Here is a 111,252-nt window from a genome sequence, read left to right on the forward strand (position 1 = left end):
GTGCGCCCTTCCAGCAACCCGGCCCGGGCCAGGATGAACGCGCCGTTGCAGATCGAGCCGAAGCCCTTGGCCCGGGCGCAGGCCTCCCGCAGCCAGGCGTAGAAGGCAGGGCTGAACTGGCTGCCAGGCACCTGCGGGCCGCCTGCCACCAGCAACAGGTCAAAGGGCTCCAGGGCCTGGGTGAAGGAACAATGGGCGTGTAACAGCAGGCCATTGGAACAGGCCTGCGCCCCAGTCTCGACGCCAATCACCCGCAAGCGGTAGTGATCCTCGGCCGGCAGAAACCGGTTGGCTTCGCAAAACACATCCATGGGCCCGGTGACATCGAGAGCCTGGACACCCGGAAAAACCAGCACGGCAACGCTTCTACCCATGGTGCAAACAGCCCTCAGTGACCCGCGCCCGGCAACCCCGAGCGGCGGGCAATTGTCGCAAGCAAAGCTCGGGGGAACATAGCACTGGCAGGAAATGCACGCAGGTTGGCCGGGATCGCAGCCCCGGTGCGATTGTGGGCCGAAAGGGCCGGTAACAGACTGAAGGCTCCAGCGCCAGCACGGCGCCCGCCACGAGGAACGCCCCATGAGCTCCACCATCGCCGGGATCCGGATACCCGACAGCGCCCTGGCCCGAGCCACCACCGAGTACATCCGCGATGTCGAATCCGACCTGCTTTATCACCACTCGCGCCGGGTGTTCCTGTTCGGCGCCCTGAGCGGCGAACGCCGGCAGCTGGCTTACGACCCGCAGTTGCTCTACGTCGGCGCCATGTTCCACGACCTGGGGTTGGTGGAGGGCCTGCGCAGCGCCGACCAGCGCTTCGAAGTCGACGGCGCCAACGCCGCACGCGACTTTCTCCAGCCCTACGGCCTCAGCGCCGACGATATCGAGCAGGTCTGGCTGTCCATCGCCTTGCACACCACCCCAGGCATCCCCCAGCACCTGCGCCCTACCGTGGCCCTGGTCACCGCCGGGGTCGAGATGGATGTGCTGGGCATCGACTACGCCGCGTTCCCCGCGGCCCAGCGTGAAGCCGTGGTCCACGCCCACCCGCGCGGTGAAGGCTTCAAGGAATGCATCATCTGCGCCTTCGCCGACGGCCTGCGCCATCGCCCGCAAACCACCTTCGGCAACGTCAAGACCGACGTCCTGGCCGACCAGCAGCCAGGGTTCAAGGCGTTGAATTTCGTCGAGGTGATTCGCCGTTCACCCTGGCAATCCTGACCCACCACCAGCGTTTCAGGCGCTGGCTGGCCAGCGAAGAGCCCTGCAAGCCCAATCCCCTTCTGAAGGACGCTTGCCCCGGCAAGGGCCAATAAAAAACCTCGCTCCCGGAAACCGGGGCGAGGTTTTTTGATGACACAACTGCAACTCAGGCGGTTTCCGGCGCCTGGGCCCGACGCACGTCCGGCTGTTTCCAGGAATCGGCAGCGCTTTCCTCGATGGCCTGCTGGATCGCCCGCTTGCGGGCTTCTTCGGCGCGCCGGCTGAAGAACCAGACCAGGAAGGTCACCAGGGACACCGCCAGCAGGATCAGGCTGGCCACGGCGTTGATCTCAGGCTTCACCCCCAGGCGCACCGCCGAGAACACTTCCATCGGCAAGGTGGTGGAGCCCGGGCCGGAAACGAAGCTGGCCAGTACCAGGTCATCCAGGGACAGGGCGAAGGACATCATGCCGCCCGCCGCCAGCGAAGGCGCGATCATCGGGATGGTGATCAGGAAGAACACCTTCCACGGCCGCGCGCCCAGGTCCATGGCCGCCTCTTCGATGGACAGGTCCAGCTCACGCAGGCGAGCCGACACCACCACTGCCACATAGGCGGCGCAGAACGTGGTGTGGGCGATCCAGATGGTGACGATGCCGCGCTCCTGAGGCCAGCCGACCGCCTGGGCCATGGCCACGAACAGCAGCAGCAAGGAAAGACCGGTAATCACTTCCGGCATCACCAGCGGCGCGGTGACCAGGCCACCGAACAGGGTACGACCCTTGAAGCGGGTGATCCGGGTCAGCACAAACGCCGCCAGGGTGCCCAGTGCCACCGCCGCTACAGCGGTGTAGCAGGCGATTTCCAGGGAGCGCATCACCGAGCCCATCAGTTGCTGGTTATCCAGCAGGCCGATGTACCACTTGATTGACCAGCCGCCCCACACCGTCACCAGCTTGGAGGCGTTGAACGAGTAGATCACCAGGATCAGCATCGGCAGGTAGATGAACAACAGGCCGAGCACCAGCATCAGGCTGGAGAAACTGAAGCGCTTCATTCCTTGCCCTCCATTTCCTTGGCCTGACTGCGGTTGAACAGGATGATCGGCACAATCAGGATCGCCAGCATCACCACCGCCAGGGCGGATGCCACCGGCCAGTCACGGTTGTTGAAGAACTCTTGCCACAGCACCTTGCCGATCATCAGGGTTTCCGGACCGCCCAGCAGTTCCGGAATCACGAACTCACCCACCACCGGGATGAACACCAGCATGCAGCCGGCGATGATGCCGTTCTTGGACAGCGGCACGGTGATTTTCCAGAAGCTGTTGAAGGTACTCGAACCCAGGTCGGCCGCGGCCTCCAGCAGGCTGGTGTCGTGTTTCACCAGGTTCGCGTACAGCGGCAGGATCATGAACGGCAGGTAGGAATAGACCACACCGATATACACCGCGATGTTGGTGTTGAGGATCTGCAGCGGCTCGTTGATCCAGCCCATGGACATCAGGAAGCCATTGAGCAGGCCGTTGTTGCTGAGGATGCCCATCCAGGCATAGACGCGGATCAGGATCGCGGTCCAGGTCGGCATCATGATCAGCAGCACCAGCACCGTCTGCAATTCCTTGCGGGCACTGGCGATGGCGTAGGCCATCGGGTAGCCGATCAGCAGGCAGAGGATGGTGCTGAAGAACGCCATCTTCAGCGAGCCAAGGTAGGCGGCGATATAGAGTTCGTCGTCGCCGAGCATCGCGTAGTTGCCCAGGTTCAGCAGCAACTGCAGCTTCTGGTCGACGTAGCTGTAGATCTCGGTGTACGGCGGAATGGCCACGTCCGCTTCGGCGAAGCTGATCTTCAGGACGATGAAGAACGGCAGCATGAAGAACAGGAACAGCCAGATGAACGGAACCCCGATGACCAGCTGACGGCCACCGGGAATTATTCGATTGAGTCGGCGCTTGAGCTTTCGCATGTTCATGAGCGCAGTACCACGCCGCTGTCGTCTTCCCACCAGACGTAGACCTGGTCACCCCAGGTCGGCCGCGCACCACGGCGCTCGGCGTTGGCGACGAAGGATTGCACCAGCTTGCCGCTCGGCAGCTCGACGTAGAACACCGAGTGGCCGCCCAGGTAGGCAATGTCGTGGACCTTGCCGCTGGACCAGTTGTACTCGCAGGTCGGCATCTCGGCAGTCACCAGGAGCTTTTCCGGGCGGATCGCGTAGGTCACCGATTTGTCCTGCACCGAAGTGCTGATGCCGTGGCCGACATAGATGCTGCGGTCCAGGTCCTTGCAGGTGATCAGCGCGTGACCCTCGGCATCGTCCACCACTTCACCCTCGAAGATGTTGACGTTGCCGATGAATTCGCAGACCAGGCGGCTGACCGGGGTCTCGTAGATGTCGATCGGGCTGCCGATCTGGGCGATCCAGCCCAGGTGCATGATGGCGATGCGTTCGGCCATGGTCATGGCCTCTTCCTGGTCGTGGGTCACCATTACGCAGGTCACGCCCACGCGCTCGATGATCTCCACCAGTTCCAGTTGCATCTGCGAGCGCAGCTTCTTGTCCAGGGCGCCCATGGGCTCGTCCAGCAAGAGCAGCTTGGGACGCTTGGCCAGGGAACGGGCCAGGGCCACGCGCTGGCGCTGGCCGCCGGAGAGCTGGTGCGGCTTGCGCTTGGCGTACTGGCTCATCTGCACCAGCTTGAGCATCTCTGCCACCCGGGCGTCGATCTCGGCGGCAGGGATCTTGTCCTGCTTGAGGCCGAAGGCGATGTTCTGGGCCACGGTCATGTGGGGGAACAGGGCGTAGGACTGGAACATCATGTTGATCGGCCGCTCGTAGGGCGGCATGTCAGTGATGTCTACACCATCGAGGAAGATTCGCCCCTCCGTTGGCCGTTCGAAACCGGCCAGCATCCGCAGCAAGGTGGACTTGCCTGAACCCGAACCGCCGAGCAGGGCGAAGATCTCGCCCTTCTTGATTTCCAGGGACACATCGTCCACGGCAACCGTCTCGTCGAACTTCTTCGTGACCCGGTCGATTTTGACCAGCACCTGCTTAGGTGTCTGGTCGCCCTCGAGGGCTTTCTTATAGGCGCCGGAGGCAACTGCCATTTGCGAAACTCCCAACAAAATTTGCAGCCCGCCCCATGCGGGCGGACCTTGGATAGTTTGAGCCTGTGGAACTATTTACCCGTCTTGACCTTGGTCCAGCTGCGGGTCATCAAGCGTTGGATATTGGGTGGCAACTCGGTGGACACGTAGGTCTTGTCGAGCACTTCCTGCGGTGGGTAGACCGCTTCGTCGGTGCGGATGGACTGCTCCATCAGCTTGTCCGACCCGGGGTTGGGGTTGGCATAACCGACATAGTCACTGACCTGAGCGATCACTTCAGGTTGCAGCAAATAGTTGATGAAGGCGTGGGCCTGCTTGACGTTGGTCGAATCCTTGGGGATCGCCAGCATGTCGAACCACAGGGCACCGCCCTCCTTCGGAATCGCATAGGCGATGTTCACACCCTTGCCGGCATCGGCGGCCCGGGCCTTGGCCTGGAACACATCGCCGGAAAACCCGATGGCCACGCAGATATTGCCGTTGGCCAGGTCCGAGATGTACTTGGACGAATGGAAGTAGGTCACGTAAGGACGCACTGCCAGTAACGTGGCCTCGGCCTTCTTGTAGTCCTGGGGGTTGGTGCTGTTGGCGTTCAGGCCCAGGTAGTTGAGGACCGTGGGCATCATCTCGTCGGCGGAGTCGAGGAAGGCCACGCCGCAGCTGTTGAGCTTCTTGATGTTCTCCGGCTCGAACAGCACGCTCCAGGAATCGATCTTGTCCACGCCCAGGGCGGCCTTGACCTTGTCGACGTTGTAGCCGATGCCGTTGGTACCCCACAGGTACGGCACCGCGTACTGGTTGCCCGGGTCGTTCATTTCCAGACGCTTGAGCAGTACCGGGTCAAGGTTCGAATAGTGGGTCAGCAGGCTCTTGTCGAGCTTCTGGAAAGCCCCGGCCTTGATCTGCTTGCCCAGGAAGTGGTTGGACGGCACGACCACGTCATAACCGGTACGGCCGGCCAGCAACTTGCCTTCCAGGGTTTCATTGGAATCGAATACGTCATACACCGGCTTGATACCGGTGGCCTTTTCAAACTCGGCCAGGGTGTTCTGACCGATGTAATCGGACCAGTTATAAATATGCACGGTCGGTGCAGCCTGGACGCCAGCCATCAGCGTCAGGCCGGCGGCGGCCAGCATGGCTTTGCGAAATAAAGAAATAGGCAAGTGGAGGTCCTCTTAAATAGTTGGGCCCAAGTTGCCCCGCGCTACCTGACAGCCTCCAAGCTGCCCAGCAACAAAACCGGCGCGCAACTTACCCTCGATAAACCAATCCAGCAAAACTTTCTGTCATTTAATTGTTTCCTGTTGCCGCCCTCGCCACGACGACGGCAACAGGGAGTGCTGCAAATCGGCCTATTTGCCGGATTTGATCTTGGTCCAGCTGCGGGTCAGGATGCGCTGGGTCGCGGCCGGCAGGTCGGCGATCGCGTACAGCTTGGCCTGCACCTCAGCTGGCGGGTAGACGCCCGGGTCGCTGGTGATGTCTTTATCGACCAATGGGGTTGCAGCCGCGTTACCGTTGGGGAAACGCACGGCGTTGGTGATTTCGGCCATGACTTCAGGCTTTTGCAGGAAGGTCATGAACTTGTAGGCGCCTTCGACGTTTTCCGCGTCTTTGGGGATGGCCACCATGTCATAGAAGCTGCCAGCACCCTCTTTGGGGATGTTGTAGCTGACCTTGACCTTGTCACCGGCTTCGGCGGCACGGGCCTTGGCCTGGTAGATGTCGCCCGAGTAACCCACGGCGACGCAGATGTTGCCGTTGGCCAGGTCGGAGATGTACTTGGAGGAGTGGAAGTAGGCGATCGAAGGACGGATCTTGAGGAACAGCGCTTCGGCTTCAGCCAGTTGCTTCTTGTCCTGGCTGTCGGTCGGGTAGCCCAGGTAGTGCAGCGCCACCGGAATCATCTCGGTTGGCGAATCGAGGAAGCTGACGCCGCAGGCCTTCAGCTTCTCAGCGTTCTCAGGCTTGAACAGCAGGTCCCAGGAGTTGGTCGGTGCATCGGCACCCAGCGCGGCCTTGACCTTCTCGGCGTTGAAGCCGATACCGATCGAGCCCCACATGTAAGGGAAGGCATGCTTGTTGCCCGGGTCGCTCACCGAAACCGCCTTGAGCAGCGATTCGTTGAGGTTCTTCCAGTTCGGCAACTTGGAGCGGTCCAGTTCCTGGTAGACACCGGCCTTGATCTGCTTGGCCAGGAAGTTGTTGGAAGGCACCACAACGTCATAACCGGACTTGCCGGCGAGCAACTTGGCTTCCAGGGTTTCATTGCTGTCGAACACGTCGTAGACAACCTTGATGCCCGACTCGGCTTCAAACTTCTTGATGGTGTCCGGCGCGATGTAATCGGACCAGTTGTAAACGTGCAGCACTTTATCGTCCGCTTGTGCCGCCGCCATCACGCCCATCAGGGACATGGCGAGGAGGGTCTTGCCAGCTAACTTCATACCTAATGCCTTCATGCGTAATGCTCCAATTATTCTTTTTAACCACTCGCTCAGCGGCCAATATCCGGGCAACCAAAACGGCGGGTAGTCTGGCAAGATCCAAGGCCGGCTTTCAAGAAAAGACCAGGCTTTTACATCTGCTTTGAACGCAGTGCCCGCAAGCACCGCGCTCAAAGCCTAGCACTCAGCCCTCGAGCACACTCAAGGTCAGGTCCAGACACTTGCGCGCCTTGGCCACCAGCTCGTCGATCTCCGCCTCGCTGATCACCAGGGGCGGCGCAATGATCATGGTGTCACCCACCGCGCGCATGATCAGGCCGTTGTCGAAGCAGAACTGCCGGCAGATCATGCCCACGCCTCGGCCTTCGTAACGCGCCCGGGTGGCCTTGTCCTTGACCAGTTCGATGGCCCCCAGCAGCCCTACCCCGCGAACCTCGCCCACCAGCGGGTGGTCGCTCAACTCGCGCAGACGTTTCTGCAAATACGGTGCCGCTTTTTCATGGGCGCGCTGGATAATTTTCTCTTCGCGCATGATGCGGATGTTTTCCAGGGCCACGGCAGCGGCCACCGGGTGCCCGGAATAGGTGAAACCGTGGTTGAAGTCGCCGCCCTCGTTGAGCACCGCCACCACTTCATCGCGCACGATCAGCCCACCCATGGGGATGTAGCCGGAGGTCAGGCCCTTGGCGATGGTCATCATGTCCGGCTTGAGGTCGTAGAAATCGCTACCGAACCACTCACCGGTGCGCCCGAAGCCACAGATCACTTCATCGGCAACGAACAGGATGTCGTACTTGGCAAGGATTTCCTTGATCCGCGGCCAGTAGCTGTCCGGCGGCACGATCACGCCACCGGCGCCCTGGATCGGTTCGGCGATAAAGGCCCCGACATTGTCCACGCCCAGTTCGAGGATCTTCTCTTCGAGCTGGTTGGCGGCCCAGATACCGAACTCTTCGGGGCTCATGTCGCCGCCTTCGGCGAACCAGTAAGGCTGCGGGATGTGGACGATACCCGGGATCGGCAAGTCGCCCTGCTCGTGCATGTAGGTCATGCCGCCGAGGCTGGCACCGGCCACAGTGGAACCGTGGTAGCCATTGACCCGGCTGATGATGGTTTTCTTGTTCGGCTGGCCCTTGATCGCCCAGTAGTGGCGGACCATGCGCAGCATGGTGTCGTTGCCTTCGGAGCCGGAACCGGTGAAGAACACGTGGTTCATGCCTTCTGGCGCGATATCGGCGATCGCCTTGGACAGCTCCAGCACCGGTGGGTGGGCAGTCTGGAAGAACAGGTTGTAATAGGGCAGTTCGCGCATTTGCTTGCTGGCGGCTTCCGCCAGTTCGTCACGGCCATAGCCGATGGCTACGCACCACAGGCCGGCCATGCCGTCGAGAATCTGATTGCCTTCACTGTCCCAGAGGTACACACCCTTGGCATGGGTGATGATCCGCGGGCCCTTTTCCTTCAGTTGCTTGAAGTCACTGAACGGTGCCAGGTGGTGATCACTGCTGAGGGTTTGCCACTCGCGGGTTTGCGGGTTTTTATGAGTCATCAATCTCTCCTTAGTGTCAGTGAAGGCGCCACTGGCGGGCAGTGGCGCCCGGCGGATCAGACGGCGAACAACAGGAACTCCCGCTCCCACGAACTGATCACGCGCTTGAAGTTTTCGTGCTCGGCCCGCTTCACCGCGACATAGCCGGTGATGAACTTCTGGCCCAGGTACTTCTCGATGGTCTTGCTGTTTTCCATACGCTCCAGCGCGTCTTCGATGGTCAGTGGCAGGCGCAGGTTGCGGCGCTCGTAGCCACGGCCCACCACGGGCGCGCTCGGGTTGTGGCCTTCGACCATGCCGATGTAGCCACACAGCAGGCTGGCGGCGATGGCCAGGTACGGGTTGGCGTCGGCGCCCGGCAGGCGGTTTTCCACGCGACGGTTCTGTGGCCCGGCATCCGGCACCCGCAGGCCCACGGTGCGGTTCTCTTCGCCCCACTCGACGTTCACCGGCGCCGAGGTATCGGGCAGGAAACGACGGAACGAGTTGACGTTGGGAGCGAACAGCGGCAGCAGCTCGGGAATGAACTTCTGCAAACCACCGATGTGGTTGAGGAACAGCTGGCTCATGGTCCCGTCTTCATTGGAGAAGACGTTCTTGCCGGTGTTGATGTCGATGATGCTCTGGTGCAGGTGCATGGCGCTGCCGGGCTCGCCGGTCATGGGCTTGGCCATGAAGGTGGCGGCCACGTCGTGCTTGAGCGCGGCTTCGCGCATGGTGCGCTTGAACACCAGGATCTGGTCGGCCAGGGACAGGGCATCGCCGTGACGGAAGTTGATCTCCATCTGCGCCGTGCCGTCCTCGTGGATCAGCGTGTCCAGGTCCAGCTCCTGCAGTTCGCACCAGTCGTAGACGTCTTCGAACAGCGGGTCGAATTCGTTCGCAGCCTCAATGGAGAACGACTGGCGCCCGGTTTCCGGGCGGCCGGAGCGGCCGATCGGCGGCTGCAGCGGGTAGTCCGGGTCGTCGCTGCGCTTGGTCAGGTAGAACTCCATCTCCGGCGCCACGATGGGCTGCCAGCCGTGGTCGGCGTAGAGTTTCAGGACTTTCTTCAGGACGTTGCGCGGCGACAGCTCGATGGGGTTGCCCTGCTTGTCGTAGGTGTCATGGATCACCTGGGCAGTGGGCTCGATGGCCCAGGGCACAAGGTACACCGCGTTCTGGTCCGGGCGGCAGACCATGTCGATGTCGGCCGGGTCCAGCAGTTCGTAATAAATGTCGTCTTCGACATAGTCGCCGGTCACGGTCTGCAGCAGCACGCTCTCGGGCAGGCGCATGCCTTTTTCGGCAATGAACTTGTTGGTCGGCGAGATCTTGCCCCGGGTGATCCCGGTCAAATCGCCGATCATGCATTCGACTTCTGTGATCTTGTGGTCTTTCAACCAATCGGTGAGCTGGTCGAGGTTGTTACTCATAAATGCCTCTAGGCTGAGTTTCCTGACTCTCTATTAAGTCAGGCCTTGTGTGACGCTTCGGCGTCGCGTTGTCTTGCCCGCTTGCGGCAGGCATCACCAAAAGCCTGGAAGATGGCCAGGTAGTGAGGGTTGCAGCTTACCTGCCATTCGGGGTGCCATTGCACCCCCAGTGCAAAAGCCTTGCTGGCTTCTACCGAGACCGCCTCTACCAACCCGTCGGGAGCCAGCGCCTCGACCCGCAGCCCCGGGGCCAGACGCTCGACGCCCTGGGCATGGATCGAGTTGACTTGAATCCGCTCCGGCAGGCCCAGCTCCGCCAGAACACCACCTGCCTTGATATGCAGGTCGTGGGCCGGCGCGTACCAGGCGTCCAGGGGCTGGCCAGGCTGTTCGGTGTGCCGGTGGTCCATGAAAGGCTGCACCTGCTGCACGTTCTGATGCAGGCTGCCGCCCAGGGCCACGTTCATTTCCTGGAAGCCGCGGCAGATGCCCAGCACCGGAACACCACTCGCGACGGCGGCGCTCAGCAGCGGCAGGGTGGCAGCATCCCGTGCAGAATCATGAGCAGTGCCCGGCGCGCTGGCAGGACCCTGGTAATGGAAAGGTTCGATATTGGAGGGAGAGCCGGTAAAGAGAATGCCGTCCAGACCGTCCAGAATATCGGACGGGGAAAGCAGTTCCGCCATGGACGGGATAATCACCGGCACGCCCTGGGCTGCGCTGGCTACTGCGTGGACATACTCGTCGCCACTGATGTGATAAGCATGCAGACCGATCTGCCTGGAGCAGGCGGTGACGCCGATTAACGGCAGGCGAGACATGAAACACCCCGGTATTATTGCTGTTATGGGTTTGATTCGAGCTTAGCCTTGTTCATTTTTTTACACAACACCCCCGTAAAAAATACAACACGGCCCGCTCAAGCCTGCGGTGCCCAAGGCGGCCGAGCCCCAAAAAACGCCCTGTTTTGCCCCAAAAGAGCCTTGCCAGCCCTTTATTAGGGCATAAAAGGCCTTACTTGACTTCGGCATGCCGTTCGGGTTGACTGAAACCAGAAAAGATCAATGATTGATATTTTTAACAACAAAGGTGTTGCATCATGTCGGTACCCCCGCGTGCCGTTCAGCTCAACGAAGCGAACGCGTTCCTTAAGGAACATCCTGAGGTTCTGTACGTTGACCTTCTGATTGCGGATATGAATGGTGTGGTGCGCGGCAAGCGCATCGAACGCACCAGCCTCCACAAGGTTTACGAGAAAGGCATCAACCTGCCGGCCTCCCTGTTTGCCCTGGATATCAATGGCTCTACGGTGGAAAGCACCGGCCTGGGTCTGGACATCGGCGACGCCGACCGGATCTGCTATCCAATCCCCGATACCCTGTGCAACGAGCCCTGGCAGAAGCGCCCTACCGCGCAGTTGCTGATGACCATGCACGAACTCGAAGGCGACCCCTTCTTTGCCGATCCACGGGAAGTCCTGCGCCAGGTGGTGACCAAGTTCGACGAACTGGGCCTGACCATCTGCGCCGCTTTCGAGCTGGAGTTCTACCTGATCGACCAGGAGAACGTGAACGGCCGGCCACAGCCACCACGCTCGCCGATTTCCGGCAAGCGCCCGCACTCCACCCAGGTCTACCTGATCGACGACCTCGACGAATACGTCGACTGCCTCCAGGACATCCTGGAAGGTGCCAAGGAACAAGGCATCCCGGCCGACGCCATCGTCAAGGAAAGTGCCCCGGCACAATTCGAAGTCAACCTGCACCACGTGGCCGACCCGATCAAGGCCTGCGACTACGCGGTCCTGCTCAAGCGCCTGATCAAGAACATCGCCTACGACCATGAGATGGACACTACCTTCATGGCCAAGCCTTACCCGGGCCAGGCGGGCAACGGTCTGCACGTTCACATTTCGGTTCTGGACAAAGATGGCAAGAACATCTTCGCCAGTGAGGATCCCGAGCAGAACGCCGCACTGCGTCACGCGATCGGCGGTGTGCTCGAGACCCTACCGGCGCAGATGGCCTTCCTCTGCCCGAACGTCAACTCCTATCGCCGTTTCGGCGCGCAGTTCTATGTGCCGAACTCGCCGAGCTGGGGCCTGGACAACCGTACCGTGGCCATTCGCGTCCCGACCGGCTCGGCCGATGCAGTGCGCATCGAACACCGGGTCGCCGGCGCCGACGCCAACCCCTATCTGCTGATGGCTTCGGTCCTGGCGGGCGTGCACCACGGCCTGACCAACAAGATCGAGCCGGGGGCGCCTACCGAAGGCAACTCCTACGAGCAGAACGAGCAGAGCCTGCCGAACAACCTGCGTGATGCCCTGCGCGAGTTGGACGACAGCGAAGTCATGGCCAAGTACATCGATCCGAAATACATCGATATCTTCGTCGCCTGCAAGGAAAGTGAGTTGGAGGAGTTCGAACACTCCATCTCCGACCTCGAGTACAACTGGTACCTGCACACCGTGTAAGCGCCAGCTGCATTGAAGAACGCCGCAGGGTTTATCCCGGCGGCGTTTTTTTATGCCCGTGATTCGGATGCGCCCAGGCTGCGGCTACAGGGACAACGGCCCACTCGCGTACAATGCCCGCTGCCCTGTAGGAGAGACTGATGACGCGCACCGCCCCGCTTCGCAAACCCCGTGCACGCAGCCAGGCCCGGATCGACTCCATACTCGACGCCGCACGGACCCTGCTGGCGGCCGAGGGCGTGGCCAGCCTGTCGATCTACAGCGTGGCCGACAAGGCGCAGATCCCGCCATCCTCGGTCTATCACTTCTTCGCCAGCGTCCCGGCCCTGCTGGAAGCCCTTACCGCCGATGTCCACGCGGCGTTCCGCGCCTGCCTGCTGGAACCTATCGACCATGAGCGGCTCAGCAGCTGGCGCGACCTGTCACGCCTGGTGGAGCAACGCATGCTCGACATCTACGGCGAGGACGCGGCGGCCCGCCAACTGATCCTCGCCCAGCACGGCCTGACCGAAGTCACCCAGGCCGACCGCCAGCACGACATCGAGCTGGGGGACCTGATGCACAAGCTGTTCGATCATCATTTCGAGTTGCCGACGCTACCCGTCGATGTCGACGTGTTCGCCCTGGCCATGGAGCTGGGAGATCGGGTGTATGCCCGCTCCGTGCAGCAGCACGGGCAGATCACCCCGCGCATGGCCGAGGAAGGCATGCGCGTCTTCGATGCCTACCTGGGCCTGTACCTGCCGCCCTACCTGGCCAAGCGCCCCACCCCGCCCTGAACGCCGGTTCAGGCCTGACGCAGCAGCAACCGGTCGATGCTGTGGTCCGCCGACTTGTGGATGATCAGGTTGGCTCGCTCCCGAGTCGGCAGGATGTTTTCAACCAGGTTCTTCAGGTTGACCCGGTCCCAGGTATCGGAGGCCACTGACAGCGCCTCGGAATCGGACAGGCCCTTGTACTTGTTGAAGTAGGAATCCCCCGACTGGAAGGCAGTGTTCTTCAGGTAGACGAACCGCTCCAGGTACCAGGTCTTGATGGTCGCTTCGGGAGCGTCGACATAGATCGAGAAGTCGATGAAATCCAGGGCGTTCAGGCCCTCGCCCTGCTCCCCCTGCAACACATTCAAGCCTTCCAGGATGATGATGTCCGGCGCCTCCACCGACTGCGCCTCATCGGCCAGGATGTCGTAGCGCACATGGGAATAGATGGGAATCCGCGCCGCTTCGCCCCGGCGGCACACCGCCTGGAGAAAATCCAAGAACAGCGGCTCGTCATAGGACTCTGGGAAGCCCTTGCGGTGCAGGATGTTTTTTTCCTGCAGGGTGGCCAGCGGGAACAGGAACGAATCCGTGGTCACCAGGTGCACATTGGGCTTGCCCGGCCAATAGGCCAGCAGCGCCGCCAGGACCCGGGCAAAACTGCTCTTGCCCACCGCCACGCTGCCGGAAACACCGATCACGTAGGGGGCCTTGAAACCGGTCTGCGGCACCTTCAGCGATTGCACCTGCGCCGCATGCAAATGCAGCAGGCGCGACAACGGCAGGAGGATCTGCCGCACTTCTTCGGACGCCATGGGCTGGGTCGGACTGGTCAGCGTCTCCATCTCGGAAGGCGCAAGACTCATCGGCTCACCGGCCCGCAGAGCGGCCCAATGGTCGCGATCGAACTCCAGATACCCCACATTTGGACCCTGCTCTGTTGTCATGTTTACTGTTCAGGTCTTGCCGAAAGCAGGGAAAGTATCAAATCTGACCGGTATTTACAGCGCCCATTAAAAAGCCCCGAAGGGCTCGCACCGTTCGGGGCCGTGATCGGGCGCCGTTCACAACTTGGCGATCGATACCTCGGTGGACTTCACAAAGGCGATCACTTCGCTGCCAATCGACAGCTCCAGCTCTTTCACCGAGCGGGTGGTGATCACCGAAGTGACAATGCCGGAAGCGGTCTGCACGTCGATTTCCGACAGCACGTCGCCTTCGACGATTTCCTTGATGGTGCCCTTGAACTGGTTGCGTACGTTGATGGCCTTGATGGTCATGGTGTTTCTCCTGGGGTCGAAATGAGCGGCTGTTTTAAAGAGCCCAGCGCAGTTGCGTGGGCAAGGGTGAAACGGGTTCCGGTTCCGGCGGCGAGCCGGGCAATGACAGCACGCGGTTGAGGACTTCGGTCTCCAGCGCCGCCAGGCGATGGGAACCCCGTACCCGCGGGCGTGGCAGCTCGACGTGCAGGTCGAGACCGACCTCGCCATCTTCGATCAGGATCACCCGATCGGCGATCGCCACCGCTTCGCTGACATCGTGGGTGACCAGCAGCACGGTGAAGCCATGCTGCTGCCACAGGCGTTCGATCAACTGCTGCATCTCGATCCGCGTCAGGGCATCCAGCGCCCCCAGCGGCTCGTCCAGCAGCAACAGCCGCGGCTGGTGGATCAGGGCGCGGGCCAGGGCCACGCGCTGCTTCTGCCCACCGGACAGGGCCGCCGGCCATTCCTGGGCGCGATCCGCCAGGCCCACGGCTTCCAGAGCCTGCAGGGCTTGGGGGCGCCAGTTGCCCTTGAGCCCGAGCCCGACGTTATCGATGACTTTTTTCCAGGGCAGCAGGCGCGCCTCCTGGAACATCAACCGGGTGTCTTCAATGGCAGCGCTCAAGGGCGCGGAACCGGCCAACAGTTCGCCAGCACTGGGCTGGTCGAGACCGGCCAGCAGGCGCAGCAAGGTACTTTTGCCGCAGCCGCTGCGCCCCACCACCGCCACGAACTGGCCGGCGGGAATGTGCAGGTCGATTTCCCGCAGCACCTGCCGCGAGCCGAAGGTCTTTTGCAGTTTGCGCACCGCCAGGGGAATGCCCTGCAGCAGCCGCGGAGGTTGTTGAGCCGTCATTGGGCACCGCCTTTGGCGACCTGGTAGGCCGGATGCCAGCGCAGCCAGACCCGCTCCAGGCCACGCGCGGCCAGGTCCGCCAGCTTGCCGAGCACCGCGTACAGAACGATCGCCAGCACCACCACGTCGGTCTGCAGGAACTCCCGGGCGTTCATTGCCAGGTAGCCGATGCCGGAGCTGGCGGAAATGGTTTCGGCGACGATCAGGGTCAGCCACATGAAGCCCAGGGCAAAGCGCACCCCCACCAGGATCGAAGGCAGGGCGCCGGGCAGGATCACCTGGCGGAACAGGGCGAAGCCGGACAGGCCGTAGCTGCGCGCCATCTCCACCAGTGCCGGGTCGACGTTGCGGATGCCGTGGTAGGTGTTGAGGTAGATCGGGAACAGCGTGCCCAGGGCCACCAGGAAAATCTTCGCCGACTCATCGATGCCGAACCACAGGATCACCAGGGGAATCAGCGCCAGGTGCGGCACATTGCGGATCATCTGTACCGAGCTGTCCAGCAGCCGCTCACCCCATTTCGACAGGCCGGTGATAAAGCCCAGCGCCAGGCCGATGCCGCCACCAATGACAAAACCCAGGCCGGCGCGCCAGCCGCTGATGGCCAGGTGGGTCCAGATATCGCCACTGCGTACCAGGCTGACTCCGGCCTCGATCACCGCGCTGGGGGCCGGCAGGATACGGGTCGACAGCCAGCCCGCCGACACCGACAGTTGCCACACCGCCAACAACAGCAGCGGCAGGCCCCAAGGCGCCAGACGCTGCACTATGCGTTGTCCGTTCATGGCCGCACCTCAGCTCTGGGACACGGCTTTGGGAATGATGTCGTTGGCGACCATCTCCCCGAACGGGCTGACGTAACCCGCCGCCTCAGGCAGCTTGGGACGTTCGATGTCCAGGTGCGGGAACAGCAGTTCGGCCACCCGGTAGGCCTCTTCCAGGTGCGGATAGCCGGAGAAGATGAAGGTGTCGATGCCCAGGTCCGCATACTCCTGCATGCGTGCCGCCACGGTAGGGCCGTCGCCCACCAGGGCCGTACCGGCACCGCCGCGCACCAGGCCGACCCCGGCCCAGAGGTTGGGGCTGACTTCCAACTGGTCGCGGCGGCCGCCATGCAAGGCGGCCATGCGCTGCTGGCCTACGGAATCGAAGCGCGCCAGGGACGCCTGGGCCCGGGCGATGGTGTCGTCGTCCAGATGGGAAATCAGCCGCTCGGCAGCCTGCCAGGCCTCGGCGTTGGTTTCCCGCACAATCACGTGCAGGCGGATGCCGAAGCGTACGGTACGCCCGAGTTTGGCGGCCTTGTCCCGCACCTGCTGGATCTTCTCGGCCACCGCGGCCGGCGGCTCGCCCCAGGTCAGGACCATCTCCACCTGCTCGGCGGCCAGGTCCTGGGCCGCTTCCGAGGAGCCACCAAAGTACAGCGGCGGACGGGGTTGCTGCAGCGGCGGATAGAGCAGCTTGGCGCCCTTCACGCTGATGTGCTGGCCGTCGTAGTCCACGGTTTCACCTTCCAGCACCCGGCGCCAGATACGGGTGAACTCCACCGAAGCCTGGTAGCGCTCCTCATGGTCGAGGAACAGGCCGTCGCCGGCCAGTTCGTCCGGATCCCCCCCGGTCACCAGGTTGAACAGCGCCCGGCCGCCGGACAACCGGTCCAGGGTCGCTGCCTGGCGCGCCGCTACCGTCGGGGAGATGATCCCCGGGCGCAGGGCCACGAGGAACTTCAGACGCTGGGTCACTGGGATCAGCGACGCCGCCACCAGCCAGGAGTCCTCGCAGGAGCGCCCGGTGGGGATCAGCACGCCGCCGAACCCCAGGCGATCAGCGGCCTGGGCGATCTGCTGCAGGTAAGCATGATCGACGGCGCGAGCGCCTTCGGCGGTGCCAAGGTAATGGCCGTCGCCGTGGGTAGGCAGGAACCAGAAGATATTGAGGCTCATGGAGTTGTCTCCTAAGGGGTCGAATTACGGCGCTTTGGCCACGGCGGCGGTGGGCGTCCAGATCACGTCTTTGATGCTCAACGGCTTGGGAATCAGCTTGAGCTGGTAGAAGCTGTCGGCGATTTTCTGCTGCGCGGCGATCACTTCCGGGGTCAGGAAGCCCGCGCCATAGCCCTGGCGCTTAACCGAAGTGAGGGTGATGTCGGCCGGCAGGCCCAAAAGCGGTGCCACCTGTTGGGTGACCTCCTGCGGATTGCCCTTGGACCACTCGCCCACCGCCCGCACTTCTTCCACCAGGGCGGTAATCACCTCGGGATGCTGTTGCGCGTAGGGTTTGGTGGCCAGGTAGAACTGGTGGTTGTCGACGATGCCCGAGCCGTCACGCAGGGTGCGAGCCTGTAGCTGCTGCTCGGCGGCTGCCTGGTAGGGGTCCCAGATGGCCCAGGCATCGACGCTGCCCCGCTCGAATGCGGCGCGGGCATCAGCCGGCGGCAGGAACACGGTCTGGATATCACTGTATTTCAGGCCGGCGTCTTCCAGAGCGCGGACCAGCAGGTAATGGACGTTGGAGCCCTTGTTCAGCACCACCTTCTTGCCCTTGAGGTCCTGCACCGACTGGATCGGCGAACCCTTGGGCACCAGGATCGCTTCGCTATGGGGGGCCGGCGGCTCGTAGGCCACATACAGCAGGTCGGCACCGGCGGCCTGGGCAAAGACTGGCGGGGTCTCGCCGGTCACGCCGAAGTCGATGGACCCGACATTGAGGCCCTCCAGCAACTGTGGGCCTCCGGGAAATTCAGTCCATTGCACCTCGACGCCCTGCTGCGCCAGGCGCTTCTCCAGGGAGCCCTTGGCCTTGAGCAGCACCAGGGTGCCGTACTTCTGATAACCGATCCGCAAGGTCTCGGCCTGAGCTTGAACAATGGCGCCGAAGGACACAGCCGCAGCAAACAGAGCGACCAGACCGCGACGCAAAATGACAGGGCGCATGGCGCTCTCCTTTTTGCTGTGGGGTTGTGGCTGCACCTGCTTGCCCGTTGGCGGGCGAGTAAGGCGAGTATTTCAATCGGGGGTGAGGCTCAAATGCTCCAGCGAGCACTCAACAGGCGTTCATTGAGCAGATGCGGATCCAGCGGCTTGGGGCGACGGGCCATGGCGCTGTGGAACTGCTCGAGCGCTTCTTTCAAGCGTTGCTCCAGGGCCTCGGCCAATTGCGGCTGGGCGCTGCCCTCGCCGTAGGCGATCTGGCTGTCCTCGGCAAAGATGCCCTGGAGCATCTCCTGGGCCTTGAGGGCCGAAAGCACCGGCTTCAATGCATAATCCACCGCCAGCATGTGGGCAATGCTGCCGCCGGTAGCCATGGGCAGCACCACCTTGTGGCTCAGGGCCCGCTCGGGCAGCAGGTCGAGCAGGGTTTTCAGGGCCCCGGAAAACGACGCTTTGTACACCGGAGTCGCAATCAGCAGGCCGTCGGCCTGTTCGATCTGTTGCAGCAGGTCGATGACCTTGGGGCTGTCGAAGCGCGCGTGGAGCAGATCCTCGGCCGGGAAGTCCCGTACCTGGTAGCTGACCACTTCCACGCCTTGCTGCTGTAACCAGCGCTTGGCCAACTCCAGCAGCACCCCGGAACGGGAGCGTTGGCTGGGACTGCCACCGAGAGAGACCACCAGCATGCAGAGAATTCCTTGAACGAAGAAAGCGATTCGCGGGATGCGATCTCGCCGGACTGGAGAGACCTTAACAGCCTATTTTTATATCTATAAATCTTATTTATTCATTTGTTTATTCCTTAAAAATATATAAGGAAGTATTTTCCGCAGGCAAAAAAATAGGCCGTCGGAACGGCCTTAAACCCCTGCTTTATGGATCTTTTGCTCCTGCGTGCTCCGTAGGAGCGGGCTTGCCCGCGAAAGGGTCCGCGAAACTTGCGCCGGCCTCACGACCGCCTTTGTCGGCAAGCGGGCTCCTACGGCGGTTGGTGTATCAGCGGTTGGGTTGCGGCGTCAGGCGCAGATAGGGCTTCACTGCGCGATAGCCCTTGGGAAAGCGACGCTTGATCTCTTCCTCGTCCTTGAGCGAAGGCACGATCACCACTTCGTCACCGTCCTGCCAGTTGGCCGGGGTGGCCACCTTGTAGTTGTCGGTGAGTTGCAGCGAATCGATTACCCGCAGGATTTCGTGGAAGTTGCGCCCGGTGCTGGCCGGGTAGGTGATGGTCAGGCGAATCTTCTTGTTCGGGTCGATGACGAACAGCGAGCGTACGGTCAGGGTGTCGTTGGCATTGGGGTGGATCAGGTCATAGAGGTCCGAGACCTTGCGATCGGCATCCGCCAGGATCGGGAAGTTGACCCGGGTGTCCTGGGTCTCGTTGATGTCTTCGATCCACTTGTGATGGGAGTCCACCGGGTCCACCGAGAGGGCAATGGCCTTCACCCCGCGTTGAGCGAATTCGTCCTTGAGCTTGGCGGTAAAGCCCAACTCGGTGGTGCACACCGGCGTGAAGTCCGCCGGATGGGAAAACAGCACGCCCCAGCTATCGCCCAGCCACTCGTGGAAACGAATCTTGCCGGCACTGGAATCCTGTTCGAAGTCGGGGGCGATGTCGCCCAGTCTGAGGCTCATGGGTGCTGCTCCTGTGAGTGCGTGATGAAGCTACTCTGCCTGCACGGGAGACTATTTAAAAAGAATATATATCGATTTATTAATAACTGAATTGAATATTAAAAATCTCTTCACTGGACTCGCGGACAAGCGAAGACCACCCTTCTCAACAAGGTTCGAGAAGGCCTTGAGTAGCTGTAAAAAGAGGGGGATTCAGGAAGGGCTCACGGGGGTGGGCCTGACTTGAAACAACACCTCGCCCGGCATTGCGCCGGGCGAGGCTTTATCACGCTATTACAGCAGCGGGATCGAATAGCTGACGATCAGGCGGTTTTCGTCCTGATCGCGCTGGCCCGGGATGTCGTTGCGCCACATGGCGTTTTTCCAGGTCAGCCCCAGGTTTTTCAGTGGACCTTCCGGAATAACGTAAGCGACGGTCAGGTCACGTTCCCACTCGCTGCGGCCAGTAGCCGAGACTGTGCGCTGTGGAGTGGTAGACCCTACCTTGCCGGATGTGTCGATGTTGTCGCCGCGCAGGTAAACCACACCAGCAGTCAGGCCTGGCAGGCCCACTTTGGCGAAGTCGTAGGAGTAACGAGCTTGCCAGGTACGTTCACCGGCACGCGCGAATTTCTGGATCTGCATGTCGGTGGTCAGGTAAGCCGAAGAACCATCACCCTGGTTCAGCCAAGGGAAGTCGCTGTCACCGTTGCTGACCTGATAGCCGCCGCCGAAGGTGTGGCCGGAAACCGAGTACAGGAACAAGCCACTGAGCAGTCGGTTATCAACCTTGCCCTTGGTGATGCCAGTACCGTAGTCACCGGTGGTGTAGTAAGCCGAGTCGTGGCCATTGGCACCATCGTTACGGCTGTTGAAGTAACGCAGGTCGGACTTCAATACGCCTGGGCCGATGGCCCAGTTGTGCAGCAAGCCCACAAAGTGCTGTTTGTAGAAGTCCTGCAGGTTGCCATAGTAGTACTGAGCAGTAAGATCTTTGGTGATCTTATAGTCGCCACCGCCGTAGATGAACTTGTTGCTGTCACGACCGGCTGCGGTGTGAGCATTGGCGCCGGCAATCGACAACTCTTCGTTGTTGCTAGAGTTGCGGCCCTTCGCGTGCTCGATCTGACCACCGACCAGAGTCAGGTCCTTGATCTCATTGGTAGTGATCTGACCACCCTGGAAGGTTTGCGGCAGCATGCGACCATCGTTAGTCACGATAACCGGCAGTTTTGGCTGCAGGGTGCCCAGTTTCAATTCAGTTTGCGAAATCTTGGCTTTGGCAGTCAGGCCCAGACTGGAGTAGTTATCAACAGCTTCGCCATTGGACTTGCTTGGAAATACTGTACCGCCATAGGAGGTGGGAGTAGCACCGTTAGTGCCGCCACCCGAGTCCAACTTGATGCCCAGCAAGCCGATTGCATCCAGACCGAAACCTACAGTGCCTTCGGTGTAACCGGAGGTGAAGTTGAGTTGGAAGCCTTGGCCCCACTCTTCCTGCTTACTCTGAGCGCCAGCAGCTTTGGTATCGCCGTCGCGGTTGTCGGTATTGATGTAGAAGTTACGCAGCCCCAAGGTAGCCTTGCTGTCTTCGATGAAACCGGCGGCGCCTGCCTGCTGCGCCAAAACCCCTACGGCCACAGCCAGGGCCAAGGTGGACTTGTTCATGTTTCGCTCCTCTCGTTTCTAATTCTTGTGGTTCCTGGCCCCGGATCGAACGCCCGGGTGCCACAGATGCGCGATTAGCGCCAGACCGTGACTGATAAGTCAATCGTAACGACCTGTGTCTACGACCATGGTCTAATCGCAGTGATTTGGTCCATGCAGGGTAATGAATTACTCATAAACCCAAAAAGAATTGTTTAATTCTTTTTCATACCTTTCAGGAATAAAGCTCGCCATTATCAGACGACGAATCGCAGCGTAGACGCTCGCAAGCTTATTTCTGAAAAATATTCCCCTGACTCAGCCCCCCAAGATCCCCTGCGTGTACAAGCGCAAAACGTCATTCAGGATCAAAAAAGCGACGCAATCATGGCTAAGAGCCTATCCTCCCGTCAATTTGTTACAGTTTTTGTATCGAAATGAAATTTTTCTGACATGTGCAACTGGCCGCCACGGTTCGATCAATTGATCGGGCCGTGGCGGCCAGCTGCGCAAAGAGGCGAGTTCAGAGGGCTTTTTCGAAGATCTTCGAATTGCGCTGGTAGTTGTACAGCGAGGCCCGGGCCGATGGCAGGCGCTCGACACTGCTGGGCACGAAACCCCGCTCGCGGAACCAGTGAGCGGTACGAGTGGTGAGGACGAACAGCGTCTTCAAGCCCTGGGCCCGAGCGCGGGTCTCGATCCTTTCCAGCAGCTCGTCGCCACGCTTGCCATGGCGGTACTCGGGGTTCACCGCCAGGCACGCCAGCTCACCGGCATCGGAATCGGCAATCTGGTACAGGGCCGCGCAGGCGATGATCATGCCCTCGCGCTCCACCACACTGAACTGCTCGATCTCGCGCTCCAGCACCTCGCGGGAACGCCGCACCAGGATGCCCTGCTCTTCCAGCGGGCTGATCAGCTCCAGCAAGCCGCCCACGTCCTCGATCGCCGCCTCGCGCACCCGCTCGAACTGTTCCTGGGCCACCAGGGTGCCGCCGCCGTCGCGGGTGAAGAGCTCGGTCAGCAAGGCGCCGTCCTCGGCGTAGCTGACGATATGGCTGCGTCCGACCCCGCCGCGGCACGCCTCGGCGGCGGCATCCAGCAGCTCGGCCTGATAGTTGCCCCCCAGGCGCTGCAAATGCGCCGGCACCTGTTGCGGGCGCAATTCGCGCACCAGCTTGCCGTTTTCATCCAGCAGGCCCGGGTCGGCGCCGAACAGCAGTAGTTTGTCGGCCCCAAGGTCGATGGCGGCGCGAGTGGCCACGTCTTCGCAGGCCAGGTTGAAGGTTTCCCCGGTGGGGGAATAACCCAGGGGCGAGAGCAGGACGATGGAACGCTCGTCCAGCAGGCGATTGATGCCTTTGCGATCGACCCTGCGCACTTCGCCGGTGTGGTGATAGTCGACGCCTTCCAGCACGCCGATCGGACGGGCAGTCACCAGGTTGCCGCTGGCCACCCGCAACCGCGAGCCCTGCATCGGTGAAGAGGCCATGTCCATGGACAGGCGCGCCTCGATAGCGATGCGCAACTGGCCCACGGCATCGATCACGCACTCCAGGGTTGCCGCGTCGGTGATCCTAAGGCCGTGATGGTAATGGGGCGTCAGGCCACGGGCCGCCAGGCGAGCTTCGATCTGTGGGCGCGAGCCGTGCACCAGCACCAGGCGCACCCCCAGGCTGTGGAGCAGCACCAGGTCGTGGACGATATTGCCGAAGTTGGGGTGTTCAACGCCGTCGCCGGGCAGCATGACCACGAAGGTGCAGTCGCGGTGGGCATTGATATAGGGAGACGCGTGGCGAAGCCAATTGACGTATTCGGGCATGAACCTGAGCCTGTAAATAAAAAGCAGCCTATGAAAGGACGAAACGGAAAACTCACAGCGGGCTGATGGTTATCGTCGGAACAGGCTTGGCAACACGCTTACTCTCCTCATGGGTACGGACAAGGCCACCGGCAATTTACTGAAATTGGGCCGGCGTCAGGCAGTAATGTTCAATCAATTCACGCAATAGATGCACGGTAGGCTGCAAGCGTGACATTTCGAGGTACTCCCCCGGCTGGTGGGCACAGGCGATATCACCCGGGCCGAGCACCAGGGTCTCGCAGCCAAGGCGCTGAAGATAAGGTGCTTCGGTGCCAAACGCTACTGCTTCGGCACGATGCCCGGTCAACCGCTCTGCCACTCGCACCAACTCGGCATCCTCGGGCTGCTCGAAAGGCGGGACCGCGGGGAACAGCGGCGCATAGTCGATCTTCACTTCATGGCGTTCGGCAATCGGCTTGAGCTTCTGCCGGATGGCCTCGCGCAGCACGTCCGGATCCATGCCCGGTAGGGGCCGCAGGTCGAACTCCAGGGAACACTGGCCACAGATGCGGTTGGGGTTGTCGCCGCCATGGATGCAGCCGAAGTTCAGGGTCGGTTGCGGGACGCTGAACTGCGCATTGCGGTACTCGCGCTGCCACAGCAACCGCAGACCCCGCAGCTCGCCAATGGCATCGTGCATGGCTTCCAGGGCACTGCGACCCAGGCTTGGGTCCGACGAATGGCCGCTGCGGCCGAGGATCTCGATGCGCTCCATCATCACCCCCTTGTGCAGGCGAATCGGCTTGAGCCCCGTAGGCTCGCCGATCACCGCCGCGCGCCCCAGGGGTCGGCCGGCTTGCGCCAAGGCCCGCGCCCCGGCCATGGAGCTTTCTTCGTCGCAAGTGGCGAGGACCAGCAGCGGCTGCTTGAAAGGCTGATCCAGCAGGGGCCGCACTGCCTCGATGATCAGGGCGAAGAAACCCTTCATGTCGCAACTGCCCAGGCCGACCCAGCGGCCGTCGACTTCGGTCAGCTTCAAGGGGTCGGTCTGCCACAGCGCGCTGTCATAGGGCACGGTATCGCTGTGCCCGGCCAGTACCAGGCCGCCAGGGCCACTGCCGAAACTGGCCAGCAGGTTGAACTTGCCGGGGCTGACCTGCTGGATGTCACAGGCAAAACCCAGGTCGCCGAGCCAACCGGCCAGCAGGTCGATCACCGCACGGTTGGATTGATCCAGTGCTGCTTGAGTGCAGCTCACCGATGGCGCGGCGATCAGCGCGGCAAACTGATCCTTCATGGACGGCAGGGGCATGAGCTGTCTCCGGGAATCCCAATGTGAGGCCCATCATAGAGGCATCCCGCAAGCGGAAGGAACCGCCGCGGCACCTGCGGGCGCCTTGTCCTGTACACTGCACGGCCTTGGCAGCCAACTATTCCCCGGCTGCGATCCCGATCCTGGATTTTCCGGCCATGCAGAAAGAAACCGAAATCAAACTCCGCGTCAGCCGCGAAACCCTCGCCGCCCTGCGCGAGCACCCGCTACTGAAAAAACGCAACAAAAGTGGCTGGGAACGCCGTGAACTGATGAATCAGTACTTCGACACCCCAGAACGCGACCTGGCCCGGGCCAAAGTCGCCCTGCGCCTGCGTCGCGACGGTGACGCGGTGATCCAGACCCTGAAGACCAGCGGCCAGAGCGTCGCCGGCCTGTCCGAACGCAACGAGTACGACTGGCAACTGGCCAAGGCCAAGCTGGACGTGAAAAAGCTCGAAGGCCAATGCTGGCCCGAAGCCCTGGCCGAACTGGACAAGAAGACCCTCAAGCCATTGTTCACCACGGATTTCGTCCGCGAGCGCGCGGAAATCGCCTGGGGCCGCGGCAAGGCCAAGGTGGTGATCGAAGCCGCCCTGGACTTGGGCCAAGTGATCGCCGGCAAGCAAAAGGAAGAAATCTGCGAGCTGGAACTGGAGCTGCGTGAAGGCGAACCGGCTGCCCTGCTGGAGTTGGCAGCGGAGCTGGCCCTGACCCTGCCGCTGATGCCCTGCGACATCAGCAAGGCCGAGCGCGGCTATCGCCTGTTCGACGCCGGCAGCTACTCCCTGAGCCTGCCCGCGCCGCAATTGAGCGCCGAGACGCCCCTGGACGAAGCTTTCGCCGCTCTGGCCTGGCACCTGCTGGGCAGCAGCCAGCGCCTGGCCGAGCAGTACCGCTTCAATGGCCACTGGCGCCTGCTGCAGGACTGGGTGGACAACCTTGCCGAGCTGCGAGCCCTGGCCAGCAGCCTGGGCCAGGCCGCACCGCGCCAGTCCACCGCTGAATTGCGCGGTGCCCTGGACGCCCTGCTGGAAGACTGGCGTCCGCTGGTACAGGCCGGCCTTGATGATGAAGACGTGCGCAAGGCCGCGCCGGAGCAGTTCATCGAAGAGTTGCAGGATGTGCGCTGGGGCCTGTTCTCGCTGAATACCTCGCGCTGGCTGCTGGCCCGGGCCTGGACCGCTGACCGCAACACCCGGGGCAACCGCCAGGGCGCCGCACAGCTGGGCAGCTGGTTGCCACGCCTGCTGGCCGAGGAAGCCACCTCCCTGCAACTGCCGCGCTATCAGCAGCAACCGGAAGACCTGGCCGAGCAGTTGCCGCGCATTGAACGCATCCAGGCCTGGTTGCACCACGCCCGCTCCGCGCTGGAGATCCCGGAGCTGGATCGTCTCTATGGCGAGTTGAACAAACTGGCCCAGTTGGCCAACGAGCCGATCACCGACGAAGCCCTCGACGCCCGCAAGCAGCAGGCCATCGCGGTGTTCCAGAACCGTGCCTGGAAAACCCTCCTGCGCCTATAACCCCGCCCCTCAGCGCATGACCGGCAGGCTGGTGGTGGACTTGATCTCCGACAGGGCAACGATCGAGTTCACCTCCTGGATACCCGGCACCATGGACAGCTTCTCGAAGAAGAAACGTTCATAGGCTTCGATATCCGCGGTCACGATCCGCAGCAGAAAGTCCACCGCGCCCATCAGCACATAGCACTCCAGCACTTCCGGAAAACCGCGGATCGCCTCGGTGAATTCGGTGAAGTTGGAGCGCCCGTGAGCGTTGAGCTTGATCTCGGCGAAGATCTGCGTGTTGAGGCCGATCTTCTTGCGGTCCAGCAGGGTCACCTGGCCGCGGATCACCCCCTCCTCCTTCATCCGCTGGATCCGTCGCCAGCATGGCGACTGGGACAACCCCACCTGCTCGGCGATCTGCGCACTGGAAAGCGAGGCGTCCTCTTGCAGCAGCGCGAGGATGCGGCGGTCATAGGCATCCAGGTCGCTATGCATAATAAATACCCATAAACATTAAAAATTGAATTGAACAATTCATATTCAAGCAAATAAACCCAATCTTAGATAAGAAATACCCGAAACCGAATGTAAAAATTTCTCCACTGACCTGGAGACCGCCATGCCCCCTTTCGAGCCAGCCCCCCGCGCCGATGCCTGGAACCTCAACAATGCTCACTGTCGCGTGCACTACCGGATAGTGGCCGACGCCGAGGCCGATGTGCTGTGCCGCATCCTCAACCACTTCGCCCTGCAGTTCCTGGTGCCGCAGCGGGTGTCGATGCAGCAGCAGGACGCCACGCTGTATATGGAGGTGGAACTCGACGACCTGAGCTGGCATCGGGCCCAGGTGATCGGCGCAAAGCTGCGCAACCTGATCAGTGTCTGTGACGTGGAGCTGGAGTTGGCGGAACCTTCGCGCCTGCAGGCCGCGGGTTGAGCCCGGCAAAACCCTGCAACCCTTGGCAAGCATTCCCTTGAGGCCCCGGGGACTATTCTTGGCTGTTCGTGGTCAGAGACCCACATCTGGACAACAGCACCAAGGAATCGCCCATGAGCGCCGCGCACCTTCCCCAGGACCGCTGGCTGGACCTCAGCGAACTGCTGCGTGAATTGCTGGCCCAGGGCCGCATCAGCCAGGATGCCGCCGAACAGGTCATGAGCGTCCGGCATCAGGCAGCCGGTAACCTGCTGCATCCCCTGGAAGTGATCGCCGGCCAGCAATTGCCCGACCTGCAGCACCCCGGCGCACATCTGGACCTGGACAGCCTCACGGCCTGGCTGGCCCGGCAAGCCGGCCAGCCTTACCTGCGTATCGACCCCCTGCGCATCGACGTGGCCAGCATCACGCCGCTGATGTCCTTCGCCTTCGCCCAGCGGCACAAGATCCTTGCCGTGGCCGTGGATGGGCAGAGCGTTACCGTGGCCAGCGCCCAACCTTACGTCAGTGCCTGGGAAGCAGACCTGGCCCATGTTCTCAAGCGCACGGTGCGACGGGTGGTGGCCAGCCCGCTGGACATCCAGCGCCTGACCCTGGAGTTCTATCGCCTGGCCAAGTCGGTCAGCGGCGCCAGCAGCGAACAGAAAGCCAGTGGCCTGGGCAACTTCGAGCAACTGCTGAAACTGGGGGCCAGCGACCAGGAGCCGGATGCCGACGATGCGCACATCGTCAATATCGTCGACTGGCTGTTCCAGTACGCCTTTCAGCAAAGGGCCAGCGACATCCATATCGAACCCCGCCGCGAGCACGGCACCCTGCGCTTTCGCATCGATGGCGTATTGCACAACGTCTACCAGTTCCCGCCCCAGGTCACCCTGGCCATCGTCAGCCGCCTCAAGAGCCTGGGGCGCATGAACGTCGCGGAAAAGCGCAAGCCCCAGGATGGCAGGGTCAAGACGCGCACCCCCGACGGCAGTGAAATCGAGTTGCGACTCTCGACCCTGCCCACGGCGTTCGGTGAAAAGCTGGTGATGCGCATCTTCGATCCCCAGGTCCTGCTCAAGGATTTCGACCAGTTGGGCTTTGGCACCGATGACCTGAGCCGCTGGCAAGCCATGACCACCCAGGCCCACGGCATCATCCTGGTCACCGGGCCCACCGGCTCGGGCAAGACCAGCACCCTCTACACCACGCTGAAGAAGCTCGCGACCCCCGAGGTCAACCTGTGCACCATCGAGGACCCGATCGAGATGATCGAACCGGCGTTCAACCAGATGCAGGTCCAGCACAATATCGACCTGAGTTTTTCCAGCGGCGTGCGCGCACTGATGCGCCAGGACCCCGACATCATCATGATCGGCGAGATCCGTGACCTGGAGACTGCGGAAATGGCCATCCAGGCCGCACTTACCGGGCACCTGGTGCTGTCTACCCTGCACACCAACGACGCCCCCGGCGCCATCAGCCGACTGCTGGAACTGGGCGTGCCCCATTACCTGATCAAGGCCACCCTGATCGGGGTCATGGCCCAGCGCCTGCTGCGCACCCTCTGCCCGTACTGCAAGGTTCCCGCCCAGCTGACGGCGGATGACTGGGAAAGCCTGACCGGAACCCGGCACCTGCCACCCGCTGCCGGCGGCCAGCGCGCGGTGGGCTGCGCCGAATGCCGGGGTACCGGTTACCACGGGCGCACCGGGGTCTACGAAATCATGCCCTTGGGCTCCCCCCTCAAGGCCCTGATCCATCGCGACCTGGATCTTGCCCGCCTGCACCACCAGGCCTGTGCCGACGGCATGCGCAGCCTGCGCCTGGCTGCCGCGCACAAGGTTGCCCAAGGCCTGACCAGCCTTGAGGAAGTGCTACGGGTCACGCCCGGCAACCAGCCCCCATAGCGGCACAGGAGGCGAACCCCAGGCGCTGGACTACGCTTGAGTCACCGCCGAGAAAAGCAGGGAGCCCGGTATGAACATTCGTCAAAACATGCTCGCCACCGGGGTTGTCAGCCTCCTGGCCATTGCCCTGGTGGCCGGGCTGGGTTTATGGGGCCAGTCACGCCTGGCGCGGGCACTGGTGGACAACGAGCTAAACGCCAGCGCCCTGCGCAACCACCTGGAGGCCGACATGATGCACGACGCCCTGCGGGCCGATGTGCTGGAGGCCCTGAGCAGCCAGCCCGGCGATGCCGCCGCTGGCGAAGAGGTCCGCAATAGCCTGCGCGAACACGGCGACTGGTTCCGCAAGGCCCTGGCGGAAAACGCCAAGTTGCCCCTGGCACCGGAAATCCGCAACGCCATCACCGAGCTGCAGCCGGTGCTGGAAAACTACATTCATGCCGCCGAGAACATCGCCGGGCAGGCCCTCAAGGACCCACAGGCCGCGCGCCTGCAAATGCCGGAGTTCTCCCAGCGCTTCAGCGAAGTGGAGAGCCGCAACGCCGCCCTCAGCAGCCAGATCGAAGCCAGCACCGCCCAAACCCGCGAACTCAGTGAAAGTGCGGTCCGCCAGGCCGCCTGGTGGCTGATCGGCGGCAGCCTGCTGGCCGCCCTGGCACTGGCCCTGTTGACCCGGCAGCTGCTCACCCGGGTGCTCAAACCCCTGGAAAAATCCGTGGCCACCGCCCGGGCCATTGCCCAGGGCAATCTGACCACGCCTATCAGCGTCGACAGGCATGACGAGGCCGGCCAACTGCAACAGGCCCTTGGAGAAATGCAAGACAACCTGCGGCAGATGATCACCACCATCCGCCATGAAAGCGAAGAGTTGCGCGGCCGCTCCCACAGCCTCAGCGACACGTCGTTGAGCATTGCCGACGGCGCCAGCGAACAGGCCGACGGCGCCACCAACATGGCCGCCGCCATGGAGCAGATGATCAGCAATATCGCCCAGGTGGCCGAACACGCGCGCAATGCCCAGGGCATTGCCGCCCAATCCGAATCCCTGGCCGGTAGCGGCGGCCAGGTAATCCTCGGGGTCGTGGACGGCATGAGCCATATTGCCGAGGCGGTGAACCAGTCTTCCCGCAGCATCACCGCCCTGGGCCAGTCCTCGGAAGAAATCCACTCGATCATCCAGGTGATCAATGGCATCGCCGAGCAGACCAACCTGCTGGCCCTGAACGCCGCCATCGAAGCCGCCCGGGCCGGGGAAGCCGGCCGGGGGTTCGCCGTGGTGGCTGACGAAGTGCGCAATCTGGCAGCCCGCACCGCACAGTCCACCCGGGAAATCACCGGCATGATCGAACGCATCCGGGAAACCACCGAACAAGCCGTGAACAGCATGCAAACCGGGGTCAGCCGGGTCAACGATGGGGTCCAGATGGCCCAGCAGGCGGGCACCTCGATCAATGAGATCCGCCAGGGCGCCCAGCGCTCGGCGGTGATGGTGGAGGAGATTTCCCTCACCATCGGCGAGCAGTCCAAGGCCAGTAGCGAAGTGGCGCAACGGGTGGAGATGATCAGCCTGGTAGCCCGGCGCAACAGCCAGGCCATGCGTGAGCTGACCCAGACCGTGGAGCAGATGGAAAACTCCGTGGCCACCTTGCAGACCTCGGTCACCCGCTTCCAACTGTGAGGCCACGGGCACGCCGGTGATGTGTGTCCTGATGATGCAAGGGCCACGGTATCTCTGCGCGCGACCGGGCGCCGCCGTACACTCGCCCCCCTGTGCCCCTTGATCACATCTGAGCAGGAGAATGTTATGCAGATCGGAAGCGTGTTGTTACTTTTCGTCGGCCTCGCCGTGGCCATCGTCTTCATGGGTTTCAAGGTCGTGCCCCAGGGCTACCAATGGACCGTGGAACGCTTCGGCCGCTACACCAACACCCTGAAGCCGGGGCTGAACATCATCATTCCGGTGATGGATCGCATCGGGCGCAAGATCAACGTGATGGAAAGCGTGCTGGATATCCCACCCCAGGAAGTCATCACCGCCGACAACGCCACGGTGCAGATCGACGCCGTGTGTTTCTTCCAGGTGGTCAACACCGCCCAGGCCGCCTATGAGGTCAACAACCTCGAGCACGCCATCCGCAACCTGCTGCAAACCAATATCCGTACGGTGCTCGGTTCAATGGAACTGGACGCCATGCTCAGCCAACGTGACGGCATCAACGAGAAACTCCTGCGAACCGTCGATGAGGCCACCGCCCCCTGGGGGATCAAGATCACCCGGATCGAAATCAAGGACATCAGCCCACCCGCCGACCTGATGGCAGCCATGTCCGGGCAGATGAAGGCCGAGCGGGTCAAGCGTGCGCAGATCCTCGAAGCCGAAGGCCTGCGGGCCGCCGCCATCCTTACCGCAGAAGGCAAGAAGCAGGCACAGATTCTTGAAGCCGAGGGCGAACGCCAGGCGGCATTCCTCGAATCCGAAGCCCGGGAGCGCCAGGCCGAAGCCGAGGCCCGGGCGACCCAAGTGGTGTCCGAGGCGATTGCTACCGGCAACGTCCAGGCGATCAACTACTTCGTCGCGCAGAAATACATCGATGCCCTGGGCAAACTGGCGTCGGCCAACAACAGCAAGGTGATCCTGATGCCGCTGGAGGCCAGCCAGGTCATCGGCGCCGTGGGCGGCATCGGCGAGATCGTCAAGGCCACGTTCGACAGCAAGAAGGTCTGAGGCAGGCTTCATGTTGGCATTTTTGCAAGCTCTATCGTTCTGGGATTGGCTGGCCCTTGGCACCATCCTGCTGATCTTCGAAGTATTCGGGGCCGGCGGCTACCTTCTGTGGATCGGCCTCGCAGCCGCCACAGTCGGGGTCCTGACCTTTCTCATTCCCGGCCTGTCATGGGAGGTGCAGTTCCTCCTGTTCGGCCTGCTGTCGGTGCTCACCGCACTGTATTGGTGGCGCCGCCAGCGCAGCGTGGTACGCCCCAGCGATCAGCCGAACCTCAACCTGCGGGGCCAGGAGCTGATCGGCAAGACCTTTGTGGTGCACCAGGCGATTGTCGACGGCCGCGGGCGGATCAAGGTGGCCGACGGCGTGTGGATCGCCAAGGGGGCCGACGCCCCCGTGGGCGCCCGGGTACGGGTGGTGGGCCAGGAAGGCGCAATCCTGTTGGTCGAAAACCTTGACTGATGAGTCACGGAACTCCGCGGGGTTATCTAGAATCAAACGATGCAGATACCCCCTTTCGGAGTCACCCATCATGCGTCTGAAAATTGCTGTCGCCACCCTTGCCCTGCTGTCTCTTCCCGTTGGTTCGGCAATGGCCGACACCTTCTGGCGTAACGTCATTTCCTCCGGGGCCACCACCGGCTCCACCTACCTGACCTTCAAGGACCACAAGTTGATCGTCGCCGCCCAGGATGACGCCGGCAGCTTCGTTGCCAGCGATGGCAGCATTCGCGGCCCGTACCTGGAAGCCGCCATGCAGAAAGTCCGCGCCGACAACCCCGGCCTCAAGGCCACCGACATGGAACTGGCCAACGCCATCCTGGCGAAGAACGCTGTCGCTCAGGAGTAACCGTCGCCCCAGGGATGGCCGACAGCCAACGCCGACCCCAGGGTCGGCGTTTTTGTGTGCCCGATCAGCCGGCTAGACCCCAGGTGTGCGGGACACTGCAGCCAGGCCGGCCAGGGCATAACTCATCATGTGCTCGATCAACGCCGGTGGATCCAGCTCCAGGCCGGGCAACACATTGCGCGCCAGCGGCTGATGAGCGATCAGCAGGAACAGGCAGGGCGCAAAAACGCTGACGGCGCTGCGCAGGGTGACCGGGTCCTCAGGCGATAGATCCATGATCTGGCCGAGGATGGTGCGCACGATCTTCGCCTTGGGAAACGCCTGCTCCTCCAGGATCGCCGGCAGCACCGCGGAGGGTGACAACAGTTCGCGGGTCAGGACTTTCAGCGCCCAGCCCTCACGCTGGTTGCCCAGCCCCTCGATGAGCACGGTGATGATCGCCCGCAGCTTGTCCTCGGGGCTGCCCTGGCTTTCACTCAGGCTGATCATGGTCTCGATCCGCACCAGGCGGTCGTGGGCCTCGCGCAGCACCGCCCGATACAAGCCGTCCTTGTTCTCGAAGTGGTAGTTGACCGAGGCGTTGTTGGCCCTGGAGTTCTCGCAGATCTGCTTGCTGGTGGTGTTGGCGTACCCCAGCTCCGCAAAAAGCTGGCCGGCCGTTTCCAGGATCTGTTGGCGGGTGGCCTGGCCATCCTGACGCGGCGCACGGGCCGCAGTTGGCTGCGGGGAAGCGGAAACGGCCATAGGCGCTCTCACTAAGTTAAATTCAAATTTGACTTTTGTTTATGGACTGCTTAGCTACAAAGCGCCAGTTTCTCGTTCAATTCCGTCAAGGGTTGCAGCGAAATGGCGGCTATCTGTCAATTCACGCCAAAGGATATCAGCATGGAAGCGCGCAACATGACTCCCTTCACCTACTTCTCACTGCCCATGCAGAAGCTGTTCCTACGCAATCAAGCGGCAGTCAGGAACAAGCCCTACGCCAAGTATTTCCGCTCGGAAATGCGCGTGCCGCTGTCCGCCGTCCGCAAGATTCAGCAAGGCCCCATGGCCCTGGAAGACACCCTGACCCCGAGCATCGAGGACATCAATCGCCTGCTCGAATCGGACTTTGTCAGCGAGGAATCCGGTTACGCCCTGCTACCGGGCCCGATGGCCTACGTGCAAAGCCGCAAGTTCTTCCCCGGCTGCACCGCGCAGATGTTCAAGTGGTGGTTCATCTGGCACCCCGCGGAATCGGAGCGCTACACCCTGTGGTTCCCCTATGCCCATGTCAGCAACCCATGCGTGCACCACCAGCGCCTGTGCGATGAGTCCCTGAGTTTTGAGGAACGGCTGTATGGCAACACCTTCTGCGCGTCGGAATATGTCGGCGATCGCCTGATGCACCTGCATATCGACTTCCAGCAGCCGGCCAGCCTGGGCCTGAACACCGATCTGTATCGCGAAGCGAAGATCGACGGCAGTGTCAGCGCCCTGATGAGCCTGGCGGATCATCCTGAGGTGCCGGTGTCGTTGATGGTGCATCTGTTCAAGGAAGTACCGGGCGGCATGTACCTGACCAGCCGTTACTGGGTCGGGGCGCACCCGTCGATGGCCCGCTTTCCCGGGGCAGAAAAGGCTGCATCGCTGCTGAAGGAAAATGGCTTTGGCGAGGCCGAACTGGAGACCCTGGCCTACGAGTTCGCGGTGCACGACATGTGCGAGTTCAATCATCTGGCCAGCTTCCTGCCGGACCTGTATCGAGAGTTCGGCACCCCCGCGGCCTGAAACAACAGCCATTAAGCCCGAGAAACTCCAGGGCTTAATGGCTCGAAAGGATCAACGTTGCGTACCAGGACAAACACCGTTGATCAGCAGAGAAGTGAACTCTTCGATGTCCTGTTCCACCGTCAGTTGCTCAGTCAACAGCCGATACCAGCAAAAGCCGAAAATCATATCCAGCAGTAATTCACGGTTGGTGTCCTTGGGTAGCTCGCCGTTGCTGATGGCATTTTCCACCAGTTTTTTAGGCATTTCCCTTCTGCGCTCCATGAACTGATCCTTGAGCTGGGTCAAGGTTGCGGGATCCAGTTGCGCTTCGGCGATCACACAGCGAAAGGCTTCGCCGCAAATAGTCTCCCTCCAGACTTTCCATAGATTTCGCAGCAAAAAGTCGAGATCTGCCTTGAACGAGCCGAGATCAGGAAATTTTCTGACTTGTTCGCTCTCGTTTTCATAAACCTCGGCGATCAACGCCGCCTTGTTCGTCCACCAGCGATAGATAGTTGGCTTGCTGGCCCCCGCCCGACGGGCGACGGACTCGATACTGAGCCCGGAATAGCCGCATTCCTTAAGGATTTCGATGGTGGAAGTGAGAATGGCTTTATGAGTATGGGGACTTCGCAAAGAGCCGATGGAGCTGCGAGATGGGGTACGAGCCACAATAAAAAATCTCCAGGCAGGGCGCTTGACAAACGCAACGCAGGGTATAGGATTCCCTCGAATCGAAATGAAACGGTCCGTTTCGTTTCATTCTTGAATGAATCATGAATTTCTTACACCGATCTATCTAGTTTTTAAAATATCGCGTAAGGGTTGAGCAGCTCAGGCCTTGTAACTTGGAGTTCCTCGAATTCGAGGCTTCGGCCCTTTTCCCTTAAGAGATTAGATCGTCTGAAATTATTACTAAACGAAACGTTCCGTATCATAGCATAGTGAGGTGAATAAAAACAGCTTTCGAGTGGGTTTTCCCCTATTTGGAGTCTGCTGTTACACCGCTCTGGCCTGCAGCTTTCATCAGGTGTGGCCAGGAGAAAGGCAGCAAAACTGTTTTCCGTATGTTTCAAGGGTGCTTCTGAGCAGGCACGACCCAGTTTTCTGAAAAGAATGGAATCAAGAGGAAAATGAACGTGAAAAAGATAGGTATTGTCAGCTATGGCGCGGGTATTCCGGTATGCCGCCTGAAAGTCCAGGAAGTGATCAACGTCTGGAAAAACACCGACCTCAAGCTGGTGGAGGAAAACCTCGGCGTCACGGAAAGAGCCGTGCTGCAACCGGATGAAGATGTCATCACCCTCGGGGTACTGGCGGCGCAACGGGCCCTGGATAAAGTCCCCGGCCATCAGCTCGAAGCCCTGTACCTGGGCACCTGCACCAACCCCTATGACTCACGGGCCTCGGCTTCGATCATCCTGGAAATGCTCGGCAGCGGCTACGACGCCTATTGCGCCGACGTGCAGTTCGCCGGCAAGTCCGGAACTTCTGCCCTGCAGATCTGCCAGGCGCTGGTGGCTTCCGGCATGACGGGCAGCGCCCTGGCCATCGGCGCCGACACCATCAACCGCAACACCGCGCCGGGCGACCTGACCGAATCCTATGCCGGGGCCGGAGCCGCTGCGCTGCTGATTGGCAGCCAGAATGTCATCGCCGAATTCGACGCCAGCTTCTCCTGCGCCGCCGATGTCGCCGACAACATCCGCCCCCAGGGCGATCGCTACATTCGTTCGGGCATGGGCCTGGGCTCGGACAAGAACAGCATCGGCCTGGAAGACCAAACCCGCCGCGCCGCCGAAGGCCTAATGGCCAAGCTGCACACCAGCCCCGCCGACTATGACTATGTGGTGTTCCAGCAAAACCTGGTGTCCACCCCCTACTCCCTGGCCAAGCACCTGGGCTTCAACCCCAAGCAGGTGGAACCGGGCATCTATGCCGGCAACGTTGGCGATGCCGGATCGGCCAGCCCGCTGCTCGGCCTGATCAACGTACTGGACCAGGCACGCCCGGGGCAGAAAATTCTTCTGGTGTCCTACGGTTTCGGCGCCGGCAGCGACGCCATCGCCCTGACCGTCACCGATGCCATCGAGCAGTACCAGAAGCACAACAAGCCTCTGCGCGAACTGCTGGAATCCAAGATCTACGTCGACTACGGCACGTCCATCAAGTACGAGTTCAAGTACCTGCGGGCTGACTACGCCCTGACCGCCTATCTCTGATTACGCCTGTCTACGCAAGGAGCATGCACATGTGCGCACGTCGTGTTGCAATCGTTTCGGCCGCCTATACGCCGAAACCCGGAAGTTCACGAGTTCGGCAGACGTTCAAGGAAATGATCGTCGAGTCCGCCTACAAGGCACTCAAGGACGCCAAGATGCACCCCCGGGAAATCCAGGCCGTGGCCTATGGTTATCACGGTGAAGGCATTTCCGAATATGGCGGCCTGGGCCCGACCATTTCCGACGCCCTGGGCATCAGCCCGGCGCCGACCTTCATGAGCACCGCCAACTGCACCAGCAGCTCGGTGTCGTTCCAGATGGGCCACCAGATGGTGGCGTCCGGGGAGTACGACATCGTCCTGTGCGGCGGCTTCGAGAAGATGACCGATCACTTCAACTACGCCGAATACATCGGCTCCAGCACTGAATGTGAATACGATTATTTCCTCGGCATCTCCCACACCGATGCCTTCGCCCTGGCCACCGCCGAATACTTCCAGAAGTTCGGCTATGCCGGTCGCGAGGCCGACGTACTGGCCACCTTCGGCCGGCAGATGCGCATCTACGCACAGAACACCCCCACCGCCACCCGTTATGGCCAGCCGATTCCATCCCTGGAAGCGTTGAAGAACAGCGAAGCCTGCGGCTCGATGCTGGCCTGGGGCGAAGCCAGTGGCTGCGCGATCCTGGTGGCCGAACACCTGGCCCACAAGTACACCGATAAACCGGTGTTCGTACGCGGTTGCGCCTATACCGGGGTCTCCCACTATTTCGGTACGCGCTTTCACAACCCGACCCTGCATCATCCGGGCCTGCCCAAGGATGTGGGCATGGCGGTTTCGGCCAACTCCATCGCCTGTGCGGAAATCGCCTACAAGAAAGCCGGGATCACCGCCAAGGACATCGACGTGGCCCAGGTCTACGACCTGCTCGGCGCCGGGCTGATCCAGATGGAATCCATGGGCATCTGTGGCAAGGGCCAGGCCGGCGACTTCGTGCTCGAAGGCGGCATCGCCCTGGATGGCCAACTGCCGCTCAATACCGACGGCGGCAACATCGGCCGCGGCCATGCCTCCGGCTGCGACGGCATCCTGCACATCACCGAGCTGTTCCGGCAGCTGAGGGGTGAATCCGACAACCAGGTCAAGGGCGCGCGCATCGGCGTGTCGCAGAACCTTGGCGGTTACGCGGCGCACAACTCAGTGATTGTCCTCTCGAACGACTAAGGAGCCCGGACCATGTCCATGTACCCAGAACAGATCCACAGAATGACCACCGCCAGCATGCTTCGCGAATGGCGCGAGCATGGCGGCAAGTACCGCCTCGAAGGCAGCCAGTGCGAAGAATGCAACGAAATCTTCTTCCCCCGGCGCACCGTCTGCGGCGCTTGCAACTCCCTGAGTGTGAAGCCGTATCGCTGCGCGCGCAGTGGCAAGATCGAGGTCATGGCCCCGGCCGAGAATCCGATCCTGGCCGCCATGGGCTATGGCGAAACCGTGCCGCGCATCATGGCCATGGTGCGCCTGGACGACGGCCTGGTGATCGCTTCGGAAATCGTCGATGTGTGCGATCAGCAACAGCTGAAAGTCGGTGCGCCGGTGCGCATGGTGATCCGCAAGCATGTGCGCGAAAGCAACCTGGCCTGGCAATACGCTTATAAGTTCGTACTCGATATATAAGTTGTTATTCAAGGTGCCTTTATATAAGGCACCTTGAAGTTAGCCATTAAAATAAAATCCAACTTAAAAGTTACATCAACGGCAACTTCACGCCCCGAAGTTGCCTTAAGGCCCTGATTTCCTTTAGGGCCTACAGATTCCTGTGCCTATAAACGGGGACTATCCCCACCCCTTAACTTGTTGGCTTACTTAAAGCCAAGGACCCATCATGTCTACACTTTGCCTTCCACACGTCATGTTTCCGCAACACAAGATCACCCAGCAACAGATGGTCGATCACCTGGAAAACCTGCACGCCGACCATCCACGCATGGCCCTGGCCAAGCGCATGATCGCCAACACCGAAGTCAACGAGCGCCATTTGGTGTTGCCGATCGACGAACTGGCAGTGCACACCGGTTTCACCCACCGCAGCATCGTCTACGAGCGTGAAGCCCGGCAGATGTCGTCGGCCGCGGCGCGCCAGGCCATCGAGAATGCCGGGCTGCAGATCAGTGACATTCGCATGGTGATCGTCACTTCCTGCACCGGCTTCATGATGCCGTCGCTGACCGCGCACCTGATCAACGACCTGGCCCTGCCGACCTCCACCGTGCAGTTGCCGATCGCCCAGCTGGGCTGCGTGGCCGGTGCCGCGGCCATCAACCGCGCCAACGACTTCGCCCGGCTCGATGCCCGCAACCACGTACTGATCGTGTCCCTGGAATTCTCCTCGCTGTGCTACCAGCCGGACGACACCAAGCTGCACGCCTTCATCTCCGCGGCGCTGTTCGGCGATGCGGTATCCGCCTGCGTGCTGCGCGCCGATGACCAGGCCGGCGGCTTCAAGATCAAGAAGACCGAGTCGTACTTCCTGCCCAAGAGCGAGCACTACATCAAGTACGACGTGAAGGACACCGGCTTTCACTTCACCCTCGACAAGGCGGTGATGAACTCCATCAAGGACGTGGCACCGGTCATGGAGCGGCTCAACTACGAGAGCTTCGAGCAGAACTGTGCGCACAACGACTTCTTCATCTTCCACACCGGTGGTCGCAAGATCCTCGACGAGCTGGTGATGCACCTGGACCTGGCATCCAACCGGGTCTCGCAATCGCGCAGCAGCCTGTCGGAAGCCGGCAACATTGCCAGCGTGGTGGTGTTCGACGTGCTCAAGCGGCAGTTCGATTCCAACCTCAATCGCGGCGACATCGGCCTGCTGGCGGCCTTCGGCCCGGGGTTCACCGCGGAAATGGCGGTGGGCGAGTGGACCGCCTGATGTGACTGCCTGTGCCTGTCCCACCTGACGTTGCCGGGCTGCATGGCAACGTCGGGTGGCCTCCCACGGCGCTTGCGCCGGGTTCATGGTTTCACAAGGAAGCTGAGCGATGAACACTGGAATGCCAACCACGGCTGCCAACAGCCGTTACGAAAGATCCATGGTGCTGTTGCTGTCACTGAGTTTCGGGCTGGTGGGGCTGGATCGCTTCATCATCCTGCCGCTGTTTCCGGTGATCATGCACGACCTGCAACTGGACTATCAGGACCTGGGCTACCTGTCCGCCGCGCTGGCCTTCACCTGGGGGCTGTCCGCCCTGGGCATGGGCAGCGTGATCGAGCGCCTGGGCACCCGCCGCGTGCTGGTGACCTCGATTGCCGTGCTTTCGCTGCTGTCCGGTTTTTCCGCGCTGGCCACCGGCGTGCTGGGGCTGGTGATTCTGCGCGGGCTGATGGGCATCTGCGAGGGTGCCTTCACCCCCACCAGCATCATTGTCACCAATGAAGTCTCGCGCCCCGACCGGCGCGGGCTGAACCTGGGTATCCAGCAGGCGCTGTTCCCGATTCTCGGCCTGTGCCTGGGGCCGCTGATCGCCGCTTACCTCCTGCAAATCACTGGCTCGTGGCGCGCGGTGTTCGCCATCATTTCCCTGCCGGGCCTGCTGCTGGCCGGCTACCTGTGGAAAATCTACCGACCGCTGCCGGCGCCCCAGGCCGACCGCACCGCAGGCACCTGGCTGGCGGCTTTCAAGAGCGGCAACGTGAGCCTGAACATCCTGATCATGTTCTGCATACTCACCTGCCAGTTCGTCCTCTGCGCCATGCTGCCCAGCTACCTGACCGACCATATGCACCTGGAAACCCTGTCCATGGCCTTCGTCATCTCGGCCATCGGCGTGGGCGGCTTCATCGGCCAATTGATCATCCCCGGCATGTCCGACCGTCTCGGGCGCAAGCCGGTGGTGTCGGTGTGCTTCATGACCAGCAGCACCCTGGTGGGCCTGCTGATCGTCAGCCCGCCCCTTCCCTGGCTGCTGTTCCTGCTGCTGTTCCTGCTGTCGTTCTTCAACTTCAGCCTGATCTGCATGACGGTCGGCCCTTTGACCAGCGAATCGGTCACCCCGGCCCTGCTGCCGACGGCGACCGGAATCGTGGTGGGGTTCGGCGAGATCCTGGGTGGCGGGTTGTCACCGGCCGTGGCCGGGTTCGCCGCCAGCCATTTCGGCCTGCCATCGATCCTGTACGTGGCCCTGAGCGGCAGCCTGGCCGGCTTGCTGCTGTCATTCCTGCTCAAGGAACAGGCCCTTGAACCGCGCCGTTCGCGCGTGCGCGAAGCGCTGCCCATCCTCCCCGCCCCCTTGCCCCTGAAGGACTAGAGAATCATGGACGATTACCTGCTGTTGCTGGATGTCTGCCACAAGGACCAGCGCGCCATAGGGCTGTTCGACTTTCACAATGGCCGCAGCGTGCGGGCCTATTCCGAACACGGCGGGCTGTACGAGACCCTGCTGTTCTGCAGCCGTCGCCATCTGGGCTGGAGCGAACACCTGCGCAGCCTCGCGCCCCACCCGCAACTGCCCGCGGACGGCCCCCAGCAAGGCCCGTTGCGCCCACCGCTCAAGCCTCGGGACAACCTGCTGGTGCAGGTCAGCGAAGTCACCCTGAACACTCCGCACACCCGCCAGGGCTGGTTCTACAAGGGCAATGGCAGCCTGCTGAAGACCGACGGCGAGCCGCTGATGATTCCGTACCACGCCCAGAGCATTTCCAGCCAGCCCGGGGTGGTGTGCGTGTACCTGGTGGACCCCTTCGGCCAGTTGCGCTTTGTCGGCTTCAGCCTCGGCCACGACATTCACGACCCGTTGCTGAGCCATCAGGACGCCAGTTCCTGCGCGCAATCGCGGTTGCGCCAGTGCGCCATCGCCCCGGCGCTGATCCTCGGCGAACTGCAGAACAGCCTGTCACTCAATGTCCGGGTCGAACGCCAGGGCACGCCGTTGCCGCAACGCAGCTATCGCCTCGACCAGCAGAACTGGTGGGCTATTCGCAAATACTCCCAGGCCTTCCTCGAACAGCACGAACAGTTCCTGCAACCGGGCATGGTCCACTATGTGTTCCACAGCGCCAGCCGGCGCGAGAGCGACCTGCAGTTGCAGCACGGTGACTGGCTGGACCTGGACTGCCCGGAGCTGGAACTGGGCCTGAGCAACCAGGTGATCGAGGAAGAATTGCTACACCTCTATCCCCTGGAAACCCAACCTGCCCGTGCCAGTAGCCACGGCAGCCAGCCGGCGCGGACGCGCCACCACTACTGAGGCCCGTTCAGCGGTAGTCCGCCAGCGGCACGCAGGCGCAGAACAGGTTGCGGTCGCCATAGACGTTGTCCACCCGGTTCACCGCCGGCCAGTACTTGTGGGCCCGGGTATGGGCGGTGGGCAGCACCGCCTGTTCGATACTGTAGGAGCGCTCCCAGACTCCGGTGATATCCGCCAGGGTATGGGGAGCGCCCTTGAGCGGGTTGTCCTCGGCCGGCCAGTTGCCCTCCTGCACCTGGGCGATCTCGGCGCGGATGCTCAGCATGGCTTCGATAAAACGGTCGAGTTCGGCCTTGGATTCGCTTTCCGTGGGTTCCACCATCAGGGTGCCCGGCACCGGGAAGGACATGGTCGGGGCATGGAAGCCGTAGTCCATCAAGCGCTTGGCCACGTCTTCCTCGCTGATCCCGGTCTGGGCCTTGAGCGGGCGCAGATCGAGGATGCATTCGTGGGCCACCCGGCCGTTGCGGCCGCTGTAGAGCACCGGGAAGGCACCGCTCAATTGCTCGGCCAGATAGTTGGCCGCAAGGATCGCCACCTCGCTGGCATCCGCCAGCTGCGGCCCCATCAGGGCGATGTACATCCAGCTGATGGGCAGGATGCTCGCACTGCCCCAGGGCGCTGCGCTGACGGCGCCGTTCCCCGGTAACGGCCCGTCGATGGGCACCACCGGGTGGTTGGCGACAAACGGCGCCAGGTGCGCGCGCACGCCAATCGGCCCCATGCCCGGGCCACCGCCGCCATGGGGAATGCAGAAGGTCTTGTGCAGGTTCATGTGCGAGACATCGGCGCCAATGTCCGCCGGCCGGGCCAGGCCTACCTGGGCGTTGAGGTTGGCACCGTCCATGTACACCTGGCCGCCGTGGCTGTGGATAACTTCGCAGATCTGGCTGATGCCCTCTTCGTACACGCCATGGGTCGAAGGGTAGGTAGCCATCAGGCACGACAGGCGCTCGCCGGCCGCCTGGGCCTTGGCCTTCAAATCTTCCAGGTCGACGTTGCCGGCCTCGTCGCACTCGACGATCACCACCTGCATCCCGGCCATCTGCGCCGAGGCCGGATTGGTGCCGTGGGCCGACGCCGGGATCAGGCAGACATGCCGGCCGCCTTGCCGGCGGCTCTCGTGGTAGCGACGAATCGCCAGCAGCCCGGCGTACTCGCCCTGGGCCCCGGAGTTGGGCTGCATGCAGATGGCGTCGAAACCGGTGATGGCGCACAGCCAACGCTCCAGCTCTGCGATCAGCAGGCCATAGCCGGCAGCCTGCTCCCGGGGTGCGAAGGGATGCAGATTGGCGAATTCCGGCCAGGTGATGGGGATCATCTCGCTGCTGGCATTGAGCTTCATGGTGCAGGAGCCCAGGGGAATCATCGACTGGTTGAGCGCCAGGTCCTTGTTCTCCAGCTGCTTGAGGTAGCGCAACATTTCGGTTTCGCTGTGATGGGCACTGAACACCGGGTGGGTCAGGTAGCGCGTGCGTCGCAGCAGCGGGTCGGGAATCCCCGACTCCAGCGCCTCGGCGTCCAGGCTGCTGACATCCAGCCCGTGGTCGGCACCCAGGAACACGTCGAACAAACGGGCCACGGTGCTTTCATCACAGGTTTCATCCAGGCTCAGCCCCAGCCGGCCACGACCGAGAATCCGCAGGTTGATCTGCTGCGCCCTGGCAGTTTCGATGATCGCCGTCTGGCTGCCGCCGACCTCCAGGGTCAGGGTGTCGAAGAAGTGCCGATTGACCCTGGCAATGCCGTGGCGCTCCAGGCCGACCGCGAGGATGCAGGTCAGCCGGTGTACCCGCTGGGCAATGCGCTTGAGCCCGGCCGGGCCGTGATAGACGGCGTAGAAACCAGCAATATTGGCCAGCAGCACCTGAGCGGTACAGATGTTCGAGTTGGCCTTCTCGCGACGGATATGCTGCTCGCGAGTCTGCAAGGCCATGCGCAGGGCCACCTGGCCGCGGGCATCCTTGGACACGCCGATGATGCGCCCGGGCATCGCGCGCTTGTACTCGTCGCGGCAGGCGAAAAACGCCGCATGGGGGCCGCCGTAGCCCATGGGCACGCCGAAGCGCTGGGACGAACCGAGCACCACGTCGGCCCCCAGTTCGCCCGGCGGGGTCAGCAACAACAGGCTGAGCAGGTCGGCCGCGACACAGGCCAGGGCCTGCTGGGCGTGCAACTGGTCGATCAGCGGCCGCAGGTCGCGGATCTCGCCATGGGTGTCCGGGTACTGCAGCAACGCGCCGAACACCTGGTGCCCGGACAATTCGTCGACCCCGCCGACCACCAGCTCGAAACCGAAGCCTTCGGCCCGGGTGCGGACCACGGAAATGGTTTGCGGGTGGCAGTGTTCATCGACAAAGAACAGGTTGCTCGAAGACTTGCTCACGCGCTTGGCCAGGGCCATGGCTTCGGCGGCAGCGGTGGCTTCGTCCAGCAACGAGGCGTTGGCCAGGTCCAGGCCGGTGAGGTCGATGGTCATCTGCTGGAAATTCAACAAGGCTTCGAGCCGGCCCTGGGCGATTTCCGGCTGGTAGGGGGTATAGGCGGTGTACCAGCCGGGGTTCTCCAGCACGTTGCGCAGGATCACCGTCGGCGTCAGGGTGGCGTGGTAACCCATGCCGATCAGGCTGGTCCAGACCTGGTTCTGCCCGGCATAACCCTTGAGCCTGGCCAGGGCGGCCGCTTCGTCCAGGGCCGGCGGCAGGTCCAGTGCACGGTTGAAGCGGATTCCCGGCGGCACCGTCTGCTCGATCAGTTCGGCCCGGCTGCCCAGCCCGAGGCTGGCGAGCATCGCTTGCTGCTCCTCGGCGTCGGGCCCCAGGTGCCGGTTGAGAAAAGCGTTGGGCTCGCGTAACTGGCTCAAAGATAGCAACTGGGACATGACCGGCTCTCTCCGATAAACGGCGCTCAGCGTCGCTGCAACAGGGTGCCAAGCAGCATAGCAGTCGATTTCCCGCGTCGATGCTCTGGCGTCCCGGGGCAATCGGTACCATCATGCTCGACGTCAACGCGCCAGCCCCGGCGCATCGCAACCTGTGCCCCTATCGTCCGCTTATCGGGTGTCCCATCGTCATGAGCCAACTGCCTTTCCTGCCGTTCTCCAAACCCACCATCGATGAACCCACCATCGCCGCTGTCGGCGAAGTCCTGCGTTCAGGCTGGATCACCAGCGGCCCCAAGGTCCAGGCCTTCGAAGCCCAGCTCTCGGAGTTTTTCGGCGGGCGCACGGTACGCACCTTCAACTCCGGCACCTGCACCATGGAGATCGCCTTGCGCATTGCCGGCATCGGTGCCGGTGATGAAGTCATCACCACGCCGATTTCCTGGGTGGCCACCGCCAACGTCATCCTCGAAGTCGGGGCCACGCCGGTGTTCGCCGATATCGACCCGGTCACCCGCAATATCGACCTGGCCCAGGTCGAAGCCGCCATCACCCCGCGCACCAAGGCCATTATCCCGGTGTACCTGGCCGGGCTGCCGGTGGACATGAGCCGCCTCTACGCCCTGGCCAACAAGCACGGCCTGCGGGTAGTGGAAGATGCCGCCCAGGCCCTGGGCTCCAGCTGGAACGGCCAGCGCATCGGTGCCGGTGGCGACTTCGTGTCCTTCAGCTTCCAGGCCAACAAGAACGTCACTTCGTCCGAGGGCGGCTGCCTGGTGCTCAACACGCCAGAAGAGGTGCGCCTGGCCGAGAAGTATCGCCTGCAAGGCGTGACCCGCAACGGCTTCGACGGCCTGGATGTGGATGTGCTTGGCGGCAAGTTCAACATGACCGACGTGGCGGCCGCCATCGGCCTGGGGCAGTTCGCCCATATCGAGGCGATCACCGCCCATCGCCGTGAGCTGGCCCGGCACTACTTCGAATGTTTTGGCAGCGATTTCGAGGCCCGCTATGGCGCCCAGCTACCGCCGGCGGACTTCACCAACAGCAACTGGCACCTGTTCCAGCTGATACTGCCAGAGCGCAAGGATGGCAAGCCGGCCCGCGCCACCTTCATGGAGCAGATGCAGGAACGCGGGATTGGCATCGGCTATCACTACCCGCCGATTCATTTGCTGAGCCTGTACCGCGAGCGCGGCTTCAAGGAGGGGATGTTCCCGGTAGCGGAACGGGTCGGTCGGCTGATCGTCTCGTTGCCGATGTTCACCGCCATGAGCAAGGCCGACGTGGAACGCGCGGTGGCGGCGGTGAAAGAGGTGTTGCAGGCTTAAGAGCCTTCGCCAGCAAGCCCGCCCTGCGCAAACGGGGCGGACGCGCCGGCGAGAACGGCTTACTCGCCGATGGCGGCCTTGTAGCCGGCGGCGTCCAGCAGCTTGTCCAGATCGCCCGGGTTGCTTGGCTTGAGCTTGAAGATCCAGGCACCGTACGGGTCGCTGTTGAGCAGCTCGGGGCTGGCGCTCAGCTCTTCGTTGACCGCAATCACTTCACCGGCCACCGGCGCATAGATGTCGGAAGCGGCTTTCACCGACTCCACCACACCGGCCTGGTCCCCTGCGCCAAACACGTTGCCGACTTCAGTCAGCTCGACGAAAACCACATCGCCCAGGGCTTCCTGAGCGTGGTCGCTAATACCTACGGTCACGCTGCCGTCGGCTTCCAGGCGGGCCCATTCGTGACTGTCGGCAAAACGCAGGTGGGCAGGGATATCGCTCATGTTCTGTGTCCTCAAGAAGAAGTGTCAGCAGCGCAATGCCTGCTGGAAATAGTTAGATCAGGGTTTTGCCGTGGCGCACGAAGGTGGGTTTGACCACCCGGACCGGGTACCACTTGCCGCGGATTTCCACTTCGGCACGGTCGGCGGTGGCCATCGGCACCCGCGCCAGTGCGATCGATTTACTCAGCGTAGGGGAGAAACTACCACTGGTGATCTCACCTTCGCCAACATCGGCGATGCGAACCACCTGATGCGCGCGTAAAACCCCGCGTTCTTCGAGCACCAGGCCCACCAGTTTCTGCTTCACCCCGGCCGCCCGTTCGGCTTCCAGGGCACTGCGACCGATGAACTGACGTGACGCCGGTTCCCAGGCAATGCTCCAGGCCATGTTCGCCGCCAGGGGCGAGACATCCTGATGGATGTCCTGGCCATAGAGGTTCATGCCGGCCTCCAGGCGCAGGGTGTCCCGGGCGCCCAGGCCGATGGGCGAGATCCCCGCCCCCACCAGGTCGTTGAAGAAGGCCGGGGCCTGGTCGGCAGGGAGGACGATCTCCAGACCGTCCTCGCCGGTGTAGCCGGTCCGGGCAATGAACCAGTCGCCGTCAAAGCCGGCTTCGAATGGCTTGAGCTGCTGGATCAGGGTGCCGCGGGACTGGGTCACCAGCTCGGCAATCTTGTGCCGCGCCTGAGGGCCCTGGATCGCCAGCATCGCCAGCTCCGGGCGCTCGTGCAGCTGCACCTGGAAATCCCCCAGCTGCGCCTGCATCCAGGCCAGGTCCTGATCACGGGTGGCGGCATTGAGCGCCAGGCGATAAGCGTCTTCGAGGCGATAGACGATCATGTCGTCAACGATGCCGCCCCGTTCATTGAGCATGGTGCTGTACAGAGCCTGGCCGGGGTTGTGCAGGCGTTCGACATCATTGGCCAGCAACCGCTGGAGCCAGGCCTTGGCCTGGGTACCGCTGACATCGATCACGGTCATGTGGGATACATCGAACACACCGCAATCACGTCGCACCTGATGGTGCTCCTCGACCTGCGAGCCGTAATGCAAGGGCATATCCCAACCGCCAAAATCGACCATTTTCGCGCCGAGGGCGAGATGCAGGTCATACAGAGGCGTACGCTGTCCCATGGGTTTCTCCTTCCGGGCGTGGCGAGGGTGCGGACTGGCGCTGTTGGTGTGAAAGCCTTGAAATAGATGGCTTTCAGCCGATTTCAGCGTCCCGGCCAAACAACAGGCCGCACCGAATGCCGCGCATTGTAGCTGCAAGGTGCAAGGCTGGCACCTAACCGATTCGATGGGCCGAGCGGCGGATCAGGCCAATCACCGGCAGCAGGCCCACCAGCACCAGGGTCAGTGCCGGCAGCGAGGCCCGGGCCCACTCCCCTTCACTGGTCATCTCGAAGATCCGCACCGCCAGCGTGTCCCAGCCAAACGGGCGCATCAGCAAGGTGGCGGGCATTTCCTTGAGCACATCGACGAACACCAGCAAGGCGGCACTCAAGGTCCCGGGCAGCAACAACGGCAGATACACTTTGAAAAACAGTCGCGGGCCAGCGACCCCCAGGCTGCGCGCCGCTTCGGGGAGCGACGGGCGGATCCGCTCCAGGCTGTTTTCCAGCGGCCCGTAGGCCACGGCGATAAAACGCACCAGATAGGCCAGCAGCAAGGCGGACAGGCTGCCCAGCAGCAGCGGCTTGCCGGCCCCGCCCAACCAGCCGGACAGCGGGATCACCAGCTCGCGATCCAGGTAACTGAAGGCCAGCATGATCGATACCGCCAGTACCGAGCCGGGCAAGGCGTAGCCCAGGTTGGCCAGGCTGACCCCGGCGCGGATGCCCCGGGTCGGCGCCAGGCGTCGGGCAAAGGCCAGGAGCAGAGCCACACTGACAGTGATCAGCGCCGCCATGCCGCCCAGGTACAAGGTGTGGATGATCAAGCCGGCATACCGCTCATCCAGGTCGAAGCGCCCGCGCTGCCAGAACCACGCCAGCAACTGCAGCAGCGGAATCACGAAGGCACAGGCGAATACCAGCAGGCACCAGCCCGTGGCCGCCAACGCCTTGAGCCCGCGCAAGTGGTACAGCGCCTTGCCCCGGGGCCGTTCGTTACCGGTACGGCTGGCGCCACGGGCGCGGCGCTCGCCGTACAGCACCAGCATCACCGCCAGCAGCAGCAGGCTGGCCAGCTGGGCGGCGCTGGAAAGGCTGAAGAAGCCGTACCAGGTCTTGTAGATAGCGGTGGTGAAGGTATCGAAGTTGAACACCGACACCGCACCGAAATCCGCCAGGGTTTCCATCAGCGCCAGGGCCACCCCGGCGCCGATGGCCGGCCGCGCCATGGGCAGCGCCACCCGCCAGAATGCCTGCCAGGGCGATTGCCCGAGGACCCGTGCGGCTTCCATCAACCCCTTGCCCTGGGCCAGGAAGGCGTTGCGCGCCAGCAGGTAGACATAGGGATAGAACACCAGCACCAGCACCAGGATCACCCCACCGGTGGAACGTACCCGCGGCAGTCGCAGGCCGCTGCCGAACCATTCCCGCAGCAGGCTTTGCACCGGCCCGGAAAAATCCAGCAGGCCGACAAAGACGAAAGCCAGCACATAGGCCGGGATCGCAAAGGGCAGCATCAAGGCCCAGTCCAGCCAGCGCCGTCCGGGAAACTCGCAGAGACTGGTGAGCCAGGCCAGGCTCACGCCCAGCAGCGTGACGCCAACGCCCACCCCGAGCACCAGGGTCAGGGTATTGCCCAACAGCCGCGGCATTTGCGTGTCCCACAGGTGGGACCAGATCTGTTGGTCGACGGCCTGCCAGGACAACAGCAGCACGCTCAGCGGCAAAAGGACCAGGGCCGCTACGGCAAAGACCAGGGGATACCAGCGACGTTGAGCGGGATGGGCCACAAAAAACTCTCGGGCAGGTGGAACAGACAAAAATACTTGCGCAAAACGCGTGGGGCCAGGGAGCGGCACCCGCTGGGCGCCATGGCCGCCCCAACGGCTGCAACCAGGTTACGCCAGTTGAATCACGTATTCAGGGCTGGCCACCGCTGCGCGGTGGAACGGGAGCCAGCTCCCTCGCCACAAAAGCCCAGCCGCTAAAGAAAACGCCCCGCAAAAGCGGGGCGCAGTATAACGGCAGGCTCAGTTCCAGCCAGCGCGGTCCATCAGGCGAATGGCTTCGGCCTGGCGCTTGCCGGCGATTTCAACCGGCAGGGTGTCGGCTACGAACTTGCCCCAGCTGGCCACTTCCGCAGAAGGCGCTACCGCCGGGTTGGCCGGGAACTCCTGGTTGACGTCGGCAAAGATCTTCTGCGCCTCAGGCGTGGTCATCCATTCCACCAGGGCCTTGGCCGCTTCCGGGTGCGGTGCGTGTTTGGTCAGGCCGATGCCCGACAGGTTGACGTGCACCCCGCGATCGCCCTGGTTCGGCCAGAACAGCTTCACCGCCAGGTTCGGTTTCTGCTTGTGCAGGCGGCCGTAGTAGTAGGTGTTGACGATGCCGACGTCGCATTGCCCGGCGTTGATCGCCTCGAGCACCGCGATGTCGTCGGAGAACACATCGGTAGACAGGTTGTTGACCCAGCCCTTGATGATCTCTTCGGTCTTCTCGGCACCGTGGGTCTCGATCAGCGTGGCAGTCAGCGACTGGTTGTAGACCTTCTTCGCCGTGCGCAGGCACAGGCGGCCTTCCCACTGCTTGTCCGCCAGGGCTTCATAGGTGGTCAGTTCTGAAGGTTTGACCCGGTCGGTGGAGTAGGCCAGGGTCCGCGCCCGCAGGCTCAGGCCGGTCCAGGCGTGGTTGGAGGAGCGGTATTGCAGGGGAATGTTGCTGTCGATGACCTTGGAGGTGAACGGCTGCAGGATGCCCATCTGCTCGGCCTGCCAGAGGTTGCCGGCATCCACGGTGAGCAGCAGGTCGGCGGTGGCGTTCTCGCCCTCGGCCTTGATCCGCTGCATCAGCGGCGCTTCCTTGTCGGTGATGAACTTGATCTTCACCCCGGTCTTCTGGGTGTAGGCATCGAACACCGGCTTGATCAGCTCATCGATACGCGAGGAGTAGACCACGACTTCATCGGCGGCGTAGGCGGTGCCACCGATGAGTGTGAGGGCCAGGGCGGTCAGTAGACGCTTCGGTGCCAACATGGGAGCGGTCTCTCGATTTCAAAGTGAGGCGAAATGATAAGGACTCCCATTTGCCATCTCAACCGAACCCGGCGCTGAGGAGTTACCAGATGTTGCGTAGGCTCGTCCTCGCGACGCTTGGCCAGCAAGCCGGCGCCTAGGCTCTGGCCAGTTCCGGCAAGTCGCCGCTCAGGCCCAGGGCCTGGCGCACGAACAGGGCCTTGGCCTCGGGCATCTGGTCGATCACCTTGAGGCCGGTGTTGCGCAGCCAGCGCATGGGCAACGGGTCGGCCTGGAACAGCCGCTCGAAGCCCTCCATGGCCGCCATCAGCGCCAGATTGTGGGGCATGCGCCGGCGCTCGAAGCGGCTCAGCACCTTGACCTCGGCCAGGCGCTCACCGCGGCTGGCCGCTTGCAGCAGCACTTCGGCCAGCACGGCGGCATCGAGGAAGCCCAGGTTGACCCCCTGCCCCGCCAACGGGTGGATGGTGTGGGCGGCGTCGCCGATCAGCGCCAGGCCTTCGGCCACGTAGCGCTTGGCATGGCGTTGGCGCAATGGCACGCAGAGCCGCGGGTCGGCGCTGATCACCGAACCCAGGCGGCCTTCGAAGGCGCGCTCCAGTTCAGCGCAGAAACTCTCGTCGTCCAGCGCCATCAGGCGCTCGGCCTCACTCGGGGTGGTCGACCAGACAATCGAACACCAATCATGCTGCCCGTCCCGCACCAGGGGCAGGAAGGCCAGCGGGCCGGTATCGGTGAAGCGCTGCCAGGCGGTCAATTGATGAGGCTGGCTGCTGCGCACGCTGGTGACGATGGCGTGATGCAGGTAATCCCACTCGCGAGTGGTACAACCGGTGAGCCGGCGCACGGCCGAGTTGGCGCCATCGGCAGCGATCACCAGCGGCGCACGCAGTTGCCGGCCATCCGCCAGGGTCAGCAGCCAGTCGTCGCCGGAGCGGCGCATCTGCTCCAGACGGGCATTGGCCAGCAGGCCGATATCGCATTCATGCAGGCGTTCGAGCAAGGCGTCCTGCACCACCCGGTTCTCGACGATATGGCCCAGCACCTCGGCATGCACGCTGGACGCCGAGAAGTGGATCTGCCCGGTGCCGCTGCCGTCCCAGACCTGCATGTCGCAGTAGGGGCTGCTACGGCGCCGGGCAATGCCGTCCCAGGCGCCCAGGCGCTCCAGGATGCGCTGGCTGGCCGCCGACAAGGCACTGACCCGAGGCTCGAACGGCGCCTGGTCATCAAAGGGTTTGACACTCAAGGAACCGCCATCGAGCAGCAGCACTTCCAGGCCGCTGCCCTGCAACGCCAACGCCAAGGCACTGCCGACCATTCCGGCTCCGACAATCAGCACATCTGCGCGCATTTCCATGCTTTAGGCCTGTCTCACTGGCGGCTTGAGCCGCACATAAAGGGTTTTATCGACCCGCGCCACCAGGGTGCCGGAGCCGTCATGAATCTCTACCTGCCACTGCGGCAGGTACTTCTCGCCCGTTGCGGTCTGCTGGCGAACATCGTCGAGCAGCGCCTGGTCGATGCTGAGCCGGGCAAACACCGGCCCTCTGCCCGGGGCGATGAAATCGATGGTCGCGGCCTTGTCCCAGACGATGTAGCCGGGACCCAGGTTCTCCATCAGCATCAGCATGAAGAACGGGTCCACCATGGAATACAGGCTGCCGCCGAACTGGGTGCCGACATAGTTGCGGTTGTACCAGCCCAGGCCCATGCAGACCTGGACGTCACGGAAATCCGCACTGATGTGCCGAACCCGCACGCCAGCCCCGAGGTAGGGCGGGTACAGGTTCAACACCCAGCGCAACAGGCGGGCCTTGCCGAACCGCCGGGTCAGCCAGTCACGCATCCGGGCGAGTGCCCAGGCCCATGGCCTGGCGAGCGAACCAGCGTTTGGCCGGTGGCAGCAGGTCCAGGCCGAGCAGGCCCAGGTTGCGCCCCACGGACAGCAGCGGCAGTTTGCTGCCGAACAGCCGGGTGACCTGATCGGAGAAGCCCACGGTCAGGTTCTGGTCCAGGCGCTGACGTTCGCGGTAGGCCTGCAGCACGGCAAAATCCCCCGGCAGCGCTTCGCTGGCCAACAAGGCGTCCGCCAGGGCCTGGGCATCGCGCAGCGACAGGTTGAAGCCCTGGCCGGCGATCGGATGCAGGCTGTGGGCCGCATTGCCCAGCACCACCAAGTGGGGGCGCACCTGTTCCTCGGCTTCCACCAGGGACAGCGGGTAGAGGTGGCGGGCGCCGACTTGTTTCAGGGTTCCCAGGCGGTAGCCGAACACGCCCTGCAATTCACTGAGGAAGCTGCGCTCGTCCAGGTCGGCCAGACGCTGTGCATCCATGCCCTGGCGGGTCCAGATCAGTGCACAGCGATTATCCGGCAGCGGCAGCAAGGCCATTGGGCCATCGTCGGTGAAGCGCTCGAAGGCCATGCCGTTGTGGGCTTCGCTGGGGGTGATGTTGGCAATCAGCGCACTCTGGTTATAGGGGCGGTTCTTGACCCCGATGCCCAGTTGTTCGCGCAGGCCGGAGCGGCCGCCGTCGGCCAGCACGGCGAGATCGCATTCCAGGGTGGTTTCGTCGTTCAGGGTCAGGCGATAGCCGCCTGCCAGGGGCTCCAGACGGGTGACTTCGGCCGGGCAGCGCCAGCTGATCACGTCCTTGTCCAGCCCTTGCCACAGGCATTGGCCGAGCCAGGCGTTTTCCACCACATAGCCCAGGGCCGGCACCCCTTCTTCCATGGCCGACAGGCGCGCGGTGGAGAACCGTCCACGGTCGGACACGTGAATCTGCTTGATCGGCTCGGCCCGCCGGGAGATCGCCTGCCACAGCCCCAGGCGCTGGTAGATCTGCCGGGCGCCAAAGGACAGGGCCGAGGAGCGGGCATCGTAGCTGGGCTGGAAACTGTCGCCCGGGGCGAAGGGCTCGATCAGCACGATCTTCCAGCCCCGGGCCTTGGCCCCGGCCTGCAGCGCCAGGGCCAGGCTCGCGCCTACCAGACCGCCACCGATGATGGCCAGATTGACCCGGCTCATGACGCCTGGGTCCGCGCAGCGGCCATCAAGGCCTCGATCTCGGCCACGCTCTTGGGCACGCCACCTGTCAGAATTTCACAGCCCTGCTTGGTCACTACCACGTCGTCCTCGATGCGCACGCCGATGCCGCGCCACTTCTTCGCTACCTGCTGGTTGTCCGGGGATATGTAGATGCCCGGCTCCACGGTCAGCGCCATGCCGACCTCCAACACCCGCCACTCGCCGCCGACCCGGTACTCGCCGACGTCGTGTACATCCATGCCCAGCCAGTGTCCGGCACGGTGCATGTAGAACGTCTTGTAGGCCTCGCTGGCAATCAGCTGGTCCACATCGCCTTCCAGCAGGCCCAGTTGCACCAGGCCGGCGGTGATCACCTGGACCGTCGCCTCATGAGCCTGGTTCCAGTGCTTGTTCGGGGCGATCTGGGCAAAGGCCGCTTCCTGGGAAGCCAGCACCAGTTCGTAGATCGCCTTCTGCTCCGGCGAAAACTTGCCGTTGACCGGCCAGGTGCGGGTGATATCGCTGGCATAGCAGTCGATCTCGCAACCGGCGTCGATCAGCACCAGGTCACCGTCCTTGAGCACGGCGTCATTCTGCTGGTAATGCAGGATGCAGCTGTTGCGGCCCGCCGCGACGATCGAGCCATAGGCCGGCATCTTCGCCCCGCCCTTGCGGAATTCGTAATCCAGCTCGGCTTCCAGGCTGAACTCATGCAACCCGGGACGGCTGGCCTGCATTGCGCGGATATGGGCCTGGGCGGAGATCCGTGCGGCCTCGCGCATCACCTTCACTTCTGCCGCCGATTTATACAGGCGCATGTCGTGCAGCAGATGATCCAGGGCAACGAATTCGTTCGGCGGCTGGGCGCCGAGGTGCGCTTTAGAGCGGATCACGTTGATCCAGTCCATCAGGTGACGATCGAATTCGGGGTTGCTGCCCATGGCCGAGTAAACCCGGTCGCGGCCTTCGATCAAGCCCGGCAGGATGTCGTCGATATCGGTGATGGGAAATGCGTCATCGGCACCGTAGTCGCGAATCGCGCCCTCCTGGCCGGCCCGCAATCCGTCCCAGAGTTCGCGCTCCGGGTTGCGCTCGCGACAGAACAGCACGTACTCGCCGTGCTCCCGGCCGGGGATCAGCACGATCACCGCCTGGGGCTCGGGAAACCCGCTGAGGTACTGGAAATCGCTGTCCTGGCGATAGACGTGCTCCACATCGCGATTGCGAATGGCCACGGCCGCTGCCGGCAGGATCGCGATGCTGTTGGGCTCCATCTGCGCCATGAGCGCCTTGCGGCGACGGCTGTATTCCGCTTTCGGGATATGAATCATGGGCGGACGCAGTTCCCTGTCAGTCAGTGCAGAGAAGGCTTGGCAGCCGGCGCAACGGTCTTGTTGGTCTCGGTGAACAGCAGCAGAGGCGCAACCCGCAGGTACTCCATCACTTCCATGTAGTCGCTTTCACCGTCATCGGATTCCTCCAGCGCGTCCTGGACCTGAGCAATGGCTGCCAGGTCCTGCAACACTTCCGTGGCCTCGACGCTCAGGGCACTGCTGTCGCGGGAGTTGAGGCCGAAACCGGCGAGGAAACCCTGGCACCACTGGCCCAGGGCAGCGGCACGCTCGGCCAGGGGTGCGTCGTCGCTGGGCAGCAGCAGGACCACGGTCATGTCATCGCTGGTGAGCTCGCCCTTGACCATCTCCTGCAGGCCGATCAGGGCGCTGCGCACGTTGTCTTGCGGCTCGCCTTCGAGCAGTTCGGTGGCGTCCACCAGCCAGCCGTCGACTTCGAAGCCGGCGCCGGCGCAGCTGCGACCCAGCAACAGGCCGTGCAGCTCGGCAGGAGAAACAGGATGACCGCTGCTGCTGAGCAGGGTGGCGAAAGCGTTGTACGGGGAATTCTGAATGGGCATGGGCAGCTAGGCGCCAAGCGGCGCAATGTCTAGAATGAAGGCCTTGTATCGTAGGGCGTGTCATCATTCATTGCCAGCGCCGCGTTGTGCTTTGCGCCCCGTTACAGTGGCCCGCAGGGCCTCGGGCGACAGACAGATTGCCGACCGGACAACGCCAGATGCGCCACGACTGCTCAGGCCATTGAGGCACTGCCCAGCCAGTTGCCACTCATCAGACCAACTTCAGTGGGACACAATGGAAGACACCGACCTGCACGCACTGATGGCCAGACTCGAACTGCTTATTACCCGGGTTGAGCAACTAAAGAGTCAAAACGCACTCTTATTAGCTCAGGAAAAGACCTGGCGCGAGGAACGCGCGCACCTCATTGAAAAAAACGAAATCGCCCGGCGTAAGGTCGAATCGATGATTTCGCGCCTCAAGGCCCTGGAGCAAGACTCATGAGTTCAAGCAATAGCGTTACCGTGCAGATCCTCGACAAAGAGTATTCGATCATCTGCCCCCAGGAAGAGCGCAGCAATCTGGTGAGCGCCGCCCGTTACCTGGACGGCAAGATGCGCGAGATCCGCAGCAGCGGCAAAGTCATCGGCGCCGATCGCATCGCGGTCATGGCCGCCCTGAACATCACCCACGACCTGCTGCACCGCCAGGAGCGTCCGGATGTGCAGGCCAGCGCCACCACCCGGGAACAGGTGAGGGATCTGCTGGAGCGTGTTGACCTGGTTCTGGCCACCGATTCGGACACAAGCAAAGCTGATTCCTGACAACGGTTGCGGTATACTCCCGCCACTCCCTGGGGTGCTTGCCAGTTGGCGATGTCCCTGAGCCGATTCGCACTACCCTGGAAGTTGCACGTTGGGCTGGTGTGCATGTCCGCTAGACGGAAAGCCTTAAAGCCTGCTGCATCTTCCGCCTTGAACTTTCGGGTTCAAGGGCTAAGTCGACAGCGGTTCGCCTGGGGAGCCTGAATTTTCAGCCAATGCCAGTTATCCATGCTGGCATTGGTTTTTCCGGGTAGGCTGTTCTGCCAAATCCGACCTTCTCATAGCCTCTTTCATGACCGAACCTGCGCCGCTTTCCCGCCCGCAACTTCGCCGCATGCTGCGCAAGGCCCGTCGCGCCCTGAGCCCTGCCGAGCAACGCCGGGCAGCCCTTGGCCTGTACCGCCAACTGGCTCAGGACCCGGTGTTTCGTCGGGCACGGCACCTGTCCCTGTATCTGCCCACCGACGGTGAAATAGACCCGCGCCTGCTGCTGCGTGCCGCCCAGCGCCGGGGCAAGGCCACCTACCTGCCGGTGCTCAGCGCCTGGCCCCGGACCAAGATGGTTTTCCAGCGCGTCCTCCCGGGAGAAACGCTGCGGCCCAATCGTTTTCGCATTCTCGAGCCCCGGGTCAATTGCGCGCGGCAACGCAAGGTCTGGGCCCTGGACCTGGTGCTGCTGCCCCTGGTTGGCTTTGATGAAGAAGGTGGACGCCTGGGGATGGGTGGCGGCTTTTATGACCGCAGCCTGGCCTACCTTGCGCGGCGCCAGAACTGGCGCAAGCCGAAGCTGCTGGGGCTGGCCCATGAATGTCAGAAAGTCGGAAAGCTGGACCAGGCCAGTTGGGATGTACCCTTGCACGGTACGGTGACGGATCGGGGGTGGTACTTCGCTCGATAGGTGCCGCGTTCGATCAGCGGCACCCGAGCGGGTTCAGCGCTTGAAAGGCTGCTGTTGTGCGATTTCGATGGGGGCATCGGTCTTGCTGGCCCATAAGCTCTGCGCATAACCGGTGGTCACAACGCCCAAACCGAACAAAATAACCAAAATCCATAGTAAATCCGGTTGGCGTTTCATCGATTGCCCCCCCTCAGGCAAATCACACACGCTCCAGGCATGGTTTCCATAACAGGCCATGCAGCAGCGTCAAGCTTAAAATCCCGGCATTCTGCGATAACGTGAACCGACACGCAAATGCTGACGTCAACCGACCGTCGGTTTGTCATAAAATTGCCCGACAACCTGCCCAATCACCCTTTGGAGGGTAAGAAAGATGGCCTATTGGCTGATGAAATCCGAGCCCGACGAACTCTCGATCCAGGGTTTGCAGCAACTCGGCCAAGCCCGTTGGGACGGGGTGCGCAATTACCAGGCGCGCAACTTCCTGCGCGCCATGGTGGTAGGCGACGAGTTCTTCTTCTACCACTCCAGCTGCCCGGAACCGGGTATCGCCGGCATCGGCCGGATCATCAAGGCCGCCTATCCGGACCCCACCGCCCTGGAGCCGGACAGCGTCTACTTCGACCCCAAATCCAGTGCCGAAAAGAATGCCTGGAGCGCCATCGACGTGGCCCATGTGGAAACCTTCACCAAGGTGCTGCGCCTGGACTACCTCAAGCAGCAGGCAGCGCTCGCCGAAATGCCTCTGGTGCACAAAGGCAGCCGCCTGTCGGTCATGCCGGTCACCGCCGAACAATGGGCTGCCGTACTCTCCCTGCGCTGACCACCCAGCCCCCTGGCGCCGGGAGTCGGATCTGTCCACGGCGCCAGCCCGAACGTTTTTTTGCCCCGATCATCATGCAGCCTGCAAACAATAGGTTTAGGCTTGGCCCTTTCATTTGACGGGCATCAAGCCGTAGAAAGCCTTGAGCCGTCAGACTTGGACGCTATTGCCGCAGGACGCAGAACACATGTCGACGAACCACCGTTCCTCCCGCCTTTTTGCTGTTTCCCTGTTGATTCTGTTACTCGCCGCCGGTGCTTTCGGCTACTGGAAATCCCTTCAGGATCGCCTGCCCGAAGGCCTGAGCATGGGCAACGGCCGGCTCGAAGCCACTGAAGTGCAGATCGCCAGCAAGATCCCCGGGCGCTTGGCGGAAGTGCGGGTCAACGAAGGCGACAAGGTGCTTCAAGGCCAGTTGCTGGCACGCATGGACACCCGCACTCTGGAAGCCCAGCGCAATCAGGCCGAGGCCGAAGTCCTGCGCGCCCGAGAGAACCTGTCCGCGGCCGAAGCCAATGTGCAGTTGCGCCAGAGCGAACTGCTGCTGGCCAATCAGGAACTCAAGCGCTCTCAGGAGCTGTTCAAGCGCGGCTTCGCCAGCCAGCAGATCATCGACCAACAGCAAGCCCGCCTGAACACCGGCAACGCCGCAGTCCTGGCGGCCCAGGCCCAGGTCGCAGCGGTGAAGGCCGCCATCGGCGCCGCCCAGGCCCAGGTTGCCCAGCTCACCAGCGAAATCGACGACAGCAGCCTGCGGGCACCCATCGACGGCATCATCCAACTGCGCCTGGCCGAACCCGGCGAAGTGCTGGGCGCCGGCGGCCGTGTGCTGCTGCTGATCGACCCCAATGACCAGTACATGAACCTCTACCTGCCGGCTTCGGTCACCGGCCGCCTGACCGTTGGCGACGAGTCGCGGATCCTCCTCGACGCCCTGCCCAACCAGCCCCTGCCGGCGAAGATCAGCTTCGTCGCGGCCAAGTCCCAATTCACCCCCAAAGAGGTGGAAACCCGGGACGAGCGCCAGAAGCTGGTGTTCCGGGTCAAGGTGCGCCTGACTCAACCCGCCGCCGTGCCCCAGGCCAAACCGGGCATGCCCGGCGCCGGTTATGTGCGCACCGCTCCCGTGGACTGGCCGGCCAACCTGCAATGAGCGCCCTGGCGCTGCAAGCGAACGGCATCAGCCATCGCTACGGTTCACAGCAGGCCCTGAGCGACATCAGCTTCAACCTGCCAGCGGGCACCCGCTGCGGCTTGATCGGCCCGGACGGCGCCGGCAAGTCGAGCCTTCTGGGGCTGATCGCCGGGGTCAAGAAACTTCAGCAGGGCGAGCTCGACGTGCTCGGCGGACCGATCTCGCAACGGCGCCACCGCAGCAGCCTCTATCCGCGCATCGCCTTCATGCCCCAGGGCCTGGGGGGCAACCTGTATCCCGAGCTGTCCATCAGCGAGAACATCCGCTTCTTCGCCACCCTGTTCGGCCTGCCCAAGGATGAATGCGAACAGCGCATGCACAGCCTGTTGCTGGCCACCGACCTGCTGCGCTTCGCCGAACGCCCGGCGGGCAAGCTGTCCGGCGGGATGAAGCAGAAGCTTGGCCTGTGCTGTGCGCTGATCCACGAACCGGACCTGCTGATCCTCGACGAACCCACCACCGGGGTCGACCCCCTGTCGCGCCGGCGTTTCTGGGAGTTGGTCGAAGACGTACGCCGGCAACGCCCGCAACTGACCCTGCTGGTGGCAACCGCCTACATGGAGGAGGCCGAACAGTTCGAGCACTGCCTGATGCTCGACCAGGGCAAGTTGATCGCCCAGGGCCTGAGCCAGGAGCTGGCGCAGATCACCGCCAGCGGCAAGCTGGACGACGCCTTCACCCATTTCCAAGGCGACAGCGGTCATGACAACCAGCCCCTGGTGATTCCGCCGCGTTCCGGCGACAACCAGGACATCGCCATCGAGGCCCATGAGCTGACCCTGCGCTTCGGCGACTTCACCGCGGTCAACAAGGTCAGCTTCGCCATCGGCCGCGGGGAGATCTTCGGTTTCCTCGGTTCCAACGGCTGCGGCAAGACCACCACCATGAAGGTCCTCACCGGGCTGATGCCCGCCAGCGAGGGCAGCGCCAAGCTGTTGGGCAACCCGGTGGACGCCAAGGACCTGGCCACCCGCAAGCGGGTCGGTTTCATGTCCCAGAGTTTTTCCCTGTATGGCGAGCTCAGCGTGCGCCAGAACCTGGAACTGCACGCCCGCCTGTTCGACCTGCCGAAAGCCGAAAGCGGCCCGCGCATCGAGGAACTGATCCAGCGCTTCGACCTCGGGGCGATTGCCGAGCAACAGTCCGGCGCCTTGCCTCTGGGCCTGCGCCAGCGCCTGTCGCTGGCAGTGGCAGTGCTACACCGCCCGGAAGTGCTGATCCTCGACGAGCCCACTTCCGGGGTCGACCCGGCGGCCCGAGACGACTTCTGGCGCCTGCTGATCGAGCTGTCCCGGGAACAGGGAGTGACCATCTTCCTGTCCACCCACTTCATGAACGAGGCCCAGCGCTGCGACCGCATTTCGCTGATGCACGCCGGCAAGGTACTGGCCTGCGACACCCCGGCGGCGCTGCAGCAACAGTTTGCCGGCGACACCCTGGAGGCCGCCTTCGTCCGCTGCCTGGAAGAGGCCCAGGGCACGCCGGACACACCTGCGCCATCACCGGAGGCGGCTACTCCCACCGCTGCCGGCACCCTAGCCGCCCCGCGTTCGGGCCTGAGCCTGGCGCGCCTGCTGGCGGTGGCCAGCCGCGAGGGCAAGGAACTGCTGCGGGACAAAGTGCGCCTGGGCTTCGCCCTGCTGGGGGCGATCTTCATGATGGTGATCTTCGGCTATGGCATTTCCCTGGACGTGGAGAAACTGGCCTTCGCCGTCTACGACCAGGATCAGACACCACAGAGCCGTACCTACCTGGAAGCCTTCCGCAGCTCACGCTACTTCGAGGAGAAACCGACCATCCGCAGCTCCGCCGAACTGCATCGGCGCCTGCAACGCTCGGAGATCAAGCTGGCCCTGGAGATTCCTCCCGGCTTTGGCCGTGACCTCTATGCCGGACGCCAGCCCGCAGTGGCGGCCTGGCTGGATGGCGGCATGCCGTTTCGTGCGGAAACCAGCCGCAACTATGTCGAGGCCGTGCACCAGGCCAACCTCGAGCTGCTGGCGGAACAAAGCAGCCCGGCCCTCAGCACCAGGCCGGCGGCCATGCTGGAAACGCGCTTTCGCTACAACCAGGACGTGGTCAGCGTGAATGCCATCGGCCCCGGGGTCATGGCGCTGATCCTGGCGTTCATTCCGGCGATGCTCACGGCCCTGGGCATCGTCCGCGAAAAGGAGCTGGGCTCGATCACCAACTTCTACGCCACGCCCCTGACCCGCCTGGAGTTCCTCCTTGGCAAACAGGCGCCCTACCTGGCCGTCAGCCTGATCAACCTGGCCCTGCTGGTGGCCATGAACCGCTGGCTGTTCGGCGTGCCCTTCAAGGGCAGCGGCCTGACCCTGGCCCTGGGCGGCGTGCTCTATGTGCTGGCCACCACCAGCATGGGGCTGCTGATCTCGGCGTTCACCCGCACTCAGATCGCAGCGATTCTGGGCACCATGATCATCACTAGCCTGCCCACCATCCAGTTTTCCGGGCTGATCGTGCCGCGCTCGTCCCTGGAAGGCTCGGCGGCGGTCATGGGCCAGCTGTTTCCCGCCGGTTACTTCCTCGACATCGCCGTCGGCACCTTCACCAAGGCCCTGGACCTGCGCGAACTCTGGCCCCAGTGCCTGGCCCTGGTGGGCTTTTTCCTTGGTTTCACCGGGCTCAGCCTGGTCATGCTGAAAAAGCAGGAGGTCTGATGAATCGTCTCGCCCATATCCTGCGCCTGGGCTTGAAGGAGCTCACCAGCCTGCGCCACGACAGCGTGCTGCTGCTGTTCTTGATGTATGCCTTCACCGTGGCCATCTACCTGCCCGCCGCCGGCTCGGTGATCGGCGTGCACAACGCCAGCGTGGCCCTGGTGGACGAAGATCACAGCGCCCTCTCCCGGCAACTGGCCGAAGCACTGCAACCCCCCGAGTTCCAGGCTCCGGTGCCGCTGCCCTATGACCAACTGGACTCGGTGATGGACAGCGGCCAGTACACCTTTGTGATCAATGTCCCGGCCAACTTCCAGAGCGACTTGCTGGCCGGGCGCCAGCCTGCGGTACAGGTCAACGTCGATGCCACCGCCATGAGCCAGGCCTTCATGGGCGCCGGCTACATCGGCCGGATCTTCCAGCGCGAGCTGCTCACCTACGCCAACCAGGCGGACGCCGCCAGCAAGGCCCCGGCACTGCTGACCACCCGCGCCCTGTTCAATACCAACCTGGAGGGCGGCTGGTTCCTGGCGGTGATCCAGATCGTCAACAACATCACCATCCTGGCCATCGTGCTCACCGGCACCGCGCTGCTGCGCGAACGCGAGCACGGCACTCTCGATCACCTGCTGGTGCTGCCGCTGACAGCGCTGGAGATCATGCTGGCCAAGGTCTGGAGCAACATGCTGGTGGTGGTGCTGTGCACCTGGGTATCGCTGGAGGTGATAGTCAAGGGTGTGCTGGGGGTGCCGCTGGCGGGGTCCATGGCGCTGTTCCTGATGGTTACTGCGCTCTATCTGTTCGCCAGTACCGCCCTGGGGATCTTCCTCGCCACCCTGGCCCGCTCGACCCCACAGTTCGGCCTGCTGGCGATTCCGGTGATCATCCCGATGCTGCTGCTGTCCGGCGGCAGTACGCCGCTGGACAGCATGCCGCAGTGGCTGCAGTGGGTGATGCAGGGTTCGCCGTCGACGCACTTCGTCAGCCTCAGCGCGGCGATCCTGTTCCGCGATGCGGGAGTCAGTGTGGTCTGGCCCGACCTGCTGGCCCTGGCGACCATCGGCCTGGTGTTCTTCGCCATCGCCCTGGCGCGCTTTCGCAAGAGCCTGGCTTCATGACCCACACCACGTAGGAGCCGGTTTGCCGGCGAAGGGCCGCAGGGACGCCTTCGCTGGCAAGCCAGCTCCTACGCCTGTAGCGGGGGCAGGCTTACTGAATGATCAGGTTGTTGAACAGCAGGTCTTCCACCACCGGCTTGCCGGTTTCGTCGTTCATGACTTGCTGCACCTGCTTGAGGGCTTCCTGGCGCAGCTTTTCCTTGGCTTCGACGTTATTCATGGTGTCGCTGGTCTGCTGGGCGAACAGCGCCACCAACTGGTTGCGTATCAGCGGCTCGTTGGCCTTGACCGCCTGGGCCGAGGCGTCGCCGGTTACCCGCAGGGCCACGTCGGCCTTGTAGACCTTGAGTTTAGGGCCGCCGTCCAGGCCGTAGTTGCCCACGAAGGGTGGGTTCAGGCTGATGTAGCTGACTTTCGGTGCTTCACCTTCTTTGGCCTCTTCGGCCATCGCTGCCATGGGCAGGGAGAGGGCCAGCAGCAACATGATCCACGCTTTCACAATTCGCTCCTTAATCCGGTTTGCGGCCTAGCATAAAGGCCCGCCCGCCTGAGCCCAAGCACAAGCTTATGGCTGGTCATCAGGACCGGGCATGCTCGTTGACCGCCTGATTCACACTCCTACACTTATCGGCCACCACTCCCAAAGGAATAGCCCTGATGAAAGCCGTGCTGTGCAAAGCCTTCGGCCCTGCCGAAACGCTGGTGCTGGAAGAGGTCGCAAGCCCCGTGCCGAAGAAGAACGAGATCCTGCTGGAAGTGCATGCCGCAGGCGTCAACTTCCCGGACACCCTGATCATCGAGGGCAAGTACCAGTTCAAGCCGCCATTCCCCTTCTCCCCGGGGGGCGAAGCGGCCGGCGTGGTCAGCGCAGTGGGCGAGAAGGTCGGCCACCTCAAGGCCGGTGACCGGGTCATGGCCCTGACCGGCTGGGGCAGCTTCGCCGAGCAGGTGGCCGTCCCCGGTTACAACGTGCTGCCGATTCCCGCCGCCATGGACTTCAATACAGCCGCCGCCTTCAGCATGACCTACGGCACCTCGATGCACGCCCTCAAGCAGCGCGGCAACCTGCAGCCCGGTGAAACCTTGCTGGTGCTTGGAGCCTCGGGCGGGGTCGGGCTGGCCGCCGTGGAAATCGGCAAGGCCATGGGCGCCCGGGTGATTGCCGCTGCCAGCAGCGCGGAAAAGCTCGCCGTGGCCAAGGCCGCTGGTGCCGATGAACTGATCAACTACAGCGAAAGCAGCCTGAAGGACGAGATCAAGCGCCTGACCGGCGGCAATGGCGCAGACGTGATCTACGACCCGGTGGGCGGCGACCTGTTCGACCAGGCCATCCGCTCCATCGCTTGGAACGGCCGGCTGCTGGTGGTGGGGTTCGCCAGCGGGCGCATCCCCGAGCTACCGGTGAACCTGGCCCTGCTCAAGGGTGCAGCGGTGGTGGGTGTGTTCTGGGGCTCCTTCGCCCAGCGCCAGCCCCAGGACAATGCGGCGAACTTCCAGCAACTGTTCGGCTGGTTCGCCGAGGGCAAGCTCAAGCCGCTGGTCTCCCAGGTCTATCCGCTGACAGAGGCTGCGCGAGCCATCGATGATCTCGGCCAGCGCAAAGCGGTGGGCAAGGTCGTGGTGCAGGTGCGCTAAGACCGGCTACAGGGCCTCAATGGGCGACCGCCCCCTTGCAGCGCTTGAGCCGCGCCTCCAGGTTGCGATCCGGCATGGCGTGGCTGCGCAGGGCCTGGACCGTCTGTTCGACATAATCGCGGGTGGTGCCATACCGCCCGCAAGCGCTTTCGAACACCTGGTTCAGGACATCGTCCGGCAGATTGCCGGCATAGCTGGGCAGGTGTCGCTCCAGCACAAAGCCCAGGGCCTGAACCTGGCTGCCATCCTCAAGGCGGCAGTTGAGCCAGTGCGGGCGATAGGAGGGATAAGGCATTTCACGCTGCCACAGGGCGTACAGCGAGGCGTCCAGTTGCTCTTCCGGCAGCCGATAGGCGAAGCCGCTGCAGGAGCCGCCACGATCCAGGCCGAACACCAGCCCCGGCAGCTCCGGCGTGCCGCGATGCTCGTGGGACCACAGGTACAGGCCGCGATGATAACCATGCACCCTGCCTCGCTTGCGTTCGACCGCCGAGCATTCCGGGCGCCAGATCAGTGAACCGTAGGCGAACAGCCACACCGGCCCACCCTTGTGCCGGGCCATGGTGGATTGCATGGAACTGCGAAGTTGGTCGTGCGTCAGCTGCGGGCCCAGATCGAGCCGCGGAGGGTAAGCCAGATTCAGATAACTGGATTCAAGGGCTGTCATGGCGAATAGCGTTCGGCTCCCCGCGTAAAAGAAGTTACTTAATAGAACGCTTGGCAGTAACTGCAAGACACATGAGTTTAAAGGCAAGTTAAGTGCCACTAAGCAGTGGCACTTAAGTTGGAGGCTTATATATAACCTACCGGCATTTATTTAATTAGATAAATACCGATAGGCTATATACAGAGTTATAACGCGCCGCGCAGGCCCGATGCAGTCAGGGCCGCGGGGCGTAGGCAAACACGTCGGCGCGCATTTGGTGGGCATCCATCCCGGCACTCACCAGCGCATCCAGGGTGGCGTAGATCATCGCCGGCGAGCCGCTGGCGTAAACGTGTACCGCCGACAGGTCGGTAATGTCCTCGCACACCGCTTCATGCAGCATGCCGCAGCGCCCCTCCCAGCCACACAGGTCGCTGACCACTTTGTGCAGGTAGAGGTTGGGCAGTTGCTGCCACTCGTCCCAGTGTTCCAGCTGGTAGAAATCTTCCGGCCGGCGCACGCCCCAATACAGGTGCACCGGATGCTTGAAGCCGGCGGCCCGACAATGCTCGATCAGGCTGTGCATCTGCGCCATGCCGGTACCGGCGGCGATCAGCACCAGCGGCCCATCCGGCAACTCGGCCAGGTGGGTGTCGCCAAAAGGCAACTGCACCCGAGCCATGCGGTTGCGCTGCAGTTGCTCCATCAGGCTTTGCGCACTGTTCTCGCGCACCAGCACATGCAGTTCCAGATCTCGCCCGCTGTGAGGCGCCGATGCCAGGGAAAAGGCCGACTTCTCACCGTTGTCCCGCTCCAGCATCAGGTACTGCCCTGCGTGATAGCGCGGCGGCTTGCCGGCCGGTGCCCGCAGCCTGACCCGCCAGACATCGCCGCCGACCTCCAGGCATTCAGTAAGCTGACACGACAGGCTGCGCACCGGCAATTCTCCCAGCGCAAGGACGCCATCCCACAGCACGATGCAGTCTTCCAGCGGCTCTGCAATGCAAGTGTAGAACTCGCCGTGATCACGCACGTCGCCAGCTTGCTGCACGCTGCCCTCCACCAGCAGCGCCGCACAGACATGACAGTTGCCATTGCGGCAGCTCTGCGGGCATTCATAGCCCAGGCGCCGCGCCGCATCGAGAATCCGCTCGCCGGGCAGCGTCTCAAGCACCGCTCCGGAGGGCTGCAAGGTTACACGCATCAATCTATTCCTAACTGATTCCAGATGGCATCGATCCGGCGGGTGACCGCCTCATCCTTGACGATGACCCGGCCCCACTCTCGGGTGGTTTCTCCAGGCCACTTGTGAGTCGCATCGAGCCCCATCTTCGAACCCAGGCCAGACACCGGCGAGGCGAAGTCGAGGTAGTCGATCGGGGTGTTGTCGATCATCACCGTGTCGCGCTTGGGGTCCATGCGCGTGGTGATGGCCCAGATCACATCGTTCCAGTCCCGGGCATTGATATCGTCGTCGGTGACGATAACGAACTTGGTGTACATGAACTGTCGCAAAAACGACCAGACACCCAGCATGACCCGCTTGGCGTGGCCCGGGTACTGCTTCTTCATGGTCACCACCGCCATGCGGTAGGAACAGCCTTCGGGCGGCAGGTAGAAGTCGGTGATTTCCGGAAACTGCTTCTGCAGGATCGGCACGAAGACCTCGTTCAGCGCGACGCCGAGGATCGCCGGCTCATCGGGCGGCCGGCCGGTGTAGGTGCTGTGGTAGATCGGCTTGATGCGGTGGGTGATGCGCTCCACGGTGAACACCGGGAAACTGTCGACCTCGTTGTAGTAGCCGGTGTGGTCACCGTACGGGCCTTCATCGGCCATCTCGCCGGGATGGATCACCCCTTCAAGGATGATTTCAGCCGTGGCCGGAACCTGCAGGTCGTTACCGCGGCACTTCACCAGCTCAGTGCGGTTGCCCCGCAGCAGGCCGGCGAAGGCGTATTCGGAAAGGCTGTCCGGCACCGGGGTCACGGCGCCGAGAATGGTCGCCGGGTCCGCGCCCAGCGCCACCGACACCGGGAACGGCTGGCCCGGGTGCTTCTCGCACCACTCGCGGTAATCCAGCGCGCCGCCGCGGTGGCTCAGCCAGCGCATGATCACCTTGTTGCGGCCGATCACCTGCTGACGATAGATACCCAGGTTCTGCCGGTCCTTGTTCGGGCCCTTGGTCACGGTCAGGCCCCAAGTGATCAGCGGGCCGACATCGCCCGGCCAGCAGGTCTGCACCGGCAGCATGCCAAGGTCGACGTCGTCGCCTTCGATCACCACTTCCTGGCACACCGCTTCCTTGACCACCTTGGGCGCCATGGAAATGATCTTGCGGAAGATCGGCAGCTTGGACCAGGCGTCCTTGAGCCCCTTGGGCGGCTCCGGCTCCTTGAGGAACGCCAGCAGCTTGCCGATCTCGCGCAGTTCGCTGACCGCTTCGGCGCCCATGCCCAGGGCCACGCGCTCGGGGGTGCCGAACAGGTTGCCGAGCACGGGGATGTCATAACCGGTGGGGTTTTCAAACAGCAGGGCCGGGCCTTTGGCACGCAAGGTGCGATCGCAGACCTCGGTCATTTCCAGCACTGGGGACACCGGAACCTGGATGCGCTTGAGTTCCGAGCGCTGTTCCAGGCCGCTGATAAAGTCGCGCAAGTCGCGATACTGCATGCGTGAGCCTCGTTTTCGCCGTGGCATTCGGGGCAGGCAGTTTAGCGCCGAACCCACAGGTTCAGAATAGAGAATGTCAGATAGCAAAAAGCCGGGTTTCCCCGGCTCTTGCTGGCCTGATCGATTTACTTGCGTTTCATCGACAGGAAGAACTCATCGTTGGTCTTGGTCTGTTTCAACTTGTCGACCAGGAATTCGATGGCAGCGACTTCATCCATGGGATGCAGCAGTTTGCGCAGGATCCACATGCGCTGCAGCTCGTCGTCGGCGGTCAGCAACTCTTCGCGGCGAGTGCCGGAACGGTTGATGTTGATGGCCGGGAAGACGCGCTTTTCAGCGATCTTGCGGTCCAGGGGCAGTTCCATGTTGCCGGTACCCTTGAACTCTTCGTAGATCACTTCATCCATCTTCGAGCCGGTTTCAACCAGCGCCGTAGCGATGATGGTCAGCGAGCCGCCTTCCTCGATGTTCCGCGCGGCGCCGAAGAAACGCTTCGGTTTCTCCAGGGCGTGGGCATCGACACCACCGGTCAGGACCTTGCCGGAGCTCGGGATCACGGTGTTGTAGGCACGGGCCAGACGGGTGATGGAGTCCAGCAGGATCACCACGTCCTTCTTGTGTTCAACCAGGCGCTTGGCCTTCTCGATCACCATCTCGGCCACTTGCACGTGGCGGGTTGGCGGCTCGTCGAAGGTGGAGGCGACCACTTCGCCGCGCACAGTGCGCTGCATTTCGGTCACTTCTTCCGGACGCTCGTCGATCAGCAGCACGATCAGATGAACTTCAGGGTTGTTGCGCGTGATGTTCGACGCGATGTTCTGCAGCATGATGGTCTTGCCCGCCTTTGGCGGAGCAACGATCAGACCACGCTGGCCTTTACCGATCGGGGCGCACAGATCGATCACACGACCGGTCAGGTCTTCGGTGGAACCGTTGCCGGCTTCCATCTTCATGCGCACGGTCGGGAACAGCGGCGTCAGGTTTTCGAACAGAATCTTGTTCTTGGCGTTCTCTGGGCGGTCGTAGTTGATGGTATCGACCTTGAGCAGAGCGAAGTAACGCTCGCCTTCCTTGGGAGGGCGGATCTTGCCAACGATGGTGTCACCGGTGCGCAAGTTGAAGCGACGGATCTGGCTTGGCGAGACGTAGATATCGTCCGGGCCAGCAAGATAGGAGGCGTCAGCAGAGCGAAGGAAGCCGAAGCCGTCCTGGAGGATCTCCAGCACGCCATCACCGGAGATTTCCTCACCGCTTTTCGCGTGCTTTTTCAGCAGGGAGAAAATCACGTCCTGCTTGCGCGAACGGGCCATATTTTCTATGCCCATCTGTTCGGCCAATTCGAGCAGTTCGGTAATCGGCTTTTGCTTGAGTTCAGTCAGATTCATATAGGAATGACGTAATCATTTATAGAGGGGGGAAATTAAGCTTTTGGCTTAATGAGGCCGCGCCGCAGAGAAGGCGACAGGATCGCGTACTAATTCGAAAAGGAGAGCGTCGGCGACGGCTTGCAGGGGGCAATGGAGAAACCAGTGCGGGGCCGAATGTAACACCTGAGTTTCAGAGCGTCTAGCCCTCAATTACGAAAAAGCCCCGCATTTTGCGGGGCTTTTTCAAGGGTACCGAATCGACGCTTAGATGTTGGCGTCGAGGAAGGCAGCCAGTTGCGACTTCGACAGTGCACCAACCTTGGTAGCTTCGACGTTGCCGTTCTTGAACAGCATCAAGGTCGGGATACCACGCACGCCATGCTTGGCCGGGGTTTCCTGGTTCTCGTCGATGTTCAGCTTGGCAACGGTCAGCTTGCCCTTGTAGGTTTCAGCAATTTCGTCCAGAACCGGAGCGATCATTTTGCATGGGCCACACCACTCGGCCCAGTAGTCGACCAGTACAGCGCCTTCGGCTTTGAGTACGTCGGCCTCGAAGCTGGCGTCGCTGACGTGTTTGATAAGATCGCTGCTCATGGAATTCTCCAGGTTGTAAGCAAAAAAACGTGGCCCATCATATCTGCCCTTCCCGCGTTCAGGAAGCCGGAGATGATTGACTCTAACTATGGTGCCCCACGAGTTTGGGTATAGCTCAGCTGGGGACGTTACGCGGGTTGCACAGGCCATTCGGCAACCCCGGCCGGCACCGCGCACCTGTTGCAGCAGGGTCTTTGCCTGGCTGCCAAGGATCGGCTCGCCCGATTGAACGGGATCTTTACTGGCCAGGGAACCGCCGGCCCACCGCCCCGGCGCAGGCTTTTATGCGTTGAATCAACGCATTGGACACTGCGCGTTGGCGCGAGCCGTTGATCGTGGCAGGATGGCGAGGTTATCGACCGAGACCCCCAACCATGCCCCAATCCCAAGCCAAGAATCTGTCCCTGATCGCCGCGATCGATCTGGGCTCCAACAGCTTTCACATGGTCGTGGCCAAGGCCCGGAACGGTGAAATCCGCATTCTCGAGCGGCTCGGAGAAAAGGTTCAACTGGCCGCCGGCATCGACGAAGAACGCCAGCTCAACGAAGAATCCATGCAGCGCGGTCTCGACTGCCTCAAGCGCTTCGCCCAACTGATCAACGGCATGCCCCAGGGCACGGTGCGCATCGTCGGCACCAACGCCCTGCGCGAAGCCCGCAACCGCGGCGAGTTCATTCGCCGTGCCGAGGAAATCCTCGGCCACCCGGTGGAAGTCATCTCCGGCCGTGAAGAAGCCCGCCTGATCTACCTCGGGGTGTCCCACACCCTCGCCGACACCCCGGGCAAGCGCCTGGTGGCCGACATCGGCGGCGGCAGTACCGAATTCATCATCGGCCAGCGCTTCGAACCCCTGCTGCGCGAGAGCCTGCAGATGGGCTGCGTAAGCTTCACCCAGCGCTATTTCCGCGACGGCAAGATCACCCCTGCCCGCTATGCCCAGGCCTACACCGCCGCACGCCTGGAGATCATGAGCATCGAGCATGCCCTGCATCGCCTGACCTGGGACGAAGCCATCGGCTCGTCCGGAACCATTCGCGCCATTGGCCTGGCCCTCAAGGCTGGCGGCCAGGGTAGCGGCGAGGTCAACGCCGAAGGGCTGGCCTGGCTCAAGCGCAAGCTGTTCAAGCTCGGCGACGCCGAGAAGATCGACTTCGAAGGCATCAAGCCCGACCGCCGAGCGATCTTTCCCGCTGGCCTGGCAATTCTCGAAGCGATCTTCGACGCCCTGGAACTGCAACGCATGGATCACTGCGAAGGCGCCCTGCGTGAAGGCGTGCTCTACGATCTGCTGGGCCGCCATCATCACGAAGACGTCCGTGAACGCACCCTCAGCTCGCTGATGGAGCGCTACCACGTCGACCTGGAACAAGCCTCGCGCGTTGAAGGCAAGGCCCTGCGCGCCTTCGACCAGGTGGCCGCGGACTGGGACCTGGAAGACGGCATCTGGCGCGAACTGCTGGGCTGGGCGGCCAAGGTCCATGAAGTGGGGCTGGACATCGCCCACTATCACTACCACAAGCACGGTGCCTACCTGATCGAGCACTCGGACCTGGCGGGTTTCTCCCGGGAAGACCAGCAGATGCTGGCTCTCCTGGTGCGCGGCCACCGCCGCAACATCCCCAAGGAAAAATTCGCCGAGTTCGGCGACGACGGCATCAAGCTGATCCGGCTGTGCGTGCTGCTGCGTTTCGCCATCCTCTTCCATCACATCCGTGGCACCCAGCAAATGCCTCAGGTGAGCCTCAGCGCCCTGGGCGATCAGCTGGACGTGGAGTTCCCGGAAAACTGGCTGGATGAAAACCAGCTGACCCAGGCCGACTTCGCCCTGGAGGCCGAATGGCTGACCCGGGTGGGCATCGTGCTCAACGTCAACTGACCCTGCCACGGAGCTGCAGGAGCCGGCTTGCCGACGAAAAGGCCGCTACCCCTTGCATCGCCCTCAGGGACGCCTTCGCTGGCAAGCCAGCGCCCACAGTTCTTGCAAGCCGCACAAAAAAGGCCAGCCCGGTGATCGGGCTGGCCTTTTTATTATCAGCGACGCCTGACGCGCTTAGCGCACCGGCAGTACCGGGCTGCCAAGGCGCTCCAGCAGGGTTGCCTGGGCACTGCGCGGGTTCTGGTTGCCGGTCGGCGTGTTGCGAATATAGCGGCCGTCGGACTGCAGGCTCCAGCTGTGGGTGTTGTCGGTGAGATAGCTCTCCAGCTCTTTCTTGACCCGCAGAATCAGCTTCTTGCCCTCCACCGGGAAGCAGGTCTCGACCCGCTTGTCGAGGTTGCGCTCCATCCAGTCGGCGCTGGAAAGGAACATCTGTTCCTCGCCGCCATTGAGGAAGTAGAACACCCGGGTGTGCTCCAGGAAGCGGCCGATGATCGAGCGCACGTGGATGTTGTGCGAGACCCCGGCAATGCCCGGACGCAGGCAGCACATGCCACGCACCACCAGGTCGATGCGCACGCCCGACTGGCTGGCCTTGTACAGCGCGCGAATGATCTTCGGATCGGTCAATGAGTTGAACTTGGCGATAATGTGCGCCGGTTTGCCGTCCAGGGCGAACTGAGTCTCCCGGGCGATCATGTCGAGCATGCCCTTCTTCAGGGTGAACGGCGCATGCAGCAACTTCTTCATGCGCAGAGTCTTGCCCATGCCGATCAGTTGGCTGAACAGCTTGCCCACGTCCTCGCACAAGGCATCGTCGGAGGTCAGCAGACTGTAGTCGGTGTACAGACGGGCGTTGGCCGCGTGGTAGTTGCCGGTGCCCAGGTGCGCATAACGCACGATCTCGCCGGCTTCGCGACGCAGGATGAGCATCATCTTGGCGTGAGTCTTGAACCCCACCACGCCGTAGATCACCACCGCACCGGCCGCCTGCAGACGGCTGGCCATCTGCAGGTTGGACTCTTCGTCAAACCGCGCACGCAATTCGATCACCGCGGTGACCTCCTTGCCGTTGCGCGCCGCGTCCACCAGGGCGTCGACGATCTCCGAGTTGGCACCACTGCGGTACAGGGTCTGGCGCACTGCCAGCACATGCGGGTCCTTGGCAGCCTGGCGCAGCAGGTCGACCACCGGGGTGAAGGATTCGAACGGGTGCAGCAGCAGGATGTCCTGCTTGCTGATGACGCTGAAGATGTTCTCGCTGTTCTGCAGCAGCTTGGGGATCTGCGGAGTGAACGGGGTGTATTGCAGCTCCGGGTGGCTGTCCAGGCCGGTGATGCTGAACAGCCGCGTCAGGTTCACCGGGCCGTTGACCTGGTACAGCTCGGTCTCGTGCAGGTTGAACTGCTTGAGCAGGTAGTCCGACAGGTGCTTGGGGCAGGTGTCGGCCACTTCCAGGCGCACCGCGTCACCGTAGCGACGGGAGAACAGCTCGCCGCGCAGCGCACGGGCCAGGTCTTCGACGTCCTCGGTGTCCACTGCCAGGTCGGCGTTTCGGGTCAGGCGGAACTGATAGCAGCCTTTTACCTTCATGCCCTGGAACAGGTCATCGGCGTGGGCGTGGATCATCGACGAGAGGAATACATAATTGTCGCCAGGGCCGCCGACTTCTTCCGGCACCTTGATGATCCGCGGCAGCAGGCGCGGCGCGGGGATGATCGCCAGGCCCGAATCGCGACCGAAGGCGTCGATACCTTCCAGCTCGACGATGAAGTTCAGGCTCTTGTTCACCAGCAATGGAAACGGGTGCGTCGGGTCCAGGCCGATGGGGGTGATGATCGGCGCGATCTCGTCGCGGAAATAGCGGCGAACCCAGGTCTTGAGCTTGGTGGTCCAGTAGCGGCGACGGATGAAGCGGATCTGATGTTTTTCCAGTTCCGGCAACAGGATGTCGTTGAGGATCGCGTACTGGCGGTCGACATGCCCGTGCACCAGTTCACTGATGCGCGCCAGCGCCTGGTGCGGCTGCAGACCGTCGGCACCGGCCTGTTCGCGAGCGAAGGTGATCTGCTTCTTCAGGCCCGCCACGCGGATCTCGAAGAACTCGTCCAGGTTGCTGGAGAAGATCAGCAGGAACTTCAGGCGCTCCAGCAACGGATAGGACTCATCCAGTGCCTGCTCCAGCACGCGGATGTTGAATTGCAGCTGCGACAGCTCGCGGTGGATGTACAGGCTGCTGTCATCCAGGTTGGGAATGACGATGGCCGGTGCCGGTTGCGTCTCGGCCACCGCGGCCGGGGCCACTGGCTCCAGTTCCGGCGGGGTCTCCACCACTTGCTCGACCACCGGCTGAGCTTCTTTTACGGCAACTTCTGAGAGTCCTTCAGTATTCATCGCGTGTTCCTGGGAGGGCTATTTTTGCTCTCGTAACAATTGAGCAGCACGAACGGCAAAGTAAGTCAGGATGCCATCGGCACCTGCACGTTTAAAAGCGGTCAGGGATTCAAGAATAACCCCCTCACCCAACCAACCATTCTGGATTGCTGCCATGTGCATGGCGTATTCGCCGCTGACCTGATAGACAAAGGTCGGCACCTTGAATTCATCTTTGACCCGCCAGAGGATGTCCAGGTACGGCATGCCCGGCTTGACCATGACCATGTCCGCGCCTTCGGCGAGGTCCGCCGCCACTTCATGCAGGGCTTCCTGGCCGTTGGCCGGGTCCATCTGGTACGAGGCCTTGTCGGCCTTGCCCAGGTTCAGCGCCGAGCCCACCGCATCGCGGAAGGGACCGTAGTAGGCGCTGGCGTACTTGGCCGAGTAAGCCATGATGCGCACGTTGGCATGCCCGGCCAGTTCCAGGGCCTCGCGGATCGCCTGGACCCGCCCGTCCATCATGTCCGACGGTGCCACCACCTGGGCGCCGGCCTCGGCATGGGACAGGGCCTGGCGCACCAGGGCGTCGACGGTGATGTCGTTCTGCACATAACCCTGTTCGTCGAGGATGCCGTCCTGGCCATGGGTAGTGAACGGGTCAAGGGCAACGTCGGTGATCACCCCCAGGGCCGGAAAGCGTTCGCGCAGGGCGCGGGTGGCACGCTGGGCGATGCCGTCGGGGTTCCAGGCCTCGGCCGCATCCAGGGACTTGAGCCCGGCCGGCGTCACCGGGAACAGCGCCAGGGCCGGAATCCCCAGATCGACCCAGAGCGCCGCCTCTTCCAGCAACAGGTCGATGGTCAGGCGCTCCACACCCGGCATCGAAGCCACCGCTTCGCGGCGATTCTCACCCTCGAGCACGAACACCGGCAGGATCAGGTCATCCACGCTCAGGCGGTTTTCCCGCACCAGACGGCGGGAAAAGTCATCGCGACGGTTGCGCCGCAGACGAGTGGCTGGAAACAGGCGGTTGGCGGGGGTAAAGCTCACGGCGGACTCCAGGGCTCGCGCTGGCGGACGAGCGGGACAGTTATAAGCGGGCATTATGACGAACAGATGACAGTTGTGCTCAAGCTGTTGACCGGCAGCAACACTCATTGTCATTGGCCGGATTGTTCACGTCGAGACACATTTCGATACTTTCCCGAACGTCGTCGAAGGGGTAGGCTGCGCGTTCATTTCGCCAGCATCCAGACAATGCTCCAACAATTTCTTCAGGATTTCGGCTACTTCGCCCTCTTTCTCGGCACGTTTTTCGAAGGCGAAACCATTCTGGTTCTTGCCGGATTTCTCGCGTTCCGCGGATACATGGATATCAACCTGGTGATGGTGGTTGCCTTCTTCGGCAGCTACGCCGGTGACCAGTTGTGGTACTTCCTGGGGCGCAAGCATGGCCGCAAGCTGCTGGCGCGCAAACCGCGCTGGCAAATGATGGGTGACCGGGCGCTGGAGCATATCCGCAAGCACCCGGATATCTGGGTACTGAGCTTTCGCTTCGTCTACGGGCTGCGCACCGTGATGCCGGTGGCCATCGGCCTGTCCGGCTATCCGCCGGGCCGCTACCTGCTGCTCAACGGTATCGGCGCAGCGATCTGGGCCATAGCCCTGGCCCAGGCGGCCTACCATTTCGGCGCAGTCATGGAAGGCATGCTCGGCAGCATCAAGAAGTACGAGCTGTGGGTGCTGGGCGCCCTGCTGGTCCTGGGCTTCGGCCTGTGGCTGCGCCGGCGCTTCAAGAACGCACGCCTGGCCAAGCAGATCTACGAAGCCGAACAGGCCTCCGCCCGGGAACCTAAGACGCCAGCCGAGTAACACGCGAGCCGCAGCCATACAGCCCGCAGACACTCAGCAGGCTGTAGCTGCCCAGCGCCACCCAGGCCAGGGGGCTGGCCGGCCACAGACCGACCAGCGGCGCCAGCCATACCAGGGGCAGATTCAGCAGCAGCCGCGCCCCTTCCAGTTTCAGGCTCCAGGGCCGATCCTCCAGAGCCGCGCCCAGTACGAACAGACCCAAGGCCATCGCGCCCCCGCCCAGCAGCAGTGCCTGGACCGACAGGCTGCTCTGGGCATTCATCAGGTAGCTGCCCAGGGCTACATACACCGCGAACTGCAGCACCACGTACATCTGACGCCGCACATCCAGGGCCACCTCGAATTTGCGAAACTGGCTCAGCTCCGGCTTGGCCAGGGGATAACGGGCCTGCACATCCGCCGGGCGCCAGCCGGTGCGCATGAACCAGATCCGCAGCTTGTCCCGCACATGCTCGGTGCGCCGGGCATCATTCCAGAGCTGGGCATAGAACTGCAGATTGGCCCACAGCGGGTTCCAACTGGCCAGCGGGGTCGTCACGCCGAACACCACGGGCTCGTTGTCGTCCTCTTCCTGGTAGGTGCCGAACAGCCGGTCCCAGAGAATGAACACCCCGCCGTAGTTGCGATCCATATAAAGAGCGTTCTGCGCGTGATGGGCCCGGTGATTGGAGGGGGTCACGAAGAACCATTCATACCAGCCCAGCTTGCCGATGTGCCGGGTATGCACCCAGAACTGATACAGCAGATTGAGGGCTGCCACCGTGACGAACACCACCAGCGGCACCCCGAGTACCGCCAGGGGCAGGTAGAAGATCCAGCTCAACAGGAAGCCGGTGCTGGTCTGGCGCAGAGCCGTGGAGAGGTTGTAGTCCTCGCTCTGGTGGTGCACCGAGTGAGCGGCCCAGAGGATATTGCGTTCATGACCGCAGCGATGCAGCCAGTAGTAGCAGAAGTCGTACAGGACAAAGGCCCCGATCCATACCCAGAGGCTGTGCGCCGGCAGCTCGAACAGCCCCCAGTGCTGGAGGGCGAAGGTATAAGTGACCAGGCCCAGCCCCTTGGTCAGCAGGCCCGTGGTGGTGGACAACACGCCGGTGCTGATGCTATTGACCGCATCGGCAACCCGGTAGTTATTCACTCCCCGCCAGCGATCGACCAACAATTCAGCAACAATCAACACAAAGAAAAACGGCACCGCATAGAGGATGAGGTTCATGGCGCGACCCGATCGATATCGATAACCAAGATTAGGTCCGACGACTCCATCCCCCTATGGCCAGGTGTGACAAACAGGCGGACATTTAGCGCCATGAATCTGGAGAAAAACCCATGAGCAAAAAAGTTGCAGTGATCCTTTCCGGTTGCGGCGTGTTCGACGGCGCCGAAATCCACGAAAGCGTGATCACCCTGCTGCGCCTCGACCAACGCGGCGCCCAGGTGCAGTGCTTCGCCCCGAACATCCCCCAGATGCATGTGCTCAACCACCTGACCGGCGAAACCATGGCCGAGACCCGTAACGTGCTGGTGGAATCGGCGCGCATCGCCCGGGGTGAGGTCAAGGACCTGCGCGAAGCCCGCGTCGAAGACTTCGATGCGCTGATCATTCCCGGTGGCTTCGGGGCAGCCAAGAACCTCTCCAGCTTCGCCACCGAAGGCGCTGCCTGCACAGTCCAGGCCGACGTCCTGGCCCTGGCCGAAGCCTTTGCCGAAGCCGGCAAGCCGGTGGGCCTGATGTGCATCGCCCCGGCCATGGCCGCGAAGATCTACGGCCCTGGCGTGACCTGCACCATCGGCAACGATGCCGACACCGCAGCCGCCCTGGGCAAGATGGGCGCCACCCACGCCGAATGCGCAGTGGGCGAGATCATCGAAGACAAGGCACGCAAACTGGTGAGCACCCCCGCCTATATGCTGGCAAAATCCATCAGCGAAGCGGCCTCGGGCATCAACAAGCTGGTGGACCGGGTGCTGGAGCTGACCCACGAAGGCGACAAGTGAGCCTCTAGCGAGCGCCCCTCAGGCCTGGCGCGCCAAGCGCGTCAGGATGCGGTCCAGGGCGTTGGCAAAGGCCTGTTTTTCCCGTTCGCCATAGGGCGCTTGCCCACCACTGACCTGCCCCTGTTCACGCAGGTCGGTAAACAGGTTGCGCACCGCCAGGCGCTCGCCCATGTTCTGTGCGTCGAACTCCTTGCCCCGCGGGTCCAGGGCCGCCACGCCCTTTTTCACCAGACGGTCGGCCAGCGGCACGTCACTGCAGATCACCAGTTCACCAGGCACTGCGTGCTCCACCAGGTAATCGTCGGCGGCATCCGGGCCGCTGGGCACCACGATCAGCCTGACGCAAGCAAAGGCCGGCTTGATCTGCGCCTGTCCGGCCACCAGCACCACTTCGAACTGGCGCTTCAGGGCGAAGCGCACTACTTGATCCTTGGCCGCCTTGGGGCAGGCATCGGCATCGATCCAGACACGCATTGAATGTTCTCCCTCCATAATGCAGAACGGGCAAGCCGCCCCTTCAGGAGCGGGCTTGCCCGCAATCAACTACGCCGGCTCAGGAAGCCTGCACGCGGCGCTTCTCACTCATGCGGCTGCGGCTGTAGAGCACCACGATCGCCAGGATCGCCACCGCCTGGGCACCCAGCGAGTAGGCGTCGGCATGAATACCCAGCCAGTCGAAGTCGAAGAACGGCACTGGCCGCGTACCGAAGATACCCGCTTCCTGCAACGCCTTGACGCCGTGCCCGGCGAACACCACCGACAAGGCGCAGAGCAGTGCCGCGTTGATGCCGAAGAACAGCGCCAGGGGCAGCTTGGCCGAGCCCCGCAGGATCACCCAGGCCAACCCTACGAGCAACACCAGGGCGGTAGCGCCACCGGCCAGTACCGCGTTGTGCCCGGCAGGGCCGGCCTGCAGCCACAGGGTTTCGTAGAACAGAATCACTTCGAACAGCTCGCGATAGACCGAGAAGAACGCCAGCACCGCAAAGCCGAATCGCCCGCCGCCGCCCACCAGGCTGCTCTTGATGTAGTCCTGCCAGGCCGCCGCATGCCGGCGGTCATGCATCCACACCCCGAGCCACAGCACCATGACACTGGCGAACAGTGCGGTGGCGCCTTCGAGCAGTTCACGCTGGGAACCGCTGACATCGATCACGTAGGCCGCCAAGGCCCAGGTACCCAGGCCGGCCAGCAAGGCCAGTCCCCAGCCGACGTTGACACTGCGCACCGCCGATTGCTGGCCGGTGTTACGCAGGAAGGCGAGGATGGCCGCCAGCACCAGGATCGCTTCCAGGCCTTCGCGCAGCAGGATCAGCAGGCCGGAAATAAAGCTCAGAGACCAGCTCAGGCTGTCGCCGCCCAGAAGCTCGGCGGACTCCTTGAGCTTGGCCTTGGCCGCGTCCAGACGCTGTTCGGCCTGGGCCACCGGCAAACCATCCTGCAACGACTGCCGGTAGGCCATCAGGGCCTTTTCGGTGTCTTTGCGGACGTTGGCATCGACGTTGTCCAGGGAGCTTTCTACCAGCTCGAAACCTTCCAGGTACGCCGCTACCGACAGATCGTAGGCCTGTTCGTGATCACCGCTGCGATAGGCCGCCAGGCTCTTGTCCAGGGTCGATGCGGTGTAGTCCAGCAACTGCGCCGGCCCCCGTTTGACCTGAGGCGGCTGGGCCCGCTGGGCACGGAAAGTCGCGGCTGCCTGCGGTCCCTGGGCGGCCAGTACTTCACCCGGTGTCTGCCGGGCCAGGTCGGCCAGGTTGAAGCTCTGCTCGCCCTTGGCGGCCGCAGGGTCGGCGCTGAAACTGGCGATGTAGGTGGCCAGGTCCCAACGCTGGCGATCATCCAGTTGATCAGCGAAGGACGGCATGTCGGTGCCTTCCACGCCCAACCCCAGGGTGTTGTAGATGGCATACAGGCTCAGGCGGTCGAGACGTTCGACATCCCGCAGGTTGGCCGGTGGTGGGGTCATGCCCACGCCCGCCGGACCATCGCCGGCGCCCTGCTCGCCATGGCATACCGAGCAGTGCTGGGCGTACAACGGCGCGCCACGGGTCGGATCCGGGGTGATGATCGGCGCCTGGCTGACCTCATAGGCCACCGCCAGCCGGGCCCCCATCTGCCGCGCCTGGCGAGCTACCTGATTGCCATCGACGCGGTCATCCACCGCTTTGCGCAGGCTGACAACGCCTTGCTCCAGTTCAGCCTTTTCCGGTTTGGTCGGCAGATCGGCGATCAACCCCTGCAGGACGCCGAGAAACTCCACCTGCTCACGGTACTCGGACTCGTCAATGACCTTGCCCCCCTCGACCGTGGCGGGATAGTCCGCGCCAATGTAATCCAGCAGATGCAGGGCCTTGGGCGCGCCGTCGACGGTATCGGCCAGCAGGTTGAAGCTGAAAAGCGCCAGCACCGGCAACACTAGCAACGCCAGTAAACGGGAAGGGGCAATCATGAATAAATCTCAAAGGGAAATAAGAAGTAACATATTGTTCCCTCCCAACGGGTTTCACTCAAGGCTTATCAGCCCCGCTGAAACATCTTCGCTCACAGGCCACCAGCCTCACGCCCAGGTAGCACCCGCTCTCCTTGCTTGTGCAAAGTGTCCAAGCCCCTGGGCGAAGACGTCACCCGGCAGTTGGGTCGTGACAGCTGCGAGCAACCGCGCCAAGCGCCGATGCACAACAACCAGCCGCCGGACACGGCGCCAGTGATCCTGCGCTAAACCGCACGCAAACGAAAAAGGCGACCCGGTGGGTCGCCTTTTCTTGTTCCTGCAAACCTAGGCCGCCGCTTTGCGGATAGTTGCCAGAAAACCCGCGGCGCCGATGAACAGGCCGGCGAAGGTGCGGTTCATCCGCCGCTGCTGGACCGGGGTGCGCAACAGGCGCAGGACCTTGGACGCCAGCCCCGTATAGCCGGCCATGACGATCAGGTCGACCACGATCATGGTGGCGCCGAGAATCAGGTACTGCTTGACCAGGGGGGCATGGGGGTCGATGAACTGCGGCAACACCGCCAGCATGAACACCAGCGCCTTGGGGTTGCTGATGTTTACCAGGAAACCGCGAAACACCAGGGCCAGGGGTTTGCCGATGGGGCGAATGGCGGCGTCATCACTGAGGTCGCTGGGCAGCGCGCGCCACTGCTTGACCGCTAGGTACACCAGGTAGGCCACACCGAACCACTTGATGGCATAGAAGGCCGTGGCAGAGGCCGCGAGAATGGCCCCGACACCGGCCGCGACAATGGCAATCTGCATCGCCAGGCCCAGTTGCAGCCCCAGGGCATTCCAGTAGCCGCGCCAGAAACCGTATTGCAGGCCGCAGGACATCGACGCAATGGCGCCGGCGCCCGGGGAAAGACTGATTACCCAACTGGCGGCAAAGAACGCCAGCCATGTCTCAAGCACCATCGCACACCTCGGATCGAATTGGTCGTGACTGCCTAAGCTAATCCTCCGCTTGGCGGCTGACCATATTTTTTTCGCCCAAAGGTGATGCAGCGGCTACAGAGGAAGGGGTTACTTCTCGCCGCTGCCCACGGGCAGCACATCAGTGCCACGCCAGCGGCGCACCGAGCGCTGGAAGAACAGGCTGTTGGGCACCTGGACCATGGCGCTGCCGGTGCCGGCTTCCTCGGCTTCGATCAGGGTGGTGTACAGCAGGTTGATCGCCACGACCCGGCCCTTGACCCCAGGCTTGTCGACGGTGTCCACCAGCTCCACCACGTCACCCAGGCGGAACGGACCAACCGTGAAGATCAGGATCGCGCAGAGCAGGTTGGAGAGCACGCTCCACATGGCGAAGAAGGCCACCGCCGCCACGGCGACGAAGCCTGAAAGGGCGGTCCACAGCACCGTGGCGGAAACCCCCAGGCGCTCCAGCACGAAGATCACCGCGCTGCCCATGATCAGCCAGCGCAGGCCGCCCCGCAGTGGCATCAGCAACTGCGGCGGGAACGGGTAGCGCTCGCCCAGGCGGGTCAGGCCACGGGCCACGAAGCGCTGGGCCAGGTAGCCCGCCAGGAGGATCAGCAGGATCTGCACGCCAATCCACAACGGGCCGATCCACTGGGCCGGCAACGGTAATTGCAGCGCCTCCATCAGGACAGCGCCTCCAGCTCGGCCTGCATGCTTTCCAGCAGTTCCAGGGCCTCCATCCAGGCTTCTTCCAGCTCGGACTCCCGGGTCTTGAGCTTGGCCTGCTCGGCCAGCAGATCCCGCAACTCATCCTTGCGCGCAGCCTCGTACAAACCGCTGTCGCCCAGGCTGGCCTCGATCTTGGCCAGGCGTTCATGCACCTTGCCCAACTCGGCTTCCAGCTTGTCGGCCTCGCGCTTGTGCGGTGCCAGTTGCTGACGCAACGCCGCGGCGGCCTGGCGCTGGGCCTTCTTGTCGGTCTTGTCCGGGTTCACCGGCGTGTTGCTGACCGGGGCATTGCGCTGGCGGTAATCCACCAGCCAACGGGTGTAGTCGTCCAGGTCGCCGTCGAACTCTTCGACCTTGCCGTCGGCCACCAGGAAGAAGTTGTCGGTGGTGCTCTTGAGCAGATGGCGATCGTGGGAGACCACCAGCACCGCACCACTGAACTCTTGCAGGGCCATGGTCAGGGCCAGGCGCATCTCCAGGTCCAGGTGGTTGGTGGGTTCGTCGAGCAGCAACAGGTTGGGCCGCTCCCAGGCGATCAGCGCCAAAGCCAAACGGGCTTTTTCACCGCCGGAGAAGTTCAGCACCGGCTCGTCGATCCGTGCGCCGCGGAAGTCGAAGCCGCCGAGGAAGTCGCGCAGGGTCTGCTCGCGCTCGGTGGGCGCCAGGCGCTGCAGATGCAGCAAGGGACTGGCCTTGGAGTCCAGGGAATCGAGCTGATGCTGGGCGAAGTAACCGACAACGGTGTTCTCGCCCCGGGTCAGGCGCCCGGACAGCGGCTGGAGTTCGCCGGAGAGGTTCTTGATCAGGGTCGACTTGCCGGCGCCGTTGGGCCCCAGCAGGCCGATCCGCGCGCCCGGAGTCAGCTGCAGCTTGACCTTCTCCAGGACCGCACGCTCGCCATAGCCCAGGCGGGCATCGGAGAGGTCGATCAGCGGGCTGGAGATCTTCGTCGACTCACGGAAGGTGAAATCGAAGGGCGAATCGACGTGGGCCGCCGACAGCTCCTCCATGCGTTCCAGGGCCTTGATCCGGCTCTGTGCCTGCCGGGCCTTGGTGGCCTGGGCCTTGAAGCGGGCGATGTAGCTTTCCATGTGCGCGCGCTGCGCCTGCTGCTTCTCGTAGGCTTGCTGCTGCTGGGCCAGACGCTCGGCACGGGCGCGTTCGAAGGCGCTGTAGCCACCGCGATAGAGGGTGATCTTGCGCTGGTCGACGTGGGCCACGTGATCGACCACGGCATCGAGGAAGTCCCGATCGTGGGAGATCAGGAGCAAGGTGCCGGGGTAACCCTTGAGCCACTCTTCGAGCCAGATGATGGCGTCGAGATCCAAGTGGTTGGTAGGTTCGTCGAGCAGCAGCAGGTCCGAGGGACACATCAGCGCCTGCGCCAGGTTCAGGCGCATCCGCCAGCCCCCGGAGAAGTCGCCGACCTGACGGTCCATTTGCTCGTTGGTGAAACCCAGGCCAGCCAGCAGCTTGCGCGCCCGCGCGTCGGCGGTGTAACCGTCGGCGCTGTCCAGCTCGGCATGCAAGCGCGCTTGCGCGGCGCCGTCCTGGGCCGCTTCTGCAGCGGCCAGGTCACGCTGCACCTGGCGCAGGCGCAAGTCGCCGTCGAGCACATAGTCCACCGCCAGGCGCTCGAGGGTATCGACCTCCTGACGCATGTGGGCGATGCGCCAGTCGGCCGGCAGGAAGCAGTCACCCGAGTCCGGGTGCAGCTCACCGCGCAGCAAGGCAAAGAGGCTGGATTTGCCGGCGCCGTTGGCACCGATCAGGCCGGCTTTCTGGCCGGCGTGCAGGGTTAGCTCGGCGTCTTCTAGCAGACGTTGCGGGCCACGCTGTAAAGTCAGGTTCTGAAGTCGAATCATAATGGCGGCGGAGTCTACCAGCTTCGCTAGCAACTGGCGCGAGTAGCAATATGTCCCCTGACCTGTGGAGCTTTGCCCTGAAGACCTACGCCCTGCCCGGTGTGCAGGAGGCCTGCCTGCAACTGCAGGATGGCGGGGCCAATGTCTGTCTGTTGCTCTGTGGCGCCTGGCTTGGCCAAAGGGGGGTCGACTGCGATAAGCAGCGCCTGCAAGCGCTCGAAGAGTTGGCTGCGCCCTGGTATCAGGAGGTGGTCGAACCCCTGCGCAAACTGCGGATTGAGTGGCGAGCCGCCGCGGCCAGCGACGTGCAACTGAGCACCTTGCGCGAACAACTCAAGGCCCTGGAGCTGGATGCCGAACGGCAGTTGCTGCTGCGTCTGCAGGAAGGGGCACGAAAGTGGCCCGAAGCTCAGGCCCGGAGCCTGAATGACTGGCTGGAAGGACTGGCGGCCGAAGCCGCCGTCCGGAACCGCAATGCGCTGCAGGTACTGCGCATCGCGGTGGCCGGCGCTTAGGAAGCGCTGGAAGGGTTGCTGGCTGGAGCCGACGCAGGAACAGCAGGTGCACTTGCAGCTGGTGCCGGCGAGGCAGCCGGAGCAGGAGTTGCAGGCTTGGCCGCTGCGGGCGCGGGAGCTGCAGGTTTGGCAACTGGAGCAGTTGGCTTGGCTACAGCAGGCTTGGCGGCTGCGGGCTTGGCAGCAGGCTTTTTCGCGGCCGGCTTGGCAGCGGGTTTTGCTGCGGGTTTGGCGGCAGCAGGCTTGGCGGCAGGCTTGGCCGCCGATGCCGCGGCTGGCTTGGCAGCTGCAGGTTTGCTCGCGGGTTTGGCCGGAGCTTTTGTAGCGGCGGGTTTCGCTGCCGGTTTAGCGGCCGGTTTGGCGGCAGCCGGTTTAGCCGCAGCGGTCTTGGTGGCAGCAGGTTTCGCTGCTGGCTTGGCGGCTACGGGCTTGGCGGCAGGTTTAGCAGCTGGCTTGGCCGCAGCGGCTTTGGTCGCAGGCTTCGCAGCGGGCTTGGCGGCTGGCTTGGCAGCTACCGGTTTGGCAGCCGCCGCTTTGCCGGCAACAGGCTTGGCCGCTGGTTTGGCAGCTGCGGTTTTGGCCGCGGCGGGCTTGGCTGCACTGGCAGCAACAGGTTTTTTCGCCGCCGGCTTGGCAACAGGTTTGGCCGGTACCTTGGCAGCAGGCTTGGCCGCCGGTTTTTTAGCTGCTACCGCTGCCGGCTTGGCATCACGAGAGCTCAATGCCTTGCCTACCGCTTCCTTCACACGACCCACGCCTTGAGCCAGTTTCAGGCTCTCCTGGGCATCGCGCTTGAGTTGCAGAATGTAGCTGCGGGTTTGTGCCTGACGCTCTTTCAGGGCGTCCAGCAAGTCTTCGAGTTCCTTGACCGCGGTCTTCGCCTTGGCTTGTGCCTTGGCCTTGCCGGCCGCCGCAGCGTCCTGCAGTTTGGTGCGCGATTTGTGCAGTTTTTCCTGCGCCTTGCCCCGTTGTTTTTCCAGCTTGGCGAGCAGTTTTTCAGCATCAGCCAAGGCTTGGGAACAAGCGTTTTCCAAATGTTCGAGCAAGCTGCCCGACAGCTGTTGGAGCAAATGCAACGGAGTATTTACAGGCTTCTTATTGGCCGACATGGTTTACCTCCTGGCTGACGTGAGTTGCGGCTCATACTAGACCTCTGCTGCTACCGCCGCTAGGGCATGTTGACAGTATCGAAAGCCTGGCGTTGCAGCCGAACGAAAATGTTCTTCGCCCCCATCGAAGTTGCTCACCAACGAGCGCTTTGTCGCTGGCATAATCCACCGCAACTCAGGCCGGAGAGTGCCCATGTCGCGTTACCTGTTTTTATCCTTGAGCCTGTTCTTGCCACTGGCTCAGGCGGCTGCCGAAGCACCATCCAACAACGCTCACGATCTTGCCTACAGCCTGGGGGCAAGCCTCGGTGAGCGCCTGCGCGATGAGGTGCCCGACCTGCAGATCCAGGCCCTGGTCGAAGGCTTGAGGGCCGCCTATCAAGGCAAGCCTCTGGCGCTGAAAAGCGAACGCATCGAACAGATCCTTGCCGAGCACGACGCACAGATCAGCGAACAGTCGGCCAAGTCTCAGACCGAGATCGCGCTGAAAAACGAACAGCGCTTTCTCGATGAGGAAAAGGCCAAGCCCGGGGTCCGCCAACTGGAAGACGGCATCCTGCTGACCGAGTTGAGCCCTGGCAGCGGCAACAAGGCCAGCCCCAACGGCTCGGTCCAGGTGCGCTACACCGGGCGCCTGCCAGACGGCACCGTGTTCGATCAGACCCAGCAGCCGCAATGGTTCCGCCTCGACAGCGTGATCGCCGGCTGGCGTAGCGCACTGTCGCAGATGCCCACCGGAGCCCGGTGGCGCCTGGTAATCCCGTCGAACCAGGCCTATGGCACCGAAGGCGCCGGGGACCTGATCGCGCCCTACACCCCACTGGTGTTCGACATCGAATTGCTCGGTGTCGCTGGCTGAAGCGCCACAACGAAAAACGGCACGCCGAGGCGTGCCGTTTTTCCTGGTAGGTTCCTGTGCTCAGGCCTGAGCCACAGCTTCCTGCTTGTGGGCGTTGTGCAGCACTTCGATCAGGCAGTCTTCCAGCTCGAAGCGTTCGTGCAGCAAGCCACCGAGTTCCTTGAACTTCTGCGCCACGCACTGGCCGGCGTCGCACAGGTCATTGAACGCCAGGAGCTTTTCGGTGATCACGTCGATGCGTGGGTAGAGGGTGTCGGCCAACTCCAGCCCGCGCTTGTCGCCAAACGCCTTGGCTTCGCTGGTCAGCTGTTCGTAGATTTCAAAATGGCCGGCGGAGACGTAGTCCACCAGGATCCCGCAGAATTCCTGCAGCGGCTTCTTGCTCTCACTCAGTGCCTCGGGCTCGGCGCCCAGCGCATCATAGGCTCGAACCAGTTCGTGACGCTCCTGCAACCAGCGGTCGATCAGCAGATGCACTCCACCCCAGCGTTCCTGAGCATTCTGACAACTTTCGAGCATGGTGATCTCTCTTCCCTTATGGGTCATGCCGCTTGCCCGCCGCTCCTTTCTGGAGACTCTGGATCCGGTCAGGCATAACAGCATCGAGCAACATAATTCCAGTGACAGGTGCGGGCCAGATTATGCCCGCTCGACTACAGCATCAAGGTACGCAGGAGATAAAGTTCATACAAGCGTTTAATCCCCGCCCTCCTGCCAAACACTGACTCAGGGCAACGCCACGGCCTTGCGCGCGCCCCGTAGCTGACGCCACAGGCGGTAGCCGCTAAAGATCAGCATGATCACGAAAAACAGCAGGCTCCACTCCGGCAAGCTCATGTCCAGCAGGGTCCAGGTGACCTCAGCGCAATCGGAGGTGCCCATGAAAGTCAGCTTCAACGCCTGCCACCAGGACAGCTGGCGGAGCATGAAGGACATGTCCGGCAGGCAGGCCAGCAACTGTTCGGAGGGAATGTTCTGCAACAGCACATGGCGTCCCGCGGTGACCACCCCCAGCAGGCCCAACAGCAGGTTGAGCCCCCAGTAGACCGCCCGCCCCACGCGCCCTGGCCCCTGGATCACGGCCAGCAGATTGACCCCACCCAATGCCAGCAACAGCAGGCGCTGCACGCCCCACAGCGAACAGGACTCGAGGCCGCCACCCGTTTGCAGGTTGAACGCCGCCCACGAGGCCAAGGCCCCCACCAGGAACACCAGGGAGAACAGCAAGCGGGAGCCGGCCAGCGACATGAGATATCCGTAACGGGAGAAACAGGCAGCCACGGTAGAGAAAGCGCTCGCTGCTTTCAAGAAGCGCTATGTCGCAACCGATCGACAACAGCGCCGCAGGTACAGCAGCAAAAGGGCCGGTTGCCTGAAACAGGCAACCGGCCCCGGGACACCTCAGGCCCGCACCGGGACCGGCAGCGGTGAGGCCAGCAGGCGCTCATCGAGCATGCCCAGACCTTCCTGGAACAGTTGGTTACTGCGTTCGGTATCCCCCAGCTGTGCCAGCAGGCGTGCCAGTTCCGCACAGGCTTCGGGGTTGCGTTGCAAGCGCAGGCTGCTTTCCAGATAGTCCCGGGCCTTGCCCCACAGGCTGTTCTGCAGGCACAGGCGGCCCAGGGTCAGCAGCAGGCTCGGATCGTCCGCATGCTCTTTCAGCCAGTGCTCGGCGGTCTGCAACTGGCGCGACGGATCGCTGCCACGCACCAGCCCATAGAGCCGTGCCAGGTGGCTTTCGTACTTGCGCTTGATTGCCGTGCGCAGGGCCTCTTCCGCCTCGGCCCCCGCGCCCAGTTGACGCAGTTGTTCGGCATAGGCCAGCACCAACTGCGGCTCCTGGCGCTGTGCCGAGGTCAACTGTTGCCAGGCACGATTGAGAGATTGCAGGCCGGCAACCTCATCTTCTTCACGACGCGCGGCCAGGGACAGGTTTTCACCCCAGGCCCGACGTTCCAGTTCCTGCAGTTCGCTGGCCGGCAGCGCCTTGTCCTTGCGCAACTCGGGCAACAGACGGATCAGGGCCGACCAGTCGCCACGCTGCTGATGCAGCCGCTGCAACTGGCGCAACACCTGGACGCTATGGGGATGGCGCTCATGCATGGCCTGCAGGGTGCTCAGGGCTCCCTCGGTATCGCCGCGATCCGTCTGCAGTTGGGCGTGGCTCAGGGCCACGGCCAGCTCTGCCTGGGGCTGGCGGGTCAGCGCCCGCTCCAGCAACCGGTCGCATTCTTCATAGTGGCCCTGCTCGTTGGCCGCCCGGGCAGCGCCGAGGTAGTAGAGCAGCGGCTGGCGCTCGGCCTCGGCGGCACGCTGCAGGTGCTTCTGCGCGCTGGCCCAGCGCCCTTCGGCGAGGTCCATCTGACCCTGCTCGATGGCGATCTGCACCCGGCGGCTGCGATTGCGCCGTGACCAGGGATTGACCACACCACCGGACACCATCACCAGCTCGATCAGCAGCTTGATGCCCCAGACCACCAGCCAGACCAGCGCCACCAGGGCCAGGGTTGCCCACAGGCTCGATTCGTAACGGAAGTTGCTGTAGGCGATCAGTACGTACCCGGGATGCTCGGCAATGGCCAGACCCAGCAGGCCGATGGCCGCAATGACCAGCAGGACGATCACATAGGTACGCTTCATGGGCTCGTCTCCTGGGCGCTGTTCGCCGCAGGCTTGGCCAGAGGCTTGACCGACTCTTCGACATTCAGGTTACGCCGCTCCAGGTAGGCCTGGACCGTACTCAGGGTCTTGGCCAAGTCCGGGGTGACGACCGTCACCGGCTGCTTGCTCAGCTCGACCAGGCGCTCGAGCATGATCTTGCTTTGCGGGTTGTCCTGATTGAAGTTGCCGGTGAGCACGTCGCGGGCTTCGGTCAACGCCTGGGTATAGACCGCGGCCTGGCCGTTCAGGGCAGCCCACTGCGCCTGCTCCAGCGCCAGGCTCAGGGCCAGGCGCACTTGGGTCAGGCCCTGACCGGCCAGCAAGGGACGGATGTTCTTGTCGGCGTTGAAGTCGATGCGGAAATAGCGCGAGATCTGATCCCACCACTGGGCCCAGCGGCTGGCGCCGTCACCATCGGCTGTCAGGCCGAGCAGCGATTCACCGCGGTCCTTGTACTCCGGAGCCACGGCGCTCAGTTCCAGCACCTGGTCACGCAAAGCCCCCAGTTGCAGGAACAGCCCGGTGCGGTCCGGCTGCTCGGTGCTGCGCAGGGCCGCCAGGCTCTTGGCCAACTGCTCGCGGGCTGCGAAGGAACCCGGGTCGTTCTGCTCCCTCAGAATATCGTCGGCGCCCTGGACCAGCGCCTGTGCGCTGCTGATGTCCTGCAGCGCCGAAAGACGCAGGCTGGCCAGGCGCAACAGGTGCTCGGCTTCCGCCAGGCGCCAGTCCTTGCGGCTGGCGCCCAGTACGGTTTCCAGGCGCTGGTTCAGGCGCTGCTGGTCACCCTGCAACTGGGCCACCAGACGCCGCCGGTCTTCCAGCTCATCGGCCGCGGGCAGTTGTTCCAGGCGTTCGCTCAAGCGCTGTTCGCTGAGCTTGAGACTCTGGGCCTGATCACCCAGGGCCTGCAACTGACTGAACTGCTGCTGGTTATTGACTTGCAGGTGGCGCACCTGCCAGATCCCCCAGCCACCAACGGCGACGCCCGCCGCCCCCAGCAGCAGGGCCAGAATTGCCAACCCGTTGCCACGACGCTCAACGGTTGGTTTCGTGGGTTCAGCAGGTGTCTCGGGCACCGGCTGGGCTTCATCTTTAGGCAAGGCTGTTTCGCTCACGTATCCATCCTTTGCGTTTAGAGAACGGGCACGGGTTGCTCCCGTAACGCCGTTAGCAAAGCCGCGGCACTGGCGCCGCGACAATCCACAACTTTTTCCGCCCCTGCGGCGTGCGCCATGTCGGCGACCCGGGGGCTTGGAACAAACAACGGCATCTTCGCCAGTTGCGGCCAGGCGGGCCCCGCCAGCTGCCGCAAGTGGCTGAAACCTTGTCCACTGCTGACCACCAGCCCGTTCAAGCGTTCCACTTCAATCCGCTGGAGCAACGCGCCTTCGGCGTAGTGCGGCAGGCAGCGGCGGTAGAGTTCCAGATAATCGACACTAGCACCTAGGGCGCGCAAGCGCTCAGAGAGCAGCTCGCGCCCACCCTCCCCGCGCACGATCAACACCCGTGGATCAGGCCGGCGGATAGCCTCGCGCAATTGGGGAAGTTCAAGCAAGGCTTCACTGTCATCGCCCTGCTGGGGATAGGCCACTGGCAAGCTGGCATCCGCAAGGATCTGCGCGGTAGCGGCGCCTACGGTGAACCAGGCCTGGCCTGGTGGTTGCGGCCAATACTGGCGCAACAGCTCCAGGCCAAGATGCGCCGCCGGCTTGCTGACCACAATCACCGCACAGTACTGGTCGAATGCCAGCAGGGTAGCCCGCTGCGAGTCACTGACCGGCAACGCCTGGATTTCCAGCAATGGCAGGCTGCTGCTCAAAATCTCGGACTGCGCCAGGATCGCCGCCAGCGCGGCGCAGTCCTCAGCCGGCCGGGTCAGCAGCAGGCGCCAGCCAGTCACTCCTCGCCCGCCTCGCCGTAGACCGCGCGCAGAATGTCATCGGCGCCCTGGGCCAGCAGGGCATCCGCCACTTGCACACCCAGCTCGGCGGCCGATGCGCGAGGGCCACGAGCTTCGGCGCTGAGCAGCAGGCCGCCGCTAGGCTCGCCCACCAGGCCGCGCAGCCAGATCTGCTCGCCTTCCAGCACCGCATAGCAGGCAATCGGCACCTGGCAACCACCGTTGAGGTGCTTGTTCAGTGCGCGCTCGGCGGTTACCCGGCTGGCTGTGTCGGCGTGATGCAGGGGGGCCAGCAAGGCGTGGATTTCAGTATCGGCACTGCGGCACTCGATGCCGACGGCGCCCTGGCCACCGGCGGGCAGGCTGTCGTCGACACTGATGGAGGAACTGATGCGATCCTCGAATCCGAGGCGGATCAGGCCGGCGGCCGCGAGGATGATGGCGTCGTATTCGCCGGCATCCAGCTTGGCCAGACGGGTATTGACGTTGCCCCGCAGAAAACGGATCTGCAGGTCGGGGCGACGGGTCAGTAACTGAGCCTGACGGCGCAGGCTGGAGGTGCCCACCACGCTGCCTTCAGGCAACTCGTCGAGGCTGGCGTAGGTGTTGGAAACAAAGGCATCACGCGGATCTTCGCGCTCGCAGATGCAGAACAGACCCAGGCCTTCCGGGAAGTCCATGGGCACGTCTTTCATCGAGTGCACGGCGATATCGGCCTGGTTTTCCAGCAGCGCGGTTTCCAGTTCCTTGACGAACAGACCCTTGCCACCGATTTTCGACAAGGGCGAGTCCAATAGTTTGTCGCCGCGGCTGACCATGGGCACCAGGGTCACGACAAGACCCGGATGGGCCTCTTGCAGACGGGCTTTGACGTATTCGGCCTGCCACAAGGCCAGAGCACTTTTGCGGGTAGCGATGCGGATTTCGCGAGAGGACATGGATCAATCCGTACTGAATAGATACGGCAGATAATAACAGCTCAACCAAATCAGCTTTGACTTGTATCAGAAACCTAGCCTCCTCCCGACGCCAGGCTTCACCCAATGCGGGGCTCAAACCCTGGCCTAGAGCTGTTGCATCATCTTGCGCACGCCCGCCACATGCCGCCGGCTGACAATCAGCGCATCGCCATTGAGGCCCTTGAGGTACAACTGGAAGTGCCCCAACGGTGTGCGCTGCAGACGCTCGATACGCTCGCGGGCCACCAGCGCATTGCGGTGGATACGCACAAAGCGGTCGCCGAATTCATCTTCCAGAGCCTTCAGGGGCTCATCCAGAAGCACCTCGCCGCCCTCGTGGCGCAGGGTCACGTATTTATGGTCGGCGATGAAATACACCACCTGGGCCAGGGGGATGAGCTCGATGCCTTTGCGCGTACGGGCGCTGATATGGCTGCGCGGGCCGTTACCGCTTTCGGCCGCGGGGCGGGTCAGTGCCGCCAGTTGTACACGGTTGGGCTTCTCGGCCTTTTTCAAGGCCTCCAGCAACAGCTCGGAGCGCACCGGCTTGACCAGGTGGACGACGCCGCTGGCCTCGAAGGCCTCCAGAGCGAATTCGTCCGGCGCAGCGCAGAACACCAGCGCCGGAGGCGTCTCGCGCTCGCACAGCTTGCCGGCGACCTGCAGACCGTCCAGCCCTGGCATGCGGACGTCGAGCAAGACGATATCCGGCTTCAGGCTGTCGATCAGGCTCAACGCCTCTTCGCCATTGGTGGCGCTGGGCTCCAGGACACTGTATCCCTCGAGCTCACTGACCATCCGGCTCAGGCGCTCGCGGGCTAGGGGTTCGTCATCAACGATCAGGACATTCATATTGCGCTGGATTCCTGCGTGAGTCTCGCACAAGGATAGCGTAGACAGGTGGAGTGACGTCCGTCACCGCGATCCACGCTAAGACTAGTGCGAAGGCCAAAAAGTGCCGCAAGTCGGGCACCAATATTTGCCCGTGCCTGCCCGATACCGCTCAAGGTCGGCTGATGCGCGACGACGTCGCAGGGAATGCTGGTATTCAACACAAAGCCCCCCTCGTGATTGTGGTCGCCGCCCACCCTGCCCGCACCCGTCTCGTTTGGTGGACGGATTGCCTGGCCCTGCGCGGTGTGAACTTGCTGGAGGGGCCCACTGCGAACACGCGAGGGGTGTTACGCAATTGTGCCGGTCCTCCTGTCCAACTGTAGACGGTTGCCAAGACGATATTGCTCAATCGATAAATATCGTTTGACCGATATCACCTTCCGCACTCAAGGCGCTCACCTCGCAGGAAGCACCTTCGACTGCGCCGACCTCAGTCTCTGCGCCCCCGAGGCCGGCGACAAGCCACCCAGGTGTCCGGCGCAGAAAAAAGCTGCCGACCAGCGCCAGCGACAGCCCGGGCAACCCTGTTATTATCGGCGCCTGTTTTTCACGCCATCTTCCTTCAGCAGATCACGAGCGAATTCATGAGCACTGACAAGACCAATCAGTCCTGGGGCGGCCGCTTCAGTGAACCCGTCGACGCCTTCGTCGCCCGCTTCACCGCCTCTGTCACTTTCGACCAGCGCCTGTATCGCCATGACATCATGGGCTCCATCGCCCACGCCACCATGCTGGCCAAGGTCGGCGTGCTCACCGATGCCGAGCGCGACAGCATCATCGACGGCCTGAAGACCATCCAGGGCGAGATCGAGGCCGGCCATTTCGACTGGCGCGTGGACCTCGAAGACGTGCACATGAACATCGAAGCGCGCCTGACCGACCGCATCGGCATCACCGGCAAGAAACTGCACACCGGCCGCAGCCGCAACGACCAGGTGGCCACCGACATCCGCCTGTGGCTGCGGGACGAGATCGACCTGATCCTCGGTGAAATCACCCGCCTGCAAAAAGGCCTGCTGGAGCTGGCCGAGCGTGAAGCCGAGAGCATCATGCCGGGCTTCACCCACTTGCAGACCGCCCAACCGGTGACCTTCGGCCACCACATGCTGGCCTGGTTCGAGATGCTCAGCCGTGACTACGAGCGCCTGGTGGACTGCCGCAAGCGCACCAACCGCATGCCCCTGGGCAGCGCCGCGCTGGCTGGCACCACCTACCCGATCGACCGCGAGCTGACCTGCCAGTTGCTGGGCTTCGAAGCTGTGGGCGGCAACTCCCTGGACAGCGTTTCGGACCGGGACTTCGCCATTGAATTCTGCGCCGCCGCCAGCGTGGCGATGATGCACCTGTCGCGGTTTTCCGAAGAGCTGGTGCTGTGGACCAGCGCGCAATTCCAGTTCATCGACCTGCCGGACCGCTTCTGCACCGGCAGCTCGATCATGCCGCAAAAGAAAAACCCCGACGTGCCGGAACTGGTACGGGGCAAGAGCGGCCGGGTATTCGGCGCGCTGATGGGGCTGTTGACCCTGATGAAAGGCCAGCCCCTGGCCTACAACAAGGACAACCAGGAAGATAAGGAACCGCTGTTCGACGCCGCCGACACCTTGCGCGACTCGCTGCGGGCCTTCGCCGACATGATCCCGGCCATCAAGCCCAAGCACGCCATCATGCGCGAGGCGGCCCTGCGCGGTTTTTCCACCGCCACCGACCTGGCGGACTACCTGGTACGCCGTGGCCTGCCGTTCCGCGACTGTCACGAAATCGTCGGCCATGCGGTGAAGTACGGCGTGGAAACTGGCAAGGACCTGGCGGAAATGAGCCTGGAAGAGCTGCGCAAGTTCAGCGACCAGATCGAACAGGACGTGTTCGCCGTGCTGACCCTGGAAGGCTCGGTGAATGCCCGTAACCACATCGGCGGCACCGCACCGGCCCAGGTCCGGGCGGCAGTGGCCCGCGGCCAGGCCCTGCTGGCCAGCCGCTAAGCCCTTGCGAGCCTGCCCGCGCCGGCATCCTCTGCCGGTGCGAGCAGGTTCCTAGCGCCCTGACCTTCTGGCGGCCATCAGTGCCGCCTTGTCAGCGGCGATGCGCCGAGCGTTGGGGGTCTGCTCCAGGCGCTCGAGCAAGGCCCGGGCCTCGGGCATCTCGGCCAAAAAATCGATTCCGAACAACTTGTCCCCGACTATCAGGGCAAGGTTCACGCTGTACTGAAAATACAGGTCCGCCACACTCAGGCTGGCGCCCGCTACATAGGGGGCGAACCGGGCATGCCGGCGCAATGCGGCAAAGCCTTGTAGCAATTCGATCCCGGCCTTCTCCTTGATCGCCTCGGGCAGGGTCGCGCCGAAGAACGCTTCAGGGAAACAGGCCCGGGCCGGCAGCTCTATGTACAGTTCGATCTCCTTGGCCAGTGCCAGCACCTGGGCACGTTCGAACGCATCCTTCGGCAACAGCGCCGGCGCCGGCCGCACTTGCTCCAGGTAATCGAGAATCGCACTGGTTTCGCTGATGAAGCCCTGCTCCACCTCCAGTACCGGAACCTTGCCCCGAGGGCTGATAGCCAGCGCCTCGGGGCTCTGGCCGGCGTAGAACAGCACCTCTTCGAAAGGCAGCCCCTTCTCCAGCAAGGCCAGCTTGACCATGTTGTAGTAGTTGCTGATGGCGAACCCATAGAGCTTGAACATCCCGTAGCCTCCAGGCCGTGCAGGGGTTGGCAGGGGTTTTTTATAGAAGGTTAATCCCACTCTGGCCAGCAGCATCGAGCCGCTGAATACGAGTAAACTGGCGACCTTTCCTTGAGGAGCCTGCCATGAGCGAGCCAACCGATATCGACACCGACGAAGAAGAGTTCGCCGAAAATACCCTGATCGAAGCGATCGAGAACCAGATCGAAAGCGACAACCCACCAGCGGCCAAGGCCACGTTCAACAAGCTCACCCTGGTGGGCTACGAGCGCGAGGAAATCCTCAATCTGATGGCCCATGTACTGGCGATCGAGATCGACGCCATCCTCGAACAGGACCGCGCCTTCGACACCCAATGGTACGAAGCCGCCCTTCGCGCCCTGCCGGAACTGCCTCCCGAAAAGCAGTGACACCGCGCTGCCGGAGCGCAGGCTCCGGCACTCTTTCCCACCCGCGCCTCGCGCCCCGACTACACTGCCACCACCCTGCGGCCAAATACCGCTGCACCCGGGGATAAAACTCCTCAGCGAACGCTGGACACGCCGCCTTTCTGCGTTCACCTTAAGAACGCTGACCTCTAATTCCTAGAAAGTCTGGAGTCCTTATGTCGTATACCCCTGAGTTGGTTGCCGAACTGGAAATCCTTGCACTCTTCAACCTGGACAACTCCCAGGAAGGCCTGAAAATCCATCAGACCGCCGCCCCTTCTGCCATCGCCGCCGCCCAACGCCTGTTTGACAAGGAACTGATCACCCAACCCGATGGAGGCTATCTGACCAGCCTCGGGCGGGACGCTGCTGAACATGCCCAGGGCCTGCTGACCATCCTGAACGTCAAAGAAGTCGCCTGAACAACCTGCATCGGCCTGCGGGGTTCCCGTCTGTCGGATTCCGTAGGCGCCTCCTTCTGAATACGCTAGAAATCTGGCGTCAAAAAATAAAATCAGTTTAAGGCTGAGCCCTGTCTGACGGTAAACTGCTCGCCGTCTTCAATACCGCCACGTTCGAGCTCCGCTTGAAATGCCCCATACCCATGAAATCCGTCCCGATCTGGATGAAGGAATCGATCGCAAGGTTCTCAGCCAGCTGCGCGCGCGTTTCCTGAAGCTCAATGAAGGGCGCATGGCCCGGGCAATGGAAGGGCTGTCGACACGCCAGCAGTTGGTCCTCAACCTGTTGCCGCTGTTCTTTCACGTCAATCACCCGTTGTTGCCCGGCTATGTATCCGGAGCCACCCCGGCGGGGCTTTCCTGCTACGAACCCGACCCCCAGGCCCTGGCCGAAGCCCAGCGCCTGACCCGATCGTTTTCCTACAAGCCGCGCCACGGCAACCCGCCACGGCCGATTCATGGCCTGTTTCTCATGGGCAGCCTGGGTACCCTGGCCCAGGCAGACCAGAGCGACATGGATGTGTGGGTGTGCCATGCGCCGGATCTGGGCGAAAACGAGCTGGCCGAGTTGCAGAAGAAGTGCCAATTGCTGGAGACCTGGGCGGCCGGCCAGGGCGCTGAAGCTCATTTTTTCCTGATCGACCCCAACCGCTTTGTCCGCGGGGAGCGGGACACTCAGCTGAGCTCGGACGACTGCGGCACCACCCAGCACTACCTGCTGCTGGACGAGTTCTACCGCACCGCGATCTGGCTGGCCGGGCGCACGCCGTTGTGGTGGCTGGTACCGGTGTACGAAGAACGCCGTTACGAACAGTACATCGACACCCTGCTGTCCAAGCGCTTTGTCCCCGCCGAGGAAAACCTCGACCTGGGCCACATGGCACGCATTCCGCCCGGCGAGTTCATCGGCGCCGGGCTGTGGCAACTGTTCAAGGGCATCGAGTCGCCCTACAAGTCCGTACTCAAGCTGCTGCTGATCGAGGTCTATGCCAGCGAGCATCCCAAGGTCCAGTGCCTGAGCCTGCGCTTCAAGCAGGCGGTGTTTGCCAACCGCCTGGACCTGGATGAGCTGGACCCCTACATCGTGGTCTACCGGCGCATCGAGGAATACCTCAAGGCTCGCGGCGAGCCGGAACGCCTGGAGCTGGTACGACGCAGCCTGTACCTCAAGGTCAACCGCAAGCTTACCGTCGGCAACGCCACCCGCAGCCCGAACTGGCAGCGCGCTCTACTGGAGCGCCTGGCCAATGAATGGGGCTGGGACCAACGCCAACTGGCCTTGCTGGACAGCCGCAGCCAGTGGAAGGTGCGCCAGGTCAGCAGCGAGCGCCGGGCCCTGGTCAACGAGCTCAACTACAGCTATCGCTTCCTGACCCAGTTCGCCCGCACCGAGCAGGCCGCCAGCCTGATCAACAAGCGTGACCTGAATGTCCTGGGCCGGCGCCTGTACGCGGCCTTCGAGCGCAAGGCCGGGAAGATCGAGTTCATCAACCCCGGCATCGCCCCGGACCTGGCTGAAGACACCCTGACCCTAGTGCAGTCACCGAACAAGAAGGAACCCGGACAGAACCATTGGGGGCTGTACAACGGCAGCCTGACCGCCCTGGAGTGGGAGCATTTCGCCCCGATCAAGCGCAGTCGCGAGCTGCTGGAACTGCTTACCTGGTGCCATCGCAACGGCGTGATCGACAGCAGTACCCGCCTGGCCCTGCACCCGGGCAGCAGCGACCTGAGCGAATTCGAACTATTCAACCTGCTGGGCAGCCTGCAGCAGACCGTGCCACTGCCTTTGACGACGGTCAGCGAGGAACAGTTGCTGCACGCCGCCGTGCCCGGCGAAGTGCTGATCCTGGTGAACGTCGGGGTCGACCCCCTCAAGCACCACCGCGACCTGAACATTCTGATGACCACCGAACGCACCGACTCCCTGAGCTATGCCGGGGTACGCGAGAATCTGGTGCTGACCCTGGATCAGGTCACCCTCAATAGCTGGAACGAGGTAATGGTCGGCCGCTACGACGCCGAGCATGCGCTGCTCGACTGCCTGCGGGACTACCTGAACAATCTGCCGGCCGGCACGCAACCGCGGCTGCGGGTGCGCTGCTTCTGTCACAACCGCGCGCAATTCATTGCCCGCCGGGTGGAAGAACTGTTCGAAACCGCGCACAACCTGTTGCTCAGCCAGCTCAACTACCGCTACCTGATCCAGGTGCAGCAGCACTACCACGTGCTTGAACTGGTGCCCGGGCAGGTTCGGCACCGGGCCATGGCAACCCCTGCCGCATTGCTGGAGTACCTGGGGCAGGAGCAGAGCCGCTACAGCCCACTGCACCTTGACCCGATGGCCCTGGAAGACCACGACCTGGCGCTGATCCTGCCCATGGGCCAGCCGGACTGCATCCAGGTGTTCTATCGGATCATCGACGAGTACGCGGAGCTTTACGTGCTCGATGAGTACAACGCGCTGTGGCAGCAGACCCTGCCCTATCACGACGAGCACAGCCTGCTGGTGCCCCTGCAGCGCTTCCTGCAGTCGATTCTCTACCGCCGCGAAGCGCTGCTGCCGATGGACAGCAACCAGCCCGAGAAACCTTTGGACACACTCTACTTGCAGATTCTGCCCTCAGGCACGGGCCGCGCACGTCGGGTAGAGCCGCGGCCAGCCCCACCGACGCCGGTGGACAAAGCCTTCTATGACGTGCAGGCGATCATCGGCAAGGCCGCACCGGGCCAGGTGCAGGTCTCGCTGTACTGCAATCAACGGGAGTTTTCCGATCTGGAATATGGCGATCAACTGTTCGCCGCGGTGGCCCAGGAAATCGTCGGGCAGCGCCATGAAACAGAGCGCTATCGCTGCTACATCACTGACCTGGATCTTTCAGGGCTGCTCGGTGACGTGCAAAGCCCGAGCATCCTGTATCTGCGCTACAAGGCCAGCCTGGAGCGCGCACTGAACGACGCGCTCGAGCAGGTCTAGCCAAGGATCAGAGGTGGTAGTCGCCTGCGGCTTCCGGCTGGTATTCAACTTCCAGCAGGGTCAGCTTCAAGGTCTTGCCACCCGGAGCCGGCCAGTCGATGTACTGGCCTACCTGCAGGCCCAGCAGAGCGCTGCCCACCGGTGCCAGGATGGAAATCTTGCCTTCGTCGGCGTTGGCGTCCTGTGGATATACCAGGGTCAGGTGGTAGTCCTTGCCGCTGCTTTCTTCACGGCAATGCACACGCGAATTCATGGTTACGACACCGGCCGGTACTTCATCGTGACCCACCAGCGTTTCGGCACGATCCAACTCGGTTTGCAGTGCAATGACACCTGGCAGCGAGTCGTCCAGACTGTCGATCAGGCGCTCCAGACGTTGCACGTCAAGGCGGGTAAGGATGATGGATGGTGCAGTACTCATGATCCTGGCTGACTCCTATTTTTTCTGCACAAAAAAGCAAAACCCCGCCAAATAAGACGGGGTTCTCACCGGCCTCGATGTAGCGAGGCGAAGCTGGACACTATCACAGCACACTGAATAAACAAACCGTACGAGTACGAAGCTAAATCTCGCCTGCCGCCGCACTCTGTTTGCGCTGCAGCGCCTGGGCGCAGATCACTCGCCGGCGCTGATCATCGGCCGAACGCCATTCACGGATGTCCTCCACATGGCGAAAACAGCCGCGACAGACCTTCTCCTCATCGAGGCGACAAAGGCTGATGCACGGCGAACTCACCGCCGGGCTGACGTTGCTGTAGAGCGGCTTGGGCGGTCGGGCCGGGGCGGGCTGGGTCACGGTATCAGAGCCCTTCGAACTCAAGCTTGATGTCGGCCTGCTCCAGGACAATGCGCTCCAGCATCTCCCCCAACTGCTCTTCGCTCTTGTCGCACATCCAGCGTTCGCTTTCCTCGTCGTAGTCGAAGTGGAAACCACCCGAACGCGCGGCCAGCCAGAGTTGGCGCAAAGGCTCCTGGCGACTGAAGATCACCTGGCTGCCGTTGTCGAACTTGACGGTGAGCACCCCGGCCGAGCTTTCCAGGTCGATGTCCTGGTCGCTCTCATCGAAAATATCCTCCAGCGTCTGCTGGGTGGCATCCACCAGGTCGTGAAAACGGGCTTCGGTCAAACTCATTGCGGGAACCTCGAAAAGTGTCTACTCACGCTCAAGCGCCGCAAGATACGGGCGCTCCCCGGCGAATGCAAAGGATACCGAACGAGGAAATAAATGCGACGCCCATTGCACGAGCGCCCGACCAAAGCCACCGGCCGGGCCTTGGCAAAGGCCCGCTGGACGGGAGTTACGCTGCATAGGCAAGCTGCCGGGTGGCCGGTATACTCGGGCGCAATTTACGCATTCTCAAGGATTTCGCCATGAAGCGCCTGATCTCTTCCCTTGCTGCGCTCGTCGCGGTTGCTTGCCTCGTTACCGCCTGCGGCCAGAAAGGCCCGCTGTACCTGCCTGATGACAGCAAATCCCCTGAAGAGCAGGCGAAGTCGCAATCGCAGTCGCACAAGCACGACACCTACTAAGGGCAAACCATGGACGCTTTTAACTACCGCGACGGAGAGCTGTTCGCGGAAGGCGTAGCCCTGTCCGCCATTGCCGAACGTTTCGGTACGCCCACCTACGTCTATTCCCGTGCGCACATCGAAGCCCAGTACCAGGCCTATGCCCAGGCCCTGGCCGGCATGCCGCACCTGGTCTGCTTCGCGGTAAAAGCCAACTCCAACCTGGGCGTACTGAATGTCCTGGCGCGCCTGGGCGCCGGTTTCGATATCGTCTCCCGGGGCGAGCTGGAGCGGGTCCTGGCTGCGGGCGGGCAAGCCGACAAGATTGTCTTCTCCGGTGTTGGCAAGACCCGTGACGACATGCGTCGTGCCCTGGAAGTCGGCGTCCACTGCTTCAACGTCGAGTCCGCCGAAGAGCTGGAGCGCCTGCAGCTGGTAGCGGCCGAGCTGGGCGTTCGTGCCCCCGTCTCGCTGCGGGTCAATCCGGACGTGGATGCCGGCACTCACCCCTATATCTCCACCGGGCTCAAGGAAAACAAGTTCGGCATCGACATTGCCACCGCCGAGGATGTGTACATCCGCGCCGCGCAGCTGCCGAACCTGGAAATCGTCGGTGTCGACTGCCATATCGGCTCGCAACTGACCACCCTGGAACCCTTCATCGACGCCCTCGACCGCCTGCTGGACCTGGTGGACCGCCTCGGTGAATGCGGCATCTACCTGCGCCACATCGATCTGGGTGGTGGCCTGGGCGTGCGCTATCGTGACGAAGAGCCACCGCTGGCCGCCGACTACGTCAAGGCCGTGCGCGAGCGCCTGGACGGTCGCGACCTGGCCCTGGTATTCGAACCGGGCCGCTTCATCGTGGCCAACGCCGGCGTCCTGCTGACCCAGGTCGAATACCTCAAGCACACCGAACACAAGGATTTCGCCATCGTCGACGGCGCCATGAACGACCTGATCCGCCCGGCGCTGTACCAGGCCTGGATGGATGTCAGCGCCGCGCGCCCGCGAGATACCGAACCCCGTACCTACGACATCGTCGGCCCGATCTGTGAAACTGGCGACTTCCTCGCCAAGGAACGCACCCTGGCCCTGGCCGAGGGTGACCTGCTGGCGGTGCATTCCGCTGGTGCCTATGGTTTCGTCATGAGCTCGAACTACAACACCCGCGGCCGTGCCGCAGAAGTACTGGTCGATGGTGACCAGGCTGTTGAAGTACGTCGCCGCGAGACGGTAGCCGAGTTATTCGCTGGCGAAAGCCTGCTGCCGGAGTAAGACCATGCTGCTGCGTTTTACCAAGATGCACGGCCTGGGCAATGACTTCATGGTTCTCGACCTGGTCAGCCAGCACGCGCATATTCTGCCCAAGCACGCCAAACAATGGGGTGATCGCAATACCGGGATCGGCTTCGATCAGTTGCTGATCGTCGAGGCCCCGAGCAACCCGGATGTGGATTTCCGCTACCGGATCTTCAACTCCGACGGCTCCGAAGTGGAACAGTGCGGCAATGGTGCACGCTGCTTTGCCCGCTTCGTGCTGGACAAGCGCCTGACCACCAAGCGCCAGATCCGCGTCGAGACCAAGAGCGGCGTGATCGAGCTGGATATCCGCAACGACGGCCAGATCAGCGTCAACATGGGCGCGCCGCGCCTGGTACCGGCGGACATTCCGTTCCAGACGCCGGCCCAGGCCGACAGCTACACCCTGGACGTCGATGGCCGCCAGGTGCAGTTGGCCGCGGTGTCCATGGGCAACCCCCACGCCGTGTTACGGGTGGATGACATCAATAGCGCGCCGGTGCACGAGCTGGGTCCGAAGATCGAACACCACCCGCGCTTCCCGGCGCGGGTCAACGTCGGTTTTCTCCAGGTCCTGGACCGCCAGCGCGCGCAACTGCGGGTCTGGGAACGCGGCGCCGGGGAAACCCAGGCCTGCGGCACCGGCGCCTGCGCTGCTGCTGTGGCCGCGATCAGCCAGGGGTGGATGGATTCGCCCCTATTGATCGACCTGCCGGGCGGGCGCCTGTCCATTGAATGGGCAGGCCCTGGCCAACCGGTGATGATGACCGGCCCGGCAGTGCGCGTATACGAAGGACAGGTGCGTCTTTAAGTGAGCGAAATCCATGACTGATCAGCCGCAGGTTCCTGCCGAAACGCCCGACCAATCACCGTCCGAAAACCTGGAGGCGGCAGCCGTCGCCGCCTACCTGGAGGCCCATCCGGACTTCTTCGTCGACCACGATGAACTGCTCCCGGCCTTGCGCATTCCCCATCAGCGCGGCGACACCGTATCGCTGGTGGAGCGGCAGATGAAGATCCTGCGCGAGCGCAACATCGAGATGCGCCATCGCCTGTCGCAGCTGATGGACGTGGCCCGGGACAACGACCGGCTGTTCGACAAGACCCGCCGCCTGATCCTCGCGCTGATGGACGCCACCAGCCTGGAAGAAGTGGTGATGAGCGTCGAAGACAGCCTACGCCAGGATTTCCAGGTGCCCTTCGTCAGCCTGATCCTGTTCAGCGACAGCGCCATGCCGGTGGGTCGCTGGGTCTCCGCCGCCGAAGCCCAGGGCGCCATCGGCGGCCTGTTGTCCGAAGGCAAGAGCGTCAGCGGCAGCCTGCGCGAACACGAGCTGGATTTCCTTTTCGGCGAAGAGCAGCGCAAGCAGATCGGTTCTACCGCTGTGGTGGCCCTGGCGCATCAGGGCATGCATGGCGTACTGGCGATCGCCAGCCGTGATCCGCAGCACTACAAGAGCTCGGTGGGCACCCTGTTCCTCAACTACATCGCCGAAGTCACCGGCCGCGTTCTGCCGCGCTTCACCCACTCGCTGCGCTCGGTACGCTGACCATGCAACAACAGCTGGACGCCTACTGCGCGCATCTGCGCAGTGAGCGCCAGGTGTCGCCCCACACCCTGCAAGCCTACCGGCGCGACCTCGAGAAGGTGCTGGGGTTCTGCGAGAAAATGCAGGTGCGCAGCTGGACCGACCTGGACATCCAGGGCCTGCGCAGCCTGATTGCCCGCCTGCACCAGCAGGGCCAGTCGTCCCGCAGCCTGGCGCGCCTGCTGTCAGCGGTACGCGGGCTCTACCACTACCTGAACCGCGAAGGCTTGTGCACTCACGACCCGGCCAACGGCCTGGCGCCGCCCAAGGGCGAACGACGCCTGCCCAAGACCCTGGACACCGACCGTACCCTGCAGTTGCTCGATGGCGCCGTGGAAGACGACTTCCTGGCCCACCGCGACCAGGCGATTCTCGAACTTTTCTACTCCTGCGGCCTGCGCCTTTCCGAACTGACCAGCCTCAACCTCGATCAGCTGGACCTGGCGGACGGCCTGGTCCAGGTCCATGGCAAGGGCAGCAAGACCCGGGTCCTGCCGGTGGGCAAGAAGGCTCGGTCAGCCCTGGAGCAATGGCTCCCCCTGCGCGCCCTGAGCAACCCGCCTGATGGTGCCCTGTTCGTCAGCCAGAAGGGCCGGCGCCTGGGGCCGCGGGCCATCCAGCTGCGGGTCAAGGCCGCCGGCGAGCGCGAACTGGGGCAGAACCTGCACCCGCACATGCTGCGCCATTCCTTTGCCAGCCATTTGCTGGAATCCTCCCAGGACCTGCGCGCCGTGCAAGAGCTGCTGGGGCATTCGGACATCAAGACCACGCAGATCTACACCCACCTGGACTTCCAGCACCTGGCGGCGGTCTACGACAGCGCCCACCCACGGGCCAAACGCAACAAAGGCGGTGAGTAATGACCATCAAGCTGATCACCTTCGACCTCGACGACACCCTGTGGGATACCGCCCCGGTCATCGTCAGTGCCGAAGCCACCCTGCGCCAGTGGCTGACCGAACACGCACCCAATCTCGGAGGCGTGCCGGTGGAGCATCTGTGGGCCATTCGCGAGCGGGTGCTGCTCGCCCAGCCGAACCTCAAGCACAGGATAAGCGCCCTGCGCCGCCAGGTGCTGTTTCATGCCCTGGAAGAAGCCGGGTATGACCATGCCCAGGCCAACCAGTTGGCCGACCAGAGTTTTGAAGTTTTCCTGCATGCCCGGCATCAGCTGGAGATCTTTCCAGAAGTCCAGCCGACCCTGGAAGCCCTGGCCAATCACTTCGCCCTTGGCGTGGTCACCAACGGCAACGCCGACGTGCGCCGCCTGGGCCTGGCGGACTATTTCAAGTTCGCGCTGTGCGCCGAGGACATCGGCATCGCCAAGCCCGACGCCCGGCTGTTCCACGAAGCCTTGCAGCGTGGCGAAGCGACTGCCGACACCGCCGTGCATATCGGCGACCACCCGGGGGATGACATTGCCGGCGCACAGCAGGCAGGGCTGCGTGCGATCTGGTTCAATCCCAACGGCAAGACCTGGGAAGCCGAACGTGCGCCAGACGCCGAGATCCGCAGCCTGATTGAACTACCCGGGCTGCTTGCCCACTGGCATCGCGGCGCCTGAACCGGCGCTTTCGCGAGCAAGCTCGCTCCTACAGCAAGCGCCGGCGCTCGGGGCCGTTTCCAAGAAGGGTGCCCATGAAAAAGCCCGCAGCGACGGCGGGCTTTTTCAGCAAGCAAGGTGCAAGGCTCAGATAGGCCGGCTGCCGTACTTGTTATCAGGCTTCTTGGGCGGATCGGCGACCACGTTGGCCTCGACTTCCTGCACTTTGCCGCCACGGGCCAGGAACTCTTCCATGGCACGCGCCAGTGCATCACGCTCCTTGTTCTTGGCTTCTACACTCGGCAGCTCGTCTACCGAGACGGCAGCCTTGGCCTTGCCTTTGGCGGTTGGAGCAGGAACATCACTGCCATCGTCTTCCGCCACATCGTCGGCGGCCGCTTCAAGACCTTCTTCGGTTTCGTCTTCGTCACCTACTTCGAGGTCGTCGTTTTCCAGATCATCGTCGCTCATGTTCTACCTCATGACTTGCGAAAAGCAGATTAGTTATAGCCCAGCTGTGCCGACTGTCGAAGGCCGCTGGAAAAAAATCAACGTCCACTGATACTCAGCGGCTTATGCCTTATCACCGTGCAAGGTGGCAAGGACTTTGCGAGCACCGCCATGATCGCGATGCTCGCCCAGATAAACGCCTTGCCAGATGCCCAACGCCAGACGCCCCGCCGCTACCGGCAAAGTCAACTGACAGCCTAGCAAACTGGCCTTGAAGTGCGCCGGCAGGTCATCCGCGCCTTCGTCGTTATGTTCGTACCCGGCCATGCCTTGAGGCACCAGGGTGTTGAAGTAACGCTCGAAGTCACGCCGTACCGCCGGATCGGCGTTCTCGTTGATGGTCAACGAGGCCGAGGTATGTTGCAGCCACAGATGCAGCAGACCAACCCGACATGCCTTCAACTCAGGCAGGCCGGCGAGCAACTCGTCCGTCACCAGATGAAAGCCCCGGGGCCTGGCCCGCAGGGTAATCAGGGTCTGTTGCCACATACCGATCTCCACGCTTCGGCGCGCATTCTAGCGCGCTCAGGGAAAAAACAAAGCGCCGAATAATCCTGCTTTAGTGTAAGCATTTGCCCTGCCGGAAATCGTCACGGCAAACACGCCAATGCTTGTCAGAAAATCCTTTCAGCCTTTCTCAATGACAAACATCAGGCAAAAAAATGCCCGGCCGGAGCCGGGCTTTTTTTTCTTGCGCGATTACAGGTTGTAACCACGCTCGTTGTGTTGTGCCAGATCGAGGCCGACCGCCTCTTCTTCCTCGCTCACCCGCAGCCCCATGACCGCGTCCAGAACCTTGAGGATGATGAAGGTGACGATCGCGGTGTAGATCACCGTGAAACCCACGCCCTTGGCCTGGATCCAGACCTGAGCGGCCACATCGGTCACGGTGCCGAAGCCACCCAGGGACGGAGCAGCGAACACACCGGTGAGGATCGCACCGAGAATACCGCCGATGCCGTGCACGCCAAAGGCGTCCAGGGAGTCGTCATATCCCAGCTTGCGCTTGAGGCTGGTGGCGCAGAAGAAGCACACCACACCGGCCGCCAGACCGATGATCAGGGCGCCCATCGGGCCAACGGTACCGGCAGCCGGAGTGATTGCCACCAGGCCTGCGACCACACCCGAAGCGATGCCCAGCGCGCTAGGCTTGCCGTGGGTGATCCACTCGGCAAACATCCAGCCCAGGGCGGCGGCAGCCGTCGCGATCTGCGTGACCAGCATGGCCATGCCGGCGGTGCCGTTGGCGGCAGCGGCGGAACCGGCGTTGAAGCCGAACCAGCCGATCCACAGCATGGCTGCGCCCATCAGGGTGTAACCCAGGTTGTGTGGCGCCATCGGCGTGGTCGGGAAACCCTTGCGCTTGCCCAGCACCAGGCAGGCCACCAGGCCCGCGATACCGGCGTTGATGTGCACCACGGTGCCGCCGGCAAAGTCCAGCACGCCCCAGTCGCCCAGCAGCGAGCCCGGACCGCTCCAGACCATATGGGCGATCGGCGCATACACCAGGGTGAACCACACGCCCATGAAGATCAGCATGGCCGAGAACTTCATCCGCTCGGCGAAGGCACCGACAATCAGCGCTGGAGTGATGATGGCGAAGGTCATCTGGAAGGTGACGAACACCGCTTCAGGGAAAAGCGCAGCCGGGCCGGTCAGGCTGGCCGGGGTGATGCCCGCCAGGAAGGCCTTGGAGAAGCCGCCCACGAAGGAATTGAGGTTGACCACGCCGGCTTCCATCCCGGTGGTGTCGAACGCCATGCTGTAGCCGTAGATGAACCACAGGACAGTGATCAGGCCGGTAATGGCGAAGCACTGCATCATTACCGAAAGAATGTTTTTCGACCGCACCATGCCGCCGTAGAACAGCGCCAGGCCAGGAATGGTCATGAACAGCACCAAGGCTGTGGAGGTCAGCATCCAGGCGGTATCGCCGGAGTTGAGGACCGGAGCCGCCGCTTCGTCTGCCGCCATGGCCAGGCCTGGCATTACGAGGGACAAAAGGGCTCCTAGCCCTGCGAATTTACGCAGAGTCATATTGTTTTCTCCTGGGGCGTTGGGTTTGGCGGCTTAGATTGCGTCGGTATCGGTTTCGCCGGTACGGATGCGAATAGCCTGTTCCAGATTGACCACGAAGATCTTGCCGTCACCGATCTTGCCGGTGTTGGCGGCCTTGGTTATCGCCTCGATAACCCGGTCAAGATCCTTGTCGTCAATGGCGACATCGATCTTCACCTTGGGCAGGAAATCCACCACGTACTCCGCACCGCGATACAGCTCGGTGTGACCCTTCTGCCGGCCGAAGCCTTTGACTTCAGTGACGGTAATGCCCTGCACGCCGATCTCGGACAGCGACTCGCGCACGTCGTCCAACTTGAACGGCTTGATGATGGCAGTGACTAGCTTCATGAAACTCTCTCCCGAATTGGTGGACTTGCCCCAGGAAAACAAACCCGACTCAAGTCTAAGCGCAGTGCCTGGCTTTGTAACGCACCGTCGGCCTTCCTCAGCCCGACCGACGCCAGCTAACCGCTGTCTGACGAAACACTCCCCGCTCCGCCTGCCGCACTGCATTCGTCACAGCGACTGCATCAGTGCATGGGTCACCAGGGTCTAAGCAGAAAGCTTGCCAGCTCGGGAAAAATCAGTGATTTCAGTCCCTTGCCCCGAGCCGGCAGGGAATGCGGGAAAACGGCACCCGGGATACGCACAAAAACGGTGCGCTGGCGCCCGGCCAGATGCGCGAAAAACGTGCAACCCGGGGCCACCTGGAGCGTCGTTGCTGCGTGATACACTGCGGGCCGACTGCAATTCAGGACTCTCCCATGCTCGCGCCCAAAGACCTTCTCGACGCCCTGAGCGGCCACGCCTCGCGGTTGCTCAGCGGTGAAACACCCCTGCCCCGCAATGAAATCGAAAGCCAGTTCAAGGCCCTGCTACAAAGCGGCTTCAGCAAGCTGGACCTGGTCAGCCGGGAAGAATTCGACAGCCAGATGGTGGTCCTGGCCCGCACTCGCGCGCGCCTGGAAAGCCTCGAAGCCAAGGTGGCGGAGCTGGAAGCCCGGCTGAACCCGGCAGCGCAATGATCTGAATCCGGGTTCGCCGGCAGGCCGGCTCCTACAGACCTGTCCTGTAGGAACTGGCTTGCCGGCGAAGGCTCGTACACCGACGACATATCCTGTGCCCATTCGGGCGCTCCTCTGGCCAGCCCCCTCATCTATCCTTGCAGCACCGCAGGACGCGGTTCCCGCTGTCGCAAGGAAGCTCTCCCCATGTCCCTGGCAATCATCCACAGCCGTGCTCAGGTCGGCGTCCAGGCTCCGGCTGTCAGTGTTGAAGTGCACCTGGCCAACGGCTTGCCGAGCCTGACCCTGGTGGGCCTGCCGGAAGCCGCGGTCAAGGAAAGCAAGGACCGGGTGCGCAGCGCAATCCTCAATGCCGGGTTCAACTTTCCGGCCCGGCGCATCACCCTCAACCTGGCACCGGCGGACTTGCCCAAGGACGGCGGGCGCTTCGATCTGGCCATTGCCCTGGGCATCCTTGCCGCCAGCGCGCAGGTGCCGGCCCTGGCCCTGGACAACATCGAATGCCTGGGGGAGCTGGCGCTCTCCGGCGCGGTGCGCCCGGTACGCGGCGTACTGCCCGCCGCACTGGCGGCGCGCGACGCCGGGCATACCCTGCTGGTGCCACGGGCCAATGCCGAAGAAGCCTGCCTGGCCAGCGGCCTAAAGGTGATCGCGGTGGATCATCTGCTGGAGGCCGTTGCCCATTTCAACGGCCACGCGCCGATTGCGCCCTATGTCAGCGACGGCCTGGTGCAGAGCCACTTCCCCTACCCCGACCTCAGCGAAGTGCAAGGCCAGCTCGCCGCCAAGCGCGCCCTGCTGATCGCCGCGGCGGGCGCCCACAACCTGTTGTTCAGCGGCCCGCCAGGCACCGGCAAGACCCTGTTGGCCAGCCGCTTGCCCGGCCTGCTGCCACCGTTGCAGGAAGATGAAGCCCTGGAAGTCGCGGCGATCCAGTCGGTGGCCAGCCACAAGCCCCTGCGCTACTGGCCACAGCGGCCGTTTCGCCAGCCCCACCATTCGGCTTCGGGTGCGGCACTGGTCGGAGGCGGCTCGAAACCCCAGCCCGGGGAAATCACCCTGGCCCATCACGGCGTGCTGTTTCTCGATGAACTGCCGGAGTTCGACCGCAAGGTCCTGGAAGTGCTGCGCGAGCCCATGGAGTCCGGGCAGATCGTCATTGCCCGAGCCCGGGACCGGGTGCAGTTCCCGGCACGCTTCCAATTGGTGGCAGCGATGAACCCCTGCCCCTGTGGATATCTTGGCGAGCCCAGCGGACGCTGCCGTTGCACACCGGAGCAGATCCAGCGCTATCGCAACAAGTTATCCGGGCCGCTGCTGGATCGCATCGACCTGCACCTGACCGTGGCCCGCGAAGCCACCGCCCTCAACCCCGAGCCGCAACCGGGCAATGACAGCGCCGCAGCCGCCACCAGGGTCGCCGGGGCTCGCGAGCTGCAACGCGAGCGCCAGGGCTGCGCCAACGCCTTTCTCGACCTGCCCGGCCTGCGTCGCCACTGCAAATTATCCACAACCGACGAGCGCTGGCTGGAAGCGGCCTGCGAACGCCTGGGCCTGTCGTTGCGGGCCGCTCACCGTTTGCTCAAGGTGGCGCGTACCCTGGCGGACCTGGAACAGGCCGCGCGAATCAGCCGCGAGCACCTGGCCGAAGCCCTGCATTACCGGCCCAGCGCCGATTGAAGGTTCATTCCCGGGACAGGTCTACCAAGGGTGTTGGCCGCACTTCGGTCTGACGCCCATCCTGGATCTGGCTGACACGGCTCAGGGCTTTATCCACCGCGGCTTTATCGGCCAACAGGCTGTAGCGAATCTGGAATTGCCGCTGCTCCTTGGCGCCAATGCTCGGCACTAGATGCAACGGGCGCTGGTAACGGCGGTTGTAGGAAAAGCTGGTGCCCGGTTCCAAACCCGTCACATAACCCTGGCCCTGGGTGTCGGTGTTTTTCCACAGGGAAAACACCGGCAGTTGTCGAGTGTTGAAGCCCAGGGAAACACCCAGGCTCCCGGCCTTGTTGTGCAACACCGCCAGGGTCTCGCCCTGGGCGTCGGCGTAGGGCACGAGGTTGTACACGGTTTCGTCGTAGTCGCGGGTCGGGCCGCGATAGGTCTGCCAGTCCGCCAGGTCGGCCCGGGCCTTGTCATTGAACGGCGAAACCTGCTTCACCGGCGCGGCGAACTTCGCCCCCTGCTCCAGGAACGGCGTACTGAAGTTACTGTGGTAGAGCGCCTGGTATTCCTTGGGGTAGTCGCCGTTGTTGGTCAGGGTGTCGTTGAGCGCAAACCGGGTGCTGCCGGGTTCGGTCACCAGTTCGGTGGCGACACTGAAATCCACCTTCTTGAACGCCTGTTCCTTGAGCTCGCCCCGCAGGTGAATGGCATAGGGCGGTTTTTCGTCGATGTGCAGAGTGACCTTGCTCGCCGGGATGTTGGCCGCGCGGCCGTGCAGGGTCAGCAGCTCGCCATTGTCCA

At 62.9% G+C, this 111,252-nt stretch carries 108 protein-coding genes, 1 other RNA gene and 1 pseudogene (2 of these 110 running past the window's edge); 45 read left to right on the top strand and 65 right to left on the bottom strand.

All coding sequences use genetic code 11. The features are described from left to right. Window positions 1-374 carry the start of a GlxA family transcriptional regulator gene (locus BLS75_RS22690; protein ID WP_072451827.1) on the bottom strand. 595 nt of this gene lie to the left of the window's left edge, so 374 of the gene's 969 nt are visible here — the first part of the coding sequence; the start codon lies at window positions 372-374; its stop codon lies beyond the left edge, outside the window. Between the two features lie 205 nt (window positions 375-579). Here BLS75_RS22690 and BLS75_RS22695 point away from each other — a divergent pair, with 205 nt between their 5' ends. Further along, window positions 580-1,221, top strand: a complete 642-nt coding sequence (locus BLS75_RS22695; protein WP_011064094.1) for an HD domain-containing protein — start codon at window positions 580-582, stop codon at window positions 1,219-1,221. Between the two features lie 148 nt (window positions 1,222-1,369). Here BLS75_RS22695 and BLS75_RS22700 read toward each other — a convergent pair whose 3' ends face one another. From BLS75_RS22700 to BLS75_RS22735, 8 genes are all read right to left on the bottom strand, one after another. Next, window positions 1,370-2,260: an ABC transporter permease subunit gene (locus BLS75_RS22700; RefSeq protein WP_011064095.1), complete on the bottom strand. Its 891-nt coding sequence runs from the start codon at window positions 2,258-2,260 to the stop codon at window positions 1,370-1,372. Beyond that, a complete protein-coding gene (locus BLS75_RS22705; RefSeq protein ID WP_169892555.1) occupies window positions 2,257-3,138 on the bottom strand; it encodes an ABC transporter permease subunit in 882 nt (293 codons plus the stop codon). Before BLS75_RS22705 ends, BLS75_RS22700 begins: the two co-directional genes overlap by 4 nt. Window positions 3,139-3,173: 35 nt before the next feature. Next, a complete protein-coding gene (gene potA / locus BLS75_RS22710; protein WP_041120308.1) occupies window positions 3,174-4,316 on the bottom strand; it encodes an ABC transporter ATP-binding protein in 1,143 nt (380 codons plus the stop codon). Between the two features lie 71 nt (window positions 4,317-4,387). Continuing rightward, entirely contained in the window at window positions 4,388-5,482 is a 1,095-nt protein-coding gene (locus tag BLS75_RS22715; RefSeq protein ID WP_015637412.1) for a polyamine ABC transporter substrate-binding protein, read from the bottom strand. A gap of 189 nt (window positions 5,483-5,671) precedes the next feature. Further along, the gene (locus BLS75_RS22720) at window positions 5,672-6,766 is read right to left on the bottom strand and encodes a polyamine ABC transporter substrate-binding protein (RefSeq protein ID WP_047289832.1); all 1,095 of its coding nucleotides are present in this window, start codon (window positions 6,764-6,766) and stop codon (window positions 5,672-5,674) included. Between the two features lie 184 nt (window positions 6,767-6,950). After that, window positions 6,951-8,315: an aspartate aminotransferase family protein gene (locus BLS75_RS22725; RefSeq protein ID WP_011064100.1), complete on the bottom strand. Its 1,365-nt coding sequence runs from the start codon at window positions 8,313-8,315 to the stop codon at window positions 6,951-6,953. A 56-nt stretch (window positions 8,316-8,371) separates the two neighbouring features. Further along, the gene (locus tag BLS75_RS22730; RefSeq protein ID WP_011064101.1) at window positions 8,372-9,730 is read right to left on the bottom strand and encodes a glutamine synthetase family protein; all 1,359 of its coding nucleotides are present in this window, start codon (window positions 9,728-9,730) and stop codon (window positions 8,372-8,374) included. A gap of 38 nt (window positions 9,731-9,768) precedes the next feature. Further along, entirely contained in the window at window positions 9,769-10,551 is a 783-nt protein-coding gene (locus BLS75_RS22735) for a gamma-glutamyl-gamma-aminobutyrate hydrolase family protein (RefSeq protein ID WP_041120312.1), read from the bottom strand. Window positions 10,552-10,829: 278 nt separating this feature from the next. Here BLS75_RS22735 and BLS75_RS22740 point away from each other — a divergent pair, with 278 nt between their 5' ends. Further along, window positions 10,830-12,206 (top strand): glutamine synthetase family protein, encoded by a 1,377-nt coding sequence (locus BLS75_RS22740; RefSeq protein ID WP_011064103.1) that lies wholly within the window; start codon window positions 10,830-10,832, stop codon window positions 12,204-12,206. Window positions 12,207-12,346: 140 nt separating this feature from the next. Next, window positions 12,347-12,985: a TetR/AcrR family transcriptional regulator gene (locus tag BLS75_RS22745; RefSeq protein WP_011064104.1), complete on the top strand. Its 639-nt coding sequence runs from the start codon at window positions 12,347-12,349 to the stop codon at window positions 12,983-12,985. Between the two features lie 8 nt (window positions 12,986-12,993). On the opposite strand, the gene coaA is transcribed toward BLS75_RS22745, so the two are convergent. The 11 genes from coaA to argE all read right to left on the bottom strand — a co-directional run bounded on the left by coaA (window position 12,994) and on the right by argE (window position 24,392). Continuing rightward, entirely contained in the window at window positions 12,994-13,911 is a 918-nt protein-coding gene (gene coaA / locus BLS75_RS22750) for a type I pantothenate kinase (protein WP_011064105.1), read from the bottom strand. Between the two features lie 117 nt (window positions 13,912-14,028). Continuing rightward, window positions 14,029-14,244 (bottom strand): TOBE domain-containing protein, encoded by a 216-nt coding sequence (locus tag BLS75_RS22755; RefSeq protein ID WP_011064106.1) that lies wholly within the window; start codon window positions 14,242-14,244, stop codon window positions 14,029-14,031. Between the two features lie 34 nt (window positions 14,245-14,278). Further along, window positions 14,279-15,085, bottom strand: a complete 807-nt coding sequence (gene ssuB, locus BLS75_RS22760) for an aliphatic sulfonates ABC transporter ATP-binding protein (protein WP_011064107.1) — start codon at window positions 15,083-15,085, stop codon at window positions 14,279-14,281. Then, window positions 15,082-15,870 (bottom strand): aliphatic sulfonate ABC transporter permease SsuC, encoded by a 789-nt coding sequence (gene ssuC / locus BLS75_RS22765; protein WP_011064108.1) that lies wholly within the window; start codon window positions 15,868-15,870, stop codon window positions 15,082-15,084. The genes ssuB and ssuC overlap by 4 nt, the downstream gene beginning before the upstream one ends. Window positions 15,871-15,879: 9 nt before the next feature. Beyond that, window positions 15,880-17,028 carry an FMNH2-dependent alkanesulfonate monooxygenase gene (ssuD, locus tag BLS75_RS22770; RefSeq protein WP_015637415.1) on the bottom strand — a complete coding sequence of 383 codons (1,149 nt, stop codon included), beginning with the start codon at window positions 17,026-17,028 and terminating at the stop codon, window positions 15,880-15,882. Window positions 17,029-17,052: 24 nt separating this feature from the next. Further along, on the bottom strand, window positions 17,053-18,018 hold the full coding sequence (locus tag BLS75_RS22775; protein WP_011064110.1) for a sulfonate ABC transporter substrate-binding protein: 966 nt from the start codon (window positions 18,016-18,018) through the stop codon (window positions 17,053-17,055). Window positions 18,019-18,107: 89 nt separating this feature from the next. Next, window positions 18,108-18,701: an NADPH-dependent FMN reductase gene (ssuE, locus tag BLS75_RS22780; protein ID WP_011064111.1), complete on the bottom strand. Its 594-nt coding sequence runs from the start codon at window positions 18,699-18,701 to the stop codon at window positions 18,108-18,110. 310 nt (window positions 18,702-19,011) lie between these two features. Next, on the bottom strand, window positions 19,012-19,650 hold the full coding sequence (locus BLS75_RS22785) for a peroxiredoxin (protein WP_072443515.1): 639 nt from the start codon (window positions 19,648-19,650) through the stop codon (window positions 19,012-19,014). 273 nt (window positions 19,651-19,923) lie between these two features. After that, window positions 19,924-21,297, bottom strand: a complete 1,374-nt coding sequence (locus BLS75_RS22790) for an OprD family porin (RefSeq protein WP_072451828.1) — start codon at window positions 21,295-21,297, stop codon at window positions 19,924-19,926. Between the two features lie 502 nt (window positions 21,298-21,799). Continuing rightward, window positions 21,800-23,098, bottom strand: coding sequence for an amino-acid N-acetyltransferase (gene argA, locus BLS75_RS22795; RefSeq protein WP_011064114.1), 1,299 nt, complete (start codon window positions 23,096-23,098; stop codon window positions 21,800-21,802). A 136-nt stretch (window positions 23,099-23,234) separates the two neighbouring features. Then, window positions 23,235-24,392 carry an acetylornithine deacetylase gene (gene argE, locus BLS75_RS22800; protein WP_011064115.1) on the bottom strand — a complete coding sequence of 386 codons (1,158 nt, stop codon included), beginning with the start codon at window positions 24,390-24,392 and terminating at the stop codon, window positions 23,235-23,237. 158 nt (window positions 24,393-24,550) lie between these two features. Here argE and BLS75_RS22805 point away from each other — a divergent pair, with 158 nt between their 5' ends. Beyond that, complete coding sequence (locus BLS75_RS22805; RefSeq protein WP_072451829.1) at window positions 24,551-25,918, top strand: CYTH domain-containing protein; 1,368 nt, start codon at window positions 24,551-24,553, stop codon at window positions 25,916-25,918. 9 nt (window positions 25,919-25,927) lie between these two features. Here BLS75_RS22805 and BLS75_RS22810 read toward each other — a convergent pair whose 3' ends face one another. Further along, window positions 25,928-26,398 (bottom strand): Lrp/AsnC family transcriptional regulator, encoded by a 471-nt coding sequence (locus tag BLS75_RS22810; RefSeq protein ID WP_011064117.1) that lies wholly within the window; start codon window positions 26,396-26,398, stop codon window positions 25,928-25,930. 124 nt (window positions 26,399-26,522) lie between these two features. On the opposite strand from BLS75_RS22810, the gene BLS75_RS22815 reads away from it, so the two are divergent. From BLS75_RS22815 to BLS75_RS22840, 6 genes are all read left to right on the top strand, one after another. Beyond that, window positions 26,523-26,840 (top strand): hypothetical protein, encoded by a 318-nt coding sequence (locus tag BLS75_RS22815; protein ID WP_011064118.1) that lies wholly within the window; start codon window positions 26,523-26,525, stop codon window positions 26,838-26,840. Window positions 26,841-26,953: 113 nt separating this feature from the next. After that, complete coding sequence (locus BLS75_RS22820; protein ID WP_019095791.1) at window positions 26,954-28,732, top strand: type IV pilus assembly ATPase TfpB; 1,779 nt, start codon at window positions 26,954-26,956, stop codon at window positions 28,730-28,732. A 70-nt stretch (window positions 28,733-28,802) separates the two neighbouring features. Then, on the top strand, window positions 28,803-30,410 hold the full coding sequence (locus tag BLS75_RS22825; protein ID WP_011064120.1) for a methyl-accepting chemotaxis protein: 1,608 nt from the start codon (window positions 28,803-28,805) through the stop codon (window positions 30,408-30,410). Window positions 30,411-30,536: 126 nt separating this feature from the next. Continuing rightward, a complete protein-coding gene (locus tag BLS75_RS22830; protein WP_011064121.1) occupies window positions 30,537-31,457 on the top strand; it encodes an SPFH domain-containing protein in 921 nt (306 codons plus the stop codon). 10 nt (window positions 31,458-31,467) lie between these two features. Then, window positions 31,468-31,917, top strand: coding sequence for an NfeD family protein (locus BLS75_RS22835; protein ID WP_019093574.1), 450 nt, complete (start codon window positions 31,468-31,470; stop codon window positions 31,915-31,917). Window positions 31,918-31,987: 70 nt separating this feature from the next. Then, window positions 31,988-32,305, top strand: coding sequence for a DUF2388 domain-containing protein (locus BLS75_RS22840; RefSeq protein WP_011064123.1), 318 nt, complete (start codon window positions 31,988-31,990; stop codon window positions 32,303-32,305). A gap of 72 nt (window positions 32,306-32,377) precedes the next feature. Here the strand turns inward: BLS75_RS22840 and BLS75_RS22845 are convergent, their stop codons facing one another. After that, on the bottom strand, window positions 32,378-33,049 hold the full coding sequence (locus BLS75_RS22845; RefSeq protein WP_041120329.1) for a TetR/AcrR family transcriptional regulator: 672 nt from the start codon (window positions 33,047-33,049) through the stop codon (window positions 32,378-32,380). A gap of 141 nt (window positions 33,050-33,190) precedes the next feature. Here BLS75_RS22845 and BLS75_RS22850 point away from each other — a divergent pair, with 141 nt between their 5' ends. Continuing rightward, window positions 33,191-34,075, top strand: coding sequence for a 2,4-diacetylphloroglucinol hydrolase (locus BLS75_RS22850; protein WP_072451830.1), 885 nt, complete (start codon window positions 33,191-33,193; stop codon window positions 34,073-34,075). A gap of 51 nt (window positions 34,076-34,126) precedes the next feature. Here the strand turns inward: BLS75_RS22850 and BLS75_RS22855 are convergent, their stop codons facing one another. Beyond that, the gene (locus BLS75_RS22855; protein WP_011064126.1) at window positions 34,127-34,729 is read right to left on the bottom strand and encodes a TetR/AcrR family transcriptional regulator; all 603 of its coding nucleotides are present in this window, start codon (window positions 34,727-34,729) and stop codon (window positions 34,127-34,129) included. 461 nt (window positions 34,730-35,190) lie between these two features. Between BLS75_RS22855 and BLS75_RS22860 the strand changes: the two genes are divergently transcribed. The 6 genes from BLS75_RS22860 to BLS75_RS22885 all read left to right on the top strand — a co-directional run bounded on the left by BLS75_RS22860 (window position 35,191) and on the right by BLS75_RS22885 (window position 41,530). Next, complete coding sequence (locus BLS75_RS22860; RefSeq protein ID WP_072451831.1) at window positions 35,191-36,279, top strand: hydroxymethylglutaryl-CoA synthase; 1,089 nt, start codon at window positions 35,191-35,193, stop codon at window positions 36,277-36,279. Between the two features lie 29 nt (window positions 36,280-36,308). Continuing rightward, window positions 36,309-37,505 carry a thiolase family protein gene (locus BLS75_RS22865; protein ID WP_047338090.1) on the top strand — a complete coding sequence of 399 codons (1,197 nt, stop codon included), beginning with the start codon at window positions 36,309-36,311 and terminating at the stop codon, window positions 37,503-37,505. 12 nt (window positions 37,506-37,517) lie between these two features. After that, entirely contained in the window at window positions 37,518-37,958 is a 441-nt protein-coding gene (locus BLS75_RS22870; protein ID WP_011064129.1) for a Zn-ribbon domain-containing OB-fold protein, read from the top strand. Between the two features lie 208 nt (window positions 37,959-38,166). Then, window positions 38,167-39,216, top strand: coding sequence for a type III polyketide synthase (locus tag BLS75_RS22875; protein WP_011064130.1), 1,050 nt, complete (start codon window positions 38,167-38,169; stop codon window positions 39,214-39,216). 109 nt (window positions 39,217-39,325) lie between these two features. After that, complete coding sequence (locus BLS75_RS22880; RefSeq protein WP_011064131.1) at window positions 39,326-40,591, top strand: MFS transporter; 1,266 nt, start codon at window positions 39,326-39,328, stop codon at window positions 40,589-40,591. Between the two features lie 6 nt (window positions 40,592-40,597). Further along, on the top strand, window positions 40,598-41,530 hold the full coding sequence (locus BLS75_RS22885) for a PhlI (protein WP_015637424.1): 933 nt from the start codon (window positions 40,598-40,600) through the stop codon (window positions 41,528-41,530). A 7-nt stretch (window positions 41,531-41,537) separates the two neighbouring features. On the opposite strand, the gene gcvP is transcribed toward BLS75_RS22885, so the two are convergent. Continuing rightward, window positions 41,538-44,411, bottom strand: a complete 2,874-nt coding sequence (gene gcvP, locus BLS75_RS22890; protein ID WP_072451832.1) for an aminomethyl-transferring glycine dehydrogenase — start codon at window positions 44,409-44,411, stop codon at window positions 41,538-41,540. A 191-nt stretch (window positions 44,412-44,602) separates the two neighbouring features. Here gcvP and BLS75_RS22895 point away from each other — a divergent pair, with 191 nt between their 5' ends. Then, window positions 44,603-45,742 carry a DegT/DnrJ/EryC1/StrS family aminotransferase gene (locus BLS75_RS22895; RefSeq protein WP_072451967.1) on the top strand — a complete coding sequence of 380 codons (1,140 nt, stop codon included), beginning with the start codon at window positions 44,603-44,605 and terminating at the stop codon, window positions 45,740-45,742. A gap of 59 nt (window positions 45,743-45,801) precedes the next feature. Here the strand turns inward: BLS75_RS22895 and gcvH are convergent, their stop codons facing one another. The 9 genes from gcvH to BLS75_RS22940 form a co-directional block, all read right to left on the bottom strand. Further along, a complete protein-coding gene (gene gcvH, locus BLS75_RS22900) occupies window positions 45,802-46,185 on the bottom strand; it encodes a glycine cleavage system protein GcvH (RefSeq protein ID WP_011064135.1) in 384 nt (127 codons plus the stop codon). A 52-nt stretch (window positions 46,186-46,237) separates the two neighbouring features. Continuing rightward, window positions 46,238-47,320, bottom strand: a complete 1,083-nt coding sequence (gcvT, locus tag BLS75_RS22905) for a glycine cleavage system aminomethyltransferase GcvT (protein WP_011064136.1) — start codon at window positions 47,318-47,320, stop codon at window positions 46,238-46,240. A 154-nt stretch (window positions 47,321-47,474) separates the two neighbouring features. Beyond that, window positions 47,475-49,091: an ABC transporter permease gene (locus BLS75_RS22910; protein WP_019095408.1), complete on the bottom strand. Its 1,617-nt coding sequence runs from the start codon at window positions 49,089-49,091 to the stop codon at window positions 47,475-47,477. Between the two features lie 240 nt (window positions 49,092-49,331). Next, the gene (locus BLS75_RS22915; RefSeq protein ID WP_011064138.1) at window positions 49,332-50,333 is read right to left on the bottom strand and encodes an extracellular solute-binding protein; all 1,002 of its coding nucleotides are present in this window, start codon (window positions 50,331-50,333) and stop codon (window positions 49,332-49,334) included. Between the two features lie 136 nt (window positions 50,334-50,469). Next, window positions 50,470-51,687, bottom strand: coding sequence for a 2-octaprenyl-3-methyl-6-methoxy-1,4-benzoquinol hydroxylase (locus BLS75_RS22920; protein WP_019095409.1), 1,218 nt, complete (start codon window positions 51,685-51,687; stop codon window positions 50,470-50,472). A gap of 9 nt (window positions 51,688-51,696) precedes the next feature. After that, window positions 51,697-52,182, bottom strand: a complete 486-nt coding sequence (locus BLS75_RS22925; RefSeq protein ID WP_047289868.1) for a DUF4442 domain-containing protein — start codon at window positions 52,180-52,182, stop codon at window positions 51,697-51,699. Continuing rightward, the gene (gene ubiH, locus BLS75_RS22930; RefSeq protein ID WP_011064141.1) at window positions 52,175-53,362 is read right to left on the bottom strand and encodes a 2-octaprenyl-6-methoxyphenyl hydroxylase; all 1,188 of its coding nucleotides are present in this window, start codon (window positions 53,360-53,362) and stop codon (window positions 52,175-52,177) included. Before ubiH ends, BLS75_RS22925 begins: the two co-directional genes overlap by 8 nt. After that, on the bottom strand, window positions 53,359-54,693 hold the full coding sequence (pepP, locus tag BLS75_RS22935) for a Xaa-Pro aminopeptidase (RefSeq protein WP_015637430.1): 1,335 nt from the start codon (window positions 54,691-54,693) through the stop codon (window positions 53,359-53,361). Before pepP ends, ubiH begins: the two co-directional genes overlap by 4 nt. Before the next feature lie 23 nt (window positions 54,694-54,716). Continuing rightward, a complete protein-coding gene (locus BLS75_RS22940; RefSeq protein ID WP_072451833.1) occupies window positions 54,717-55,274 on the bottom strand; it encodes a YecA/YgfB family protein in 558 nt (185 codons plus the stop codon). A gap of 235 nt (window positions 55,275-55,509) precedes the next feature. Between BLS75_RS22940 and BLS75_RS22945 the strand changes: the two genes are divergently transcribed. From BLS75_RS22945 to BLS75_RS22960, 4 genes are all read left to right on the top strand, one after another. After that, a complete protein-coding gene (locus tag BLS75_RS22945; protein ID WP_011064144.1) occupies window positions 55,510-55,719 on the top strand; it encodes a TIGR02449 family protein in 210 nt (69 codons plus the stop codon). Beyond that, window positions 55,716-56,039, top strand: a complete 324-nt coding sequence (locus BLS75_RS22950; RefSeq protein WP_011064145.1) for a cell division protein ZapA — start codon at window positions 55,716-55,718, stop codon at window positions 56,037-56,039. Before BLS75_RS22945 ends, BLS75_RS22950 begins: the two co-directional genes overlap by 4 nt. Window positions 56,040-56,062: 23 nt before the next feature. Next, a non-coding RNA gene (gene ssrS / locus BLS75_RS22955) (6S RNA) lies at window positions 56,063-56,241 on the top strand. Window positions 56,242-56,331: 90 nt separating this feature from the next. Next, window positions 56,332-56,937, top strand: a complete 606-nt coding sequence (locus tag BLS75_RS22960) for a 5-formyltetrahydrofolate cyclo-ligase (protein WP_072451834.1) — start codon at window positions 56,332-56,334, stop codon at window positions 56,935-56,937. 33 nt (window positions 56,938-56,970) lie between these two features. On the opposite strand, the gene BLS75_RS32430 is transcribed toward BLS75_RS22960, so the two are convergent. Then, window positions 56,971-57,114: a hypothetical protein gene (locus BLS75_RS32430; protein ID WP_092214979.1), complete on the bottom strand. Its 144-nt coding sequence runs from the start codon at window positions 57,112-57,114 to the stop codon at window positions 56,971-56,973. A gap of 196 nt (window positions 57,115-57,310) precedes the next feature. Here BLS75_RS32430 and BLS75_RS22970 point away from each other — a divergent pair, with 196 nt between their 5' ends. From BLS75_RS22970 to BLS75_RS22985, 4 genes are all read left to right on the top strand, one after another. Then, window positions 57,311-57,760 carry an EVE domain-containing protein gene (locus BLS75_RS22970; RefSeq protein WP_072451835.1) on the top strand — a complete coding sequence of 150 codons (450 nt, stop codon included), beginning with the start codon at window positions 57,311-57,313 and terminating at the stop codon, window positions 57,758-57,760. Window positions 57,761-57,947: 187 nt separating this feature from the next. Continuing rightward, entirely contained in the window at window positions 57,948-58,913 is a 966-nt protein-coding gene (locus BLS75_RS22975) for an HlyD family secretion protein (RefSeq protein WP_047289875.1), read from the top strand. Further along, window positions 58,910-61,636, top strand: coding sequence for a ribosome-associated ATPase/putative transporter RbbA (gene rbbA, locus BLS75_RS22980; RefSeq protein ID WP_072451836.1), 2,727 nt, complete (start codon window positions 58,910-58,912; stop codon window positions 61,634-61,636). Before BLS75_RS22975 ends, rbbA begins: the two co-directional genes overlap by 4 nt. Then, the gene (locus BLS75_RS22985; RefSeq protein WP_072451837.1) at window positions 61,636-62,754 is read left to right on the top strand and encodes an ABC transporter permease; all 1,119 of its coding nucleotides are present in this window, start codon (window positions 61,636-61,638) and stop codon (window positions 62,752-62,754) included. Before rbbA ends, BLS75_RS22985 begins: the two co-directional genes overlap by 1 nt. Before the next feature lie 91 nt (window positions 62,755-62,845). Here the strand turns inward: BLS75_RS22985 and BLS75_RS22990 are convergent, their stop codons facing one another. Next, window positions 62,846-63,253: a flagellar basal body-associated protein FliL gene (locus BLS75_RS22990; RefSeq protein ID WP_011064151.1), complete on the bottom strand. Its 408-nt coding sequence runs from the start codon at window positions 63,251-63,253 to the stop codon at window positions 62,846-62,848. A 158-nt stretch (window positions 63,254-63,411) separates the two neighbouring features. Between BLS75_RS22990 and BLS75_RS22995 the strand changes: the two genes are divergently transcribed. After that, window positions 63,412-64,389: an NADPH:quinone oxidoreductase family protein gene (locus BLS75_RS22995; RefSeq protein WP_072451838.1), complete on the top strand. Its 978-nt coding sequence runs from the start codon at window positions 63,412-63,414 to the stop codon at window positions 64,387-64,389. A 16-nt stretch (window positions 64,390-64,405) separates the two neighbouring features. Here the strand turns inward: BLS75_RS22995 and BLS75_RS23000 are convergent, their stop codons facing one another. The 5 genes from BLS75_RS23000 to trxA form a co-directional block, all read right to left on the bottom strand. Beyond that, a complete protein-coding gene (locus tag BLS75_RS23000; RefSeq protein ID WP_041120357.1) occupies window positions 64,406-65,056 on the bottom strand; it encodes a gamma-glutamylcyclotransferase in 651 nt (216 codons plus the stop codon). A 214-nt stretch (window positions 65,057-65,270) separates the two neighbouring features. Further along, window positions 65,271-66,239 (bottom strand): CDP-6-deoxy-delta-3,4-glucoseen reductase, encoded by a 969-nt coding sequence (locus BLS75_RS23005; protein ID WP_011064154.1) that lies wholly within the window; start codon window positions 66,237-66,239, stop codon window positions 65,271-65,273. Next, on the bottom strand, window positions 66,239-67,705 hold the full coding sequence (gene ubiD, locus BLS75_RS23010; RefSeq protein ID WP_072451839.1) for a 4-hydroxy-3-polyprenylbenzoate decarboxylase: 1,467 nt from the start codon (window positions 67,703-67,705) through the stop codon (window positions 66,239-66,241). The genes BLS75_RS23005 and ubiD overlap by 1 nt, the downstream gene beginning before the upstream one ends. 125 nt (window positions 67,706-67,830) lie before the next feature. Then, complete coding sequence (gene rho / locus BLS75_RS23015) at window positions 67,831-69,090, bottom strand: transcription termination factor Rho (protein WP_011064156.1); 1,260 nt, start codon at window positions 69,088-69,090, stop codon at window positions 67,831-67,833. Between the two features lie 246 nt (window positions 69,091-69,336). After that, window positions 69,337-69,666 carry a thioredoxin TrxA gene (gene trxA / locus BLS75_RS23020; protein WP_003206727.1) on the bottom strand — a complete coding sequence of 110 codons (330 nt, stop codon included), beginning with the start codon at window positions 69,664-69,666 and terminating at the stop codon, window positions 69,337-69,339. A 374-nt stretch (window positions 69,667-70,040) separates the two neighbouring features. Between trxA and ppx the strand changes: the two genes are divergently transcribed. Further along, the gene (gene ppx / locus BLS75_RS23025; RefSeq protein WP_011064157.1) at window positions 70,041-71,543 is read left to right on the top strand and encodes an exopolyphosphatase; all 1,503 of its coding nucleotides are present in this window, start codon (window positions 70,041-70,043) and stop codon (window positions 71,541-71,543) included. Between the two features lie 174 nt (window positions 71,544-71,717). On the opposite strand, the gene ppk1 is transcribed toward ppx, so the two are convergent. Both ppk1 and hemB read right to left on the bottom strand, forming a co-directional pair. Next, entirely contained in the window at window positions 71,718-73,937 is a 2,220-nt protein-coding gene (gene ppk1 / locus BLS75_RS23030; protein WP_015637439.1) for a polyphosphate kinase 1, read from the bottom strand. Window positions 73,938-73,955: 18 nt separating this feature from the next. Further along, complete coding sequence (hemB, locus tag BLS75_RS23035) at window positions 73,956-74,969, bottom strand: porphobilinogen synthase (protein ID WP_072451840.1); 1,014 nt, start codon at window positions 74,967-74,969, stop codon at window positions 73,956-73,958. Between the two features lie 207 nt (window positions 74,970-75,176). On the opposite strand from hemB, the gene BLS75_RS23040 reads away from it, so the two are divergent. Continuing rightward, a complete protein-coding gene (locus BLS75_RS23040) occupies window positions 75,177-75,791 on the top strand; it encodes a DedA family protein (protein WP_011064160.1) in 615 nt (204 codons plus the stop codon). Here BLS75_RS23040 and BLS75_RS23045 read toward each other — a convergent pair. Continuing rightward, window positions 75,772-77,007 carry a sterol desaturase family protein gene (locus BLS75_RS23045; RefSeq protein WP_072451841.1) on the bottom strand — a complete coding sequence of 412 codons (1,236 nt, stop codon included), beginning with the start codon at window positions 77,005-77,007 and terminating at the stop codon, window positions 75,772-75,774. The genes BLS75_RS23040 and BLS75_RS23045 overlap by 20 nt on opposite strands. A 113-nt stretch (window positions 77,008-77,120) precedes the next feature. Between BLS75_RS23045 and elbB the strand changes: the two genes are divergently transcribed. Further along, window positions 77,121-77,789 (top strand): isoprenoid biosynthesis glyoxalase ElbB, encoded by a 669-nt coding sequence (gene elbB, locus BLS75_RS23050; protein ID WP_015637442.1) that lies wholly within the window; start codon window positions 77,121-77,123, stop codon window positions 77,787-77,789. A gap of 18 nt (window positions 77,790-77,807) precedes the next feature. On the opposite strand, the gene BLS75_RS23055 is transcribed toward elbB, so the two are convergent. Both BLS75_RS23055 and BLS75_RS23060 read right to left on the bottom strand, forming a co-directional pair. Further along, window positions 77,808-78,263: a YaiI/YqxD family protein gene (locus tag BLS75_RS23055; protein WP_072451842.1), complete on the bottom strand. Its 456-nt coding sequence runs from the start codon at window positions 78,261-78,263 to the stop codon at window positions 77,808-77,810. 79 nt (window positions 78,264-78,342) lie between these two features. Next, the gene (locus BLS75_RS23060) at window positions 78,343-80,241 is read right to left on the bottom strand and encodes a cytochrome c/FTR1 family iron permease (protein ID WP_072451843.1); all 1,899 of its coding nucleotides are present in this window, start codon (window positions 80,239-80,241) and stop codon (window positions 78,343-78,345) included. A gap of 147 nt (window positions 80,242-80,388) precedes the next feature. Between BLS75_RS23060 and BLS75_RS32510 the strand changes: the two are divergent. Next, window positions 80,389-80,511, top strand: a pseudogene (locus BLS75_RS32510) (penicillin-binding protein activator LpoB); the annotation flags it as partial. 57 nt (window positions 80,512-80,568) lie between these two features. Here BLS75_RS32510 and BLS75_RS23065 read toward each other — a convergent pair. The 3 genes from BLS75_RS23065 to BLS75_RS23075 all read right to left on the bottom strand — a co-directional run bounded on the left by BLS75_RS23065 (window position 80,569) and on the right by BLS75_RS23075 (window position 83,801). Continuing rightward, entirely contained in the window at window positions 80,569-81,201 is a 633-nt protein-coding gene (locus tag BLS75_RS23065; protein ID WP_072451844.1) for a LysE family transporter, read from the bottom strand. Window positions 81,202-81,309: 108 nt separating this feature from the next. Further along, on the bottom strand, window positions 81,310-81,891 hold the full coding sequence (locus BLS75_RS23070) for a mechanosensitive ion channel family protein (RefSeq protein ID WP_011064165.1): 582 nt from the start codon (window positions 81,889-81,891) through the stop codon (window positions 81,310-81,312). Next, entirely contained in the window at window positions 81,891-83,801 is a 1,911-nt protein-coding gene (locus tag BLS75_RS23075; protein ID WP_011064166.1) for an ATP-binding cassette domain-containing protein, read from the bottom strand. Before BLS75_RS23075 ends, BLS75_RS23070 begins: the two co-directional genes overlap by 1 nt. Before the next feature lie 50 nt (window positions 83,802-83,851). Here BLS75_RS23075 and BLS75_RS23080 point away from each other — a divergent pair, with 50 nt between their 5' ends. After that, a complete protein-coding gene (locus BLS75_RS23080; protein ID WP_011064167.1) occupies window positions 83,852-84,316 on the top strand; it encodes a TIGR02444 family protein in 465 nt (154 codons plus the stop codon). Here the strand turns inward: BLS75_RS23080 and BLS75_RS23085 are convergent. Beyond that, the gene (locus BLS75_RS23085) at window positions 84,313-85,425 is read right to left on the bottom strand and encodes an AlgP family protein (protein WP_072451845.1); all 1,113 of its coding nucleotides are present in this window, start codon (window positions 85,423-85,425) and stop codon (window positions 84,313-84,315) included. The two genes, BLS75_RS23080 and BLS75_RS23085, sit on opposite strands and share 4 nt — an antisense overlap. A gap of 193 nt (window positions 85,426-85,618) precedes the next feature. Between BLS75_RS23085 and BLS75_RS23090 the strand changes: the two genes are divergently transcribed. After that, window positions 85,619-86,284: an FKBP-type peptidyl-prolyl cis-trans isomerase gene (locus BLS75_RS23090; protein WP_011064169.1), complete on the top strand. Its 666-nt coding sequence runs from the start codon at window positions 85,619-85,621 to the stop codon at window positions 86,282-86,284. 60 nt (window positions 86,285-86,344) lie between these two features. Here BLS75_RS23090 and BLS75_RS23095 read toward each other — a convergent pair whose 3' ends face one another. The 7 genes from BLS75_RS23095 to BLS75_RS23125 all read right to left on the bottom strand — a co-directional run bounded on the left by BLS75_RS23095 (window position 86,345) and on the right by BLS75_RS23125 (window position 92,656). Beyond that, window positions 86,345-86,803, bottom strand: a complete 459-nt coding sequence (locus BLS75_RS23095; protein ID WP_011064170.1) for an Rsd/AlgQ family anti-sigma factor — start codon at window positions 86,801-86,803, stop codon at window positions 86,345-86,347. A 207-nt stretch (window positions 86,804-87,010) separates the two neighbouring features. Then, complete coding sequence (locus BLS75_RS23100) at window positions 87,011-87,532, bottom strand: disulfide bond formation protein B (protein ID WP_053160388.1); 522 nt, start codon at window positions 87,530-87,532, stop codon at window positions 87,011-87,013. 153 nt (window positions 87,533-87,685) lie between these two features. Continuing rightward, a complete protein-coding gene (locus BLS75_RS23105) occupies window positions 87,686-88,924 on the bottom strand; it encodes a heme biosynthesis protein HemY (protein WP_011064172.1) in 1,239 nt (412 codons plus the stop codon). Beyond that, the gene (locus tag BLS75_RS23110) at window positions 88,921-90,060 is read right to left on the bottom strand and encodes a uroporphyrinogen-III C-methyltransferase (RefSeq protein WP_072451846.1); all 1,140 of its coding nucleotides are present in this window, start codon (window positions 90,058-90,060) and stop codon (window positions 88,921-88,923) included. The genes BLS75_RS23105 and BLS75_RS23110 overlap by 4 nt, the downstream gene beginning before the upstream one ends. 17 nt (window positions 90,061-90,077) lie before the next feature. Beyond that, entirely contained in the window at window positions 90,078-90,845 is a 768-nt protein-coding gene (locus BLS75_RS23115) for a uroporphyrinogen-III synthase (RefSeq protein WP_072451847.1), read from the bottom strand. Next, window positions 90,842-91,783, bottom strand: coding sequence for a hydroxymethylbilane synthase (hemC, locus tag BLS75_RS23120; protein ID WP_041120366.1), 942 nt, complete (start codon window positions 91,781-91,783; stop codon window positions 90,842-90,844). The genes BLS75_RS23115 and hemC overlap by 4 nt, the downstream gene beginning before the upstream one ends. A gap of 126 nt (window positions 91,784-91,909) precedes the next feature. Further along, window positions 91,910-92,656 carry a LytR/AlgR family response regulator transcription factor gene (locus BLS75_RS23125; protein WP_072451848.1) on the bottom strand — a complete coding sequence of 249 codons (747 nt, stop codon included), beginning with the start codon at window positions 92,654-92,656 and terminating at the stop codon, window positions 91,910-91,912. A gap of 626 nt (window positions 92,657-93,282) precedes the next feature. On the opposite strand from BLS75_RS23125, the gene argH reads away from it, so the two are divergent. Beyond that, complete coding sequence (gene argH / locus BLS75_RS23130; RefSeq protein WP_041120368.1) at window positions 93,283-94,677, top strand: argininosuccinate lyase; 1,395 nt, start codon at window positions 93,283-93,285, stop codon at window positions 94,675-94,677. 51 nt (window positions 94,678-94,728) lie between these two features. Here the strand turns inward: argH and BLS75_RS23135 are convergent, their stop codons facing one another. After that, window positions 94,729-95,376 (bottom strand): glutathione S-transferase, encoded by a 648-nt coding sequence (locus BLS75_RS23135; RefSeq protein ID WP_011064178.1) that lies wholly within the window; start codon window positions 95,374-95,376, stop codon window positions 94,729-94,731. A 125-nt stretch (window positions 95,377-95,501) separates the two neighbouring features. On the opposite strand from BLS75_RS23135, the gene BLS75_RS23140 reads away from it, so the two are divergent. The 3 genes from BLS75_RS23140 (at window position 95,502) to BLS75_RS23150 (ending at window position 99,242) form a co-directional block, all read left to right on the top strand. Continuing rightward, complete coding sequence (locus BLS75_RS23140; RefSeq protein ID WP_011064179.1) at window positions 95,502-95,786, top strand: hypothetical protein; 285 nt, start codon at window positions 95,502-95,504, stop codon at window positions 95,784-95,786. A 194-nt stretch (window positions 95,787-95,980) separates the two neighbouring features. Further along, window positions 95,981-96,226 (top strand): TIGR02647 family protein, encoded by a 246-nt coding sequence (locus BLS75_RS23145; protein WP_011064180.1) that lies wholly within the window; start codon window positions 95,981-95,983, stop codon window positions 96,224-96,226. Between the two features lie 169 nt (window positions 96,227-96,395). Beyond that, window positions 96,396-99,242 (top strand): class I adenylate cyclase, encoded by a 2,847-nt coding sequence (locus BLS75_RS23150; RefSeq protein WP_072451849.1) that lies wholly within the window; start codon window positions 96,396-96,398, stop codon window positions 99,240-99,242. A 7-nt stretch (window positions 99,243-99,249) separates the two neighbouring features. Here the strand turns inward: BLS75_RS23150 and rnk are convergent, their stop codons facing one another. The 3 genes from rnk to cyaY all read right to left on the bottom strand — a co-directional run bounded on the left by rnk (window position 99,250) and on the right by cyaY (window position 100,376). Next, the gene (gene rnk, locus BLS75_RS23155) at window positions 99,250-99,663 is read right to left on the bottom strand and encodes a nucleoside diphosphate kinase regulator (RefSeq protein ID WP_011064182.1); all 414 of its coding nucleotides are present in this window, start codon (window positions 99,661-99,663) and stop codon (window positions 99,250-99,252) included. A gap of 142 nt (window positions 99,664-99,805) precedes the next feature. Next, window positions 99,806-100,039, bottom strand: a complete 234-nt coding sequence (locus BLS75_RS23160) for a DUF1289 domain-containing protein (protein ID WP_015637452.1) — start codon at window positions 100,037-100,039, stop codon at window positions 99,806-99,808. Window positions 100,040-100,043: 4 nt separating this feature from the next. Continuing rightward, on the bottom strand, window positions 100,044-100,376 hold the full coding sequence (gene cyaY, locus BLS75_RS23165) for an iron donor protein CyaY (protein WP_072451850.1): 333 nt from the start codon (window positions 100,374-100,376) through the stop codon (window positions 100,044-100,046). 239 nt (window positions 100,377-100,615) lie between these two features. On the opposite strand from cyaY, the gene BLS75_RS23170 reads away from it, so the two are divergent. The 6 genes from BLS75_RS23170 to BLS75_RS23195 are packed head-to-tail and all read left to right on the top strand — an operon-like array spanning window position 100,616 to window position 105,208. Beyond that, window positions 100,616-100,774, top strand: coding sequence for an LPS translocon maturation chaperone LptM (locus BLS75_RS23170; RefSeq protein WP_011064184.1), 159 nt, complete (start codon window positions 100,616-100,618; stop codon window positions 100,772-100,774). Between the two features lie 9 nt (window positions 100,775-100,783). Continuing rightward, window positions 100,784-102,031 carry a diaminopimelate decarboxylase gene (gene lysA / locus BLS75_RS23175; RefSeq protein ID WP_072451851.1) on the top strand — a complete coding sequence of 416 codons (1,248 nt, stop codon included), beginning with the start codon at window positions 100,784-100,786 and terminating at the stop codon, window positions 102,029-102,031. A gap of 4 nt (window positions 102,032-102,035) precedes the next feature. Further along, the gene (gene dapF / locus BLS75_RS23180) at window positions 102,036-102,866 is read left to right on the top strand and encodes a diaminopimelate epimerase (protein WP_072451852.1); all 831 of its coding nucleotides are present in this window, start codon (window positions 102,036-102,038) and stop codon (window positions 102,864-102,866) included. A gap of 13 nt (window positions 102,867-102,879) precedes the next feature. Further along, window positions 102,880-103,605, top strand: a complete 726-nt coding sequence (locus BLS75_RS23185) for a DUF484 family protein (protein ID WP_011064187.1) — start codon at window positions 102,880-102,882, stop codon at window positions 103,603-103,605. Window positions 103,606-103,607: 2 nt separating this feature from the next. Further along, window positions 103,608-104,504 (top strand): tyrosine recombinase XerC, encoded by an 897-nt coding sequence (xerC, locus tag BLS75_RS23190; RefSeq protein WP_011064188.1) that lies wholly within the window; start codon window positions 103,608-103,610, stop codon window positions 104,502-104,504. After that, on the top strand, window positions 104,504-105,208 hold the full coding sequence (locus BLS75_RS23195) for an HAD family hydrolase (protein WP_072451853.1): 705 nt from the start codon (window positions 104,504-104,506) through the stop codon (window positions 105,206-105,208). Before xerC ends, BLS75_RS23195 begins: the two co-directional genes overlap by 1 nt. Before the next feature lie 126 nt (window positions 105,209-105,334). Here the strand turns inward: BLS75_RS23195 and sutA are convergent, their stop codons facing one another. The 4 genes from sutA to glnK form a co-directional block, all read right to left on the bottom strand. Next, complete coding sequence (gene sutA, locus BLS75_RS23200) at window positions 105,335-105,658, bottom strand: transcriptional regulator SutA (RefSeq protein ID WP_007926654.1); 324 nt, start codon at window positions 105,656-105,658, stop codon at window positions 105,335-105,337. Window positions 105,659-105,760: 102 nt separating this feature from the next. Further along, window positions 105,761-106,186, bottom strand: coding sequence for a secondary thiamine-phosphate synthase enzyme YjbQ (locus tag BLS75_RS23205; RefSeq protein WP_011064190.1), 426 nt, complete (start codon window positions 106,184-106,186; stop codon window positions 105,761-105,763). A 210-nt stretch (window positions 106,187-106,396) separates the two neighbouring features. After that, window positions 106,397-107,734: an ammonium transporter gene (locus tag BLS75_RS23210; protein ID WP_011064191.1), complete on the bottom strand. Its 1,338-nt coding sequence runs from the start codon at window positions 107,732-107,734 to the stop codon at window positions 106,397-106,399. Between the two features lie 33 nt (window positions 107,735-107,767). Further along, window positions 107,768-108,106, bottom strand: a complete 339-nt coding sequence (gene glnK, locus BLS75_RS23215; protein WP_002555808.1) for a P-II family nitrogen regulator — start codon at window positions 108,104-108,106, stop codon at window positions 107,768-107,770. Window positions 108,107-108,522: 416 nt separating this feature from the next. Here glnK and BLS75_RS23220 point away from each other — a divergent pair, with 416 nt between their 5' ends. Together BLS75_RS23220 and BLS75_RS23225 are read left to right on the top strand one after the other, a co-directional pair. After that, window positions 108,523-108,783, top strand: coding sequence for an accessory factor UbiK family protein (locus tag BLS75_RS23220; protein WP_072451854.1), 261 nt, complete (start codon window positions 108,523-108,525; stop codon window positions 108,781-108,783). Between the two features lie 186 nt (window positions 108,784-108,969). Then, the gene (locus BLS75_RS23225) at window positions 108,970-110,463 is read left to right on the top strand and encodes a YifB family Mg chelatase-like AAA ATPase (RefSeq protein WP_072451855.1); all 1,494 of its coding nucleotides are present in this window, start codon (window positions 108,970-108,972) and stop codon (window positions 110,461-110,463) included. 4 nt (window positions 110,464-110,467) lie between these two features. On the opposite strand, the gene BLS75_RS23230 is transcribed toward BLS75_RS23225, so the two are convergent. After that, window positions 110,468-111,252: the 3' portion of an aldose 1-epimerase family protein gene (locus BLS75_RS23230; protein WP_072451856.1), read on the bottom strand. 430 nt of this gene lie beyond the right edge of the window; only the last 785 of its 1,215 coding nucleotides appear in the window; its start codon lies off the right edge, out of view — the gene reads right to left on this strand; it ends in the stop codon at window positions 110,468-110,470.

This window comes from Pseudomonas sp. NFPP12 (genome assembly GCF_900103205.1).
Lineage (GTDB): Bacteria > Pseudomonadota > Gammaproteobacteria > Pseudomonadales > Pseudomonadaceae > Aquipseudomonas > Aquipseudomonas protegens.

What these genes read in the sequence shown, in the direction of transcription:
- dapF (WP_072451852.1), top strand. Translation starts at nt 102,036, where the DNA reads ATGCTGCTGCGTTTTACCAAGATGCACGGCCTGGGCAATGACTTCATG.
- BLS75_RS23075 (WP_011064166.1), bottom strand. Translation starts at nt 83,801, where the DNA reads ATGATTCGACTTCAGAACCTGACTTTACAGCGTGGCCCGCAACGTCTG.
- BLS75_RS22895 (WP_072451967.1), top strand. Translation starts at nt 44,603, where the DNA reads ATGAGCCAACTGCCTTTCCTGCCGTTCTCCAAACCCACCATCGATGAA.
- BLS75_RS23220 (WP_072451854.1), top strand. Translation starts at nt 108,523, where the DNA reads ATGCTCGCGCCCAAAGACCTTCTCGACGCCCTGAGCGGCCACGCCTCG.
- argA (WP_011064114.1), bottom strand. Translation starts at nt 23,098, where the DNA reads ATGCCCGAATACGTCAATTGGCTTCGCCACGCGTCTCCCTATATCAAT.
- BLS75_RS23105 (WP_011064172.1), bottom strand. Translation starts at nt 88,924, where the DNA reads ATGAAGCGTACCTATGTGATCGTCCTGCTGGTCATTGCGGCCATCGGC.
- BLS75_RS32430 (WP_092214979.1), bottom strand. Translation starts at nt 57,114, where the DNA reads ATGAAACGCCAACCGGATTTACTATGGATTTTGGTTATTTTGTTCGGT.
- BLS75_RS23140 (WP_011064179.1), top strand. Translation starts at nt 95,502, where the DNA reads ATGAGCGAGCCAACCGATATCGACACCGACGAAGAAGAGTTCGCCGAA.
- argE (WP_011064115.1), bottom strand. Translation starts at nt 24,392, where the DNA reads ATGCCCCTGCCGTCCATGAAGGATCAGTTTGCCGCGCTGATCGCCGCG.
- BLS75_RS22985 (WP_072451837.1), top strand. Translation starts at nt 61,636, where the DNA reads ATGAATCGTCTCGCCCATATCCTGCGCCTGGGCTTGAAGGAGCTCACC.
- gcvH (WP_011064135.1), bottom strand. Translation starts at nt 46,185, where the DNA reads ATGAGCGATATCCCTGCCCACCTGCGTTTTGCCGACAGTCACGAATGG.
- sutA (WP_007926654.1), bottom strand. Translation starts at nt 105,658, where the DNA reads ATGAGCGACGATGATCTGGAAAACGACGACCTCGAAGTAGGTGACGAA.
- BLS75_RS22945 (WP_011064144.1), top strand. Translation starts at nt 55,510, where the DNA reads ATGGAAGACACCGACCTGCACGCACTGATGGCCAGACTCGAACTGCTT.
- BLS75_RS22960 (WP_072451834.1), top strand. Translation starts at nt 56,332, where the DNA reads ATGACCGAACCTGCGCCGCTTTCCCGCCCGCAACTTCGCCGCATGCTG.
- BLS75_RS22745 (WP_011064104.1), top strand. Translation starts at nt 12,347, where the DNA reads ATGACGCGCACCGCCCCGCTTCGCAAACCCCGTGCACGCAGCCAGGCC.
- BLS75_RS22835 (WP_019093574.1), top strand. Translation starts at nt 31,468, where the DNA reads ATGTTGGCATTTTTGCAAGCTCTATCGTTCTGGGATTGGCTGGCCCTT.
- BLS75_RS22950 (WP_011064145.1), top strand. Translation starts at nt 55,716, where the DNA reads ATGAGTTCAAGCAATAGCGTTACCGTGCAGATCCTCGACAAAGAGTAT.
- BLS75_RS22725 (WP_011064100.1), bottom strand. Translation starts at nt 8,315, where the DNA reads ATGACTCATAAAAACCCGCAAACCCGCGAGTGGCAAACCCTCAGCAGT.
- lysA (WP_072451851.1), top strand. Translation starts at nt 100,784, where the DNA reads ATGGACGCTTTTAACTACCGCGACGGAGAGCTGTTCGCGGAAGGCGTA.
- BLS75_RS22810 (WP_011064117.1), bottom strand. Translation starts at nt 26,398, where the DNA reads ATGCATAGCGACCTGGATGCCTATGACCGCCGCATCCTCGCGCTGCTG.
- ssuC (WP_011064108.1), bottom strand. Translation starts at nt 15,870, where the DNA reads ATGAACGGACAACGCATAGTGCAGCGTCTGGCGCCTTGGGGCCTGCCG.
- elbB (WP_015637442.1), top strand. Translation starts at nt 77,121, where the DNA reads ATGAGCAAAAAAGTTGCAGTGATCCTTTCCGGTTGCGGCGTGTTCGAC.
- BLS75_RS23085 (WP_072451845.1), bottom strand. Translation starts at nt 85,425, where the DNA reads ATGTCGGCCAATAAGAAGCCTGTAAATACTCCGTTGCATTTGCTCCAA.
- ppk1 (WP_015637439.1), bottom strand. Translation starts at nt 73,937, where the DNA reads ATGAATACTGAAGGACTCTCAGAAGTTGCCGTAAAAGAAGCTCAGCCG.
- BLS75_RS22850 (WP_072451830.1), top strand. Translation starts at nt 33,191, where the DNA reads ATGGAAGCGCGCAACATGACTCCCTTCACCTACTTCTCACTGCCCATG.
- BLS75_RS22995 (WP_072451838.1), top strand. Translation starts at nt 63,412, where the DNA reads ATGAAAGCCGTGCTGTGCAAAGCCTTCGGCCCTGCCGAAACGCTGGTG.
- BLS75_RS22790 (WP_072451828.1), bottom strand. Translation starts at nt 21,297, where the DNA reads ATGAACAAGTCCACCTTGGCCCTGGCTGTGGCCGTAGGGGTTTTGGCG.
- BLS75_RS22915 (WP_011064138.1), bottom strand. Translation starts at nt 50,333, where the DNA reads ATGTTGGCACCGAAGCGTCTACTGACCGCCCTGGCCCTCACACTCATC.
- BLS75_RS23065 (WP_072451844.1), bottom strand. Translation starts at nt 81,201, where the DNA reads ATGGTGCTTGAGACATGGCTGGCGTTCTTTGCCGCCAGTTGGGTAATC.
- BLS75_RS23210 (WP_011064191.1), bottom strand. Translation starts at nt 107,734, where the DNA reads ATGACTCTGCGTAAATTCGCAGGGCTAGGAGCCCTTTTGTCCCTCGTA.
- gcvT (WP_011064136.1), bottom strand. Translation starts at nt 47,320, where the DNA reads ATGGGACAGCGTACGCCTCTGTATGACCTGCATCTCGCCCTCGGCGCG.
- BLS75_RS22740 (WP_011064103.1), top strand. Translation starts at nt 10,830, where the DNA reads ATGTCGGTACCCCCGCGTGCCGTTCAGCTCAACGAAGCGAACGCGTTC.
- BLS75_RS22695 (WP_011064094.1), top strand. Translation starts at nt 580, where the DNA reads ATGAGCTCCACCATCGCCGGGATCCGGATACCCGACAGCGCCCTGGCC.
- BLS75_RS22940 (WP_072451833.1), bottom strand. Translation starts at nt 55,274, where the DNA reads ATGCCCATTCAGAATTCCCCGTACAACGCTTTCGCCACCCTGCTCAGC.
- BLS75_RS23185 (WP_011064187.1), top strand. Translation starts at nt 102,880, where the DNA reads ATGACTGATCAGCCGCAGGTTCCTGCCGAAACGCCCGACCAATCACCG.
- BLS75_RS22755 (WP_011064106.1), bottom strand. Translation starts at nt 14,244, where the DNA reads ATGACCATCAAGGCCATCAACGTACGCAACCAGTTCAAGGGCACCATC.
- BLS75_RS22830 (WP_011064121.1), top strand. Translation starts at nt 30,537, where the DNA reads ATGCAGATCGGAAGCGTGTTGTTACTTTTCGTCGGCCTCGCCGTGGCC.
- BLS75_RS23060 (WP_072451843.1), bottom strand. Translation starts at nt 80,241, where the DNA reads ATGATTGCCCCTTCCCGTTTACTGGCGTTGCTAGTGTTGCCGGTGCTG.
- BLS75_RS23040 (WP_011064160.1), top strand. Translation starts at nt 75,177, where the DNA reads ATGCTCCAACAATTTCTTCAGGATTTCGGCTACTTCGCCCTCTTTCTC.
- cyaY (WP_072451850.1), bottom strand. Translation starts at nt 100,376, where the DNA reads ATGAGTTTGACCGAAGCCCGTTTTCACGACCTGGTGGATGCCACCCAG.
- BLS75_RS22870 (WP_011064129.1), top strand. Translation starts at nt 37,518, where the DNA reads ATGTCCATGTACCCAGAACAGATCCACAGAATGACCACCGCCAGCATG.
- rbbA (WP_072451836.1), top strand. Translation starts at nt 58,910, where the DNA reads ATGAGCGCCCTGGCGCTGCAAGCGAACGGCATCAGCCATCGCTACGGT.
- BLS75_RS22815 (WP_011064118.1), top strand. Translation starts at nt 26,523, where the DNA reads ATGCCCCCTTTCGAGCCAGCCCCCCGCGCCGATGCCTGGAACCTCAAC.
- ssuB (WP_011064107.1), bottom strand. Translation starts at nt 15,085, where the DNA reads ATGACGGCTCAACAACCTCCGCGGCTGCTGCAGGGCATTCCCCTGGCG.
- trxA (WP_003206727.1), bottom strand. Translation starts at nt 69,666, where the DNA reads ATGAGCAGCGATCTTATCAAACACGTCAGCGACGCCAGCTTCGAGGCC.
- BLS75_RS22820 (WP_019095791.1), top strand. Translation starts at nt 26,954, where the DNA reads ATGAGCGCCGCGCACCTTCCCCAGGACCGCTGGCTGGACCTCAGCGAA.
- BLS75_RS22845 (WP_041120329.1), bottom strand. Translation starts at nt 33,049, where the DNA reads ATGGCCGTTTCCGCTTCCCCGCAGCCAACTGCGGCCCGTGCGCCGCGT.
- BLS75_RS23070 (WP_011064165.1), bottom strand. Translation starts at nt 81,891, where the DNA reads ATGGAGGCGCTGCAATTACCGTTGCCGGCCCAGTGGATCGGCCCGTTG.
- BLS75_RS22975 (WP_047289875.1), top strand. Translation starts at nt 57,948, where the DNA reads ATGTCGACGAACCACCGTTCCTCCCGCCTTTTTGCTGTTTCCCTGTTG.
- pepP (WP_015637430.1), bottom strand. Translation starts at nt 54,693, where the DNA reads ATGATTCATATCCCGAAAGCGGAATACAGCCGTCGCCGCAAGGCGCTC.
- ppx (WP_011064157.1), top strand. Translation starts at nt 70,041, where the DNA reads ATGCCCCAATCCCAAGCCAAGAATCTGTCCCTGATCGCCGCGATCGAT.
- BLS75_RS23005 (WP_011064154.1), bottom strand. Translation starts at nt 66,239, where the DNA reads ATGCGTGTAACCTTGCAGCCCTCCGGAGCGGTGCTTGAGACGCTGCCC.
- rho (WP_011064156.1), bottom strand. Translation starts at nt 69,090, where the DNA reads ATGAATCTGACTGAACTCAAGCAAAAGCCGATTACCGAACTGCTCGAA.
- BLS75_RS22730 (WP_011064101.1), bottom strand. Translation starts at nt 9,730, where the DNA reads ATGAGTAACAACCTCGACCAGCTCACCGATTGGTTGAAAGACCACAAG.
- gcvP (WP_072451832.1), bottom strand. Translation starts at nt 44,411, where the DNA reads ATGTCCCAGTTGCTATCTTTGAGCCAGTTACGCGAGCCCAACGCTTTT.
- BLS75_RS22880 (WP_011064131.1), top strand. Translation starts at nt 39,326, where the DNA reads ATGAACACTGGAATGCCAACCACGGCTGCCAACAGCCGTTACGAAAGA.
- BLS75_RS22970 (WP_072451835.1), top strand. Translation starts at nt 57,311, where the DNA reads ATGGCCTATTGGCTGATGAAATCCGAGCCCGACGAACTCTCGATCCAG.
- BLS75_RS23045 (WP_072451841.1), bottom strand. Translation starts at nt 77,007, where the DNA reads ATGAACCTCATCCTCTATGCGGTGCCGTTTTTCTTTGTGTTGATTGTT.
- BLS75_RS22735 (WP_041120312.1), bottom strand. Translation starts at nt 10,551, where the DNA reads ATGTCTCGCCTGCCGTTAATCGGCGTCACCGCCTGCTCCAGGCAGATC.
- ssuE (WP_011064111.1), bottom strand. Translation starts at nt 18,701, where the DNA reads ATGCTGGTGGTCTCTCTCGGTGGCAGTCCCAGCCAACGCTCCCGTTCC.
- ubiD (WP_072451839.1), bottom strand. Translation starts at nt 67,705, where the DNA reads ATGCAGTATCGCGACTTGCGCGACTTTATCAGCGGCCTGGAACAGCGC.
- hemC (WP_041120366.1), bottom strand. Translation starts at nt 91,783, where the DNA reads ATGTCCTCTCGCGAAATCCGCATCGCTACCCGCAAAAGTGCTCTGGCC.
- BLS75_RS23150 (WP_072451849.1), top strand. Translation starts at nt 96,396, where the DNA reads ATGCCCCATACCCATGAAATCCGTCCCGATCTGGATGAAGGAATCGAT.
- BLS75_RS23125 (WP_072451848.1), bottom strand. Translation starts at nt 92,656, where the DNA reads ATGAATGTCCTGATCGTTGATGACGAACCCCTAGCCCGCGAGCGCCTG.
- BLS75_RS23170 (WP_011064184.1), top strand. Translation starts at nt 100,616, where the DNA reads ATGAAGCGCCTGATCTCTTCCCTTGCTGCGCTCGTCGCGGTTGCTTGC.
- xerC (WP_011064188.1), top strand. Translation starts at nt 103,608, where the DNA reads ATGCAACAACAGCTGGACGCCTACTGCGCGCATCTGCGCAGTGAGCGC.
- BLS75_RS22700 (WP_011064095.1), bottom strand. Translation starts at nt 2,260, where the DNA reads ATGAAGCGCTTCAGTTTCTCCAGCCTGATGCTGGTGCTCGGCCTGTTG.
- BLS75_RS22860 (WP_072451831.1), top strand. Translation starts at nt 35,191, where the DNA reads ATGAACGTGAAAAAGATAGGTATTGTCAGCTATGGCGCGGGTATTCCG.
- coaA (WP_011064105.1), bottom strand. Translation starts at nt 13,911, where the DNA reads ATGACAACAGAGCAGGGTCCAAATGTGGGGTATCTGGAGTTCGATCGC.
- BLS75_RS22875 (WP_011064130.1), top strand. Translation starts at nt 38,167, where the DNA reads ATGTCTACACTTTGCCTTCCACACGTCATGTTTCCGCAACACAAGATC.
- BLS75_RS22840 (WP_011064123.1), top strand. Translation starts at nt 31,988, where the DNA reads ATGCGTCTGAAAATTGCTGTCGCCACCCTTGCCCTGCTGTCTCTTCCC.
- BLS75_RS23100 (WP_053160388.1), bottom strand. Translation starts at nt 87,532, where the DNA reads ATGTCGCTGGCCGGCTCCCGCTTGCTGTTCTCCCTGGTGTTCCTGGTG.
- BLS75_RS22775 (WP_011064110.1), bottom strand. Translation starts at nt 18,018, where the DNA reads ATGCGCCCTGTCATTTTGCGTCGCGGTCTGGTCGCTCTGTTTGCTGCG.
- BLS75_RS23225 (WP_072451855.1), top strand. Translation starts at nt 108,970, where the DNA reads ATGTCCCTGGCAATCATCCACAGCCGTGCTCAGGTCGGCGTCCAGGCT.
- BLS75_RS22925 (WP_047289868.1), bottom strand. Translation starts at nt 52,182, where the DNA reads ATGCGTGACTGGCTGACCCGGCGGTTCGGCAAGGCCCGCCTGTTGCGC.
- BLS75_RS23090 (WP_011064169.1), top strand. Translation starts at nt 85,619, where the DNA reads ATGTCGCGTTACCTGTTTTTATCCTTGAGCCTGTTCTTGCCACTGGCT.
- BLS75_RS23195 (WP_072451853.1), top strand. Translation starts at nt 104,504, where the DNA reads ATGACCATCAAGCTGATCACCTTCGACCTCGACGACACCCTGTGGGAT.
- BLS75_RS22865 (WP_047338090.1), top strand. Translation starts at nt 36,309, where the DNA reads ATGTGCGCACGTCGTGTTGCAATCGTTTCGGCCGCCTATACGCCGAAA.
- BLS75_RS22920 (WP_019095409.1), bottom strand. Translation starts at nt 51,687, where the DNA reads ATGCGCGCAGATGTGCTGATTGTCGGAGCCGGAATGGTCGGCAGTGCC.
- BLS75_RS23055 (WP_072451842.1), bottom strand. Translation starts at nt 78,263, where the DNA reads ATGCGTGTCTGGATCGATGCCGATGCCTGCCCCAAGGCGGCCAAGGAT.
- BLS75_RS22720 (WP_047289832.1), bottom strand. Translation starts at nt 6,766, where the DNA reads ATGAAGTTAGCTGGCAAGACCCTCCTCGCCATGTCCCTGATGGGCGTG.
- argH (WP_041120368.1), top strand. Translation starts at nt 93,283, where the DNA reads ATGAGCACTGACAAGACCAATCAGTCCTGGGGCGGCCGCTTCAGTGAA.
- ssuD (WP_015637415.1), bottom strand. Translation starts at nt 17,028, where the DNA reads ATGAGCCTCAATATCTTCTGGTTCCTGCCTACCCACGGCGACGGCCAT.
- BLS75_RS23000 (WP_041120357.1), bottom strand. Translation starts at nt 65,056, where the DNA reads ATGACAGCCCTTGAATCCAGTTATCTGAATCTGGCTTACCCTCCGCGG.
- ubiH (WP_011064141.1), bottom strand. Translation starts at nt 53,362, where the DNA reads ATGAGCCGGGTCAATCTGGCCATCATCGGTGGCGGTCTGGTAGGCGCG.
- BLS75_RS22785 (WP_072443515.1), bottom strand. Translation starts at nt 19,650, where the DNA reads ATGAGCCTCAGACTGGGCGACATCGCCCCCGACTTCGAACAGGATTCC.
- potA (WP_041120308.1), bottom strand. Translation starts at nt 4,316, where the DNA reads ATGGCAGTTGCCTCCGGCGCCTATAAGAAAGCCCTCGAGGGCGACCAG.
- BLS75_RS23135 (WP_011064178.1), bottom strand. Translation starts at nt 95,376, where the DNA reads ATGTTCAAGCTCTATGGGTTCGCCATCAGCAACTACTACAACATGGTC.
- BLS75_RS22805 (WP_072451829.1), top strand. Translation starts at nt 24,551, where the DNA reads ATGCAGAAAGAAACCGAAATCAAACTCCGCGTCAGCCGCGAAACCCTC.
- BLS75_RS23145 (WP_011064180.1), top strand. Translation starts at nt 95,981, where the DNA reads ATGTCGTATACCCCTGAGTTGGTTGCCGAACTGGAAATCCTTGCACTC.
- rnk (WP_011064182.1), bottom strand. Translation starts at nt 99,663, where the DNA reads ATGAGTACTGCACCATCCATCATCCTTACCCGCCTTGACGTGCAACGT.
- BLS75_RS23080 (WP_011064167.1), top strand. Translation starts at nt 83,852, where the DNA reads ATGTCCCCTGACCTGTGGAGCTTTGCCCTGAAGACCTACGCCCTGCCC.
- glnK (WP_002555808.1), bottom strand. Translation starts at nt 108,106, where the DNA reads ATGAAGCTAGTCACTGCCATCATCAAGCCGTTCAAGTTGGACGACGTG.
- BLS75_RS23095 (WP_011064170.1), bottom strand. Translation starts at nt 86,803, where the DNA reads ATGCTCGAAAGTTGTCAGAATGCTCAGGAACGCTGGGGTGGAGTGCAT.
- BLS75_RS23205 (WP_011064190.1), bottom strand. Translation starts at nt 106,186, where the DNA reads ATGTGGCAACAGACCCTGATTACCCTGCGGGCCAGGCCCCGGGGCTTT.
- BLS75_RS22825 (WP_011064120.1), top strand. Translation starts at nt 28,803, where the DNA reads ATGAACATTCGTCAAAACATGCTCGCCACCGGGGTTGTCAGCCTCCTG.
- BLS75_RS22885 (WP_015637424.1), top strand. Translation starts at nt 40,598, where the DNA reads ATGGACGATTACCTGCTGTTGCTGGATGTCTGCCACAAGGACCAGCGC.